104 protein-coding genes, 7 tRNA genes and 1 pseudogene (2 of these 112 running past the window's edge) are annotated in these 112574 nt (G+C 59.9%); 69 read left to right on the top strand and 43 right to left on the bottom strand.

Annotated elements, in window-relative coordinates:
• From budA to V8N38_RS18270, 3 genes are all read left to right on the top strand, one after another.
• Nucleotides 1-268, top strand: the end of a protein-coding gene (budA, locus tag V8N38_RS18280; RefSeq protein WP_033643951.1) for an acetolactate decarboxylase. The gene continues 512 nt to the left of window position 1, outside the view; 268 of the gene's 780 nt are visible here — the last part of the coding sequence; its start codon lies off the left edge, out of view; it ends in the stop codon at nucleotides 266-268.
• A gap of 32 nt (nucleotides 269-300) precedes the next feature.
• Entirely contained in the window at nucleotides 301-1986 is a 1686-nt protein-coding gene (alsS, locus tag V8N38_RS18275; RefSeq protein ID WP_033635442.1) for an acetolactate synthase AlsS, read from the top strand.
• Nucleotides 1987-2129: 143 nt separating this feature from the next.
• A complete protein-coding gene (locus tag V8N38_RS18270) occupies nucleotides 2130-3716 on the top strand; it encodes an ABC transporter substrate-binding protein (RefSeq protein ID WP_147840449.1) in 1587 nt (528 codons plus the stop codon).
• 28 nt (nucleotides 3717-3744) lie between these two features.
• On the opposite strand, the gene V8N38_RS18265 is transcribed toward V8N38_RS18270, so the two are convergent.
• From V8N38_RS18265 to V8N38_RS18230, 8 genes are all read right to left on the bottom strand, one after another.
• Complete coding sequence (locus tag V8N38_RS18265; RefSeq protein WP_049272132.1) at nucleotides 3745-4551, bottom strand: ABC transporter ATP-binding protein; 807 nt, start codon at nucleotides 4549-4551, stop codon at nucleotides 3745-3747.
• Between the two features lie 17 nt (nucleotides 4552-4568).
• Nucleotides 4569-5606, bottom strand: coding sequence for an iron-enterobactin ABC transporter permease (gene fepG, locus V8N38_RS18260; RefSeq protein ID WP_060419869.1), 1038 nt, complete (start codon nucleotides 5604-5606; stop codon nucleotides 4569-4571).
• On the bottom strand, nucleotides 5606-6661 hold the full coding sequence (fepD, locus tag V8N38_RS18255) for a Fe(3+)-siderophore ABC transporter permease (protein ID WP_147840448.1): 1056 nt from the start codon (nucleotides 6659-6661) through the stop codon (nucleotides 5606-5608). The genes fepG and fepD overlap by 1 nt, the downstream gene beginning before the upstream one ends.
• Before the next feature lie 214 nt (nucleotides 6662-6875).
• Complete coding sequence (gene fepB / locus V8N38_RS18250; RefSeq protein ID WP_060419877.1) at nucleotides 6876-7883, bottom strand: Fe2+-enterobactin ABC transporter substrate-binding protein; 1008 nt, start codon at nucleotides 7881-7883, stop codon at nucleotides 6876-6878.
• 471 nt (nucleotides 7884-8354) lie between these two features.
• Nucleotides 8355-8430, bottom strand: a tRNA-Lys gene (locus V8N38_RS18245).
• 7 nt (nucleotides 8431-8437) lie between these two features.
• Nucleotides 8438-8513: transfer RNA gene (locus tag V8N38_RS18240), tRNA-Val, on the bottom strand.
• 38 nt (nucleotides 8514-8551) lie between these two features.
• Nucleotides 8552-8627, bottom strand: a tRNA-Val gene (locus tag V8N38_RS18235).
• A 29-nt stretch (nucleotides 8628-8656) separates the two neighbouring features.
• Nucleotides 8657-8732, bottom strand: a tRNA-Val gene (locus V8N38_RS18230).
• Nucleotides 8733-9026: 294 nt separating this feature from the next.
• Between V8N38_RS18230 and gltX the strand changes: the two genes are divergently transcribed.
• Nucleotides 9027-10442, top strand: coding sequence for a glutamate--tRNA ligase (gltX, locus tag V8N38_RS18225; RefSeq protein ID WP_033643946.1), 1416 nt, complete (start codon nucleotides 9027-9029; stop codon nucleotides 10440-10442).
• 66 nt (nucleotides 10443-10508) lie between these two features.
• Here gltX and V8N38_RS18220 read toward each other — a convergent pair whose 3' ends face one another.
• Nucleotides 10509-11294 (bottom strand): formate/nitrite transporter family protein, encoded by a 786-nt coding sequence (locus tag V8N38_RS18220; RefSeq protein ID WP_047730144.1) that lies wholly within the window; start codon nucleotides 11292-11294, stop codon nucleotides 10509-10511.
• A gap of 308 nt (nucleotides 11295-11602) precedes the next feature.
• Between V8N38_RS18220 and V8N38_RS18215 the strand changes: the two genes are divergently transcribed.
• Both V8N38_RS18215 and V8N38_RS18210 read left to right on the top strand, forming a co-directional pair.
• Nucleotides 11603-11678 (top strand) — tRNA-Ala (locus V8N38_RS18215).
• A 60-nt stretch (nucleotides 11679-11738) separates the two neighbouring features.
• Nucleotides 11739-11814: transfer RNA gene (locus V8N38_RS18210), tRNA-Ala, on the top strand.
• A 199-nt stretch (nucleotides 11815-12013) separates the two neighbouring features.
• On the opposite strand, the gene V8N38_RS18205 is transcribed toward V8N38_RS18210, so the two are convergent.
• The 4 genes from V8N38_RS18205 to V8N38_RS18190 form a co-directional block, all read right to left on the bottom strand.
• Complete coding sequence (locus V8N38_RS18205; RefSeq protein ID WP_070915241.1) at nucleotides 12014-13006, bottom strand: fimbrial protein; 993 nt, start codon at nucleotides 13004-13006, stop codon at nucleotides 12014-12016.
• Between the two features lie 34 nt (nucleotides 13007-13040).
• The gene (locus tag V8N38_RS18200) at nucleotides 13041-15515 is read right to left on the bottom strand and encodes a fimbria/pilus outer membrane usher protein (RefSeq protein WP_147840051.1); all 2475 of its coding nucleotides are present in this window, start codon (nucleotides 15513-15515) and stop codon (nucleotides 13041-13043) included.
• A 23-nt stretch (nucleotides 15516-15538) separates the two neighbouring features.
• Complete coding sequence (locus tag V8N38_RS18195) at nucleotides 15539-16219, bottom strand: molecular chaperone (protein WP_187181555.1); 681 nt, start codon at nucleotides 16217-16219, stop codon at nucleotides 15539-15541.
• Nucleotides 16220-16286: 67 nt separating this feature from the next.
• Nucleotides 16287-16823, bottom strand: coding sequence for a fimbrial protein (locus tag V8N38_RS18190; RefSeq protein ID WP_070915243.1), 537 nt, complete (start codon nucleotides 16821-16823; stop codon nucleotides 16287-16289).
• Nucleotides 16824-17298: 475 nt separating this feature from the next.
• Here V8N38_RS18190 and V8N38_RS18185 point away from each other — a divergent pair, with 475 nt between their 5' ends.
• Nucleotides 17299-18363, top strand: a complete 1065-nt coding sequence (locus tag V8N38_RS18185) for an FAD-dependent oxidoreductase (RefSeq protein WP_070915245.1) — start codon at nucleotides 17299-17301, stop codon at nucleotides 18361-18363.
• Between the two features lie 270 nt (nucleotides 18364-18633).
• On the opposite strand, the gene V8N38_RS18180 is transcribed toward V8N38_RS18185, so the two are convergent.
• Nucleotides 18634-19821 (bottom strand): NupC/NupG family nucleoside CNT transporter, encoded by a 1188-nt coding sequence (locus V8N38_RS18180; RefSeq protein WP_004936373.1) that lies wholly within the window; start codon nucleotides 19819-19821, stop codon nucleotides 18634-18636.
• Between the two features lie 377 nt (nucleotides 19822-20198).
• Here V8N38_RS18180 and V8N38_RS18175 point away from each other — a divergent pair, with 377 nt between their 5' ends.
• Complete coding sequence (locus tag V8N38_RS18175; protein ID WP_033635427.1) at nucleotides 20199-21434, top strand: Nramp family divalent metal transporter; 1236 nt, start codon at nucleotides 20199-20201, stop codon at nucleotides 21432-21434.
• A 41-nt stretch (nucleotides 21435-21475) separates the two neighbouring features.
• On the opposite strand, the gene V8N38_RS18170 is transcribed toward V8N38_RS18175, so the two are convergent.
• Nucleotides 21476-21886 (bottom strand): DUF2502 domain-containing protein, encoded by a 411-nt coding sequence (locus V8N38_RS18170; protein WP_060419895.1) that lies wholly within the window; start codon nucleotides 21884-21886, stop codon nucleotides 21476-21478.
• Nucleotides 21887-22109: 223 nt separating this feature from the next.
• On the bottom strand, nucleotides 22110-23099 hold the full coding sequence (mgrA, locus tag V8N38_RS18165) for an L-glyceraldehyde 3-phosphate reductase (RefSeq protein WP_147840053.1): 990 nt from the start codon (nucleotides 23097-23099) through the stop codon (nucleotides 22110-22112).
• 188 nt (nucleotides 23100-23287) lie between these two features.
• On the opposite strand from mgrA, the gene V8N38_RS18160 reads away from it, so the two are divergent.
• Complete coding sequence (locus tag V8N38_RS18160) at nucleotides 23288-24949, top strand: alpha-keto acid decarboxylase family protein (RefSeq protein WP_147840054.1); 1662 nt, start codon at nucleotides 23288-23290, stop codon at nucleotides 24947-24949.
• On the opposite strand, the gene V8N38_RS18155 is transcribed toward V8N38_RS18160, so the two are convergent.
• Complete coding sequence (locus V8N38_RS18155) at nucleotides 24946-25815, bottom strand: LysR family transcriptional regulator (RefSeq protein WP_060419900.1); 870 nt, start codon at nucleotides 25813-25815, stop codon at nucleotides 24946-24948. The genes V8N38_RS18160 and V8N38_RS18155 overlap by 4 nt on opposite strands.
• 98 nt (nucleotides 25816-25913) lie before the next feature.
• On the opposite strand from V8N38_RS18155, the gene V8N38_RS18150 reads away from it, so the two are divergent.
• Nucleotides 25914-26366, top strand: a complete 453-nt coding sequence (locus V8N38_RS18150; protein WP_016926809.1) for a multidrug/biocide efflux PACE transporter — start codon at nucleotides 25914-25916, stop codon at nucleotides 26364-26366.
• Between the two features lie 66 nt (nucleotides 26367-26432).
• Nucleotides 26433-27125, top strand: coding sequence for an aspartate/glutamate racemase family protein (locus V8N38_RS18145; RefSeq protein ID WP_019453821.1), 693 nt, complete (start codon nucleotides 26433-26435; stop codon nucleotides 27123-27125).
• Here the strand turns inward: V8N38_RS18145 and V8N38_RS18140 are convergent.
• Entirely contained in the window at nucleotides 27122-28369 is a 1248-nt protein-coding gene (locus V8N38_RS18140) for an ion channel protein (protein ID WP_147840055.1), read from the bottom strand. The two genes, V8N38_RS18145 and V8N38_RS18140, sit on opposite strands and share 4 nt — an antisense overlap.
• A 310-nt stretch (nucleotides 28370-28679) precedes the next feature.
• Between V8N38_RS18140 and glk the strand changes: the two genes are divergently transcribed.
• The gene (gene glk / locus V8N38_RS18135) at nucleotides 28680-29642 is read left to right on the top strand and encodes a glucokinase (protein ID WP_060419908.1); all 963 of its coding nucleotides are present in this window, start codon (nucleotides 28680-28682) and stop codon (nucleotides 29640-29642) included.
• A 69-nt stretch (nucleotides 29643-29711) separates the two neighbouring features.
• Here the strand turns inward: glk and V8N38_RS18130 are convergent, their stop codons facing one another.
• Entirely contained in the window at nucleotides 29712-30941 is a 1230-nt protein-coding gene (locus V8N38_RS18130) for an OFA family MFS transporter (RefSeq protein ID WP_033635420.1), read from the bottom strand.
• A 397-nt stretch (nucleotides 30942-31338) separates the two neighbouring features.
• On the opposite strand from V8N38_RS18130, the gene V8N38_RS18125 reads away from it, so the two are divergent.
• Nucleotides 31339-31671 (top strand): DUF2502 domain-containing protein, encoded by a 333-nt coding sequence (locus tag V8N38_RS18125; protein ID WP_019453817.1) that lies wholly within the window; start codon nucleotides 31339-31341, stop codon nucleotides 31669-31671.
• A gap of 4 nt (nucleotides 31672-31675) precedes the next feature.
• Here V8N38_RS18125 and V8N38_RS18120 read toward each other — a convergent pair whose 3' ends face one another.
• The 3 genes from V8N38_RS18120 to V8N38_RS18110 all read right to left on the bottom strand — a co-directional run bounded on the left by V8N38_RS18120 (nucleotide 31676) and on the right by V8N38_RS18110 (nucleotide 35443).
• Nucleotides 31676-32410 carry a LytR/AlgR family response regulator transcription factor gene (locus V8N38_RS18120; protein WP_060419911.1) on the bottom strand — a complete coding sequence of 245 codons (735 nt, stop codon included), beginning with the start codon at nucleotides 32408-32410 and terminating at the stop codon, nucleotides 31676-31678.
• Nucleotides 32407-34098, bottom strand: a complete 1692-nt coding sequence (locus V8N38_RS18115; protein WP_060419914.1) for a sensor histidine kinase — start codon at nucleotides 34096-34098, stop codon at nucleotides 32407-32409. The genes V8N38_RS18120 and V8N38_RS18115 overlap by 4 nt, the downstream gene beginning before the upstream one ends.
• A 100-nt stretch (nucleotides 34099-34198) precedes the next feature.
• Nucleotides 34199-35443, bottom strand: a complete 1245-nt coding sequence (locus V8N38_RS18110) for a DUF1479 domain-containing protein (RefSeq protein WP_147840056.1) — start codon at nucleotides 35441-35443, stop codon at nucleotides 34199-34201.
• 168 nt (nucleotides 35444-35611) lie between these two features.
• On the opposite strand from V8N38_RS18110, the gene V8N38_RS18105 reads away from it, so the two are divergent.
• From V8N38_RS18105 to V8N38_RS18095, 3 genes are all read left to right on the top strand, one after another.
• A complete protein-coding gene (locus tag V8N38_RS18105) occupies nucleotides 35612-36151 on the top strand; it encodes a GNAT family N-acetyltransferase (RefSeq protein ID WP_060419919.1) in 540 nt (179 codons plus the stop codon).
• Between the two features lie 119 nt (nucleotides 36152-36270).
• Entirely contained in the window at nucleotides 36271-37500 is a 1230-nt protein-coding gene (alaC, locus tag V8N38_RS18100) for an alanine transaminase (protein WP_016926818.1), read from the top strand.
• A 108-nt stretch (nucleotides 37501-37608) separates the two neighbouring features.
• Nucleotides 37609-38133 carry a cytochrome b gene (locus tag V8N38_RS18095; RefSeq protein ID WP_149506020.1) on the top strand — a complete coding sequence of 175 codons (525 nt, stop codon included), beginning with the start codon at nucleotides 37609-37611 and terminating at the stop codon, nucleotides 38131-38133.
• A gap of 66 nt (nucleotides 38134-38199) precedes the next feature.
• Here the strand turns inward: V8N38_RS18095 and ypdK are convergent, their stop codons facing one another.
• Nucleotides 38200-38274 carry a membrane protein YpdK gene (ypdK, locus tag V8N38_RS18090; RefSeq protein ID WP_099782600.1) on the bottom strand — a complete coding sequence of 25 codons (75 nt, stop codon included), beginning with the start codon at nucleotides 38272-38274 and terminating at the stop codon, nucleotides 38200-38202.
• Nucleotides 38275-38831: 557 nt separating this feature from the next.
• Nucleotides 38832-39269 carry a hypothetical protein gene (locus V8N38_RS18085; RefSeq protein ID WP_147840057.1) on the bottom strand — a complete coding sequence of 146 codons (438 nt, stop codon included), beginning with the start codon at nucleotides 39267-39269 and terminating at the stop codon, nucleotides 38832-38834.
• Between the two features lie 581 nt (nucleotides 39270-39850).
• Here V8N38_RS18085 and pgaA point away from each other — a divergent pair.
• From pgaA to pgaD, 4 genes are read left to right on the top strand one after another with little or no spacing between them, the layout of a single operon-like run.
• Nucleotides 39851-42307 carry a poly-beta-1,6 N-acetyl-D-glucosamine export porin PgaA gene (gene pgaA / locus V8N38_RS18080; protein ID WP_147840058.1) on the top strand — a complete coding sequence of 819 codons (2457 nt, stop codon included), beginning with the start codon at nucleotides 39851-39853 and terminating at the stop codon, nucleotides 42305-42307.
• A 10-nt stretch (nucleotides 42308-42317) separates the two neighbouring features.
• Complete coding sequence (gene pgaB / locus V8N38_RS18075; RefSeq protein WP_102984312.1) at nucleotides 42318-44324, top strand: poly-beta-1,6-N-acetyl-D-glucosamine N-deacetylase PgaB; 2007 nt, start codon at nucleotides 42318-42320, stop codon at nucleotides 44322-44324.
• Nucleotides 44321-45655: a poly-beta-1,6-N-acetyl-D-glucosamine synthase gene (pgaC, locus tag V8N38_RS18070; protein WP_087763436.1), complete on the top strand. Its 1335-nt coding sequence runs from the start codon at nucleotides 44321-44323 to the stop codon at nucleotides 45653-45655. Before pgaB ends, pgaC begins: the two co-directional genes overlap by 4 nt.
• Complete coding sequence (gene pgaD, locus V8N38_RS18065) at nucleotides 45652-46092, top strand: poly-beta-1,6-N-acetyl-D-glucosamine biosynthesis protein PgaD (protein ID WP_060419934.1); 441 nt, start codon at nucleotides 45652-45654, stop codon at nucleotides 46090-46092. Before pgaC ends, pgaD begins: the two co-directional genes overlap by 4 nt.
• Here the strand turns inward: pgaD and V8N38_RS18060 are convergent.
• A complete protein-coding gene (locus V8N38_RS18060) occupies nucleotides 46089-46544 on the bottom strand; it encodes a DUF805 domain-containing protein (protein WP_038876550.1) in 456 nt (151 codons plus the stop codon). The genes pgaD and V8N38_RS18060 overlap by 4 nt on opposite strands.
• Nucleotides 46545-46823: 279 nt before the next feature.
• On the opposite strand from V8N38_RS18060, the gene mltB reads away from it, so the two are divergent.
• Nucleotides 46824-47912, top strand: coding sequence for a lytic murein transglycosylase B (gene mltB, locus V8N38_RS18055; RefSeq protein ID WP_038876549.1), 1089 nt, complete (start codon nucleotides 46824-46826; stop codon nucleotides 47910-47912).
• A gap of 57 nt (nucleotides 47913-47969) precedes the next feature.
• On the opposite strand, the gene V8N38_RS18050 is transcribed toward mltB, so the two are convergent.
• A complete protein-coding gene (locus V8N38_RS18050; protein WP_038876548.1) occupies nucleotides 47970-49121 on the bottom strand; it encodes a porin in 1152 nt (383 codons plus the stop codon).
• A gap of 398 nt (nucleotides 49122-49519) precedes the next feature.
• On the opposite strand from V8N38_RS18050, the pseudogene V8N38_RS18045 reads away from it, so the two are divergent.
• The 3 genes and pseudogenes from V8N38_RS18045 to V8N38_RS18035 all read left to right on the top strand — a co-directional run bounded on the left by V8N38_RS18045 (nucleotide 49520) and on the right by V8N38_RS18035 (nucleotide 51086).
• Nucleotides 49520-49810: pseudogene (locus V8N38_RS18045) on the top strand (hypothetical protein).
• A gap of 46 nt (nucleotides 49811-49856) precedes the next feature.
• On the top strand, nucleotides 49857-50780 hold the full coding sequence (locus V8N38_RS18040; RefSeq protein ID WP_087763434.1) for a DMT family transporter: 924 nt from the start codon (nucleotides 49857-49859) through the stop codon (nucleotides 50778-50780).
• A 3-nt stretch (nucleotides 50781-50783) separates the two neighbouring features.
• Nucleotides 50784-51086, top strand: coding sequence for a hypothetical protein (locus tag V8N38_RS18035; protein ID WP_087763433.1), 303 nt, complete (start codon nucleotides 50784-50786; stop codon nucleotides 51084-51086).
• Nucleotides 51087-51097: 11 nt separating this feature from the next.
• On the opposite strand, the gene dsdC is transcribed toward V8N38_RS18035, so the two are convergent.
• Entirely contained in the window at nucleotides 51098-52027 is a 930-nt protein-coding gene (gene dsdC, locus V8N38_RS18030; RefSeq protein WP_033648097.1) for a DNA-binding transcriptional regulator DsdC, read from the bottom strand.
• Nucleotides 52028-52411: 384 nt separating this feature from the next.
• On the opposite strand from dsdC, the gene V8N38_RS18025 reads away from it, so the two are divergent.
• A complete protein-coding gene (locus V8N38_RS18025; protein ID WP_080480342.1) occupies nucleotides 52412-53890 on the top strand; it encodes a phospholipase in 1479 nt (492 codons plus the stop codon).
• A 7-nt stretch (nucleotides 53891-53897) separates the two neighbouring features.
• Nucleotides 53898-54641: an ankyrin repeat domain-containing protein gene (locus V8N38_RS18020; protein WP_060419947.1), complete on the top strand. Its 744-nt coding sequence runs from the start codon at nucleotides 53898-53900 to the stop codon at nucleotides 54639-54641.
• Between the two features lie 93 nt (nucleotides 54642-54734).
• Here the strand turns inward: V8N38_RS18020 and V8N38_RS18015 are convergent, their stop codons facing one another.
• Entirely contained in the window at nucleotides 54735-54986 is a 252-nt protein-coding gene (locus V8N38_RS18015) for a CsbD family protein (RefSeq protein WP_070915262.1), read from the bottom strand.
• 134 nt (nucleotides 54987-55120) lie between these two features.
• A complete protein-coding gene (locus tag V8N38_RS18010; protein WP_147840059.1) occupies nucleotides 55121-56617 on the bottom strand; it encodes a helix-turn-helix transcriptional regulator in 1497 nt (498 codons plus the stop codon).
• Between the two features lie 229 nt (nucleotides 56618-56846).
• Between V8N38_RS18010 and V8N38_RS18005 the strand changes: the two genes are divergently transcribed.
• The 4 genes from V8N38_RS18005 to V8N38_RS17990 all read left to right on the top strand — a co-directional run bounded on the left by V8N38_RS18005 (nucleotide 56847) and on the right by V8N38_RS17990 (nucleotide 60831).
• The gene (locus V8N38_RS18005) at nucleotides 56847-57818 is read left to right on the top strand and encodes a YrzE family protein (protein WP_038876539.1); all 972 of its coding nucleotides are present in this window, start codon (nucleotides 56847-56849) and stop codon (nucleotides 57816-57818) included.
• Nucleotide 57819: 1 nt separating this feature from the next.
• A complete protein-coding gene (locus V8N38_RS18000; protein WP_004936288.1) occupies nucleotides 57820-58041 on the top strand; it encodes a hypothetical protein in 222 nt (73 codons plus the stop codon).
• A 694-nt stretch (nucleotides 58042-58735) separates the two neighbouring features.
• Nucleotides 58736-59536: a helix-turn-helix domain-containing protein gene (locus V8N38_RS17995; RefSeq protein WP_060419953.1), complete on the top strand. Its 801-nt coding sequence runs from the start codon at nucleotides 58736-58738 to the stop codon at nucleotides 59534-59536.
• 20 nt (nucleotides 59537-59556) lie between these two features.
• Nucleotides 59557-60831, top strand: coding sequence for a lactonase family protein (locus V8N38_RS17990; protein WP_244951319.1), 1275 nt, complete (start codon nucleotides 59557-59559; stop codon nucleotides 60829-60831).
• Nucleotides 60832-60924: 93 nt separating this feature from the next.
• Here the strand turns inward: V8N38_RS17990 and V8N38_RS17985 are convergent.
• Together V8N38_RS17985 and V8N38_RS17980 are read right to left on the bottom strand one after the other, a co-directional pair.
• A tRNA-Arg gene (locus tag V8N38_RS17985) sits at nucleotides 60925-60999 on the bottom strand.
• Nucleotides 61000-61128: 129 nt separating this feature from the next.
• A complete protein-coding gene (locus tag V8N38_RS17980) occupies nucleotides 61129-62055 on the bottom strand; it encodes a formate/nitrite transporter family protein (RefSeq protein ID WP_147840060.1) in 927 nt (308 codons plus the stop codon).
• A 229-nt stretch (nucleotides 62056-62284) separates the two neighbouring features.
• On the opposite strand from V8N38_RS17980, the gene ccmA reads away from it, so the two are divergent.
• From ccmA to mlaA, 10 genes are all read left to right on the top strand, one after another.
• Nucleotides 62285-62917: a cytochrome c biogenesis heme-transporting ATPase CcmA gene (ccmA, locus tag V8N38_RS17975; protein WP_060419962.1), complete on the top strand. Its 633-nt coding sequence runs from the start codon at nucleotides 62285-62287 to the stop codon at nucleotides 62915-62917.
• Entirely contained in the window at nucleotides 62917-63576 is a 660-nt protein-coding gene (gene ccmB / locus V8N38_RS17970) for a heme exporter protein CcmB (protein ID WP_060419965.1), read from the top strand. Before ccmA ends, ccmB begins: the two co-directional genes overlap by 1 nt.
• A gap of 120 nt (nucleotides 63577-63696) precedes the next feature.
• A complete protein-coding gene (locus V8N38_RS17965; RefSeq protein WP_147840061.1) occupies nucleotides 63697-64434 on the top strand; it encodes a heme ABC transporter permease in 738 nt (245 codons plus the stop codon).
• Entirely contained in the window at nucleotides 64431-64667 is a 237-nt protein-coding gene (gene ccmD, locus V8N38_RS17960) for a heme exporter protein CcmD (protein WP_147840062.1), read from the top strand. The genes V8N38_RS17965 and ccmD overlap by 4 nt, the downstream gene beginning before the upstream one ends.
• Nucleotides 64664-65158: a cytochrome c maturation protein CcmE gene (gene ccmE, locus V8N38_RS17955; protein WP_004936264.1), complete on the top strand. Its 495-nt coding sequence runs from the start codon at nucleotides 64664-64666 to the stop codon at nucleotides 65156-65158. Before ccmD ends, ccmE begins: the two co-directional genes overlap by 4 nt.
• Entirely contained in the window at nucleotides 65155-67125 is a 1971-nt protein-coding gene (locus tag V8N38_RS17950; RefSeq protein WP_039564915.1) for a heme lyase CcmF/NrfE family subunit, read from the top strand. Before ccmE ends, V8N38_RS17950 begins: the two co-directional genes overlap by 4 nt.
• The gene (locus V8N38_RS17945; protein ID WP_033653726.1) at nucleotides 67122-67673 is read left to right on the top strand and encodes a DsbE family thiol:disulfide interchange protein; all 552 of its coding nucleotides are present in this window, start codon (nucleotides 67122-67124) and stop codon (nucleotides 67671-67673) included. The genes V8N38_RS17950 and V8N38_RS17945 overlap by 4 nt, the downstream gene beginning before the upstream one ends.
• Nucleotides 67670-68137: a cytochrome c-type biogenesis protein CcmH gene (locus V8N38_RS17940; RefSeq protein ID WP_060419972.1), complete on the top strand. Its 468-nt coding sequence runs from the start codon at nucleotides 67670-67672 to the stop codon at nucleotides 68135-68137. Before V8N38_RS17945 ends, V8N38_RS17940 begins: the two co-directional genes overlap by 4 nt.
• On the top strand, nucleotides 68137-69351 hold the full coding sequence (ccmI, locus tag V8N38_RS17935) for a c-type cytochrome biogenesis protein CcmI (protein WP_147840063.1): 1215 nt from the start codon (nucleotides 68137-68139) through the stop codon (nucleotides 69349-69351). The genes V8N38_RS17940 and ccmI overlap by 1 nt, the downstream gene beginning before the upstream one ends.
• Before the next feature lie 28 nt (nucleotides 69352-69379).
• Nucleotides 69380-70138, top strand: a complete 759-nt coding sequence (gene mlaA, locus V8N38_RS17930; protein WP_049200138.1) for a phospholipid-binding lipoprotein MlaA — start codon at nucleotides 69380-69382, stop codon at nucleotides 70136-70138.
• 116 nt (nucleotides 70139-70254) lie between these two features.
• On the opposite strand, the gene fadL is transcribed toward mlaA, so the two are convergent.
• The gene (fadL, locus tag V8N38_RS17925) at nucleotides 70255-71577 is read right to left on the bottom strand and encodes a long-chain fatty acid transporter FadL (protein ID WP_060419975.1); all 1323 of its coding nucleotides are present in this window, start codon (nucleotides 71575-71577) and stop codon (nucleotides 70255-70257) included.
• Between the two features lie 404 nt (nucleotides 71578-71981).
• Between fadL and V8N38_RS17920 the strand changes: the two genes are divergently transcribed.
• From V8N38_RS17920 to sixA, 4 genes are all read left to right on the top strand, one after another.
• Complete coding sequence (locus V8N38_RS17920; RefSeq protein ID WP_072145088.1) at nucleotides 71982-72278, top strand: YfcZ/YiiS family protein; 297 nt, start codon at nucleotides 71982-71984, stop codon at nucleotides 72276-72278.
• A 197-nt stretch (nucleotides 72279-72475) separates the two neighbouring features.
• A complete protein-coding gene (fadI, locus tag V8N38_RS17915; protein WP_033653729.1) occupies nucleotides 72476-73786 on the top strand; it encodes an acetyl-CoA C-acyltransferase FadI in 1311 nt (436 codons plus the stop codon).
• On the top strand, nucleotides 73786-75951 hold the full coding sequence (gene fadJ / locus V8N38_RS17910; protein ID WP_087763421.1) for a fatty acid oxidation complex subunit alpha FadJ: 2166 nt from the start codon (nucleotides 73786-73788) through the stop codon (nucleotides 75949-75951). The genes fadI and fadJ overlap by 1 nt, the downstream gene beginning before the upstream one ends.
• Before the next feature lie 388 nt (nucleotides 75952-76339).
• Nucleotides 76340-76822: a phosphohistidine phosphatase SixA gene (sixA, locus tag V8N38_RS17905; protein WP_004936230.1), complete on the top strand. Its 483-nt coding sequence runs from the start codon at nucleotides 76340-76342 to the stop codon at nucleotides 76820-76822.
• Between the two features lie 67 nt (nucleotides 76823-76889).
• Here sixA and smrB read toward each other — a convergent pair whose 3' ends face one another.
• Nucleotides 76890-77420: an endonuclease SmrB gene (smrB, locus tag V8N38_RS17900; protein ID WP_060419981.1), complete on the bottom strand. Its 531-nt coding sequence runs from the start codon at nucleotides 77418-77420 to the stop codon at nucleotides 76890-76892.
• A gap of 170 nt (nucleotides 77421-77590) precedes the next feature.
• Here smrB and prmB point away from each other — a divergent pair, with 170 nt between their 5' ends.
• The 6 genes from prmB (at nucleotide 77591) to V8N38_RS17870 (ending at nucleotide 82269) form a co-directional block, all read left to right on the top strand.
• Entirely contained in the window at nucleotides 77591-78523 is a 933-nt protein-coding gene (gene prmB / locus V8N38_RS17895) for a 50S ribosomal protein L3 N(5)-glutamine methyltransferase (protein WP_033648158.1), read from the top strand.
• Between the two features lie 65 nt (nucleotides 78524-78588).
• Nucleotides 78589-79674 carry a chorismate synthase gene (gene aroC / locus V8N38_RS17890; protein WP_147840064.1) on the top strand — a complete coding sequence of 362 codons (1086 nt, stop codon included), beginning with the start codon at nucleotides 78589-78591 and terminating at the stop codon, nucleotides 79672-79674.
• Nucleotides 79675-79679: 5 nt separating this feature from the next.
• Nucleotides 79680-80507 (top strand): penicillin-insensitive murein endopeptidase, encoded by an 828-nt coding sequence (gene mepA, locus V8N38_RS17885; protein WP_038876512.1) that lies wholly within the window; start codon nucleotides 79680-79682, stop codon nucleotides 80505-80507.
• A gap of 3 nt (nucleotides 80508-80510) precedes the next feature.
• Complete coding sequence (locus tag V8N38_RS17880) at nucleotides 80511-81317, top strand: sulfite exporter TauE/SafE family protein (protein ID WP_025303718.1); 807 nt, start codon at nucleotides 80511-80513, stop codon at nucleotides 81315-81317.
• Nucleotides 81318-81406: 89 nt separating this feature from the next.
• Nucleotides 81407-81955 carry an elongation factor P hydroxylase gene (locus tag V8N38_RS17875; RefSeq protein ID WP_169318894.1) on the top strand — a complete coding sequence of 183 codons (549 nt, stop codon included), beginning with the start codon at nucleotides 81407-81409 and terminating at the stop codon, nucleotides 81953-81955.
• A 32-nt stretch (nucleotides 81956-81987) separates the two neighbouring features.
• On the top strand, nucleotides 81988-82269 hold the full coding sequence (locus V8N38_RS17870; RefSeq protein ID WP_016926855.1) for a YfcL family protein: 282 nt from the start codon (nucleotides 81988-81990) through the stop codon (nucleotides 82267-82269).
• A gap of 41 nt (nucleotides 82270-82310) precedes the next feature.
• Here V8N38_RS17870 and mnmC read toward each other — a convergent pair whose 3' ends face one another.
• Nucleotides 82311-84332 carry a bifunctional tRNA (5-methylaminomethyl-2-thiouridine)(34)-methyltransferase MnmD/FAD-dependent 5-carboxymethylaminomethyl-2-thiouridine(34) oxidoreductase MnmC gene (mnmC, locus tag V8N38_RS17865; protein WP_147840065.1) on the bottom strand — a complete coding sequence of 674 codons (2022 nt, stop codon included), beginning with the start codon at nucleotides 84330-84332 and terminating at the stop codon, nucleotides 82311-82313.
• Between the two features lie 170 nt (nucleotides 84333-84502).
• Between mnmC and fabB the strand changes: the two genes are divergently transcribed.
• Nucleotides 84503-85723, top strand: coding sequence for a beta-ketoacyl-ACP synthase I (fabB, locus tag V8N38_RS17860; RefSeq protein ID WP_016926857.1), 1221 nt, complete (start codon nucleotides 84503-84505; stop codon nucleotides 85721-85723).
• A 212-nt stretch (nucleotides 85724-85935) separates the two neighbouring features.
• A complete protein-coding gene (locus tag V8N38_RS17855) occupies nucleotides 85936-86157 on the top strand; it encodes a hypothetical protein (RefSeq protein ID WP_004936201.1) in 222 nt (73 codons plus the stop codon).
• A gap of 62 nt (nucleotides 86158-86219) precedes the next feature.
• On the opposite strand, the gene apbE is transcribed toward V8N38_RS17855, so the two are convergent.
• Nucleotides 86220-87251 carry an FAD:protein FMN transferase ApbE gene (gene apbE, locus V8N38_RS17850; protein WP_070915272.1) on the bottom strand — a complete coding sequence of 344 codons (1032 nt, stop codon included), beginning with the start codon at nucleotides 87249-87251 and terminating at the stop codon, nucleotides 86220-86222.
• 154 nt (nucleotides 87252-87405) lie between these two features.
• Here apbE and V8N38_RS17845 point away from each other — a divergent pair, with 154 nt between their 5' ends.
• On the top strand, nucleotides 87406-88518 hold the full coding sequence (locus tag V8N38_RS17845) for an SLC13 family permease (RefSeq protein ID WP_147840066.1): 1113 nt from the start codon (nucleotides 87406-87408) through the stop codon (nucleotides 88516-88518).
• Here V8N38_RS17845 and pepT read toward each other — a convergent pair.
• Entirely contained in the window at nucleotides 88515-89762 is a 1248-nt protein-coding gene (pepT, locus tag V8N38_RS17840; RefSeq protein WP_147840067.1) for a peptidase T, read from the bottom strand. The genes V8N38_RS17845 and pepT overlap by 4 nt on opposite strands.
• A gap of 217 nt (nucleotides 89763-89979) precedes the next feature.
• On the opposite strand from pepT, the gene V8N38_RS17835 reads away from it, so the two are divergent.
• On the top strand, nucleotides 89980-90876 hold the full coding sequence (locus V8N38_RS17835) for an endonuclease/exonuclease/phosphatase family protein (RefSeq protein WP_147840068.1): 897 nt from the start codon (nucleotides 89980-89982) through the stop codon (nucleotides 90874-90876).
• 27 nt (nucleotides 90877-90903) lie between these two features.
• On the opposite strand, the gene V8N38_RS17830 is transcribed toward V8N38_RS17835, so the two are convergent.
• Nucleotides 90904-92337 (bottom strand): PLP-dependent aminotransferase family protein, encoded by a 1434-nt coding sequence (locus V8N38_RS17830; protein ID WP_187181556.1) that lies wholly within the window; start codon nucleotides 92335-92337, stop codon nucleotides 90904-90906.
• A 93-nt stretch (nucleotides 92338-92430) separates the two neighbouring features.
• Here V8N38_RS17830 and V8N38_RS17825 point away from each other — a divergent pair, with 93 nt between their 5' ends.
• Complete coding sequence (locus V8N38_RS17825) at nucleotides 92431-92886, top strand: rhodanese-like domain-containing protein (RefSeq protein ID WP_147840070.1); 456 nt, start codon at nucleotides 92431-92433, stop codon at nucleotides 92884-92886.
• A gap of 4 nt (nucleotides 92887-92890) precedes the next feature.
• Here V8N38_RS17825 and flk read toward each other — a convergent pair whose 3' ends face one another.
• Nucleotides 92891-93919 carry a flagella biosynthesis regulator Flk gene (flk, locus tag V8N38_RS17820; RefSeq protein ID WP_089186249.1) on the bottom strand — a complete coding sequence of 343 codons (1029 nt, stop codon included), beginning with the start codon at nucleotides 93917-93919 and terminating at the stop codon, nucleotides 92891-92893.
• A gap of 205 nt (nucleotides 93920-94124) precedes the next feature.
• Between flk and V8N38_RS17815 the strand changes: the two genes are divergently transcribed.
• The 4 genes from V8N38_RS17815 to V8N38_RS17800 are packed head-to-tail and all read left to right on the top strand — an operon-like array spanning nucleotide 94125 to nucleotide 97779.
• Nucleotides 94125-94487 (top strand): hypothetical protein, encoded by a 363-nt coding sequence (locus V8N38_RS17815; RefSeq protein ID WP_047730175.1) that lies wholly within the window; start codon nucleotides 94125-94127, stop codon nucleotides 94485-94487.
• 49 nt (nucleotides 94488-94536) lie between these two features.
• Complete coding sequence (locus V8N38_RS17810; RefSeq protein ID WP_147840071.1) at nucleotides 94537-96573, top strand: protein-disulfide reductase DsbD family protein; 2037 nt, start codon at nucleotides 94537-94539, stop codon at nucleotides 96571-96573.
• Nucleotides 96570-97286, top strand: a complete 717-nt coding sequence (locus V8N38_RS17805) for a DsbA family protein (RefSeq protein WP_038876482.1) — start codon at nucleotides 96570-96572, stop codon at nucleotides 97284-97286. Before V8N38_RS17810 ends, V8N38_RS17805 begins: the two co-directional genes overlap by 4 nt.
• The gene (locus V8N38_RS17800; RefSeq protein WP_084827340.1) at nucleotides 97279-97779 is read left to right on the top strand and encodes a protein disulfide oxidoreductase; all 501 of its coding nucleotides are present in this window, start codon (nucleotides 97279-97281) and stop codon (nucleotides 97777-97779) included. Before V8N38_RS17805 ends, V8N38_RS17800 begins: the two co-directional genes overlap by 8 nt.
• Here V8N38_RS17800 and V8N38_RS17795 read toward each other — a convergent pair.
• Nucleotides 97776-99242, bottom strand: a complete 1467-nt coding sequence (locus V8N38_RS17795) for a PLP-dependent aminotransferase family protein (RefSeq protein ID WP_084827341.1) — start codon at nucleotides 99240-99242, stop codon at nucleotides 97776-97778. The genes V8N38_RS17800 and V8N38_RS17795 overlap by 4 nt on opposite strands.
• Nucleotides 99243-99414: 172 nt before the next feature.
• On the opposite strand from V8N38_RS17795, the gene V8N38_RS17790 reads away from it, so the two are divergent.
• Both V8N38_RS17790 and V8N38_RS17785 read left to right on the top strand, forming a co-directional pair.
• Nucleotides 99415-100410: a DMT family transporter gene (locus V8N38_RS17790; RefSeq protein WP_049200152.1), complete on the top strand. Its 996-nt coding sequence runs from the start codon at nucleotides 99415-99417 to the stop codon at nucleotides 100408-100410.
• A gap of 155 nt (nucleotides 100411-100565) precedes the next feature.
• The gene (locus V8N38_RS17785) at nucleotides 100566-101195 is read left to right on the top strand and encodes a CatB-related O-acetyltransferase (RefSeq protein ID WP_060439345.1); all 630 of its coding nucleotides are present in this window, start codon (nucleotides 100566-100568) and stop codon (nucleotides 101193-101195) included.
• Between the two features lie 34 nt (nucleotides 101196-101229).
• Here V8N38_RS17785 and V8N38_RS17780 read toward each other — a convergent pair whose 3' ends face one another.
• The 3 genes from V8N38_RS17780 to V8N38_RS17770 are packed head-to-tail and all read right to left on the bottom strand — an operon-like array spanning nucleotide 101230 to nucleotide 104186.
• Nucleotides 101230-102747: a tripartite tricarboxylate transporter permease gene (locus V8N38_RS17780; protein WP_016926872.1), complete on the bottom strand. Its 1518-nt coding sequence runs from the start codon at nucleotides 102745-102747 to the stop codon at nucleotides 101230-101232.
• An 11-nt stretch (nucleotides 102748-102758) separates the two neighbouring features.
• Entirely contained in the window at nucleotides 102759-103190 is a 432-nt protein-coding gene (locus V8N38_RS17775; RefSeq protein ID WP_049200155.1) for a tripartite tricarboxylate transporter TctB family protein, read from the bottom strand.
• Nucleotides 103191-103205: 15 nt separating this feature from the next.
• The gene (locus V8N38_RS17770; RefSeq protein ID WP_033635359.1) at nucleotides 103206-104186 is read right to left on the bottom strand and encodes a Bug family tripartite tricarboxylate transporter substrate binding protein; all 981 of its coding nucleotides are present in this window, start codon (nucleotides 104184-104186) and stop codon (nucleotides 103206-103208) included.
• A 276-nt stretch (nucleotides 104187-104462) separates the two neighbouring features.
• Here V8N38_RS17770 and V8N38_RS17765 point away from each other — a divergent pair, with 276 nt between their 5' ends.
• From V8N38_RS17765 to V8N38_RS17755, 3 genes are all read left to right on the top strand, one after another.
• Entirely contained in the window at nucleotides 104463-104792 is a 330-nt protein-coding gene (locus V8N38_RS17765) for a hypothetical protein (protein WP_141959821.1), read from the top strand.
• Between the two features lie 167 nt (nucleotides 104793-104959).
• Nucleotides 104960-105634: a transcriptional regulator TctD gene (gene tctD / locus V8N38_RS17760; protein WP_147840072.1), complete on the top strand. Its 675-nt coding sequence runs from the start codon at nucleotides 104960-104962 to the stop codon at nucleotides 105632-105634.
• A complete protein-coding gene (locus V8N38_RS17755; protein ID WP_087763413.1) occupies nucleotides 105621-107039 on the top strand; it encodes a sensor histidine kinase in 1419 nt (472 codons plus the stop codon). Before tctD ends, V8N38_RS17755 begins: the two co-directional genes overlap by 14 nt.
• Here V8N38_RS17755 and V8N38_RS17750 read toward each other — a convergent pair.
• Nucleotides 107036-107956 (bottom strand): DMT family transporter, encoded by a 921-nt coding sequence (locus V8N38_RS17750; RefSeq protein WP_147840073.1) that lies wholly within the window; start codon nucleotides 107954-107956, stop codon nucleotides 107036-107038. The two genes, V8N38_RS17755 and V8N38_RS17750, sit on opposite strands and share 4 nt — an antisense overlap.
• A gap of 117 nt (nucleotides 107957-108073) precedes the next feature.
• On the opposite strand from V8N38_RS17750, the gene V8N38_RS17745 reads away from it, so the two are divergent.
• The 5 genes from V8N38_RS17745 to V8N38_RS17725 all read left to right on the top strand — a co-directional run.
• The gene (locus tag V8N38_RS17745) at nucleotides 108074-108847 is read left to right on the top strand and encodes an AraC family transcriptional regulator (protein ID WP_038876456.1); all 774 of its coding nucleotides are present in this window, start codon (nucleotides 108074-108076) and stop codon (nucleotides 108845-108847) included.
• A 53-nt stretch (nucleotides 108848-108900) separates the two neighbouring features.
• Nucleotides 108901-110022 (top strand): 4-phosphoerythronate dehydrogenase PdxB, encoded by a 1122-nt coding sequence (gene pdxB / locus V8N38_RS17740; protein ID WP_147840074.1) that lies wholly within the window; start codon nucleotides 108901-108903, stop codon nucleotides 110020-110022.
• A gap of 110 nt (nucleotides 110023-110132) precedes the next feature.
• On the top strand, nucleotides 110133-111143 hold the full coding sequence (locus V8N38_RS17735; RefSeq protein ID WP_060420019.1) for an aspartate-semialdehyde dehydrogenase: 1011 nt from the start codon (nucleotides 110133-110135) through the stop codon (nucleotides 111141-111143).
• The gene (gene truA, locus V8N38_RS17730) at nucleotides 111143-111964 is read left to right on the top strand and encodes a tRNA pseudouridine(38-40) synthase TruA (RefSeq protein ID WP_147840075.1); all 822 of its coding nucleotides are present in this window, start codon (nucleotides 111143-111145) and stop codon (nucleotides 111962-111964) included. The genes V8N38_RS17735 and truA overlap by 1 nt, the downstream gene beginning before the upstream one ends.
• Before the next feature lie 78 nt (nucleotides 111965-112042).
• Nucleotides 112043-112574 carry the 5' portion of a DedA family protein gene (locus tag V8N38_RS17725; RefSeq protein ID WP_019453745.1) on the top strand. It continues 131 nt past the right edge of the window, so 532 of the gene's 663 nt are visible here — the first part of the coding sequence; the start codon lies at nucleotides 112043-112045; its stop codon lies off the right edge, out of view.

The following is a 112574-nucleotide window of genomic DNA, read 5'->3' as shown; positions in this document are numbered from 1 at the left end:
CTCGTTCCATCAGCGGCGCGGCACGCTGGTCGGTTTCCGCTCGCCGGATTACATGCAGGGCATCGGCGTGGCCGGCTATCACGAACACTTCGTTACCGATGACCGCAGCGGCGGCGGCCACGTGCTGGACTACCAGCTCGATCATGGCCGTCTGCAGTTCGGCGTCATCACGCGTCTCAATCTTCAGTTACCGCATGATGCGGATTTCTTGCGCGCCAACCTCTGCCCAGAGGATTTGGATCGCGCGATTCGTTCCGCCGAGGGCTAACCCCGGCGATCGTTTTCTTAGGAGGTGGAACCATGGCACAGGAAAAAACAGGCAATGACTGGCAATGCGGCGCCGATTTGGTGGTGAAAAACCTGGAAGCGCAGGGCGTCAAACACGTTTTCGGCATTCCGGGCGCCAAGATCGACCGGGTGTTCGACTCGCTGGAGGACGCGCCATCGATTGAAACGGTGGTGGTGCGGCATGAGGCCAACGCGGCCTTTATGGCGGCGGCGGTCGGCCGCTTGACCGGTAAGGCCGGGGTGGCGCTGGTCACCTCCGGGCCGGGCAGTTCCAACCTGATCACCGGGCTGGCCACCGCCACTTCGGAAGGGGACGCGGTGGTGGCCTTCGGCGGGGCGGTGAAGCGCGCCGACAGCCTGAAGCAGACGCACCAGAGCATGGATACCGTCAGCATGTTCCGGCCGGTGACCAAGTATTGCGCCGAAGTGCATGCCGGTTCGGCGATTTCCGAAGTGATCGCCAACGCCTTTCGCCGCGCCGAGTTCGGCCGGCCGGGGGCATCGTTCGTCAGCCTGCCGATGGATATCGTCAATGAACCGGTCAGCGCGCCGGTGCTGGCCGGCTGCCGCTTGCCGCGCATGGGGGCCGCCGCGGCGGACGACATTCAGGCGGCGGTGAAACTGATCCGCCAGGCCAAATGCCCGGTATTGCTGCTCGGCCTGCAGGCCAGCCGGCCGGAGAACAGCGAGGCGGTGCGCCATCTGCTGTATCGCACCCATATGCCGGTGGTCGGCACCTATCAGGCGGCGGGGGTGATCGACGTCAACCACTTCGCCCGTTTCGCCGGCCGCGTCGGCCTGTTCAACAACCAGCCGGCCGATCAGCTGTTGCAAAAGGCCGATCTGGTGGTGAGCGTCGGCTATGATCCGATCGAATACGATCCCTGCATGTGGAACAGCCACGGGCGGCTGAAACTGGTGCACATCGACGTGCTGCCGGCGGATATCGATACCTGCTATCGGCCGGACGTCGAGCTGGTGGGCAACATCAGCGCCACGCTGAACATGATGACCGAAACGTTCACTGAGGCGGTCTGTGTGCCGCCGGAGGTGGAGCTGATCCTCACCGATCTCGGCCGCCAGCGCACTGAACTGGCGGAGCGCGCCGCCCGCCGCGGCGGCATGCCGATCCATCCGCTGCGCATCGTCAAGGAGCTGCAGGACATCGTCAGCGACGATGTAACCCTGTGCGTGGACATGGGCAGTTTCCATATCTGGATCGCCCGCTACCTGTACAGCTTCCGCGCCCGCCAGCTGTTGATCTCCAACGGCCAGCAAACCATGGGGGTGGCGCTGCCGTGGGCCATCGGCGCGGCGCTGGTTCGCCCCGGCGATAAAGTGGTGTCTATCTCCGGCGACGGCGGGTTCATGCAGTCGAGTATGGAGCTGGAGACTGCGGTGCGGCTGAAAAACAACATCGTGCACGTCATCTGGGTCGATAACGCCTACAACATGGTGGAGATGCAGGAAGTGAACAAATACCAGCGCAAATCCGGCGTGGAGTTCGGGCCGATTGATTTCAAGGCCTACGCGGAATCCTGCGGCGCGGTCGGTTTCGCCGTGCAGTCGGTGGACGATCTGCGGCCGATGCTGCGCAAGGCGATGGCGATCCAGGGGCCGGTGGTGGTGGCCATTCCGGTCGACTACGCCGACAACTATAAGCTGATGGCGCAGATGAACTTTAGCCAGATGATTTAATTTCATCATCATCGGGCGGTTTCACCGGGGCAGGCCGCTTGCGCGCCTGCCCGTTTTTATGCGCGGAATTTGTCCTTTACTTCGCTAACTGCATGATTTATTGCTATCCGTTGGGCTGTTTTTTCACCACTGGGGATAGCGCAATGAAAAGAAAAGCAATAACGATCGGGCTGCTGGCGTTGGTGATTGCCGGCGGCGCGCGGGCCAATACGCTGGTCTACTGTTCCGAAGGCTCGCCGGAAGGCTTCAACCCGCAGCTGTTCACCTCCGGCACCACGGTGGACGCCAGTTCGGCGGCGATCTACAACCGGCTGGTGGACTTCAAACCCGGTACCGTCGAGCTGCAACCCAGCCTGGCGGAAAGCTGGGAAGTGAGCGAGGACGGCAAGCGCTATACCTTCCACCTGCGCAAGGGCGTGGCATTCCAGAGCAATAAATATTTCACGCCTACCCGCGATTTCAACGCCGATGACGTCATCTTCTCGTTTATGCGACAAAAGGACGCCAACAACCCGTATCACAAGGTCTCCAACGGCGCCTACACCAACTTCGAGTCGATGGAGTTCGGCACGCTGATCGACCGGATCGTCAAGGTGGACGATCACACCGTGCGCTTTGAGCTCTCCCGCGCCGAGGCGCCGTTCGTCGCCGATCTGGGCATGTACTTCGCCACTATTTTTTCGGCGGAATATGCCGACGCGATGCTGAAGGCCGGTGCGCCGCAGCGGGTGGACAACGATCCGATAGGCACCGGGCCGTTCCAGCTGGTGCAGTACCAGAAGGACGCGAAAATCCTGTACAAGGCGTTCGACCGCTACTGGGAAGGCAAACCGAAGATCGATCGGCTGGTGTTTTCGATCACGCCGGATGCGACGGTGCGTTACGCCAAGCTGCAAAAGAACGAGTGCCAGGTGATGCCGTTCCCCAACCCGGCGGATCTGGCGCGCATGCGGCAGGACGGCAACCTTCAGGTGATGGAAAAATCCGGCTTGAATATCGGCTTCCTGGCGTTTAATACCCAGAAAAAACCGTTGGATAACGTCAAGGTACGCCAGGCGTTGGCGCTGGCGGTCAACAAGCCGGCGATCATCGAGGCGGTGTTCCACGGCGCCGGCCAGCCGGCCAAGAACCTGCTGCCGCCGACCCAGTGGGGCAGCAACGCGCAGCTTGAAGACTACCCGTATTCGCCGGAGCGGGCGAAGCAGCTGTTGCAGGAAGCCGGGCTGGGGCAGGGGTTTGACATCGATCTGTGGGCGATGCCGGTGCAGCGACCCTATAACCCCAACGCCAAGCGCATGGCGGAGATGATCCAGGCCGACTGGGCCAAGATCGGCGTGCGCGCCAAAATCGTCACCTTCGAATGGGGCGAATATTTGCAGCGGATTAAAAACGGCGAGCACCAGACGGCGCTGATGGGCTGGACCACCGCCAACGGCGATCCGGACAACTTCTTCGGCCCGCTGTTCACCTGCGCTTCGCTCGGCGGCTCCAACTCGGCGAAATGGTGCTACAAACCGTTCGACCAGCTGATCCTGCAGGCGCGCGAGGAGAACGATCACGCCAAGCGGGTGGCGATGTACCAGCAGGCGCAGGTGATGATGCACGATCAGATGCCGGCGCTGATGATCGCGCACTCGACCATCTTCGAACCGGTGCGCAAGGAAGTGAAAGGCTACGAGATAGACCCGTTCGGCAAACACATCTTCAAGCAGGTGTCGCTGGAGAAGTAACGAAAAGGCCGGGGTAACCCGGCCTTTTTCATGCCTGCGGCGCGTCGCAGTGGTAGCGGCCGCGCGGGATCACCAGCGGCGTGTGGGACAGTGGATCGTCGATGATCATGCACGGCATGCCGAACACCCGTTCCACCAGCTCGGCGGTGATGATTTCCGCCGGGTTCCCCTCCGCCACGATCTTGCCGTCGCGCATGGCGATGATGTGATCGGCATAGCGGCAGGCGTGGTTGAGATCGTGCAGCACCGCGATGAGGGTTTGGCCGTGCTCGCGGTTGAGCTGGCGGAACAGATCCAGCAGCTCGATTTGGTGCGCGATGTCCAGATAGGTGGTCGGTTCATCCAGCAGCAGCAGCGGCGTTTGCTGCGCCAACGCCATCGCCACCCAAACGCGCTGGCGCTGCCCGCCGGACAGCTCGTCGACGCTGCGGTCCGCCAACTGGCTGACGTTGGTGGCCGCCATGGCGGCTTCCACCGCCTGTTTGTCGGCCTGCGTCCACTGTTTCAGCAGGCTCTGGTGCGGATAGCGGCCGCGCGATACCAGGTCCGCCACGGTAATGCTGTCCGGTGCGATCGAAGTTTGCGGCAGCAGCCCAAGCTCGCGCGCCAGCGCCTTGGTGGCGAAGCTGCTGATGTTTTTGCCGTCCAGCATCACCTCGCCGGCGCTGGGTTTCAGCAGACGGCACAGGGCGCGCAGCAGCGTCGATTTGCCGCAGGCGTTCGGCCCGACGATCACCGTGAAGGCACCGTCGGGGATCGCCACGCTCAGATCGTCAGCGATGATTTTATTGTCGTAGCCCAGCTTCAGGTGCGAGGCGTGCAGGCGGTGGCTCATGGCGTTATCACTTTTCATTATCTGCGGGCCTCACGGATGAGCAGCCAAATCAGGTACAGGCCGCCGATGCAGACGGTCACGACCCCGACCGGCAGTTGGATCGGCGCAAAAAGATGTTGGGACACCACGTCGGCGCCGAGCAGCAGCGTCGCGCCCATCAGCGCCGAGGACGTCAGGGTGACCGAGGATTGTCCGGCCAGGCGGCGGGCGATCTGCGGCGCCGCCAGCGCGATAAAGGAAATCGGCCCGGCGGTGGCGGTGACGGCGGCGGTGAGGGTGACGCCGAACAGCATCAGCCACAGCCGGCTGCCTTCGGCGTTCACGCCCAGTGCGCGCGCCGTGTCGTCGCCCATTTCCAGCAGCTGCAGCCGTTTGCCCATCAGCAGCGCGGCCGCGGCCGCCAACACGATGAATGCCGTAGCGGGCTGGGCTTTCTGCCAGGTCATGCCGTTGAGTGAACCGGCCTGCCACATGGCGGCGTCCATGGCGCGCTCTAGCGAGGCGGTGATGATCAGCCAGGTATTGGTGGAGACCAGCACCGCGCTGATGGCGATGCCGACGATGATCAGCCGGAAGCCGGCGATGCCCTGGCGCCAGGCCAGCAGGTAGATGGCAAGCGCGGAGAGAATGCCGCCGGCCAGCGCACCGCCGGCGATGTAGTAATAGCCGCCGTTGAACAGGGTGATGGCGATCAGCGCGCCGGTGTAAGCCCCCATGTTAAAGCCAATCACGTCCGGGCTGCCGAGCGGGTTGCGGATAATCGACTGGAAGATGGCGCCGCTCATGCCGAGTGCGCCGCCTAACAGCAGCGCCATGGCGATACGCGGCAAGCGCCATTGGGTAACCACGGTGACCAGATTTTTCGGCGCCTCGCCGCTGAGCGCGGCAAAGACCTGTTCCAGCGAAAGCTGCAGCGTGCCGTAGCACAGCGCGGCAACCGCCATCGCCAGGCACAACGCCAGCAGCGAAAGATTGACCAGCAGCAGGCGCAGCGGCATACGCCAGTTGATGACGCCGTCCGGGCGGCCGATATGCAACGTGTGGGGCAGACTCATCACAGCCCCCCCAGCGTTTTCTTGCGGCGCACCAGCCAGATCAGCACCGGCGCGCCGATGAAGGCCGCCACGATGGAAACGCGCAGCTCACCGGCCGCCAGCAAACGGCCGACCACGTCGGCGCACAGTAGTAAAATCGGCGCCAGCAGCATGGAGTAGGGCAGGATCCAGCGCTGGTCGGGGCCGACCCACCAGCGGGCGATATGCGGCACCATCAGGCCGATGAAACTGATTGGGCCGACGGTGGCGGTCGCCGCACCGCACAGCAGCGTGATGGCGATCACCGCGATGACCTGAGTCAGCACCACGCGCGCGCCGAGCGCGATAGCCAGGTCTTCCCCCATGCCGATGGTATTCAGCGGCCGGGCGATGAGCAGCGTCAGCAGGCAGCCGAGCAAAATGGCGGGGGCGGTAACCGGCAGCGTGGACAGCGTGCGGATATCCAGCGTGCCGGCCTGCCAGAAGCGCAGTTGGTCGAAGGTTTGTGGATCGATCAGCGACAGCCCGGTGGTGATGCCGAGCAACACCGCGCCGATCGCCACGCCGGCCAGCGTCAGCCGCACCGGGTTGATGCGCCCGCCCGCCAGCGTGCCGATCAGGTAGACCAGCAGGGTGGTGAGGGCGGCACCGACGAAGGCGTAGGCCATATAGCTTTCGGTGGTGGCCGCGCCGAAAAACATGATGCCGATGACTACGGCGAAGCTGGCGCCGGCGTTGATGCCGAGCACGCCGGGATCGGCCAACGGATTGCGCGTCAACGCCTGAATCAGCGCGCCGGCGGCGCCGAGCGCCATGCCGGCCAAGATGCCCGCCAGCGTGCGGGGTACCCGGGCGTTGAGAATGATGGTGCTGTCGGAACCGCTCGCGGCGCCCTGCAGGCTGAGCCAGACGGTATGGAAGGGGATGGCTTTGGAACCCAGCATCAGGCTGGCAATGATGCACAGCAGCAACAGCGCCAAGCCGATACCGAACCCGGCGATGCGTTTGAAGCCACTGACGTAAGCTGCGTGCGGTGCGGACGAAAGCGTCCGCTCAGTCGGAGTGGGTACGTTCACACCGGTAACTCCTGTATGATTTTTATTCTCATTGTTATTTGCGTTCATGCGGGCGCTAATAGTAGCACGAGTTTACGCCCGCATGCACCCGCCGGTTGGTGGCGCAGGTGCGTTGACGATGTTAATAACTATTGATATTTCAATTGATTGAATGTGAACGGTTGCCCTGTTTATGGCAAACGTCGGCAGGAGGCTGGCCTGCCGACGGCGTGGTTCAGGGCTTTTTGAACAGCCGTTCGATTTGGTTCAGCATGTTGGTGGCGCTGTAGTAATCGAGACGGAAAGTGTCGTTGCCGACGGCGTAGACGTGCCGCTGTTCCACCGGCTCCAGATGTTTGAGGAACGGGTTGGTCAGCACCTCTTGCACTTTACGCTCGTTGGTGGCGAACAGGATCAGCGTCTTGCCGTTCAGGCCCTCGGCCATTTTTTCGCCGGAGATCTGGATGATGTCATGGCGTTTACCCATGCTGGCATTGCCTTTGGCGCTTTCCGGCGGGGTGGCCAGTTGGAAGCCGAGCTGGGTCAGCAGTTTGCCCTGGGCTGACCCCGGTGTCCACAGCATGGCCTCGCGGCCGTTGTCGGCATACACCAGCGGGGTGGTCGGCTGCGGCGGCAGCGCGATCGCCTGCTTCACTTGCTCCACGCGCTGTTCGAAACGATCTTCCGCCTGTTTGGCGCCGGCTTCATGGCCGGTGATCTCGCCGAGCTCGCTGGCCAGCTGTTGCCAGCTTTTGTCGCCATAATCGAGCACCAGCGTCGGCGCAATGGCGGACAGCTGATCATACAGTTTCAACGCCGAATCCCCGCCGGTTGCGGCGACGACGATCAAATCCGGCGCGGCGGCGGCGACGGCTTCGGCATTGGGCTCCACCTGATACAATCGCTCGACGTGGCGCTGTTTGGCTACCTCGCTCCACTGGGTAAAGAAGCCTTGTTTATCGGCCACCAGAGGGTTCGGGCTGGTGGCGCCGCTGGCGACCACCGGGGCGTCGATAGCCAGCAGCGTGCCGGTGATGGTGACGCTGGTGGACACGATGCGCTGCGGCGGTTTTTCCAGCGTGAACTTCCCTTTGGCGCTGTCGATGGTGCGCGGCCAACTGCTGTCGGCGGCGGGGGCGGACGGTTTCTGCCCGTCGCTCTTGTCGTCCGGGCCGCAGCCGCTGAGCAGCAGGCTGGAAGTGGCGATAAATGCAATGAACAGCTGGCGTAAGGATAGGGTCATGAGCGGGCTCTTTCTTTCCTTGAACTAAGGCGTATCAATCCGGCGGCGGATTGGCTGCGTGGTGGATGCCCGCTAATTTACCATTCAAGCCGCCAAAATGATAACCATTCGTATCTTAGCGTGTGGTGAATAGAGAGAATAAGAAGAAGGGGAAGTGAGTGCGGCAGAAACGAAAAAAGCGCCAAAAGGCGCTTTTCTCTGAATTGGTGGGTCGTGCAGGATTGATTCGGCCTGTGGCCTCACCCTGCGGGCAACGCTGCGCGTTGTCGTATCGCTGCGCGATGCTCGAACCTCTACGGCTATCCGCCTATTTCATAGCCGGCCCCTTCGGGCCAGCGCAAGCGCTGTTCAAAAGCATAAATGCTTTTGTCTTATCCTGCACGACTCGGTGAACTCTGTCGGCAAGAAGATTAAGTCGGGTTTAGGTGGCGCAGAAACGAAAAAAGCGCCAAAAGGCGCTTTTCTCTGAATTGGTGGGTCGTGCAGGATTCGAACCTGCGACCAATTGATTAAAAGTCAACTGCTCTACCAACTGAGCTAACGACCCGCAGAAGTGGTGGGTGATGACGGGCTCGAACCGCCGACCCCCTCCGTGTAAAGGAGATGCTCTACCAACTGAGCTAATCACCCACTTCGGGACTTCCAGGTACTGCTAAACGAGAGAATGATGGTGGGTGATGACGGGCTCGAACCGCCGACCCCCTCCGTGTAAAGGAGATGCTCTACCAACTGAGCTAATCACCCTCATTCGTTCTCATTTTTACTCAACAAGATGGTGGGCGATGACGGGCTCGAACCGCCGACCCCCTCCGTGTAAAGGAGATGCTCTACCAACTGAGCTAATCGCCCCGTCTTGTTGGAGTCGCATTATAGGGATAGTTCAAAGTGAGTCAACGGTTTTTAAAATGATTTCAATCGTTCGCCGCAAATTTAGGCAGGGCGCGATAATTATCGCCAACGGCGCCGATTCTTTGCGCAACGCTATGCGAAACTCGCCGCAAAACGCGCGAAATCGACCGGTGCAATATCGTGTCGGCGTTGAGGAATTAGCGCGTGGTGATACAATGTCGTCCACTCTTTTTTCAATTCCGAGCAATCGTCGGCAACCGCCGACACGCGTTGCGTAATAAGGCAGTGAACCCAATGAAAATCAAAACCCGTTTTGCACCGAGCCCGACCGGCTATCTTCACGTCGGCGGCGCGCGTACCGCACTTTACTCCTGGTTGTTCAGCCGCCATGCGGGCGGTGAGTTCGTTCTGCGTATCGAAGATACCGATCTGGAACGCTCCACCCAGGACGCGATCGACGCAATTATGGATGGCATGAACTGGTTGAACCTGGATTGGGATGAAGGCCCGTATTTCCAGACCAAGCGTTTCGATCGTTACAACGCGGTCATCGACGAGATGCTGGAGCAGGGCACGGCCTATAAATGCTATTGCTCCAAGGAACGTCTGGAAGCGCTGCGCGAGAAGCAGATGGAAAACGGCGAGAAGCCGCGTTACGACGGCCACTGCCGCGACAGCCAGTGCAGCCACACCGACGACGAGCCGCACGTGGTGCGCTTCCGCAACCCGCAGGAAGGCTCGGTGATCTTCGACGACAAAATTCGCGGCCCGATCGAATTCAGCAACCAGGAGCTGGACGATCTGATCATCCGCCGCACCGACGGTTCGCCAACTTATAACTTCTGCGTCGTCGTCGATGACTGGGACATGGAAATCACCCATGTGATCCGCGGCGAAGACCACATCAACAACACCCCGCGCCAGATCAACATTCTCAAAGCGCTGGGCGCGCCGGTGCCGGAATACGCGCACGTGTCGATGATCCTCGGCGACGACGGTAAAAAACTGTCCAAGCGTCACGGCGCCGTGGGCGTCATGCAGTACCGCGACGACGGCTATCTGCCGCAGGCGCTGTTGAACTACCTGGTGCGCCTGGGCTGGTCCCACGGCGATCAGGAGATCTTCTCCATCGATGAGATGAAAGAGTTCTTCACGCTGGAAGCGATCAACAAATCCGCCAGCGCGTTCAACACCGAGAAGCTGCAGTGGCTGAACCACCACTACATCAACCATATGCCGGCGGAAGAAGTGGCGGTGCATCTGGCATGGCACGTTGAGCAGCTGGGCATTGAAACCCGCAACGGCCCAGAGCTGAAAGACATCGTCAAACTGCTGGGCGAGCGTTGCAAAACGCTGAAAGAGATGGCGGAGTCCTGCCGTTACTTCTACGAAGACTTCAGCGAGTTCGACGCCGACGCGGCCAAGAAGCACCTGCGCCCGGTGGCGCGTCAGCCGCTGGAAGCGGTGCGCGCCAAGCTGGCCGCCATCACCGTCTGGACGCCGGAAAACGTGCACGACGCCATTCAGGGCACGGCGGATGAGCTGGGTGTCGGCATGGGTAAAGTCGGCATGCCGCTGCGCGTTGCGGTGACCGGCGCCGGCCAGTCGCCGGGCATGGACGTGACCGTGCATGCGATCGGCCAGAAGCGTTCGCTGCAGCGCATCGACATGGCGCTGGCTTACATCGCCGAGCGCGAAGCGCAAGCCTGATTCGCTGATACGCCATAAAGAAAAAGCCCCGTGGAGCGATCCCGGGGCTTTTTTCATGGCGGTGCGTCAGGCTTGCTCGCTAGCCGGCAGCCCCGGGCGGTAGGCGAGGAAATACATCAGCCCGACAAAGCCGGCGCCTCCCAGCGCGTTGCCGAGAAATACCGCGACGAAATTGGGCAGATACTGCTCCCAGCCCATGCCGCCGGCAAAGATGGCCGCCGGGATGATGAACATGTTCGCCACCACGTGCTGGAAGCCGATGGCGACAAAAGCCATGACCGGGAACCACATGCCGATCACTTTGCCCGGCACATCCTTGCTGGCGAAGGCTAACCATACCGCCAGGCACACCAGCCAGTTGCAGCCGACGCCGGAAATAAAGGCGTGCAGGAAGTCCGCATCCACTTTGGCCTGCGCGATCGCCAGCGTTTTATGCAAGAACGCACCTTCGGTCAGGCCCAGCAAATGACCGAAGAAGTAGGCGACGGCCAGGCTGCCGGCCAGGTTGGCCAGGGTGACCCAAAACCAGTTACGCAGCACGGCGATGGCGGGGATTTCGCGGGCAAACCAGGCCATCGGCAAGGTCATCATATTGCCGGTCAGCAGTTCGCCACCGGCCAGAATGGTCAGGATCAAACCGATAGGAAAGACCGCGGCACCCAACAGGGCGCCGAAAGAGCCCCATTCGGCCGGCAGGGTGCCGATGACGTGAATATCCAGCAGAAAGCCGGTGGCGATAAAAGCGCCGGCGAGAAAGCCCAGAATCAACAGATTAGCGAGAGGGGCGCGGCTTTTGTTTACCCCGGCCTGAACGGCGAGGGCGGCGATTTCTTTTGGTGAATGCAAAGACATGACGGACTCGGTTTATAGTAATGAAGTTTATGGCGCGGGCAGTCTATGCCGCTCGGGAGTCCGACTCAAGCGCATTTCACTAACATTCCGTTAATTAAAAATCAACGTGATATACAGGGGCTTTTGCCATTTTGAGATGTAGCGCGCAAAATGGATGAACTCTGCACAAAGTGATGATTTTTTGGCGCCAAACATGCTGATTTGGCGGCTTTTTCAACGCTTGATTCAGGAATTCAATTTAGCCGTTGACAGCTTTGAGCGGGTTTCATATTATGCGCCCCGTTCACAGCACAAAGTGATTGTGGAACGGGGCTATAGCTCAGCTGGGAGAGCGCTTGCATGGCATGCAAGAGGTCGACGGTTCGATCCCGTCTAGCTCCACCAACCTTCTTCTCAGAGAGGTTGGGGAATACCGTAACGCCGGTCAACGCGTACCACTTTTGTGGGGCTATAGCTCAGCTGGGAGAGCGCTTGCATGGCATGCAAGAGGTCGACGGTTCGATCCCGTCTAGCTCCACCACCATTTAAAAAGCCGACCTTAGGGTCGGCTTTTTGCATTTCAGATCCTGTAGTACCCTATCGCATACCAAATCGACCACGATTCACCACCGCTGACGTTGGCTGCGGATCTTTTTCGATCGTTTCTGCCAGTGAAGGGCGATATTCGGCCAACCTCGTTGGTTGGCCCGGCCGCATCGGAATGACATGCATGAATTACATTATCTGTACGATAAGGTAAATTGAGCGACAGCATTCACTTCCCCCGGCGTTATCTGGTCCTCCGTCTGGTAAAATTTTGCCAGGAAGGGAATCACATTTTGACCGGTAAGCGTGGTATCTAATAGATTGATTTTTGACCCCAGGGCAAAAGGAATTCCGTTGTGTAGAATTAGCAGCCCAACGCCTTTGGCCGCCTGGTCAGAACGATTAATTGCCAATACCTGGCTGTTGCCACTGACGGTTTGCCCTTTGATTTCCAAGTCAACCTTGGCATTTGAATTACAGTCGATTGTGATGTCGAAGGGAGTTCCCCCTACGATGCTGCCATTTCCGGAGAACGCTCTTCGATTTATCTCTCCCAAATTTACATACTTAACGGGGGTGGTTAACCGACAGCCTTGGGCGGAAATATATGTGGAGAGAAAGGGGGTAGAACCGAGTCTTTTTCCATTACCTATCCCCAGGCAGGCATAGTTCAGTTCAAAAGCATTAAACTCAGGAATGACACCGGAAGTGATGTCTCCTATTTTTACCAGATAATATTTGAAGTGAGTGTAAAGAATATAGTTTACCGGGGTTTTTTTGGGCGCATTCACGTCATTAAGCCCCCCGGAATCGTTTATCGATATTGCAATACCGACCCCTTCTTTCGGTGTTTTATAAACGCTCATGCCGTAGTATTTGAAATTGGTTGCGGTGAGATAGGTATAAGGTTGCAGAACAAAATCACCGCGATTATACTCCAGATCCCAATCATCCCCACGAGTATTACCATATAATTTCACAGAAAAATCGACATGCCCGCTGCTCAGCAGTGAGCCGTTTTTGGCATCAACGGATGCCGTAATGCCCGTTTGTGAAATAGACGGCGGTACGTGAAACATTGCGCCGCACACCGAGTAAGCTTGGGGTGAAATGAACGCCAAAAAAAATAGAGTGAACACCATATTAATATTCGCCCTGCCAGGCCGCCATGTTGATTTTATTTTCATGTTAGAGTTTCCTTAAAATATCGTTGCCGGGGCGTTAGCCTGTCTTGCATGCCATGTTTATTGTTTTTATCCTCGATTCTGATTCTCGATCGCCGATCGTGTAATCTCCTTGGCAATTTTTCTCTCCTTCCCAGCGCACCGTGATCGTTCCTGTATCGGGCATGCCGCTCATATAAACGCTATTATCATTTCCTATAATTCCTGTTTTTTCGTTCTCACCTTGTAATGTGGCGACGGCGCCGAAGGGGATCTCATCGGTATTGTGACGTAATTTAAAGATCACCCTGTGGCCTATATTGGATTTGAAGTGAGCGGTTACAACGGCGCCTTTCGTCGGGACGACAATTGTGCTGTTCTTTGCGATCTCAATATCATCACCAAAACTTTGTGGATTCAGACTAATGCGGTTTTTATGATAACTATTGATATAAGGCACGACGGCATACCCGCGCCAGTCGGTGGTAACGCCGGTGCTGTTAATCACTTCCACATTGCGGGCGTTAGGTATCTTAACCAACGCGATGGTATCGCCCAGCGATTGCGATAATGTAATACCGTTGTCATGGGCGACGGCGCCGCCGCGTAAGCTGTAATTAACCCGCTGCATATTTCGGTCAAAGCTGTATCCGGCACCAATTTCACCGTATCCGCCGCGATAATAAGCGACACTGTTGCCGGACGTTCCAGATTTTGTGCTACTTTTGGAGGCAGAGACGTTATAACTGAGCTGGTTATTTTCCAGAGCGCTTCCGCTTAAACCTAACTGCTGATTGAATTTTCCTTGGCTGCTTTTGCTGGCGGTGTAGTTAACCCAGCTGTTCGATTGCCATTTGTTCAGGGGGACCTGAACGTTGAGCGTGGCGATCTTGTCAGGTTTATCCGTATAGGGTCCGCTATTGTAACTCAATGCAAGGTTGTAGCTAACACTACCTTGGCTCGTTGAGAACCCAAACAGGAAATTTCTCTCAACGTTGCTGTTGTGCCAGTAGTTCTGTTGATAACCATTAAGGTAGAAACTGCCAAAGTCGTGAACGGGTTGGTTAATATTCAGAACCAATCTGCTCCTTTTCACGTCACGCGCCAGCCACTTTTTCTCCAGGTTGGCGTTCATATCGCTCAGTTCCGAGAAATTTAGATAACCGGACGTTGAGTATCGATAACCAGCCAGCGTGAAGTTGGTGCTTGTTGCCTCAATATTTTTTGCGTACTGAATGCGATATTGCTGGCCCGAGCGGCTGGAGCCTGTCATGAGCCGGCTTTTGGTGTGTGTAACATCGGCAGAGACGGAACCTAAATTCCGCAAATTGCTGCCGATGCCGGAAGCGATTCCCTGGTGTTGTTCAGAAAGTATGGCGCCGCCATAGAGCGTTTTATCGTCATGGAGGCCATAAATTAATGATTGCTGAAGAAATTTATAATTTGGGCGATCGTTTTGTGCAGCGCGATATTCACCCAGAGTTAATTCGTTCTTCTTCATTCCTTCCCGAAGCATGATGGGTACAGCGGAAAAGGGTTGATAGAAGCTGCGTTCTGAGCCATCTGCCTCCTTGATGATAACGTGTAGCCCACCGCTTGACGTGGTGGGGTAGATGTCCGTGATCTCAAAATTGCCTGCGGGTACATGGGTTTGATAAATGATGTAGCCATTTTGCTTTACAAGAACCTCGGCACTGCTTTGCGCCACCCCTCGCACCGTGGGAGCGAATCCTCTCTGGCTGTCAGGAATCATGGAGGGATCGCTGGCGAGTTTCAGACCGCGGAATTGAAAGCTGTCAAAGACGTCACCAGAGGTCGAGCTGTCGCCCATCACCAGCTGGTTTTTGCTATCTCTAAAGCTACGTTCGGCATAGGTATTGATGCTTTTCCACTTGGTGCTGCTCTGGCTTGAATAGGTAGCGTAGTTTCTCAATCGCCAGGCGCCGAAATTTGCGCCGCTGCGCAGGTTCAAATATTGGTTGTCACCCTTTTTTGCATTCCCATGTTGCCATGACTCGGTGCCGCTGAAGCTATAGTCCATCAGAAAGGCGCGGATGCCGTCGTCCCAAAGCGTAGGATTTACCCAATCACGCGGTTGGTTTTCAATATAAGCTTGCGGAATGCTGATATCTAATCTTTGACGATTGAAGTTAAACGTTACCTGACTTCCTGGAATGATCTCATTGAGCGGGCGAGAGGCTATCTCGTCATCACTCTGTGTTTTGAGTCTATCGGCACGAACGCCAAAATTGTCCAGATCTCTGCGGTGAAGGCGTGGCTGCAAAATGCCATCTGTTTGATAAAATGTCACCTTCTGGTTGCCGAAAAAAGTGCTATTTAAATAAATATCAACCCAGTACTCACCAGGCAACTGATGACTCGCATGATTAAATTTGGATAAGTCAGCAGTCGTCTGATAATCCCTGTTTAATGCTGATGGTTCAAAGTACTCTTCCGCTAAAGCCGCAGATGAAGATAAAACACATAAGAACAGCACCGATGTTTTATTGTAAACCTTCTTTATCATCGTCATTTTCGCATCCCCCTGTGTATCATCTATAATGATGCTTTGATCTCTTTGGTCACGCCCCCATAGTCATTGATGGCTTGCCATTTTATTTCTCTGTCCAGTTTTCCATGAGGAGCCCTCCATGCCTTTGTGCTCTGAGGCGCGATCATGTCGGCCTCTTTGAGCTCTTTACCTCCCAGAGCAACCGAGTAGAATGAGACATAAAACGGCGTTGGGTTTATTGCCTCCACCTTATCTCCAGTTAATGAAAATCTGATTTTTTTGTAGGCTTCAGAAGCGTCTTTTTTTGATAGTCCTTTGGGTCTGTAAAGTATTTTAATTCTATTTTGTACGGTGATAAGTAGTTTGTTTTCTTTAGACCGTTGGGTTGAGGGGATTGATCTGACACTCAGCCAATATATTGATTCTTTATGTTGCGGCAGCCCTGCACCGGAGTAAATAACACGGATAATATTATCTTGCTCTGGCTCTAGCCTGAACAACGGTGGTGTAACAATGAGAGGAACCTCATCTTTATTCTGCGAGGAGAAGTTCTCGACCCAGGTTTGGATGAGTACGGGTTTGTTGCTATCTTGGTTGCTGACGGAAATATTAGCTTCTTTTTTTATTTCGTCATAAATCATTCTTGTGCCGCCGAGGACTACGTTTGCAGCAGCGTTAAATGACAAAAAAAATAGCGCGGATAAATAAAGCCTGCTCATTTTCATGAGAATAATTTCCTTAATGATATTGACTCGCTGGTCAGCATTTCCGTAACCAGCGAGCCGGGCTGGTTCAGTTATAGGTGATGCTAAACTGCGTCGTGGCATTCGCCGGGCCGACGGTAACGGTGTCAGAGGTAGACATATATTTCGCTACGTAGGTAAAGACATTACTGATGTCCTTTTGCACGCTCTGCGCATTCGAAAATGAAGCCATCGGAATTTGTGTTGCTCCATCAGCCTCATAGAGGGCAATGCCAATACCGGTTGCCACGCCTGCTTCTTGGTTCAATGACAACAGTGCAGTATTGTCTTTTGCATAGATGCCGTCGAATTTCACCGAAGCCTTTTTAACAGTTTCAGGGCAGTTGGCTAAAGCAATGTTGAATTTTGTCGGCAGGGCGGTATCGCCAGCATTTTTGAAGGCCTTGGCGCTTACGTTACCCATAGGAATGGTTTGGTTGGCGCTGCTTGTTTCTACCGTACAGGTCTGGTCAGTGACATTGCCGGTGAAGTTAATGGTTCCATCCGCAGCGTTAGCAGCAGCAATAGTTGACATGGCGAAAGGTGCGCCAACGAACAGCAAAGTATTCAGTACGAACTTGTTCATGTTTTATCCCCTTGTTTTATAACTGCATGTAAATTATAGGTTTTCAACCTTTTACTCATCACTCATAAATGAGCATTAAAAAGCCTCTTTTTGAGTGATTAATGCTTGTTATGGTGTGTTAAGTTGGTTTTGAAATCTGATATTTGATTGATTAATGGTTTTTTATTCTGTCTGATTTTTATCATTTCCTTTCGCGATTTGTTAACAAAATCGAGTCTATATGAAAAAAAAATCGCTAGTGGTTAAAATCGACAAGTATCACATTTTAAGAATAATATTCTGTGTAATTGGTTTTTTATGCTGCCAGTTCGCGGGAGGATCCTAAATTTTAGCAATCTCAATAGTTTTATCCTCTGATTAACTCTGTGATTGTTAATATGCTAATTAATGCTGATGATTTGTATCTATTGACATTGATATTGTTTTCTTGATGAAACTATTGTCATTGTTTCATCATCATTGGATGAGGTTATCCATGAAAAAAAATAAAAATATCGCAATTGTTGGCGGCGGTGGAGTAACTGCGGTGATGACGGCGCTGGCCTGTGCGAGAAAAGGAATCTCCGTCGACTTTTTCCTGGACGAGACGAATTACGATGAGTTCAGAACATCTTTTGGCAATCACTGTTTGTGGCGAAGCGTCCATGAGAATAATCAGCGCCTGACGCGTTTTTCCTCGCAGTCGCAATGGATATGGGAAAAATTTATTCTGTCATCCAGCGGTGAATATGGGAGAAAAGAGAAAATGAGCCGCGTTGTCGAGCGCGCAGAGATCGGTCGCCTGAGCAGATTGTATGAGCAGCATGGTTTACCTTATGAGGTGAAGAATTACGGTGAAGACAATCTTCTTACTTTGCCTTCGTTTATTGATTGCACGAACAAATCGATCTTTGTCAGCTATGATTCCATTCTGCTTAACACCGCAGAGATTTTTTCCTATTTTCAGGATGAGTTGGCCTTTTTTACTGGGGTGAATATTTTTAGAAATAAAAATATCGGTGGACTGAACCGAATTGAAGGCGGAGTGATTTTTGTTGATGAGAAGAAACGGCTGTATGATACGATCATAAAATTCACAAATTGCTTTGAATTCAATATGGTGGAGTCATTTGATGCTATATTCCCCGATGTGGATATGATTTTCAAAGATTATTATCTGTCAGACTCTGTTTCGCATCTGCTGCATCCTGTATTAATTACAGAAAAGGAGTTCAATATCTGGATTACGCCTTCCGTGGATGGTGAAGTGATAAGGGTTGCTATGGAGACTCATGTTCCTCAATCCATTGAGGTTATGAAGCGTAGTCTGAATATCGATGCGTATGTGGATCGCAGAAAAATAGATGTCATCTCTAGCGCGTTGTTTACACATACCTCATCATTTACCTATTCAGAGAGTCCCAGAACGGTTGTTCCCTGTTGGACATCAAGCGAGGATGATAAGAAAATTGTGGTCGTGGAAAGCGTTGACTCTTATTATAATTCATCGCCAATTATCTCCGAGGAGATTACGACGCTCTTAGGCCGCTCAATTAACTGATCTTTGATTCATGGCCGCCACAATAAGGCTGATGAAAGAGTACGGTATTTATCTCCGTGATTAACTGTGTCGCTAAAACTGGGCGGCACAGGTGTTTATCATCATTTTACTGTCTAACTTTTAATCTGCAATTCGCCATGCGTCTCTCACCGAATGTGTCGACATAATTTAAGCAGGCGTTTTCCTCTCCTGCAGGTACGTTTTCATTATGATTCCCTACCAACAAAAAAGGCGCCCGCAGGCGCCTTGTTATCGCAGTCGGTTCGAGGCTTAGCCCAGTACCAGACCCGCGATGGAAGCGGACAGGATGCTGACCAGCGTAGAGCCGTACACCAGTTTCAGGCCAAAGCGCGACACCACGTTGCCCTGGTGTTCGTTCAGACCCTTGATCGCACCGGCCACGATGCCGATGGAGGAGAAGTTGGCGAAGGACACCAGGAACACCGACAGGATCCCCAGGCTGCGCGGCGACAGTTCGGCAGACACTTTCTGCAGCTCCATCATTGCCACGAACTCGTTGGAAACCAGCTTGGTGGCCATGATGCTGCCAACCTGCAGGGCTTCGTGTTTAGGAATCCCCATGATCCAGGCGAACGGATAGAAGAAGTAGCCGAGGATTTCCTGGAAGCTCAGGCCGAAGATGGCGCTGAACACACCGTTGAGCGCGGCGATCAGGGCGATGAAGCCGATCAGCATCGCGGCAACGATAATCGCTACTTTGAAGCCGGCCAGGATATATTCACCCAGCATTTCGAAGAAGCTCTGGCCTTCGTGCAGGTTGCCGAGGTGCAGCTCTTCTTCTTTATTGGTGTCGTACGGGTTGACCAGCGACAGCACGATAAAGGTGCTGAACATGTTCAATACCAGCGCCGCCACCACGAACTTGGCGTCCAGCATGGTCATGTAGGCACCGACGATGGACATGGACACCGTAGACATCGCGGTCGCCGCCATGGTGTACATGCGCTTTTCCGACATCTTGCCCAGGATATCCTTGTAGGCGATGAAGTTTTCGGATTGGCCCAGGATCAGCGAGCTGACGGCGTTGAACGACTCCAGCTTGCCCATGCCGTTCACTTTCGACAGCACGGTACCGATAATACGGATGATGAACGGCAGCACCTTGATGTACTGCAGAATACCGATCAGCGCCGAAATGAAGACGATCGGGCACAGCACCTTCAGGAAGAAGAACGCCAGGCCTTTGTCGCCCATGCCGCCGAATACGAAATCAGTCCCTTGTCCCGCAAATCCGAGCAGTTTGTCAAACAGCGCGGCAAATCCTTTTACGAAGCCCAAACCCGCTTCCGAATGCAGGAAAAAGTAGGCCAGCAGTACTTCGATAACCAGTAGTTGAATAACATAGCGAATGCGGATGCTTTTACGATCGCGGCACACCAACAGGGCCAGGATCGCCACCACCACTATCGCCAACGCAAAGTGCGCAATATGGGACATGTTTGCTCCAAATTTGAGGCAGGCTGAATTTCGGCTGTCATTTTATGTAACGCTACGTTTAAAAACGAGACTTCTATTGCAAATATGGAAAATCATAGTGGGAGTTCTCCTAAAGTGTTGCGCAAAAGCATAAAAAATCAAGATGTTAAAGCAGCAATAGGAAATTCGTATTCTTGTGCTAACCTGTCTTTCAGGGGTATTGCAGCCCAAATCCCATCAGAAAAGCACGGAAATCGGCAAGCTCCGCGCTGAACCCTTCGATAAAACCGTTAATGTTGGCTATTACAGAGATAAGTTTTACCGCTCTAAATGCGCTTGATAATTATTATCATTTATATAGAGTGGAGATAAACGTAATTTCAGTAAGGGTTCAACATATGCTGAACAGTCGCGTGGTTGAAACCACCTCCGGGCGCTCCGCCAGGAAAATCAAACTCTCGCTGATGGGGCCCGCCTTCATCGCCGCTATCGGCTATATCGATCCCGGTAACTTCGCCACCAACATCCAGGCCGGCGCCTCGTTCGGCTACAGCCTGCTGTGGGTGGTGGTTTGGGCCAACGTGATGGCGATGCTGATCCAGCTGTTGTCCGCCAAGCTGGGCATCGCCACCGGGAAAAACCTGGCCGAGCATATTCGCGATCGCTTTCCGCGGCCGGCGGTGTGGGCCTATTGGGTGCAGGCGGAGATCATCGCCATGGCGACCGATCTGGCCGAGTTTATCGGCGCGGCGATCGGCTTCAAGCTGCTGCTCGGCGTTTCCCTGTTGCAGGGCGCAGTGCTGACCGGCATCGCCACCTTTTTAATCTTGATGCTGCAAAAGCGCGGGCAAAAGCCGCTGGAGCTGGTGATTGGCGGCCTGCTGCTGTTCGTCGCCGCCGCTTATATCGTCGAGCTGGCGTTCTCCCAGCCGCAGCTCGCGCCGCTGCTGAAGGGCATGGCGCTGCCCGATCTGCCTAACGGCGATGCGGTATTTCTGGCCGCCGGGGTATTGGGCGCCACCATCATGCCGCATGTGATCTACCTGCATTCGTCGCTCACCCAAATCGGCGGCGAGCACGACAAGGCGGAGCGCTATGCCGCCACCAAAGTCGATGTCGCCGTGGCCATGACCATTGCCGGTTTCGTTAACCTGGCGATGATGGCCACCGCCGCCGCCGCGTTTCATTTCAGCGGCCACAGCGGCATCGCCGATCTCGATGTGGCTTACCTGACGCTGCAACCGCTGCTCGGGCAAGCCGCTGCTACCGTGTTCGGCCTGAGCCTGGTGGCCGCCGGCCTCTCCTCTACCGTGGTGGGCACGCTGGCGGGGCAGGTGGTGATGCAAGGATTCGTGCATTTCCATATCCCGCTGTGGCTGCGGCGCGCGGTGACCATGCTGCCGTCGTTTATCGTCATCATGCTGGGGATGGACGCGACGCGCATTCTGGTGCTGAGCCAGGTGCTGCTCAGCTTCGGCATTGCGCTGGCGCTGGTGCCGCTGCTGGCTTTCACCGGCAATCGGGCGCTGATGGGGGAGATGGTCAACGGCCCAGTGGTGCAAAACCTGGGTAAGCTGATCGTACTGGTGGTGGTGGGATTGAACGGCTATCTGCTGATCGGCAGCGTGCTGTAGGCAAAAAAAGCGCGGGCCGGCATGGTGCCGGCCCGTCGTCGTTAATCGCGGTCGTCATCGCCGTGGCGGCGCCAGCGATCGCGATCGTGATCGTGGTGGTGCTTTTTCTCTTTCTTCCAGTAATGCTTGTCGCAACGGCGGTCGCATTTGTAATAACGGCCATCGCGAGAGTAGTAGTATTTGCGCCAATAGTCGCGATCGCGCCAGCGATAGCCGTCCCAGTAATAGCCACGCGGGCTGCGGTCGCCGAGATAGCGGCCCTGATGGCCTTGCCACCAGTCACGATCGCGCCAGTCGTAACCGTCCCAGTAACGGCCGCGATTGTCCTGATCGCCGATGCGCAATGAAACGCCCGGCATCAGATCGATGCTGAGCCCTTCGGCGTGAGCCTGCTGTACGGCGGGCAACACCGTCGCCGCCAAGATGGCAGCCAAGAGCAGAGGTTTAAACATGACTTCTCCTTTCCGCTTGCGCGGCCTGGCCGTTAATCACTTTATGAAGCGCGTTCATCAGTTTAAAAAGCGGCCTTATCGTTATTTTTGCTGCAATATCGGCATCATAGCGCCGGCGCATAGGGTTGAATCTGAGAGCCACTCTGAAAACGGCGCCGCAGGCCGAGATTTGAGATTTTTCTGGGGGATCGCCGCTCGGTGGAGCGGCGGTATTTGTAAGCGATTACAGTAGGATTTGTTCGATCTGAACGAGCTCTTCTTCACTGAAATGACGATTGGCCAGCATGCCTACCGCGTCTTCTATCTGCGCACTCTTGCTGGCGCCGATCAGCACCGAGGTGACGCGATCGCCGCGCAGCACCCAGGCCAGCGCCATTTGCGACAGCTTTTGCCCGCGTTGCCGCGCCAGCGCATCGAGGCGGTGCACCTTGTCCAGCCGTTCGGCGGTCAGTTGCTCCGGCTGCAGAAAGCGGCTGCCGCTGGCGGCGCGGGAATCTTGCGGGATGCCGTGCAGATAGCGGTCGGTCAGCAGGCCGCCCGCCAGCGGCGAGAAGGCGATCGATCCGACGCCATGCTCCGCCAATGTGTCCAGTAATCCCGCCTCCGGCGTGCGTTCCAACATCGAATACTTCGGCTGGTGGATCACGCACGGCGTGCCGAGCCGCTGCAGAATGTCGAACGCCTGCCGCGCGCGTTCGACCGGGTAGTTAGACAGGCCGACATACAGCGCTTTGCCCTGGCGCACCAGCAGATCCAGCGCCGCCATGGTTTCTTCCAGCGGCGTGTCCGGATCCGGTCGGTGGTGATAAAAGATATCCACATACTCCAGCCCCATGCGCTTCAGGCTCTGATCGAGGCTGGCGACCAGATACTTTTTCGAGCCCCAATCGCCGTAGGGGCCGGGCCACATGGTGTAACCGGCTTTGGACGAGACGATCAGCTCGTCGCGCCAGGCCCGCAGGTCGGCGTTGAGTATGCGGCCAAAGTTCTCCTCGGCGGCGCCGGGCGGTGGGCCGTAGTTGTTGGCCAAATCGAAATGGGTAATGCCGCGATCGAAGGCGCAGCGGATCAGGCCGCGGGCGTTGTCGTACAGCGTGGCGTCGCCGAAGTTGTGCCACAGCCCGAGCGAGACGGCGGGCAGCTTCAGCCCGCTGCGGCCGCAGCGCCGGTATTCCATATCTTGATAACGCGTAGGGGAGGCTTGGTAGGACATAGTTATCCTTGTCGGCGGGAGGTGAAGTGCTTTGAGTGTATACGCTTTCACACCGCGCTGCCGGGGGAGCGATCACAGCGCCGGCATGTAACGCCAGGTTGCCGATCGAGGCAGGAGCGTTTGTTCGAAATTTGAACGGCATCTTCGATACTTAAGATAATCGCTCCAGCTGCAGACAGGTGATGATCATGACTCAGACCTATACGGTGGCCGATTATCTGCTCGATCGTCTGGCCCAAATCGGCATCCGTCATTTCTTCGGCGTGCCGGGGGATTACAACCTGCAATTCCTCGATCACGTTCTCGCTCATCCGCAAATCACCTGGGTAGGCTGCGCCAACGAGCTGAACGCCGCCTATGCCGCCGACGGCTACGCTCGCTGCAAACCGGCGGCGGCGCTGCTCACCACCTTTGGCGTGGGGGAGCTGAGCGCGTTGAATGGGGTGGCTGGCAGCTACGCCGAATACCTGCCGGTGATCCACGTGGTCGGCACGCCGGCGCAGCGCGCCCAGCGCGCCGGTGATTTGCTGCACCATTCGCTGGGGGATGGCGACTTTACCCACTTCGCGCGGATAGCCAAAGAGGTGACCGTCGCGCAGGCCGACCTGACCGCCGACAACGCCGCCGTGGAGATAGACCGCCTGATCGGCGTCGCCTTGCTGGAACATCGCCCGGTTTACCTGATGTTGCCCAGCGACGTCGCACAAGCGCCGCTGTCGGCCAAACCGGCGCCGCTGATGCTGCGTCAGGCCAAACTGTCGCGCAGCGCATTGCAGGCATTTATCGCCGCAGCGCGCGAAAAGCTGCTGCCGGCGCGGCGGGTATCGCTGCTGGCGGACTTCCTGGCCGATCGCTTCGGCGCCGAAGCGGCGCTGGACGAGTGGCTGCAGGCGGTCGACATTCCGCACGCTACGCTGCTGCTCGGCAAAGGCGTGCTGGATGAGAACCGAGCCGGGTTTGTCGGGACCTACTGCGGCGGCGCCAGCGATCCGGCGGTGAAACAGCTTATCGAAAACGCCGATGTGGTGATCAACGTCGGCGTGCGTTTGACCGACACCATTACCGCCGGTTTCACGCATCATTTGCCGGTGGAAAAATGCATCGACATTCAACCGTTCGAAGCCTGGGTCGGGCGGCAGCGCTTTAGCCGCATTCCGATGCGCGAGGCGGTGCAGGCGCTGCACCGCCTGAGCCTGTCGCTGGCGTCACGCTGGCCGTTGCCGCCGATCGTCCGCCCGACGCTGCCGGAAACCGATGGGGAAGGGCTGGATCAGCACGCCTTCTGGCGGCAGATACAGGATTTCCTGCGGCCCGGGGATATCGTGCTGGCCGATCAGGGCACCGCCTGTTTCGGCGCGGCGGCGTTGACGTTGCCGCGTGGCTGCCGCCTGATCGTGCAGGCGCTCTGGGGATCGATCGGCTATACCCTGCCGGCGACGTTCGGCGTACAGACCGCCGAACCGCAGCGGCGGGCAATATTGCTGATCGGCGACGGCGCCGCGCAGCTGACCGTACAGGAACTGGGATCGATGCTGCGCGACGGGCTTAAGCCGGTGATCTTCGTGCTGAATAATCAGGGTTACACGATCGAGCGTGCGATCCACGGGCCGGAGCAACGTTATAACGACATCGCGCGCTGGAACTGGACGCAGCTGCCGCCGGCGCTGGCCGGCGAGCGGCCGGTGAAGGCGTTGCGGGTCAGCGATCCGGACGGACTGCGCCAGGCGCTGCGCGAGGTAGCGGACGACGATCGGCTGGCCTTCATCGAAGTGATGCTGCCGAAGATGGACATGCCGGAACTGCTCGATACCGTCTCGCGCGCCATTCAGGCACGCAACGTCGCCGCTTAAGGCAGGGTATCGCCCAGCAGGCGATCCAGCATCCAGAACCCCGCCGGGCCCGGCGGGGTCAGTTTGGACCAGACCGCATCCACCGAAATCAGTTTTGGCCAGCCGCGCGGCCGCAGCTGGGTGAGTTTGCCGTGGCCGTATTGTTGCACCAGCCAGTGCGGCAGTACCGCCCAACCGAACCCCTGTTCCGCCATCTCCAGCAACAGCAGATAGCTGGGCGCCGACCAGACCAGGCCACCCTGTCTGGCCGCTTCGGCGCCGGTGTAGGTATTCAGGATCAGCTGGCGGATGCTGGACAGCTGCTCCGGCGTTGGCGCGGCGACCTGGGCCAGCGGGTGCTGATGGGCGACGAACAGCCCCATTTCGGTCTGTTCAGGCAGCCGGGAGAAGGCGATATCCGGCGGATAACTTTTTTGCACTTCCACCATGCCCAAGTGCGCGCGGCCGCTTTGCAGCAGATCGATAACGTCGCCTTCTTCGGCGATCATCCATTCCAGCTCAATCTCCGGGTAGCGCTGTTCGAACAGCTGCATCAACCGATCGTGATGCTTGGGCTGGTAGGTATCGGAAAACACCATGCTCAGGCGCGGTTCAACCTCGCCCGCCAGCTGAATGCTCAGGGCGTCGAGCCGTTCGCTGGCCGCGAGGATCGCCTGCACATGCCCCAGTACCTTGCGGCCGGCGGCGGTGAGCACCGGCTGGCGCGCGCTGCGATCGAACAGCGTCAGCGCCAGATCGGCCTCCAGATTGGCGATGGCAGTGCTGACGGTGGATTGGCTTTTGCGCAGCTTGCGCGCGGCGGCGGAAAACGAGCCGAGGGCGGCGGCTTCGACAAACGCATGCAGCGCTTCCGGAGAATAGTGCATAACCTATCTACTTTATCGATGGAATCTATTTTTAACCTACCCGAAAAAGCGATGATAATCACCTGGCTTTCGCAACAACTGTTGAAAAAAGGTGATGTATGCAACTGCAAAACAAGTCTCTCATTGAACGTATCGTCCACGCCGTCGGTTTCGAGGCCATCGCCGTGATGGTTTGCGCCCCGCTGGGCGCGTGGCTGCTGAACCGCTCAATGGTGCAGGTCGGTGCGTTGGCGGTGATGCTCTCCACCGTCGCGATGCTGTGGAACATGGTTTACAACACGGTGTTCGACCGCCTGTGGCCGGTCAGCCGGGTGGTGCGTAACCTGAAAGTGCGTGCGCTGCACGCCGTCGGCTTTGAAGCCGGTTTTATCCTGATCGGCGTGCCGATCGCCGCCTGGATGCTGAGCATCTCCTGGGCGCAGGCGTTTATGCTGGAAATCGGTTTCTTCCTGTTCTTCCTGCCGTACACCATGGCCTATAACTGGCTGTACGACACGCTGCGCCAGCGCTGGTTCGAAGCGCGCCAGCCGATCAATTCCGGCGCCAAATAAGGCGTCGTCAGCCCGGCGATTCTCAGGTAAGGTCAGAGGATCGTCGGAAATGCTGAGGAACGAATGATGAAAGTGTTGGGCTTGCTGGGTGGCATGAGTTGGGAATCCACCATTCCTTATTACCGCACTATTAACGAGCAGGTAAAGGCACGCCTCGGCGGGCTGCATTCGGCCAAAATCGTGCTCTACAGCGTCGATTTTCAGGAGGTTGAACGCTTGCAGCACCAGGGCGATTGGGACGGTGCCGGCCGGCTGCTGGCCGCCGCCGCAGTGGCTTTGCGCGCCGCCGGCGCCGAAGCTATCGTGATCTGCACCAACACCATGCACAAGGTGGCGGAGGCGGTCGAGCAGGCCAGCGGCCTGCCGCTGATTCACATCGCCGATGCCACGGCGCTGCAGGTGCGGGAAAAAAACATTCGCCGCGTCGGGCTGCTGGGCACGCGCTTTACCATGGAGCAGACCTTCTATCGCGGCCGCCTGCAGGAATTGCACGGCATCGACGTGGTGACGCCGGTCAGCGCCGATCGTGACATCGTACACCGCATCATCTATGACGAACTGTGCCTGGGTAAAATTCGCGACGCCTCGCGCGACGAGTATCGCCGGATCATCAGCGATCTGGAGCAGCAGGGCGCGCAGGGGATTATTTTCGGCTGCACCGAAATAGGTTTGCTGGTGAGCGAGCGTGATGCGTCGGTGCCGGTGTTCGACACCACCGCGATCCACGCCCGCGCCGCCGCGGCGTTCGCGTTGGCCTAATCGTCGTGCGGCGGCTGCCGGCGATTCACCAGCATCAGCGGTTTGCCCGCCAGCGCCAGCCAGGCGGGCAGCATCACGATGCACAGCACCGGCAGCAGGTGCAGATCCGGCACCACCGCCACCGCCATGAACAGGCTGAGCCAGCCGTCGCGCGTGACCACCAGCACCAGCCCCATGATGGCGCAGGAGACGGTGATCGCCGCCGGCACTGCGGGAACGTGCTGATGCAGCATCAGCCCCAGCGCCACGCCGACGAACACTGCCGGGAAGATACGCCCACCGCGAAAGCCGCTGGCGGCGGCGATCACCAGCGCCGCCAGCTTGGTCAGGGTAATGGTCAACAGCGCCGGCACCGAATAGCCGTCGTCTTGCGCGAGGCGCTTCATTTCATCCAGCCCTTTGAACAGGGTAATCTCTCCGCCCACCAGCGCCAGCAGGCCCAGCACAAAGCCCCCCAGCCCTAACATCAACACCGGATTTTTCATCGAATGGAACAGGCGGTGAACGTGCGGGAAGCACCACAGCGCCACCATGCCGAGCGCGATGGCGATCAGCGCCACGATGGCGCCGCTGAAGATGTCCGGCAGCCGAGTTACATCGTAGGCGTCGAGCTGCAGGGCGAAATTGGGCACGAAGAACATCTGGGTGGTGACCGCGCCGGCGGCGGCGGCAACCAGCGGGGCGAACAGCCGATCCCACAGCGGCGTTTCGTTATTGCCCGCCAGGGTTTGCGAGAAGATCAGCGCGGCGGCGACCGGCGTGCCGAACATCGCGCCGATGGTGCCCGCAGCCGCCAGGATGATCCAGTCCATGCGCGGCACCTTCGGCAGCAGGCGCGCTCCGGCGGCCGCTACCAGCGCGATATTGATGGCGGTGATCGGGTTCTCCGGCCCCAGGCTGACGCCGCCGGCCAGGCCGACGATCAGCGCTAACCCCAGTCCCGGCAGGGCGGAGAGCGGCAGGGGCATGCCGATCAACGATTCCGTCGCCGGGTCCGGCCCGGCGTGGCCCGGCATATAGCGCACGATAAGGCCGACCGCCACGCCGGTCAGCGTCAGCATCGCGACCGGCCACCAGGGCGACTGGGCGTCCAGGCTCAGCGCACCGGGCAGCGTCACCCACAGTAATTGCTGCAGTGCGGCGGCAATTTTCATCACCAACAGCAGCACCATACTGGAAGCGGAACCGATAATCAGCGCAGGCAAAGCAAAGGCCAACATGGCATTGGCGCGCGGATGCAGCATGGATAATCCCTTGTCGATGCCTCCCGGCAGGGCAGGGAGAGCGGGTGGTTGAGCAGTGGCCACAGCTTGCCAGACTATCGGCGCGCAGGCACGCATTGATATTGCCCGGCGTCGATGACGGTTAACAGTCGCCGGGGAGCGTTTTTTGCCGCAATTTGTTTCAAAACGCGGCGCCGCAGGCCAGCTGAAACGTTTTTTGTGATCCGGATCGCTATTGGGGTGCAGATCCGAGGCGGGTGATTGTTGTTTTTGCAGCAGGATTTTACAGTGTGGGCAGCTTTTTATTTTTCATTTTGCGGAGACGAAATCAATGACCTATGCCCTCGTAGGTGATGTTGGCGGCACCAATGCCCGCCTGGCGTTGTGCACTGTTGCGACGGGTGAGATTACCCAGGCGAAAACCTATTCCGGCCTGGAGTTCGACAGCCTGGAGGCGGTGATCCGCCAATACCTGAAAGCGTGCGATATCGAGGTGCAGGACGCCTGTATCGCGATCGCCTGCCCGGTGACCGAAGACTGGGTGGCGATGACCAACCACAGCTGGGCGTTCTCGATCAAAGAAATGAAGGCCAGCCTGGGGCTGAGCCATCTGGAAGTGATCAACGATTTCACTGCCGTCTCGATGGCGATCCCGATGCTCTCGCCGGACGACGTGCTGCAGTTTGGCGGCGGCGATGCGCAGCCGGGCAAACCGATCGCGGTGTATGGCGCCGGCACCGGGCTGGGCGTTGCCCACCTGGTGCACGTCGATCGCCGTTGGGTCAGCCTGCCGGGCGAGGGCGGCCATGTCGATTTCGCGCCGAACAGCGAAGAAGAGGACATCATTCTGGAGGTGCTGCGCGCGGAAGTGGGGCATGTTTCCGCCGAGCGCGTGCTGTCCGGGCCGGGCCTGGTCAATCTGTATCGCGCCATCGTCAAGGCGGACAACCGCCTGCCGGAGAAATGGGAACCGAAGGACATCACCGAGCGGGCGCTGGCAGACAGCTGCATCGACTGCCGCCGCGCGCTGTCGCTGTTTTGCGTGATCATGGGGCGCTTCGGTGGCAATTTGGCGCTGAATCTGGGCACCTTCGGCGGCGTGTACATCGCCGGCGGCATCGTGCCGCGCTTTATGGAATTCTTCAAGGCCTCTGGCTTCCGCGCCGCCTTTGAAGACAAGGGGCGCTTCCGCGACTATGTGCGCGAAATCCCGGTGTTCATGATAACGCACGGCCAGCCGGGCCTGCTGGGTGCCGGCGCGCATCTGCGCCAGACGCTGGGCATGCACCTGTAAGCTCAGGGGCGGGGCAATAAAAAAGGGGCGCAACCCACAGGTTGCGCCCCTTGTCGTTTTCACGGGGTATCAGGCTTTGGCCAGCTCCGCCGTTTGGGTGGTTTCTGCCGTTTCCGCTTCCACCGCCTTCGGCGCTTTGATGAACAGCGTAATCAGCAGAGAGGCGGCGGACAGAACGCCAATCACCATGAAGGTGGCGTGGAAGCCGCCGAAGTATTTGGCGACGAACGAACCGGCCAGCGCGCCCAGGCCGAAGCCCTGGTAGATGATGCCGTAGTTTTTGCTGTGGTTCTTCAGGCCGAAGAAGTCGCCGACAATCGCCGGGAACACGGTGATGTTGCCGCCGAAACAGAAGGCTACCGCGCCGACGCAGATAAAGAACAGCGTGTGGTTCAGGGTCATGAAGCTCAGCGCGACAATCGCCAGCACGGTAACCAGCATGGTGAAGCTGATGACGCGCATACGGCCAACTTTATCGGACAGCGTACCCAGGATGATGCGGCCGGCGGTGTTGAAGATGGCGACGGCGGACACGGTGTTGGCGGCGGTGGCCAAATCCATCCCGGCCAGTTGAACGCCCATGTCTTTCACGATGCCGATGAGGTACAGACCGCTCATGCAGGCAGCGAAGAAGATGGTGAACAGCAGGTAGGCTTCTTTGGTGGCCAACATCTGGCGCACGCTGAAGTCGTTGCCCAGACCGTTGGCGCCTTGCTGCGCGGCGTTGGTCGCCAGCACCGGCTCTTTCAGCAGCAGGGAACCGACGACGATCAGGCCCATCACGATGGCGCCCCAGTAGAAGAAGGCACCGGAAACGCCGACGTCGGCGATCAGGGCGGCGTTGACGTATTTGAACAGCAGGCTGCCGCTGCCGAAGGCGCCGACGGAGATGCCGGAAATCAGGCCTTTGTTGGCCGGGAACCACTTAATCAGGTTGGACAGGGTGGAGATGTAGGCGATACCGACCGCAAAGCCCACCACCACGCCGGCCAGCAGGTAGATCATGTCGAGCGAGCTGACGTGAGCGCTGGCGATAAGGCCCAGGCCGACCAGGATGCCGGAACACAGCGTCAGGTTGCGGATGCCGAAGCGTTCTTGCAGCTTGCCGGCGAACAGCGTGGCGAAGGCCAGGAAGAAGCTGGTGATGGAGAAGGTGGTGGCGACGTCCGCCAGTCCCCAATGGAACTTGTCGACCAGCGGCTGGTTGAACAGGCTCCAGGTGTAGATGGTGCCCAGGCCCATCTGACAGATGATGGTGCCGAGAACGATTAAGCTGCGATTTGCCGGTTTGGTGTTCATGGCCGGTCTCCTTCCTGTGTGTGCGTTGCCGGGCGTGAGCCGTTGGCTGAAATTTGCGGGGTGAAGCTGGGTTCCCGCGGTATGGGCTTATTATATGGCCGGCCCCCCCGGCGGGCGGCGGATCGGGAATGAGTTGCACGGCGGAAGGAATGAAATGCATGTTATGCGGCGTGAGTTGCCGTTTTTGCACCGAAAAGCGCGTGAAATGCCGTGGGTGGCACGTGATCTACATCAAAGATATCAACGATTTATTGTTAACTGCCGGTGAACGATTGTGGTGAAATTGTGAAGGATGCGTCTGAAAGGCGTAAATCGGCATTGCACCTATAGAGCGGCGATGAGCGCGGGACTATGTTATCTGCGATCGGACGAGGTCCGCTCTGCAGGAGTCCATGAAATGAAAAAAACGCTGTTGTTACTGGCCGCGCTGCTGGCGCTGCCGCTGGCGAGCCAGGCCGACGTGTCCATCGGCGTGAACGTGCCGGGCCTGTCGTTGCATATCGGCGATCGCGATAATCGCGGCCACTACTGGGACGGCTATCGCTGGCGCGATCCGCGCTGGTGGGCCGATCACCACCGGTATGAACGCCCGCGCGGGTACTATTATGGCCCGCCGCCACGGGTGATTTACTACGGGCCGCCGCCGCGCGACTGGCGCGACCGGCCGCATTACCGCATGCCGCCACCGCCGCCGCCCGGCTATTACTACCGTCCGGGCCCGCGCTGGTAAGCGCTTACAGGCGCATCAGCTGGCGAAACTCTTTCACCTTGCTGCGGCTGACCGGCACTTCAAACTCAAGATCGCTCAGCCGCAGAATGTAGGTATTGTTGAACCAGGGCACGATCTCGCGGATCTTCGCCAGGTTAACGCAGTAAGAGCGGTGGCAGCGGAAGAAATGCGCTTCCGGCAGCCGGCCGTAAAACTCGGTGATGTTCATCGGCATCACGAACTCTTCCCGGCGGGTATAGACCCGCGTCACCTTTTCATCGGCGGCGGCGTAGTAGATGTCGTTGATGTCGGTAACGATGATCCGCTCGTCTTTGATCAGGTTGATGCTGTGGCTGCCGCGGCTCGGCGCGCTGGTCGGTTCCGCCCCACCGGCGGGGCGCTGATGCAGCGCCTCCAGTTTTTGCAGCATGGTGACGATGCGCGCCTCGTGATAGGGCTTGAGGATGTAGTCGAACGCCTCGATCTCGAACGCTTCCACCGCGTGCTCTTTATAGGCGGTGATGAACACGATCGATGGGCGATGCGCGAACTTGCTGATGTTTTGCGCCAGCAGCACGCCGTCCAGCGACGGGATGTTGATGTCGAGGAAAATGGCGTCGACCTGGTGGGTTTGCAGGTATTTCAGGACGTCGAGGCCGTCCTCGAAGCTGGCAACGATATCGATATTGCTGTGTTTCTTGATCAGGTAGCTGAGTTCTTCCTGCGCGAGGAATTCGTCTTCCACGATGATGGCTTTCATGAGGCCTCCCCGACCGGCGGCGCGCTCGCTTCCTGATGCAGCTTGCCGCCGTTTTTGCTGATGTAGAACGCGATTTCGGTGCCTGGCTCCAGGCGGCGAATATGCAGCCCTTCACCGTACAGCAGCGACACGCGGTGGTGCACGTTGAGCAGGCCAATATTGTGGCCCGGCATCTCGTTGCGCGCCACCCGATCGATGGTTTCCTGATTGATGCCGTGGCCGGTATCCTTCACCGAAATCTTCACCCGATCGCCCTGATCTTTCACCGCGATCACCACCACCCCTTTACCCTTGCAGGGCTGGATGCCGTGCACGATGGCGTTCTCCACCAGCGGCTGGATCAGCAGGCTCGGAATGCGCACCGAGACGTCGTCGTCGATGTCGTAAATCACCGTCAGCTTGGCGCCGAAGCGCGCCTGTTCGATGGCGATATAGTCCTGAATCTGATGCAGCTCCTTGCGGATATCGATCAGTTCGTCGTTCAGCTCCAGGTTGTAGCGCAGGTAGCGCGACAGGTTAATGATCAGTTGGCGCGCGGTGTCCGGATTCAGGCGGATAGAGGAAGAGATGGCGTTCAGCGCGTTGAACAGGAAGTGCGGGTTAATCTTGCTCTGCAGCGCACGCATTTCGGCCTTGTCCGCCATCTGGCGCAGGTGCTCGATGCGGGACACTTCCATCTGCGTGGAGATGATTTGCGACAGCCCGACCGCCATCACCTTCAGCGTGTTGGTGATCTGGTGAGCGTGGCAGTAGTAGATTTTCAACGCGCCGGTCACTTCGCCTTTTTCCCACAGCGGCACCACCAGCTGCGAATGGATCTGCGGCGCCGCCGGGTTTTCCAGGTTGTTCTTGATGATGATCTTGCCGTGGCGAATGCTTTCGCGGGTGACGCGGCTCAGCCCTTCGCGGCCGATCGGGTAGGCTTCGCGCCCTACGCCGACGTAGGCCAGCACCTGATGGGTATCGGTGATCGCTACCGCATCGGCGCGGATGTCCTGGCGGATGATATCGCAGATGGTGGCCAGCGATTCGCTGTTGATGTTGCGGAAATAGGGCAGCGTCTTGTGGGCGATATCCAGCGCCAGCTTGGCCTGGCGCGCGGCGATCACCTCTTTTTCATCCTCGACGCTCTGCACCAGCAGCACGATCAGGCCGATGCACACCGTGCCGAGGATCATCGGCAGGGCAATCTGCGACACGATGTCCAACCCAAGCTCGGTCGGCTTGGCCCACAGCACGATTAGCAGCATGGTGAGGGATTCGCACAGCATGCCGCCGACGATGCCGGCGCGCCAGCGCTGCTCTTTTTTCACCTTGAGGTTGATGTAGCCGGCGCTGATGCCGGCGATGATGCTGGTGATAAGACAAGGCACCGACGTGATGCCGCCGATATCGATCAGATAGCGGTGTACCCCGGCGACGATGCCGGTGACGATCCCCACCCAGGGGCCGAACAGGATGCCGCCGGCCATAATGGCGATGACGCGCACGTTGACCAGCGATCCTTCGACGTTGATGCCGGAGTAGGTGCTGAACAGCGCGAACAGCGAGAAGATCGCCGTGACGATGCCGAGCTCGAGCGGCGTATGGTCTTCTTTTTGCAGCAGTTGGCGGAACAGCCGGGTGCGGGTCAGGAAAAACAGACAGATCAACATCAGCGCGGCGCGATCAAACACCGCCAACAGCATTTCAAAAAAAGGGTGCACGACGGGTTCTCGCTGCGGCCTACGGATGGCGGCAGTATACCACAGCGAAAGGGGCCCGTGGCGCGCGCCACGGGCGGGGGGATCAGCGCATGCCGAGCTGCGTTTTGCCCAGCGGCGTCAGCAGGTTGGCGGTGGCGCGGCCGTCGAAATCCACCTCGAAATCGTCGGGGGCGAAGTCCGGCGGCGTTCTGCCGTCGATAAAGCTCGGCAGCTGGCGCTGCAGATAGGCGTCGTTTTTCTCGCAGCCCGGCGCGGCGGCGATGTACATCACGTTGCTGTCGAATTCGCCGTTATGCTCGTTCTCCACCGCGTGGATCACGTCGCAGTGCCAAAAGACCGTGTCGCCCGGCTCCAGATCGGGAATAGGGGAAATCCCACTTAATAAAAGGGGATGCCACTTTTCCGAGATCGACAGCGCGCGGCCCGGCGCCGCATCGCACAGATCGTCGTCGGCGACGTCGTCCTGCAGTGCGCGCAGCAGCACATAGGCCATGGCGTTGGCGATCGGCACCAGGTTCAGCGTGCCGGCGTTGGTGCGCTGCGGCGTCAGCGCCGTCCAGCCCTGGAAGGTACGGAACATCGAGCAGACCGCCGGGGAGGCTATCTCGCGCACCTCGGTGCGGCCGTCGGCGGCGAAGGGGTCGTACTGCTGCCAGTCGCCGGAGAAAACGTGGCGATACACATAGCGAAAGTTTTCGTCCAGCCAGCGCTCGATGGTGCCGCTGTCGACGTGCGGCGACAGGCCCAGCGACGAGGAGTTCGGCGGGCGGCGGCGGGTGCGATCGGCGTAAGTGGCGACGCGGGTCGGATCGAAATGCTGTTTGCCGTTGCTCTCGGTGGCCCACAGGCTGTTGAGGAACACCTGCACCGCATGCATGCGCGCATCCTGCCGCGCCTCGACCTGCGGTTGCGACCAATAGATGCCGTAGATCTGCGGTTTGCTGGCGGCCAGCTTGCCGAAATAGTTGTCTTCGGCGGCGTTTTTCAACCGCTCGACGAAGTTGTTGCGCTCAAGGTAGTCGCCGATTTCCCGGTTCCAGCCCTCGGCCTTGGCGCGGGGAAACACGCCGCGAATGGCGCAGGCGCCGCGCTGTTTGATCAGCGCTATCTGCTGCTCGCTGACGCGCTGCTGCAGGATATCTTCCGCGTCGATCTGCGGCACCGGATTGTGGCCGGCGACCAGCTCGCGGCGGATCTGTTCGACCTGGCCGCGGATGTTCTCTTCCAGCGCCAGAAACACGTCGCGGTAGTTCGGCAATGCCTGGCGCAGCTGGCGTTTGACGTTAACGATCGTTTGCGGAATATCGTCGATGACTAAAGAGGCCATGGTGTTCTCCTCGTGCCGCATGAGTGACTGCGGCGAGCGGTTGTAGGGAATCGGGCAAGACGTTATGGTTTTGTGGTTTTAACGTGAATGATTATCGGCAACCCATCGGGGAAAATAAAGAGATATCTTTCATTCGTAAGTTCCTCTTTTTCGTTTTTCGGAGATTTTATGAAGCTGGTCACTGAACGTCTGAGCTTGCAGTCGATAACCGCCGAGGATTGGCCGCTGTTTTTGCGCCTGTACCAAGATCCCGAGGTGATCCGTTACATCTCAGATCCGCGCAGCGAAGCGGAGATCCGCGCCCGGTTCGAGGAGCGGCTGCCGGCCTGGGACAAACACGGCGAGCAGTGGCTGTGCCTGGTGATGCGTGAGAAGCACAGCGCAGAGGCGGTGGGCATTACCGGTTTTCGCCCGCAGTGGGTGCCGTATCGGCAGGCGGAAGTGGGATACGGGAGTTTGCCTGCCGGGCAGGGCAAGGGCTATGGCAAGGAGTCGCTGCGGGCGGTGCTGGATTTTGCGGTGAACGCCTGCGGCTTTCACAAGCTGACCGCCACCGTGACCGCGGGCAACCTCGCTTCGCGCGGCCTGCTGGAATCGTGCGGCTTTCAGCTGGAAGGCACGCTGCGCGACAACTACCGTCTGGCGGGGCAGTGGTGCGACGACTGGCTGTTCGGGCTGCTGGCGGCGGAGTTTCAGGGCGGCAAATAAAAATATCGCGCCGGGTATCGACAAGCTCGTCGGCGCTGCGCTATGTTCGATATTCGGTCAGTTCGCTGGCCTGCGTCGCTCGGACGGTCCGGGCGCTAACGTCTATCGAGGAATCCCCTATGGCTGATAACAGTCCACAGCGCCGTTTCACGCGCATTGAACGCCTTCCCCCTTACGTATTCAACATCACCGCCGAACTGAAGATGGCCGCACGCCGTCGCGGCGAGGATATTATCGACTTCAGCATGGGTAACCCCGACGGCCCGACGCCGCCGCACATCGTGGAAAAACTGTGTGCCGTCGCCCAGCGCGACGACACCCACGGTTATTCCACCTCGCGCGGCATTCCGCGCCTGCGCCGCGCCATTTCGCGCTGGTATGCCGATCGTTATCAGGTGGATATCGATCCGGAAAGCGAAGCCATCGTCACCATCGGTTCGAAAGAGGGGCTGGCGCATCTGATGCTGGCGACCCTCGATCACGGCGATACCGTGCTGGTGCCGAACCCCAGCTACCCGATCCACATTTACGGCGCGGTGATCGCCGGCGCCCAGGTGCGTTCGGTGCCGCTGGTGGACGGCGTGGATTTCTTCGGTGAGCTGGAGCGCGCCATTCGGGAAACCATCCCGCGTCCGAAAATGATGATCCTCGGCTTCCCGTCCAACCCGACCGCACAGTGCGTGGAGCTGGATTTCTTCGAGCGAGTGGTGGCGTTGGCCAAGCAGTACAACGTGCTGGTGATCCACGATCTGGCCTATGCCGATATCGTCTATGACGGCTGGAAAGCGCCGTCGATCATGCAGGTGCCGGGGGCGAAAGACATTGCGGTGGAGTTCTTCACCCTGTCGAAAAGCTACAACATGGCCGGCTGGCGCATCGGTTTCATGGTCGGTAACCCTGAACTGGTCAGCGCGCTGGCGCGCATCAAGAGTTATCACGATTACGGCACCTTTACGCCGCTGCAGGTGGCGGCCATCGCCGCGCTGGAAGGCGATCAGCAGTGCGTGCGCGATATCGCCGAGCAGTATCGGCAGCGCCGCAACGTGTTGGTGAAGGGGCTGCACGAGGCCGGCTGGATGGTGGAAAATCCGAAGGCGTCGATGTACGTGTGGGCGAAAATTCCCGAGCCTTATGCCCACCTCGGTTCGCTGGAGTTCGCCAAACGCCTGCTGGCAGAGGCCAAGGTCTGCGTCTCGCCGGGCATCGGCTTCGGCGACTACGGCGATACCCACGTGCGCTTCGCGCTGATCGAGAATCAGGACCGTATCCGCCAGGCGGTGCGCGGTATCAAGGCGATGTTCCGCGCGGACGGGTTGCTGAAGCCGGGCAAGGCGGGCAGCGCTAAATAATCCTGTCAGGCCGGGCGCTCGCCCGGCCTTATTTTTCCGTCCCAAGGTTTTCTTCATTATTTCCCCATTATGCTCGACTACGCTGGGTTTTATTTTTGGACAGAGTGTATGAGCAACCGCTACGCGCGATCGCAAATCGTTTTACATTGGCTGACTTTGCTGATGGTGATCCTCACCTATGCGGCGATGTTGCTGAAAGATTCGGTGCCGGAGGCGTGGGCGCCGATGGTCAAAAATCTGCACTTTAATTTTGGGGCTTCGGTCTTTGCCCTGATGCTGATTCGGTTGGCGGTGCGCGCTTTCCACGCGCCGCCGCCGACCACGCCACCGCTGGAGGAGTGGCAGGAGGTAGGCGCCAAGATCTTCCATTGGCTGCTGTATGTGGTTTTCCTGATGTTGCCGCTGCTGGGCATGTTAACCCTGGCCTACGGCGGGAAATCGTGGTCTTTGCTGGGCTGGCCGGTGCCGCAGTGGGTGATGCCGGATCCGGTGATGCGCAAGCTGGTCAAAACGGTTCATGAGACGCTGGCAAACATCGGCTACTTTATCACTGGCGCACATGCGCTGGCGGCGCTGTATCATCACTACCTGCGCAAAGACGACACCCTGCGCCGCATGATGCCGGGCAAATGATCGCAAGCCGAAACGACAAAGGGACGCTTGCGCGTCCCTTTGGCTGTGTTCCTGGTCTGGCTGCTGTCAGGCAACCATCAACATGAAGGTGCCAACCCAGGCAACCAGCATGAATGACACGCCCATCAAAAAATATTTCACTGAACAACTCCTGTCTGGAGTCCTCGCCAGCAATGATCCCGATTGTTGTGCTGAGTATTTTATGGGCAACCTGCCTGTCGGGTGGGTTCTTCCAAGCGAAAGAATAACGGCCCCACGTACGGGTTGTCCGGTTGTCGCGCCTCATGCTCCGTGAGGTAAAATCCGAACCGCGACAGGATCGGCGCTAATGTACTCTCAATACTGGTCTGATTTCAATACTGTGTTTTTGATCACAATTTTCGGCTGTTTTTTGCACAGCGTGGACTGTTTTATAACGCTTTTTATGGGCAAGCGACAGGAAGTAGCCTGCCGCTGCGAGTTTTAAAATCGGGGTATTGCAATGCGGTGGCAGGCGTTCAAGCGACGGCGTTGATGCCGGTCACCAAAATGGCCCAAAAAACGAGACAAGACAGCAGAATAACGGCCCAAATATGACGGCGACTCCACTCCATTTTTAGCCTTCGTTGTTGCGACAAGTGATTAGGTAACGATCATATCGGCGCACAATGGGGAAAATTTAGCCCCATCGGATAATATTTCGCTTACCTGCCGCTAACTTATTGGCAAACTTCGCTTATTGTCACGCGCACTTCGTAGCCCAGCAGATACAGCGCCTGCTCCAACGCCTCAACCTTCGAGGCGTAGCCGAGATCCAGCAACCGCTCCATTTGCCCGCTGTTGAATCCCAGCTTGCGTGCCAGCTCCGCTTTGCCGGTGTTTTTGCGCAGCATGGCGTTGTGCAGTTCGATCTTCAGCGCCACCAGCACCGACAGGTGTACCCTCAAGCCATCGGTTTGCAGCGGGGAAGGAGCAGGCAGGGGCAGCCCTTCGTCCATCGCGGCGGCGATGGCGGCCAGCAGGCTTTCCTGTGCTTCCAGCTCGACGTCTTCGCGTTTATAGCAGGCCGATTGCCACTCGGGGAAGTCGTGGAAACCGATCTGCCAGGCGTCGCTGTCGCTATCGAAGGTGTAATGGGCGGGGTAGTGGCTGTACATGGCAATCCCTGATTGAAACCTGAATGAGGCGCTATTGTGACGGCATGCCCGGGAGATAGCCAGCATGAACGTAGCCGTGGGGGAATTTAAATTGAAAGCAATAATTATTAGCAGGCAAATTTAATTTTCTTGTTAGCAATATTCTTATTATTTTTTCCGTGAATAAAGATTATTTAATTAGTCGCTTGGATTAATATCCCCATTAATGATTGATAATGAGAATTGAAATCAAATATCACGTCGGTTTTTATACAATTTCACACGAAGGGATGAAGATAAGAATATTGATCATGATAAAAATGTATATTTATGATTTTTATGGTTTTAATTTTTATTATTTCACTTTTTAACAATTGTGAAATTCCATTTTCATTCAGATATCACCTGGCTGCGGTATTCATCTGCAGATTTATAAAATACTCTTTTTAGGCAAAGGCGCATTCGATTCTGTTTAAGCGTGCGCCAGACAGAAATATTCATTACTCCATGCTTATTACCCGACGGCCTTAGCCGATTTTTCGGGTGCCTGCTCGCATTTCCACTTTGCCAGGACAGCAGCTCACGGATTAAAGGAATACCTCGTGCCTAAAGTTAACTCGCGTTCATTACGCTTTACCGAACGCCACGCCACCAAATATGCGGCGTCATTGCTGTTTATCGGTTTATCCCTGCCGGCCGCCGCGCTGGCGGATGAACGCTATGACGCGCTGATCCGTCAGGCCAGGTCGGGTGATACCGCGCCGGTGCTGGCGTATTTATCGCAGCGGCGCGCTCAGGAGGGGTTGAGCCTGCAGCAGCGAGCCGATTATATCCAGGTGGCCGGCTGGGCCGGCCACGATGAAGAGGTGGTCGCGCTTTGGCGTGCCGACGGCGCTGCGCTGCAGCGGGATAGCGCCAGTCTGGCGACGGCGGCCCGCGCCTATCGCAACCTGAAGCAGTGGCAACCGTCGCTGCGCCTGTGGCGTGCGGCGTTGCAGCTCGCTCCCGCCGACGGCGGTTTGCAGCGCGGCTATGTGATGACGCTGGCGGATGCCGGGCAGGATGTGCAGGCGCAAACGGAAGCGGCAAGAGCGGAGAAGCTGCTGGAGCCGGCGACGTGGTATCTGACGCGCGCCTATGTGGACCAGGCCGCCGGCCGCAGCTGGGCGGCGCTGGAAAACGCCACCCATGCCCGTGCGCTGGCGCCGTCCGACACCGGAATTCAGGCTTATTACGTGACGCTGCTGGCGGCAAATCGGGTTGCGGATCCGGCGCTGCGTGAAAGCCAGGGGCTGGCATTGCCGCCCGCGCAGCAGCGCCGCCTGCAGGCGGATGAGGCCGCCGAACTGGTGCGGCTGTCGTTTATCGATGCTCGCGGCGAACAGGAACGTTTCGTCATCGCCGACCGCGCGCTGGCGCGCTATGATCAACTGCTGACGCAGTGGCGGCCGCTGCCGGAGGCACAGGACAGCTACCAACAGGCGCGTATCGATCGCCTGGGTGCGCTGCTGGCGCGTTATCGAATGGCCGACGTGGTGAGCGAGTATCAAACCCTGCAGGCGGAAGGGCGCACGGTGCCGGATTATGCCCAGCGCTGGGCGGCGTCCGCCTACCTCTATCTGCAGCAGCCGGACAAGGCGCAGGCCATTTTCGGCCGCCTGAACGCCGCCGCACCGCAGGCGGTGACCGCCGAAGACGAAACCGATCTGTTTTACGCGCAGGCGGAGAACGAACGCATCGATCAGGCGGCGTTGCTGGCGCAGCGCGTCAGCCAGCGCTATCCCTACGCGACCCGCCTGTACCAGCTGCCGACGCTGGCCTACAACGATGACTGGCTGGTCGGCCAATCGCTGCTGGCGCAGTCGCGGGTTTATCAACGCGATCTGGCCGAGGCCGAACGGCAGCTGACCCATCTGGCGCGCACGGCGCCGGGCAATCAGGGTCTGCGCATCTCCTTGGCCAGCGTTTATTTGGCGCGTGGCTGGCCGCGTCGCGCCGAGGATGAGCTCAAGCAGGTGGAAGGGCTGGAGCCGCGCAGCCTGCCGTTGGAGATCCAGCAGGGCTATGTCGCGCAGGAGTTGCAGGAGTGGCGCCAGCTGGATTTGCTGGCCGACGATGTCATTCAGCGCGCGCCGGAAAGCGTCGCCGCTCGGCAGCTTGAACGTTCGCGACGCATTCACCACATGTCTGAACTGCGCATCAGCGGCAATCAGGGCATCGATTCCGACGGGCCGGTCAGCGGCAGCCACGATTTTGGCATTCACGCCGCGCTCTATTCACCGCCGATCGACGACAACTGGCGGCTGTTCACCGGCTGGGGATTCAACACCGGCCAGTTCGACGAGGGCAAGGGCATCAACCGCGATCTCAGCGCCGGCGCCGAGTGGCGCTCGCGCGATCTGTGGCTGGAGGCCGAGGTGGCCAACCGCAACTACGGCCACGGCAATGAGCTCGGCCTGCGCCTCTCATCCTGGTATGACCTGAATGATCAATGGCGCCTCGGCGGTTCGGTGGCGCGCCTGTCGGCCGAGACGCCGCTGCGTGCGTTGACCAACGGCATCAGCGCCAACGGCGGCAACCTGTGGCTGCGTTGGCAGCAGAACGAAAGCCGCGAGCTGCGCGCCAGCGTGGCGCCTTCGCACTTCTCGGACGGCAACAACCGGCTGGAATACGGCCTGGAAGGGCGGCAACGGCTGCTCGCCGGCGCCCGCTATCGGCTGGACATGAACCTGACGCTGTCCGGCAGCCGCAACAGCCAGGAGAACGTGCCGTATTACAACCCGAAGCGCGACTTCACGCTGCTGCCGTCGTTAACGCTCGATCACACCCTGTATCGCCATTATCAGACCGAGTGGAGCCAGCAGTTCCAGGTCGGTGCCGGCAGCTATTGGCAGCGGGACTATGCGCGCAAGCCGATCACCCAGCTGGGTTACGGCCAGCGCATCAGCTGGAACGGGGTGTTGGACGCCGGCGCGATGCTGCAGTTTGAGAAGCATCCGTACGACGGCAAACGCGAGCGGAACATCGGCGTGACGTTTGATCTGAATTATCGTTTTTAAAGGAATAATCATGCTTATTCGATCCTCGCTTTTCGTGTTGGCCGCGTTGCTGACCACCGCCTGCAGCCAGGCGGACGTGCCACGCTTCACGCCGCCGGCGGAGCGCCCCGTGGGGCCGATGGAACGCCCTTGGCCGGCCAACCGTTACGCGGTGCTGGCGTATCACGACGTGGAAGACGGCGCGGCGGACCAGCGCTACATGTCGGTGCGCACCAGCGCGCTCAACGAACAGTTCGCCTGGCTGAAGCAAAACGGCTACCAACCGGTGTCGGTCGAGCAGATCCTGCAGGCGCAAAACGGCGGCCCGGCGTTGCCGAACAAGGCGGTACTGCTGACCTTCGACGACGGCTACCGCAGCTTCTACAGCCGGGTCTTCCCGCTGCTGAAGGCCTACAACTGGCCGGCGGTGCTGGCGCCGGTCGGCGTCTGGCTGGATGCGCCGGCCGGCAAGCCGGTCGATTTCGGCGGCCTGATGACGCCGCGCGATCGCTTCCTCACCTGGCAGCAGGTGCGGGAGGTGTCGGACTCCGGGCTGGTGGAGATCGGCGCGCACACCTACGCGTCGCATTACGGCGGCATCGCCAACCCGCAGGGCAATACCGAACCGGCGGTCGCCAATCGGCTGTACGACGCCAAACAGGGCCGCTACGAAAGCGAGGCGGAATATCGCCAACGCATCGAGAAGGACGTGGCGTTGATCACCCAGCGCATCACCGCCGCCACCGGTAAGGCGCCGCGCGTGTGGGTCTGGCCGTACGGCGCGGCCGGCGGCGTGGCGCTGGACATCGCGCGCAAGCACGGTTACCGCATGGCGCTGACGCTGGAGAATGGGCTGGGAGACGTAAACGCGCCTGAAAACGTGCCGCGCATGCTGGTGGCCGGTAACCCGTCGCTGACGAGCTTCGCCCAGCAGCTGACGCAGATACAGAACCGGCAGATCATGCGGGTGGCGCACGTCGATCTCGACTACCTCTACGATCCCGATCCGCAGCAGCAGGCCAAAAACCTCGACAAGCTGATCCAGCGCATCTATGACCTGCGCATCAATACCGTTTTCCTGCAGGCGTTCGCCGATCCAAAAGGCGACGGCAACGTGCGCGAGCTCTATTTCCCCAACCGCTGGCTGCCGATGAAGGCCGACCTGTTCAACCGGGTCTCCTGGCAGCTCTCTTCGCGCACCGGCGTGGCCGTGTATGCCTGGATGCCGGTGCTGGCGTTCGAACTGGGCTCTGACGTGCCGCGCGTACAGCGCCTCGATCCGCAAAGTGGGCAGCTGTCGGTAGACGACAAGCAGTACCGCCGCCTGTCGCCGTTCAGCCCGGTGGCGCGCCAGCGCATCAGTGAGATCTACGAGGATCTGGCGGCCCACGCCACCTTCAAAGGGATCCTGTTCCACGACGATGCCCTGCTGTCGGACTTCGAGGACGCTGGCCCCGACGCCGTTGCGGCCTACCGCCAGGCCGGCTTCGCCGATTCGGTGGCGGCGATACGCCAGGATCCGCAGCAGATGGTGCGCTGGACGCGCTTCAAGAGCCGGGCGCTGATCGCGTTTACCCAGTCGCTGACCGAGCGGGTGCGGGCGATCCGCGGCCCGCAGGTGCAAACCGCGCGCAACATCTATGCGATGCCGGTGCTCGATCCCGCCAGCGAAGCCTGGTTCGGCCAGAATCTGGCGGATTTCCTGCAGGCCTACGACTGGGTGGCGCCGATGGCGATGCCGCTGATGGAAAACGTGTCGCGCGCCGACAGCGGCCGCTGGCTGGATCAACTGGTGGGCAAAGTGGCCGCTTACCCCGGCGCGCTCGATAAAACGGTGTTTGAGTTGCAGGCCGTCGACTGGCGCAAGGAGCGCCGGATCAGCCTGGATGACGGTCAACTGCTGGCCGAATGGATGCGTCGCCTGCAGCGCAATGGCGCTCAGAGCTTTGGTTATTACCCCGACAACTTCCTCGACGATCGGCCTAAGCTAGATGCCGTTCGCCCGGTGTTGTCCTCAGCCTGGTTCCCACTGCCATGACCGATCGTTTAATTGCCTTATTTATCCTGTGTCTGGTGTTGAGCGTGCCTTTCGGCATCGTCCTGCTGTTTACCGGCGAAGTGCTGCTCAACTTCGTGTTTTTCTGGCCGCTGTTCATGTCCGGTATCTGGATCGCCGGCGGCATCTATTTCTGGCTGCACCGCGAGCGCCACTGGCGCTGGAGCCCGGACATGCCCGCGCCGGTGCTGCCGGGCAACCCGTTGATCAGCGTGCTGATCCCCTGTTTCAACGAAGGGTTGAACGCGCGTGAAACCATTTCGGCGGCGATGGCGCAGCGCTATGAAAATATCGAAGTGATCGCCATCAACGACGGTTCCAGCGATGACACCGCTGAGGTGCTGGATCAGTTGACGCTGGAGTTCCCCCGCCTGCGGGTGATCCATCTGGCGCAAAATCAGGGCAAAGCGATCGCGCTGCAGGCGGGCGCGGCGGCGGCGCGCAGCGAGTTTCTGGTGTGCATCGACGGCGATGCGCTGCTGGATCGCGATGCGGCGGCCTATTTGGTGGCGCCGCTGTTGGCCAATCCGCACGTCGGCGCCGTGACCGGCAACCCGCGCATCCGCACGCGCTCCACGCTGATCGGCCGCATCCAGGTCGGTGAGTTTTCGTCGATCATCGGCCTTATCAAGCGCACGCAGCGCGTCTATGGCCGCCTGTTCACCATCTCCGGCGTGGTGGCCGCGTTTCGTAAGCAAGCGCTTACCGATGTCGGCTACTGGAGCCAGGACATGATCACCGAAGACATCGACATCAGCTGGAAGCTGCAGCTCAAGCACTGGGCTATCTTCTTCGAACCGCGGGCGCTGTGCTGGATCCTGATGCCGGAGACCCTGCGCGGGCTGTGGAAGCAGCGCCTGCGCTGGGCGCAGGGCGGCGCCGAGGTGTTTTTAAAGAATCTGCGCAACCTGTGGGCCTGGGAGCACCGGCATATGTGGCTGCTGTTCGCCGAGTATTGCCTCTCTACGTTGTGGGCGTTCACTTACCTGGTCAGCGTGCTGATTTTCCTGGTCGGGCTGGCGGTGCCGCTGCCGGAGGGCATTCGCATTCACTCGTTGCTGACGCCGGCGTTTACCGGCCTGGTGCTGGGCGTGGTGTGCCTGCTGCAGTTCACCGTCAGCCTGCTGCTGGAGAAGCGCTATGAGAAGGGCTTCGGCCGCTCGCTGTTCTGGATCATCTGGTATCCGCTGGTGTATTGGCTGCTCAGCCTGCTGACCACGCTGGTGGCGTTTTCCAAAGTGATGTTGAAAGCTCGGCGCGGGCGTGCGCGCTGGATCAGCCCCGATCGGGGCATTGGGAGGATCAAAGAATGACGGACGTCCTGATTTATTCCGAACGCGGCCTGCTGCCGCGCGTGGTAGACAGCCTGTTGACGCTTTTTGCCTGGTGCGGCTTCCTTTATCTGTTCAGCCGAGGCCTGATGTCGGTGATGGATCAGCACGGGGTGGGGTCCGCCCTGTCGCTGCTGGAGGTGATCTCGCTGTATATCATTGTGGCGTTGTTCAATGCCGTCACGTTGATCGCCTGGGCCAAATACAACCAGTATTTCTCCCGCCGCAGGGCGGCCGGCCGCTGGCGGAAACAGCAACCGAACACCCACATCGGCTATATCACGCCGGAGTTAACCCGGCAGCTGCGGCATTTGCCGATCGCCGTGGTGTCCCATAACAGCGGCGGCGGCATCAGCCAGGTCAGCGGCAGGCTGACGGCGGCCGAACCGGCAGCGAACAAGGTGGTGCAGCTGCGTTAGTCGTCAGCGTTGCCGTCCGGCTTGCGGCGCAGCCCGCCCGGCGGCAACAGCAGGGCGCAGATCATGACGGCCAGGCTGAACAGCGGCAGCCAGCGCGCCACCGGGCCGGGGGAGTAGTTGTTGAGCACCGAGCAAACATAGCACGCCACGGCCAGCGCCCAACCCGGCAGGCCGATATCGTTGAGCCGAAACGCGGTTTTGGCCATAAACCACGTCACCAGGCCGAAACAGAACAGCGCCCAGACCATAATGCACAGCAGGTACAGCAATACCGAGACGAATTCCTCGGTATCGCCGTGCGCATGGGCGCGAAAATGGTTTTTATCCAGGTAGGTCGACAGAAACGACAGCAACACGATGCCAACGGCGAAGATCGCCAGCGAGAAAACAAAGGGTTTGCGCGAGATGCGCCCACGGTAAAGATCTTTGGCGAGTTGTCCGAGAGATTCCATTACAGTCCATTGTTGTGATCATTGCGGCGATAGCCGGATGGCAAGCAGCCGGGCATTTTATCGGGGTAAAAGGGGGCGTCAAGGTGATAATTTTTCTCATTTAGTCGCGGTTGAGATTCCGCGCGGCCGCACCGGGCGTCCTTTCACCGTGCAAAACGTCACAATTTGGCACGTTTGGCTACCTGACGCGGTAATTGGCGACATAATCCAGTTTGTTCGCGCCGAACAATGCATTAACATAACTCCCACTTATCTCTTGCATGGTTATATGGATATCCGATGCGTCACCTGGTTGCGCTTTTACCGCTGATTACCTTGCTTGCTGCCTGTAGCAGCACGCCGAAACCCAGTCCCACCGCTACGCCGCAAGGCACCCCGGTAAAGGGTGGCTTTTTGCTGAGCCCGGCGCACAGCGGCGCGCCGCTGGGGGGTGATTTCGCCAATAACCCGAATACCGCGCGCTTTATCGATAAGATGGTGCAGGAACACGGCTTTGATCGGCAGCAGCTGCACGACGTGCTGGCGCAGGCACGGCGCCTGGATTCGGTTCTGCGGCTGATGGACAGGCAGGCGCCGACGCCGTCGACCCAGGGGCCAACCGGGCCGAATGGCTCCTGGCTGCGCTACCGCAACAAGTTCATCACGCCGGATAACGTGCAAAACGGCGTGGTGTTCTGGAATCAATATCAGGATGCGCTGCAGCGTGCCTGGCAGGTGTACGGCGTGCCGCCGGAGATCATCGTGGGGATTATCGGCGTGGAGACCCGCTGGGGCCGCGTAATGGGTAAAACCCGCATTATCGATGCGCTGGCGACGCTGGCCTTCGACTACCCGCGCCGCGCCGATTACTTTGCCGGTGAGCTGGAAACCTTCCTGCTGATGTCGCGCACCGAAGGCGACGATCCGCTCGAGCTGCGCGGCTCCTTCGCCGGCGCGATGGGCTATGGGCAGTTCATGCCTTCTTCCTTCAAGAGCTATGCGGTCGACTTCAACGGCGATGGCCATATCAACCTGTGGGATCCGGTCGATGCCATCGGCAGCGTGGCCAATTACTTCAAGGCGCACGGCTGGTCCAAAGGCGAGCCGGTCGCGATTCAGGCCAACGGCCAGGCGCCGGGGTTGGAAAACGGCTTCAAGACCCGCTACTCGGTCACCGCGCTGGCGGAAGCCGGCCTGAGCCCGCAGGGATCGCTCGGGGATAACCAGGAAGCCAGCCTGTTGCGGCTGGACGTCGGCACCGGCTACCAGTATTGGTACGGCCTGCCGAACTTCTACACCATCACCCGTTATAACCACAGCACCCATTACGCCATGGCGGTATGGCAGCTGGGCGAAGCGGTAGGGCGCTCGGCGCGCGGCGGCTTCTGACGCTGCGCCCATAAACGAAAAAGGCCGCTTGCGCGGCCTTTTTTACGTTCTGAACAATCAGAAATCGTAGCGCAGACGCACCACGGTCATATCGCCGAGGTTGTCGGTGCTCGATGTCAGCACGTGCTCTACGTCAACGCGGAAGCCGTAGTCAAACTGCACGGTAACCCCGAGGCCGTTGTCGATGCGCTGGTAGTTGCGCCCGGTGACGTATTCCAGGCGATCGCCCATAAAGTACGGCATCACCGATTTCACCGCGTACTGGCCAACCGGCACGGTATAACCGGCCAGGTATTCGATACCCCACGCATCGCCGGCGAAGTAATTGTTGACGTCGGCTTTCTTGGTGGTCAGGAAGTCGTGGTAGTAACCGCCGCCGAAGGTGAGGGTCCAGTTGTCCGGTTTCCAGCTGAGGGCGGTGCCGACGATGTTCTGATCGTAGCTCTTGCTGCCGCTGGTGGACGGGTTGCGCATTTCGGCGCGGGTGTAGTTCCAGGCGGTGCCCCAGGTCAGATCCTGCGTGATGTGGTAATCCACGCCCAGTGAGCCGCCGCCTTTGCGCTTATAGCGCAGGCCGTTGCCCGGCAGGTAGTCGCTGTCGCTGAACAGGTACGACGCATAAACGTCCGCATCGCCGAAGCGGTTCTTGTACTTCAGCATCTTGCGTGAACGGTAAGAGCCGTCGTAGTCGCCGTTGATGCCGTTGCCCGGCGCCTGGGCCAACATGTCGTAGTCCCAGATATCGGTCTTGGCGCCAACCACATCATAGTAAACGCTGTTCTGCTGGCCGAAGGTCATCTGGCCCCAGGTGTTGCTTTTCAGGCCGGTGTACAGCATGCGGCGGCTGGTGTTTCTCGCGCCGTCGGCATAGTGATGATCCCAGTCGAACAGCGCCGGAATGTTTACGCCCAGCTCGTAGTAGCTGATCCAGCTGATATCGTCGAACAGGTAGTAGTCCGCCGCGAAACGGAAGCGGGTGCCGCCGTCAAAGCCGTTACGCTTGTAGGAACCTTTGTCGCCGTCGCCCGTCATGTTGTTGAACTGCGGACGGATGCTGCCGCCAACGGTGAAGTTCAGGCGGCTGAGCGGATCACCGGCCTGTGGATCCTGCTTCAGCAGGGTGATTTCCGCCTGAGCGGCGAACGACGCGCTGCCGATCGCCAGACCCAGCGCCACCGCTTGAGTCAATACGCGCAATTTCATTGCCATGTGTTATCCCTGTTTTATGTATGACCGCCCCCATCAGCGCCGCCATGCCGATGTTTTGCGCAGAACGCTGCGTTTTTGCGCATTTTGACGGTTTTTTTTGGTGTTTTAGCGGCGGGCGGCATTTGTAACATAAACAGGGACATAAATAATTACTTTTCTTGCTAATTATTGGCCGGTTTTTGACCATTCCGTGCGGTGCAAAGGGCCGCTGTTCATGTTTCTCGATTCGGATGAATTCATTTAACGCCAAGGTTTATATTTTTCATTTGTCATTCACCGGCGCCAGCCTGTAATTTCATCCGTGCAAGAGGTAATTAATTTGAGCCTTTTACCGGTGTATTAACGTCAGCCTTTGTCTGCGTAATCGGCCGGCATGAATAAGCGATTGGGAGGTCGCCATGAGAAACCTGTTAATGTTGTTAGTGGGGCTGTTTTCACTGCCGGCGATGGCGGCGGAGTCGCACGTTTGTCATTCTCAAGCGTATGATTATACATAGGTTAGTAAGCTTAGGCTGTCGGATGACACCCTGTTCACCTGCCGCGGCGTGGGGCGCCTGACGATCCCTGAATTAGCGCGTAAAGGATGGAGGGTGATTCATCTGGCGCAGCAAACGGAATATACCGACTCTGTCGATAGCGATGGTGAGGTTATTAAGCTTTATCAGGAAATCGTGGTTTATAAAGAATAACGCGACGGTTGCCCGTTATTATTCTCACGGTGGCGAGAACCCTATTATGAATGCGAGAATCGGAATCGACGGCAGGGCTGCCGCCGCGATGGTGATGCTATGCGCCATCTGGGGAATGCAACAGGTGGCAATCAAGGCCGCCGAGCCGGATGTGTCGGCGGTGCTGCAAATCGCCATTCGCTCGGGTCTCGCCGCGTTGGCGGTTTACCTGCTGGCGCGCGGCCGCGGCGAGCGTTTCACCTGGGATCGCGCCACGCTGTGCGCCGGTTTGAGCGTGGGGGCATTGTTCGCGCTGGAGTTCTTTTTTGTCTCCGCAGGGCTGCGTTACACCAGCGCCTCGCATATGGCGGTGTTTTTGTACACCGCGCCGCTGTTTTCCGCCCTTGGCCTGCATTTTCTCCTTCCTCAGGAGCGCCTGTCGCCGGTGCAGTGGCTGGGCATGCTCATCGCCTTTGGCGGCGTGGTGCTGGCCATATCGGGCATGGCTGAGGGAAGCGGCGGAGCCGAACGGCTGAAAGGCGATCTCTACGGCCTGCTGGCGGGGATCGCCTGGGGAGCCTCTACCCTGGTGATCCGCACCACGCGCCTGGCGGAGTGCCCGGCTAAACAGACGCTGCTGTGCCAGCTGACGGGCGCCTGTGTGCTGCTGTCGTTGCCGGCGCTGGCGACGGGAAACCTGCATTTCACCCTGAGCCCGGTGGCCTGGTACAGCCTGCTGTTCCAGACCGTGGTGGTGTCGTTTTTCAGCTACCTGATCTGGTTTTCGCTGCTGCGTCGCTATCAGGCCTCCTCACTGGGCATTCTCACCTTTATGACGCCGGTATTCGGTATCCTGGCGGGGGGCGTTATTCTCGGCGAGCCGTTGCAAATTGAGTTTGTATTGGGGGCCATGCTGATCGTGCTGGGATTAATCGTGGTGAGTTGTTCTTATCTTATTTATTTTGACCGAAGAGTGGCACCCAAAATATAAATTATGGATGTTGATGTACAGAACTACCAAATAAGCTGCGAAAGCCAATTCATTATCCAGCTGCAAATATCCCGCTATGCCTGGGGCGTGCCGCTGATCACGCTCAGCGATAACGGTGATTTTACCGTGATAAGAAACCGAGGCTGGTCGAGGTTAGCTAATGGGATGCAATTGGAGGTTTATTATTTCGCCAATAATTCCCTGCTTACCTGGGATAAAAACCGCAAATATATCTCTTATTCAAAGGCCGGCCGGCTCTACGCCTGCGCGCTGCATTTTTCTTATTCCCCCAAAATAGAGCGCTAACCCTCAGGCCATCAGACCAGAGGGGCGATTTTCATGATCCACTGCTTAAACGCGAGGATTTTCGGCCACTGCCGCTCGGAGATGGTCGAGGTGAAATAGCAGTGCTCGCAGGGCACGGTCATGTCGGTGAACGGAATGATCAGCTCGCCGCTTTTGATCCAATCCTGCACCAGATTGAGCCGCCCCATGGCGACGCCAAGGTGCCGCGTGGCGGCCAGCACCGCGAGATCGGAGCGGTCGAACTCCATGCTCTTGCTGTCGGTATCCAGCCCCAGCGCAAAGTGTTGCGACCAGGTTTGCCACTCGTCTTCGCCGGAGTTGTAGCGATCGTGCAGCAGCGTGCAGTGGGCCAGGTTTTCCGGCGCATCGTACAGGCTATGTGCGGCGGCATACTGCGGCGTGCAGATCGGCACCATCGATTCCTGCATAAAAGCCTCGTCCAGATGCCGCCCCGAGGGCAGTTTGCCGAAGTACATCGCCAAGTCCACGCCGCGGTTGGCCAGGTTGATGATCTCCTGCCCGGTCAGAATGTTGAGGTGAATGGTGGGGTGCTGGGCGATAAAGTCGCCGATGCGCGGCAGCAACAGGCATTGCACCAGAGAGGGGTGCGAATAGAGGGTCAACGTCCCCGTCAGCTCGCGATTTTTGATGTCCAGAATTTCCTGATTCAGCGTGTTGAAGGAGCTGTCCAGCGCCCATTGCATGCGCTCGCCCTCCGGGGTCAGGGTAATTCTGCGATGAAAGCGCTGGAATAGCAGGAAGCCCAACTCCTTTTCGAGCAGATTAATGCGGTGGCTTACGGCGCTGGGGGTGATCGACAATTCTTGCGCCGCCAGCGCAAAAGATAAATGACGGGCGACGCATTCGAAAGTATGCAACCGGGAAAATTGATAGCTGGTCAGCGGGGTGGCCCGCTGTGAATGTTTTTTACTGGGGAACATGCTATTTCTCCGTGCACGTAATGCGCTAATATTAACACTTAATGGCATGAGTGATAAACCCAAGTTGATTAATATGTTCAGTTTATATATCAGGACCCTGTTTACTGATTACCGTCATAGATTTTAAGGATTAAGATGATGAGATAACATGAACCGGTAAATGACTTGTCTGCTGGCAGACTGAAATTAGAAATTGACGAGGTCTGACATAAACCTGTTAAAGATAAATGTGACGTAGAAGGAGAAACGGTGAAAAATAAGGCCGTTATTTCTTACGCACGTATCGGTCAAGCAGAGCTGTAGGTATGATGAAAAACTGGCTCGTCCAGTGACGTTCACTGACAGACGAAGGGAAAGCCAGTAGCAAGCCGAAGGGAGGCCATTGTGCAGTTGATTTATTTTATGTCGGAATCGTTGGCGCCGGAGAAATTCGCCCGCATCCTTAATCCCGCCGATGCGCGTTATGAGCTGGAGCGACATTACCTGTTCGGCGGTTCGTCCATGTCGTCGATATCGAGCAGGCACACTATCACGCGCAATACGCAGTCCGGTATTGGCGTATCGAGTTACCGGGAAGATAGCGGCATGAAGCGCGGCGTGTTTGACGAACTAAAACGCGGCAGTTTGCTTGCCGTCGATGCAAGTATCGGTGCCTGGAGCCCCGTCAAATATCCGTTTTTCATCAATGCGCAAGGGCGCCTGCAGCGTTATCCCGGGACTGTATTACCGCCGCAGTACCCAGTCGAACGTATAATTCAACGTTATGAAGAGATGATCAGCCGATACGCCGCCAGGCCTAAACCAACTTCCTTGCCCCCGAGACAAAACACCGCTAAAAATCCCCCGCTGATGCAGGCGGTGGCCGCCGCCGTTGGCTCAAGCCTTACCGTCATCAAAGAGGTCGTTCGCCCAATGAGCAAACAGGAGCGTTGGCAGGCGAGAAAATATCTGATTGGTCGGGGGGAGCGAAGTATCTATCCGGATGCGCGGATTGCGGCGCAACGCCTGGCGCAAAATAACGTCGCGGTGGAAAAGGCCAAGCTGGCGCAGAATGTCTATAACACGACCAATCCGTTGGCGGCTACGCCAGGCGTGCCGGAAGGATGGCGGGATGTGAGTAATGACGGCGGTTTTTTGGATGGTTTAGGGGTTCGCCGGGAAATGCTTTATGACAATGAGATATCACCGGGTTTTTTGGCAAGGGTTTATGCTCCGGATAAAGCCGTGTTTGGCGATGATATGAATCCGACAGTTGTTTTTCGCGGGTCAAGGATGCCTGAACTTCCTAATGGTAAACTGAATGCGGCGAAGAAGATATTTATCGATCGTGAACTGCCAGAGATAAAGAACCTGGAAGACTGGACGAATAACTTCAACCAAGGCAGAGGTGCTGAATCTGCATACTATCAAAGAGCTGTAGATATTGGCTCTTTATTAAAGGGCCGGGTAGATATCTCCGGGCATTCGCTAGGCGGTGGGCTGGCATCGGCGGCATCAATGACCAGCGGTAAATCTGGGTGGACATTTAATGCCGCGGGATTGAATTCGGGTACCGTGGAAAAGTATGGGGGTTCCTTGGTGGGCAGTGAGGATATTATCAACGCCTACCGGGTGAAGGGCGAAATTTTGACGAGGTTGCAGGAAGTCGATCTCAGGCAAGACTTTATCGACGTTAATGGCAACCTTGCATTATTGGCCGCGAAGGAAAAAATATCGTCACATTTGCCGGATGCCGTTGGTGTTAAACACACGCTTGATGGCGGTGTGGGCAATATGGGTGACCGACATGGCATCCAACAAGTGATAGACTGCATCGAACAGGAAAAAGACGATGATATCGCCACAATCGGTCACAGGATATAGAAGCTCGATGAGACAAGTTTTTAACGTGTTCGCAGCGCTGTTCATCGCGATTGGATTGGTGTTTACAACCGGATGTAAGGAGAAAGGAATGGACTTGCCGCCAGAAGGTTACTTTACAGGTCAACAGCTTGTGTTGGCTAAGGCTATCCGCGATGGGAATATCGGCAACATCAAACGGCTGGCGAAAGAGACGGATCTGAACAGCCCCGGTGAACACGATATGACATTATTGTTTTATGCCCTGGCGACGTCGACTCATGACAATGCCACGCCGGAACGGCTGCAGATTGCGACCGAGTTGGTAAAGGCCGGAGCCGATCCACTGCAACCTCGCCCCAATGGCGGTGCCAGTCCTGCTGAATGGATGGCAAAATTAGACAACGGTATTTGGTTAAAGGCATTGCTTGATGGGGGATTGTCTCCTAATGCAAGAGGCAAACTTGATGATCTACCAATAATATTTCAGACAATTAAATCCAGTAATACAGAGACAATGGCGACACTGATAAAATATGGTGCGGACATTAACATTCAGGATAGGTTAAAGAGAACACCATTAGTGGAGTGTGCTTATTTGGGGCGAATTGACCATATGAATCTTCTGCTTAAACATGGTGCAAATCCGTTTATTGAAGATAGATTTGGTGAAAACTTTGTTGATTTACTCGATGATAAAATCAAGAAAACGGAGGGTAATGATTCATTGCATACTCGATACCTTGAATTAAAGAAACTGCTGAGAGTTCAATAACAAATCGGGCCTGCATCGCCGAAAAGAACCGCGCCCGGTGGTGACCCTCCGGGCGCGGCATTCAGGGAAAAACGGTGTGCTGGTCGGCGCGCATCAACGGCGGCGCAGCAGCAGGCCGGCCAACAGGCCAGCGCCGGCAATGAGGGCTAATGCAGCGAGGGGGTTTTTCTTCATCATGCTGCCGGCGCAGCTCAGGGCGTCGCCGTATTTTTCTTGCAGCGCGCCCGCTGCATAGCGCGTGGCGCCTTCGGCCTGCAAACGTTCGTTTCTGGTGACGTCGCCCGCCATTTCCTGCGCTTTGCCCGCCACTTTTTCCATCATGCCATTGGCCTTTTCGCTGTTCATTATGATGCGCTCCTAAGGTTCGATCCGTTTGGCTTCCGCACAGGGCGAAAGCCTGCATTTGCACCTCCATGTTATGCACTTCACGTTGTGCCTATAAGGGGCGTTTGCATCGGTACGGATAGTGCATTTGCAGGCTACTTGCCGTTCCTGGTGGCCGACCCGCCGGTAAACAGACCGCGCTCCCTGGCCCAGACGATGGCTTCGCTGCGGCTATGCACGCCCAGTTTGGAATAGACCGTCGCGACATGATTGCGAATGGTGTTGAGCGCCAGATTGAGGCGCGCTGCGATTTTCTTGTCCGGCAGCCCCTCGCAAATCAATTCCAGCACATCGCGCTCGCGCGGCGTGAGATCGCTGGCGTTAAATCCGGTCTGATCGGGCCGGTTGAGGCTTTTCACGTTGGCCAGTTTTTCAATCAAGGTTTGGCTGAACCAGGAAGCGTCCTGCATCACTTCCTCGATGGCGCTCACCAGCTCCAGCTCCGAGCGTTTGCGTTCGGTAATGTCCATGAGCACCAGCAGGTAGCAGGGCGCATTGTGAATGCTGACGGCATCCGCCGAGGCCACGCAGTCGATCGACTCGCTCCCTTTCTTGCGTACCCGGATGTCCAGCCCTTCGACGTTACCGCTTTTTTCCAGCGCGGCAAACAAACGGCGGTTCGCCTCGGGATCGTCAATAAATTGGATCTCATCGACCGTTTTGCCGATCAAGGCTTCGGCGTCGTACTCGGTGGTGCGGGTGAAGGCTTCGTTGACGTCCAGCACGCGCCGCTCGTGCGCCGTACACAACAACGTCGGCACCGGGCTCAGGCGAAATGCCTTGGCGAACCGCTCTTCACTTTCCCGCAGCGCCGATTCCGCCTGACGCCGGGGTTCGAGATCGGTAAAAGTGAACAGCATGCAGTCGTCTTCATTGATGTCCAGCGGTTGGCCGGCAACCACCACCAGCTTGCTTCCGCCACCGGGCAGTTTCAGCTCGGCCTCCATTTGCGGAATGGTTGCGCCTTCCCCCAGGCGCTGAATCGCCAGCTCTTTGTGCTCAGCCTGTTCCAACACGTCGAGTTCATAGACCGAACGCCCCATGACCTGTTCACGCTGGTAACCGGTCATATCGAGGAACCCCTGATTGACCTTGACGTAACGCAGGTCGCTTAGCCGACAAATGACCGCCGGCGCCGGATTGGCGTTGAAGGTTTTTTCAAAGCGCTGTTCGGCGCTGGCCCACTCCGTCGCGTCGCTTAGGATCAGCGCCAGCAGCTCCGGCTGCCCCTGCGCATCGGTGATAATCAGGCTCCGCAGGCGGTGCACCCAGAAGCTGTCCGGATCGTCGACCTGCCGAACTTCCACTACCACATCGGTGAAGGTCTCGCCATCGGCAACCCGGTTTAGCGGGTACTGTTCCAGCGCCAGCGGGTGGTTGTTGCGATAACGCAGGGCAAACCGCGCCGCGTACTCGTCGGCATTGGCCCCCAGGGCTTTCTGGTGGCTCACGCCATGCATGGCCAACGCGGCTTCGTTGGCCCAAAGCAGCGTTTGATCGGTATCCGTCAGGATCACGCCGTCGGACAAGCCGGAGATGATTTGCTGCAGGTGGCCGCGGTGGGTTTCGCTGGCCAGGACGGATGGGTTCATGTGCTCTCCGCTAGACAGAAGGGGGAGCGGCCTCTGACGGGGGCCGCGGGTTACGCTACTCGCTGAGCAGCTTAGTGCATAACGTGCGTATTCGCAGGGTGTGAATGCACTAGTCATTCTGGCGCAAATGAACCGGGACGGCCGACGGCGCCGCGCGGCAGACTGGATTTGTCTGCGCGGTTATCCGCCGTGCGTGCAATCACTTGTCCAGAAAATATAAGGAACAACGATGACCACTGTCTATGAATCAAATCGCTTTGCGTTTCAGGTGTCATGGGGCTCGATATTGGCCGGGAGTGCCGTGGCGCTGGTGACTTATCTGATCTTCAGCGTGCTGGGTACGGCTGTCGGTGCCCAGGCCGTGGATATGATGCAAAAGGGCAACCCGCTGAGCGGCTTTGGCACCGGCACCGGGATCTGGCTGCTGGTTTCAACGCTGGCCTCGCTGGCCGCAGGCGCGTTCGTCGCCGGCCGCACCGCACCGAATCGCGGCGGCTTGCATGGCCTGCTGAGCTGGGCGATCACCACCTTGCTGACCACCTGGCTGGTGGTTTCATTGGCGAGTGGCGTGGTGGGGCTGGCGGGTAGCGCGGTGGGCAAAGGGCTTTCGCTGGCGGGCAGCGGCCTGGCTGCGGCAGCGCCAAACGTGGGCGAAGGCCTCAAGCAACAGCTGGATAAAAAAGGCATCAGCCTTGACTGGGGAAGCCTGGAAAACCAGTTGAACGCCACGCTCAAGCAGACCGGCAAGCCGGAACTGGATCCGGCTCGGTTGGAACAGAAGGCCGATAGGGCGACCGCCGACGGCAAGCAATCGGCCATGGACGCGGCGGCCGATCCGGCGCGGGCCGCCTCCGAGCTCAAGCAGTGGTTCGACCGCGTCAAGCAGTCCGGTGAGCCGACGTTGAGCGCGGCCGATAAGGATGCGTTGGTGAATATCGTTGCGGCGCGCACCGGCAAGAGCCGTGATGAAGCGAGCCAAATCGTCGATAACTACGCTCAGGCTTACCAGCAGGCGGTGCAGAAAGTGGAGAAACTCAAGGCTGAGGCCGAGCAGAAAGCGCGTGAAGCGGCCGATGAAGCGGCTAAACAGCTGTCGCGCGCCGCATGGGGGTCGCTGTTGGTGCTGCTGTTGGGCGCCGCGCTGAGCGCCGGCGTGGGGCGGATTGCCGAATCAACTCGCCGCACCCTCGCGGTAAGTTGAGATGAAAAAAAACCTGTCGTGCATTTCGCTGAATTATCGAAAAGTAGCCGGGGCCTCTGCGCCCGTGCTCGTCATCGATTTTTGCAACGAGAACAACGAGCGCTATACCCTGCGCTACAACCTGCCGCCGGATACCCCGGAACGCACCGAGCGGCGGGTGTCTTTGCTGCTGTATCTGTTGCGTAAGCACAGGTCCGCAGAGATCGACAACCTGGCTGATTGAGCAGCCCGTGAATGAAAAGCCCGGCTTTGCGAGCCGGGCTTTTTGCTGCGCTTGGTCAATAAAGCGTGGCACAAGCAGACGCGGCACTGTTACGAGGGAAGGGGAGGCGGTTCAGCGGGGGACCAGTGGCGATCCCATTGACATGGAGGGAAAATAGGGCATCGAACAGGGTGTGTTGAAACGTCGATTCTTCACCGTGCGGGAGAAGATAAAAAAGAAACTCGCAATGACGATCTGCGATTATCGGGCCCGAGGTTAAGATCTTGCGCTTATCCGCCGCATCTTCCTTCGCCACCGTTCATACTTTTTCGTATTCGGCTCAATAGTTTTATCAACCGGCCAAACAATAAAACACGATTTAATTTGTGATGATGAAATTCCTATTCGGCCATGCCCGTGGAGCGTAAAAAAACACTTTAAGATAAAACAATTAACATAAAGTGTGATTCACCCTGGCGGGGCAAATGCATCTTTAATGGATGCACTTTGCGTGGCGCATTTTTTATTCACGGATTTTTCGCAAGCGTATTTATATAACATGATCATTTTCAGTTATTTATATGATGACTTTTCCTATGCCGTAAAAATTGCATTGACAGGGTGATTTTTTTTAGGATTAATCTTAATGACTTGATTTGAGAGGTTAACGATTTTAATAAAAAGGACACAATCTTTATAAAGGCAGGGAGCGCTCATGGATTATAGAAAGGATATTCTTGTACAGGTCTTGGAGTATATGGAGAAAAATATTATAGAGGGGCTTTCCGTTGAGAAGGTTTCCATTATCTCGGGTTACTCTAAATGGCATTTACAGCGGTTATTTAAACATTATTTTGGCATTACGTTAGGGACTTATATCAGGAATAGAAAGCTGAGCCGGTCCGCTGTCCTGCTCAAACAGCATCAAGGTAACATATTGGATGTTGCCCTGGCATCCGGGTTTGCTTCTCAGCAATGCTACACGCGGGCATTCAAACGTTTCTTTGGCGAAACGCCCAACAGCTTTAGGAACAGCCGGGGATGGGATTTCTCCACCCAGATTCCACCGTATGGCAGCGACAATAAACCCTATTTTTATCATACGGTCATGCCGGATGACATCGACATGTTGAAGCAGTACAAGGCATTGATTTTCCACTCCGTCAGGAAGTACAGAGATGCCAGTGACATTACCCAGACGAATGATAAATGGCTAAGTAAAAATGGGAGGGCTTATAGCGTAGAAAAAAGAAAAGGGGGGCGGCCGCATGCCAACGGCAAGGAGCAAGAGGTTTTTCATTCCATATTTAACTTCTATATACCCATGGGGAAATATATTGTCATTCCCTTTATCGGGGAGCTACCTGAGTATATTGCCTTTTTTGAGGGTATCTATGACGCCCATCTTCCGGCTATTAATGTCAAAATGAGGGAGAGCTTTTTCATCGAATTATACAGGCACGAGCATTTAAACAGTAAGATCATCAATGTCGATATACTTATTCCTGTGGCGTAGTGTTGAGGAAAGGAGGCATCATGAGTAAAGAAAAATCCTCTGGCTCGATTAATAAACACCGCCGCGCGCTCTTTATGCTACCTTTAACGTTGCCTGCCTTTGGCAGAGTGAACGTTAAAGGTTTAGGCCGGCAGGCCATTCAATTAGCGCTGGCATTAACGCTCTTCATGTTTTCAGGAAATGCGATGGCAAATAATCGGGAACAGCATCAAATAGCGTTAGTCGGCACCTGGACCCATATTCCGGATGCGCCAACGGTGCAGAAACCGACGCGCCCCAGTGAAGGGCTCTATCGTCTGGCGGTTAATGGCGACGGCACGTTAACGCTGCTCGATGTCATTAAAATGAAAAGCCCGTCGTGGATCGTCACATCCCGCGATGGCCGCTTCGCCTATGCCACCAATGAGGAGGATGCGGGAACGGTGACCGCCTTGGCGATAGACCAGGCTGGCAGCCTGCGGGTGCTGAATACGGTGAGCAGCGCGGGTCGGCAGCCGACGCATGCCACCCTCAGCCCGGACGGCAAGTTTCTGTTGGTCGCCAACTATTCCGTCGCCAAAGGCGGCGCGGGAGTGACGGTATTGCCGATTGGCAGCGACGGCAGGCTGGGTGAACGCGTACAGCATTATCCGTTTACGCCCGGCTCCGGCATCGTGCAGGGGCGCCAGGAAGGCGGGCATGCGCACTCCACCACCTTCAGCCGCGATGGCCAATACCTGTACGCGGCGGACCTCGGCGGCGATAAGCTGCACGCCTACCGCTATCGTTCGGATAACGCGCAGCCGTTGCAGGCGGATGCTTCGCGCGATGTCGCCTTTGCGCCCGGCGCCGGCCCAAGGCACATGGTGTTCTCGCCGGCAGGCGACTATGCCTATGTCATCACCGAAATGGCGGGCGAGATCGAGGCGTTTGCCGTTAACGACAATCGATTGACGCGGCAAGGGAAAGTGAAACTGAACGGCGGCCTCGATTCGGCGGAGGCGAAAAGCGGTGGGGCCATTATCCTGAGCCCGAGCGGCAGATATCTTATTGCCACCCATCGCGGTACCGATAACCGCCTGCTGGTATTAAAAATAGGCAGGGACGGTCTGCCAGGCGTGCCGACGCGCTATGAGGCCGGCGGCATTGAGCCGCGTGCGCTCGCTTTCGATGCCGGGGGTAACCATCTCTATGTGACGAATGTATTCACCAACACCGTTATGCTGTTCGATTTCGATGATGAGAAGGGCGAATTGCAGGCCAGAGGGCAGGCGGCGACGATCTCAACGCCGACGGATATTAAGTTTTTTAATTGATGCCAATTATAACGCTCGGCGACAATCGGACCTGAACAGGGGAAAAGGGGAATTGCGGGTGCAGATGATGGGGAATGGCGTGATAAGAAAGAATGGTGTCCCCGACTGGAATCGAACCAGTAACTAGCCCTTAGGAGGGGCTTGTTATATCCGTTTAACTACGGGGACGCTGCGGGCCGGCAACCGACGCTGCCGGGGCATTATACCTTTTTTTACCCGCAGAATAAGCGGTTAGCGGCGCGTTTGCTCAATACCTCGCCAGTTCACGCCGAAATTTCCTCGGCTAACCGACCGCGATCACGGTTTTTCCCCGCCGTGGCGCCGCTTTTTCTCTTGCCGACGCGCGGCCTGGTTTTTGGCGCTCAAATCGTTGCGGATCTGCGCGTGGCTTATCAGCGCAAAGATAAAGGTGCCGCCGATGATGTTACCCGCCAGCGTCGGCAGAGCGAACGGGTAAATGAATGCTTGCCAGCCAATCGCGCCGTTGAACACCAGATACAGGATCTCGACCGAACCGACCACGATATGGGTCAAATCGCAAATCGCCACCAGGTAGGTCATCAGCACGATCACCCAGATTTTCGCCGCGCCGGCGGCCGGGAACATCCACACCATGGTGGCGATGATCCAGCCGGCCAGGATGCCGTTGGCGAACATTTCTCCCGGCGTATGGCGCATCACCTCTTCGCCCAGGCTGACGAAAGCGCCGCGCGTTTCGGCGTCGAACAGCGGCATATGGGTAAACGCCAGCGCCGCCAGCCCGGTGCCAATCAGGTTGCCGAGCAGCACCACGCCCCACAGGCGCAGTAGGATCAGCAGGTTGCGCGGCGTGGGCTTATGCATGATTGGCAATACCGCCGTGACGGTGTTTTCGGTAAACAACTGCTGGCGTGCCATGATGACAATGATGAAACCGAAGGTATAGCCGAGGTTCTCGATGAAAAAGCGGCTGGGATCGTCCGGCAGGTGGGCGTGGAAAATGCCTTTTGCCGCCAGCGAGGCGCCCATCGACAGCCCGGCGGCGATCGCCGACCACAGCAGCGCCAGCCCGTCGCGCTCCAGCTCTTTTTCGCCTTCCATCCGGATCTGTTCATGCACCGCCGCCGCGCGCGACGGCAGATTCTCTTCCCTGACTTCGATTTCGCGCTTGCCCTGTTCCTGCTCCTCGCTCTCTACCTGCATCGTCTCATCCGGCTCGTGCTCCTGGCGCTGCTGCTCGCTCATGCTGTCGCTCCTGCTCATTAAGGGTGAGTTCACGTCATTAAGCGTAGTTGCCTGGCCCAAATGCGGCGAAATACAGAAAAAGGTAACAAGAGTTAAAATCCGCCGATTTTTTCCACGCATTCTTGATCCTGCTCGCCATATTGGCCCGTCGGCGCGCCCGCCGCGGGCTGCGTGCGGGGAAAGGCTTATGCTATGATTCGCTATCCCAAAGAAAAATATGAGTTCCCCGATGCTGGAAGCCAAAAGTCTGAGTTGCGTGCGCGATGAGCGCATCCTGTTTAGCGAGCTAAGCTTTTCAGTTCAGCCGGGCGATATCATTCAGGTAGAAGGGCCGAACGGCGCGGGTAAAACCAGTTTGCTGCGTATTCTCGCCGGTCTGGCGCGGCCGGACGGCGGCGAGGTGTGCTGGCGCGGGCGCAGCACGCTGCGCGATCGTGCGGGTTACCAGCAAGATTTGCTGTTTATCGGCCATCAGCCCGGCATCAAAGCCGTATTGACGCCCTTCGAAAATTTGCAGTTTTATCAAGCGGTGCGCGGCACAACCGATCATCCGGCCATCTGGCGCGCCCTGGAGCAGGTGGGGCTGGTGGGCTACGAAGATCTGCCGGTGGCGCAGCTGTCCGCCGGGCAGCAGCGGCGCGTGGCGCTGGCGCGGCTGTGGCTCAGCGCGGCGCCGCTGTGGATCCTCGATGAGCCGCTGACGGCGATCGACAAACAGGGCGTAGCCGAGTTGATTAGCCTTTTTGAACAACATGCGCAGCGGGGCGGCATGGTATTGTTGACCACCCATCAGGATTTGGCCGGCGTCAGCCAAACGGTAGGTAAAGTTCGTTTGGCGGAACATGACGCGGGGAGCCTGTGATGTTTTTGACCCTGGTGCGCCGCGAACTGAAGATCGCCTGCCGTAAAGGCTCGGAGATCGTCAACCCGCTGTGGTTTTTCCTGATTGTGATCACGCTGTTCCCGTTGGGGGTTGGCCCGGAGCCGCAGCTGCTGGCGCGCATTGCGCCGGGCATCGTGTGGGTGGCGGCGCTGTTGGCCTCGCTGCTGTCGCTGGAGCGGCTGTTTCGCGACGATTTCCTCGATGGCTCGCTGGAGCAGCTGTTGCTGCTGCCGACGCCGCTGCCGATGACGGTGCTGGGCAAAGTGTGTGCTCACTGGGTCGTGACGGGATTGCCGCTGCTGATCCTATCGCCGCTGGTGGCGCTGCTGCTGTCGCTCGATATGCAGACCTGGCTGGCGGTGGCGGGGACGCTGCTGCTCGGCACGCCGACGCTGAGCCTGATCGGCGCTATCGGCGTGGGGCTGACCGTCGGCCTGCGCAAAGGAGGCGTGTTGCTCAGCCTGCTGGTGCTGCCGCTGTATATCCCGGTGCTGATCTTCGCCACCGGCGCGATCGACGCCGCCTCGATGGGCATGCCGATCGACGGTTACCTGGCGATACTCGGCGCGATGCTGGCGGGCAGCGTGACATTGGCGCCGTTTGCCACCGCGGCGGCGCTGCGAGTGAGCGTGCACTAGCTAACGTATTGAATGAACAGACGGGGCAAGGCCGACAAGAGCGTACCCCGCAGAAGATTTTCGCCGTTTCGATCGCTCGGGGCGGCCGACGCATAAAAATTACCGTGAGCACTGACGACAATGTGGAAATGGTTACATCAACTGGCGCGGCCTGAACGGCTGTATCACGTCTGCGGCCGCTTTATCCCCTGGCTGGGGCTGGCGGCGGCGGCCTGCCTGCTGCTGGGCTGGGCATGGGGCTTTGGTTTCGCGCCGAAGGATTATCAGCAGGGCGACAGCTTCCGCATCATTTATATTCACGTGCCGGCGGCCATGTGGTCGATGGGCATCTACGCCTCGATGGCGGTGGCGGCGTTTATCGGCCTGGTGTGGCAGATGAAAATGTCCGATACCGTGGTGGCGGCGATGGCGCCGATCGGCGCGGTGTTCACCTTTATCGCGCTGGTGACCGGCTCCGCCTGGGGCAAGCCGATGTGGGGCACCTGGTGGGTGTGGGATGCGCGTCTGACCTCCGAGCTGGTGCTGCTGTTCCTTTATATGGGCGTCATCGCGCTGTACAACGCCTTTGAAGACCGCCGTCTGGCGGGCCGCGCCGCCGGGATTCTGGTGCTGGTGGGCGTGGTAAATATCCCTATCATCCATTTTTCGGTCGAATGGTGGAATACGCTGCATCAGGGCTCGACCAATATGCAGCAGTCTATCGCGCCAAGCATGCGCACCCCGCTGCGCTGGGCGATCCTCGGTTACCTGCTGCTGTTCGTCACGCTGACGCTGATGCGCCTGCGCAATCTGATCCTGTTCCAGGAGCGCCAGCGCCCGTGGGTCGCCGGGCTGGTGAATAAGGAGTGTCAGTCATGAATGCCGCGTTCGATTCCTGGTCGGCGTTTTTCGCCATGGGCGGTTACGCCTTCTATGTTTGGCTGGCGGTCGCCGCCACGCTGATTTCGCTGTTGGGGCTGGTGGCGCACACCGTCTGGCAACGGCGGCAGTTGCTCGCCGAGATCGGCCGCCGTCAGGCGCGCGAGCGGCGCATTCGCCATGCGCAACAATCAAAACAAAAATCCGCCGTACCGCGGGAGAAATCATTGTGAATCCACGTCGTAAAAGCCGTCTTTATCTGGCGATCGTTGTGCTGATCGGCATCGCGCTGACCGCGACCCTGATGCTGTACGCGCTGCGCTCCAACATCGATCTGTTCTATACCCCGGGTGAAATCCTGCAGGGCAAGGGCGAAAATCATGAGAAGCCCGAGGTCGGCCAGCGGCTGCGCATCGGCGGCATGGTGATGCCGGGCTCGGTAAAACGCGATCCCAATACGCTGCAGGTCAGCTTCAAGATTTACGACGCGCGCGGCGCGATCGGCGTGACCTACACCGGCATTCTGCCGGACCTGTTCCGCGAAGGGCAGGGCGTGGTGGCGCAGGGCGTGCTGGGCGAGGGCAACGTGGTCAATGCGCGCGAAGTGCTGGCCAAACACGACGAGAAATACACGCCGCCGGAAGTGGCCGACGCGATGAAAGAGAACCACAAAGGCCCGGCGGAAGCGTATAACGCGCCGCAGGCGGAGGGCGCCAAGTCATGATGCCGGAACTGGGCAGTTTTCTGCTGTGCCTGGCGCTGGCGATTGCGCTGTTGCTGAGCATTTACCCGCAGTGGGGCGCGGCGCGGCAAGACAGCCGCATGATGGCGGTCGCCCGCCCGCTGACCTACGGCATGTTCGCCGCGATTGCGCTGGCGTTCCTGTGCCTGGTGCACGCCTTCGTGGTCAACGATTTTACCGTCGCCTACGTGGCCACCAACTCCAATACCCAACTGCCGGTGTATTACCGCATCGCCGCCACCTGGGGGGCGCATGAGGGGTCGCTGCTGCTGTGGGTGCTGCTGCTGAGCTGTTGGTCGCTGGCGGTGGCGTTGTGCAGCCGGGCGATGCCGCAGGATGCGGTGGCGCGGGTGCTGTCGGTGATGGGGATGATCACCGCCGGTTTCCTGCTGTTCATTATCATGACCTCCAACCCGTTCACCCGCACGCTGCCGAATTTCCCGATCGACGGCAGCGATCTCAACCCGCTGCTGCAGGATATCGGCCTGATCTTCCACCCGCCGCTGCTGTATATGGGCTATGTCGGCTTCTCGGTCGCCTTTGCGTTCGCCATCGCCTCGCTGATGGCCGGCCGGCTCGACACCGCCTGGGCGCGCTGGTCACGCCCGTGGACCACCGCGGCCTGGGTATTCCTCACGCTCGGCATCGTGCTCGGATCGGCCTGGGCCTACTATGAGCTGGGCTGGGGCGGCTGGTGGTTCTGGGATCCGGTGGAAAACGCCTCCTTTATGCCGTGGTTGGCCGGCACCGCGCTGATGCATTCGCTGGCGGTGACCGAAAAACGCGGCACGTTCAAAGCCTGGACGGTGTTGCTGGCGATCACCGCCTTCTCGCTGTGCCTGCTGGGCACCTTCCTGGTGCGTTCCGGCGTGCTGGTCTCGGTGCACTCTTTCGCCTCCGATCCGGCGCGCGGCATGTTTATCCTCGCCTATCTGGTGATCGTGATCGGCGGTTCGCTGCTGCTGTATGCGGTCAAGGGCGGCCAGGTGCGCAGCCGGGTGCAGCACGAGACCTTCTCGCGCGAGACCTTCCTGCTGGGCAACAACGTGCTGCTGATCGCCGCCATGCTGGTGGTGCTGTTGGGCACGCTGCTGCCGTTGGTGCACAAACAGCTGGGGCTGGGCAGCATCTCGATCGGCGAGCCGTTCTTCAACACCATGTTCACCTGGCTGATGGCGCCGTTGGCGCTGCTGTTGGGCATCGGGCCTTTGGTGCGCTGGCGCCGCGATGAGCCGAGCAAGCTGTGGCGCCGCCTCGGCGTGGCGCTGTTGGCGACGCTGGTGCTGTCAATCCTGCTGCCGTGGCTGCTGCAGGACAGCATCGCCGGCATGACGGTGGTGGGCCTGATCATGGCGCTGTGGGTGATCATTCTGACGCTGATGGAGCTGCATGAGCGCGCTACCCACCGTCACGGTTTCTGGCGCGGCCTGCGCCAGCTGTCCCGCAGCCACTGGGGCATGGTGCTCGGCCACCTCGGCGTGGCGGTGACGGTGATCGGCATCGCCTTCAGCCAGAACTACAGCGTGGAGCGCGACGTGCGGATGAAGGCCGGCGACAGCGTGGATATTCACAACTATCACTTCGTGTTCCGCGACGTGCACGACATTCGCGGCCCGAACTACAGCGGCGGCGTCGGCATCATCGACGTCACGCGCAACGGCAAGCCGGAGGCGACGCTGCACGCGGAGAAACGCTACTACAGCGTGGCGCGCAGCATGATGACCGAAGCGGCGATCGATGGCGGTTTCAGCCGCGATCTGTACGCGGCGCTGGGCGAGGAGCTGGAGGACGGCTCCTGGGCGGTACGCCTGTATTACAAACCCTTCGTGCGCTGGATTTGGTTCGGCGGCGTCTTTATGGCGATCGGCGGCCTGCTGTGCATCCTCGACCCGCGTTACCGCATGAGCAAAAAACTCAAGCGCGAAGGCAAGCTGGAGGCGCAACCATGAATCGTAAGCTGCTGTTTATCCCGTTGGTCCTCTTCCTGCTGCTGGTGGCGGCGCTGATGGTGCAACTGACGCGTAACGCCGGCGGCGAAGATCCGACCATGCTGGAATCGGCGCTGATTGGCAAACCGGTGCCGACCTTCAGGCTGGAGTCGCTGGATCAGCCCGGCAAAACCTACGATCAGGCGGTGCTGCGCGATGGCAAGCCGATATTGCTTAACGTCTGGGCCACCTGGTGCCCGACCTGCCGCGCGGAACACCAGTATCTCAATACGCTGGCGGCGCGTGGCGTGCGGGTGGTTGGCCTGAACTATAAAGACGATCGCGCCAAGGCGGTGACCTGGCTGAATTCCCTCGGCAATCCCTATGCCCTCAGCCTGTACGACGGCGACGGCATGCTGGGGTTGGATCTCGGGGTCTACGGCGCGCCTGAGACCTTCCTTATCGACGGCCAGGGGATTATTCGCTATCGCCACGCCGGCGACATGAATGAGCGCGTTTGGCAGCAGGAAGTGCTGCCGCTGTATAAAAAGTACGGGGGTGAGGCATGAGGCTGATTGTCCTGCTGTGCGCCGCGCTGCTGAGCTGGAGCGCCGCCGCGGCGATCGATACCTATCGCTTCAACTCCGTCGAGCAGGAGCAGCAGTATCGCGAGTTGACCGAACAGCTGCGCTGCCCGAAATGCCAAAACAACAGCATTGCCGATTCCAATGCCATCATCGCCGCCGACATGCGCACCAAGGTGTACGAGCTGATGATGCAGGGGCAAAGCAAGCAGCAGATCATCGATTACATGGTGGCGCGCTACGGTAACTTTGTCACCTATGAGCCGCCGGTAACGCCGGCGACGCTGATCTTGTGGATCGGCCCGCTGCTGTTCGTGCTGATCGGCGGGGCGGTGGTGATCCTGCGCACCCGTCGCCGGCCTGGCGCGGTGGTGGACGATGAATTCTCCGAACGGGAACGGCAGCGCCTGGCGGCGCTGTTGCAAGAGACTGACAGGAAGAAACCCTAATGGCTTTTTGGCTGATTATTTGCGTGTTGCTGGCCGGCGCCGCCGCGCTGCTGGTGGTGCCGGCGATGCGCCACGGCAAGCAGAGCGCCGCCACGCGCGATGCGTTGAACAAGGCATTTTATCAGGATCGCCTCAGCGAGCTGGAGCAGGACGAGCAGCAAGGCGTGGTGGCCGAGCGCCCGGAGCTGGTGAAAGAGCTGCAACAAAATCTGCTGAACGACATTCCCGTCGAGCAGGCGGCGCAGGCGAAGCCGATCAATCGCTGGGCGCTGGTGCCGGGCGTGCTGTTATTGCTGGCGGTGACCGTTGGCTTTTATCTGAAAACCGGCGGGTTGGCGCAGGTGCTGGACTGGCGCCTGGTGCAGGCGCAAATGCCGGAATTGCGCGAGCGCGTCGCCAATGAGCGCGCCAAACCGCTGAGCATGGAAGAGATCGCTCGCCTCGGGCTGGGGCTGCGCACCGCGCTGCAGCAGGACGATCGCAACATCAACGACTGGATGATGCTGGGGCGGGTCGGCATGGCGCTGAACAACGCCACCACCGCTACGCAGGCGTTTGCCCATGCTTATCAATTGGATCCGAATAGTCTGGAAGTGCGGCTCGGCTATGCCGAGGTCTTGACGCGCTCCAACGATCCGGAGGATAACAAGCAGGCGACGCAGCTGTTGCGGCGCATGATCGCGGAAAATCACGGCGATCCGCGGGTGCTGAGCCTGCTGGCGTTCAATGCCTTCGAACAGGGCGACTTCAAGCAGGCGATAGGCGCCTGGCAGGTGATGCTGCAGCTGCTGCCGGCCACCGATCCGCGCGCGGAAGTGATAAAGCGCAGCATTGCACAAGCAAAAGCCCAGGCCGGCGGAGAAACTGTTAAACTGAATGTGACCGTTTCGCTGTCACCGCAGGCGGCGAAAGCCCTGCCGACGCAGGGGACGCTGGTCATCTCGGTGACCGACGGCGTCAGCCCGGTGCCGGTGGCGGTAAAACAATTGCCGCTGAGCCGTTTTCCGCTGTCTTTCTCTCTGGATGACAGCAACGCCATGATGCCCGAGCGTTTACTCTCGGCACAGCATCAGGTGCAGGTGCGTGTGCGCCTCTCACAGGACGGATTGGCCACGCCGCAGCCGGGAGACTGGTTCGGCGAAAGCTCGCTGCAGACATTCAGCGGTAAAGAGCAGGTTAGCGTTCAGATAAACAAGCAGGTCAATGAAAAATAAGACCGAACGTGTTTTTATGGAGAAAAATATGAACTTTCGCCTGACTGGGGTGGCATTCGCAACGGTATTACTGGTGGGCTGTGCCAGCGCGCCAGACAAAGATCCGCAAGGGCGTTCCGATCCTTTGGAAGGATTTAACCGGACGATGTTCGACTTCAACTACAACGTCCTGGATCCTTATATCCTGCGCCCGGTCGCGGTGGCCTGGCGCGACTACGTGCCGATGCCGGCGCGTAACGGCATCAGCAACTTCACCTCCAACCTGGAAGAGCCGGCCAGCATGGTCAACGCCTTCCTGAAGGGCGATCCTTACCGCGGGATGATCCACTTCAACCGTTTCTTCCTGAATACCCTGCTCGGGATGGGCGGCCTGATCGACGTGGCCGGCATGGCCAACCCGAAACTGGCGCGCGAAGAACCCAACCGCTTCGGCAGCACGCTGGGCCATTACGATGTGGGTTACGGCCCGTACGTGATGTTGCCGGGCTACGGCAGCTTCACGCTGCGTGACGAAGGCGGCGACTTTGCGGATACGCTGTATCCGATGCTGAGCTACCTGACCTTCTGGATGTCGGCGGGCAAGTGGGTGGTCGAGGGGATCGAAACCCGCGCCCAGCTGCTGGATTCCGATGGTCTGCTGCGCAACTCTTCCGATCCTTACATCATGGTGCGCGAAGCTTACTTCCAGCGCCACGATTTCATCGCCAACGGCGGTTCGCTCAAGCCGGAAGAGAACCCGAACGCCAAGGCGATTCAGGGCGAACTGGACGAGATCGACTCGCAGTAATCACGGGCGTTACGCCAATGAAAACCCGCCGTCAGGCGGTTTTTTTTATGCCGGCGGCAAGCGGCGGGCAAAAAAAAGCGCCCCGAGGGGCGCTTTGGCTTCTTTCTCAAGCGAGATTAGAAGCGGTAGTTGAAGTTGGCGCCGTACAGCCAGGCCTTGCCTTCGGAAGTGAAGGTGTAAGGGCCTTCGTTGATGGTGACTTTTTGGCCGTGCATGTAGGACACGCCGACGTCGACCGACGCATCTTTGTTGAACGCATAGGTGGTACCGGCACTCAGCCAGAAACGGTCCTGATCCGGAATGGAGATCGAACGGTTTTGGGCGGGCACCGGGCTGTCATCGAAAGCGATACCGGTACGGAAGGTCCAGTTGTCGTCGTAGAAGTAGGTGGTGCCCAGCGCGATGCGGTAAGCGTCTTTGAAGCCTTCATGCTTCTGGAACAGGGTCTGGCCGTTGTTGCCGGTGGCTTTCAGCTCCTGGAACTGGCTCCAGCTGGTGTAGGCCAGGCTATAGTGGATAGCCCACTGCGGCGCTACTTTGTTGTAACCGGACAGCTCCCACATTTCCGGCAGATGCAGGCTCAGAGAACCCGGAATGGTGGTGCCGTTGGTACCCCACGGAAGACCTTGAGAGGCCAGCAGCGGGTTGAAGGCTGAAGGCAGACTGCTTTTGTAATCGCCGTCGAAGTCGATTTTCACTTCTGAGCGATAGGTGAAGCCGTAACGGTTGTTTTCATCCACTTCGTACAGAATACCGGCGTTCCAGCCGAAGCCCCATTCGTCGCCTTTCAGGTGAGAAATTTGAGTATCTGCCGGGATCTGCGAAACCGGGCCGGCCAACTGTGGCGGCAATTTGCCTGAACCGGCGATCAATTTTGGCAGGTCGCCGGCATAACGTTCGAGTTTAGCCTTGGCGTAGACGGCGTCAAAACCCAGACCGAAGCTGAAGTTTTTGTTCAGGCGATAAGCGCCGCTCAGATTCAGGTTCAGGGTTTCCAGATCGGTTTTGCCGCCCATGGAACCCGCCGCATAACCGTTGTTGTATTCGGTCGCCAAACCAAAGTTGCTGGTGACCGAGCCGCCTACGGCGAATTGATCGTTAATCGGGTGAACATAATGCAGGTTCGGCACCCAGGCGGTCGGCGCGATGTTTTTCGCATCCAGGCTGGCGCCGGAAGGGGATTGGCCACTGATATCGACGTCCGGATCGATGAAGACTGCGCCGAAAGAGAGTTCCGGACGGGTATACATCATCAGCAACGCCGGGTTGCGGCTCGCGGAGGCCGCCGTATCCGCCATGGCGCCTTCGCCAGAATACGAACGTCCTAAACCAGCTGATGAGAACTCATTCAGCTGGAATCCTGCGGCAGACACGTTTGAAGAAATAATTGCCACTGCAGCTGCGAGAGCTGATTTAGTCAATAGGTTTTTCTGGCTCATGACCAAAACCTCATTATGTGTTTATTATTTAAACTATGTTACGCAAGGTAACAAGGAGCGCGGGATTGTAGGGTCCGTTATCATTCAGACAAATCAGACCAGTGGCTGAAGTATAGGTCTGACCTGTGAAAATGTTGCAAGTTTGTTTTTGAAATATTTCCAACCTGATATCAAAAAAGAGATCTGCTTAACAAAAAGCCAGCGGTAAATAACAAAATTCTTACCATTCCTTAGCAGGCGCTCATTTTTATTTGTGATTTCCATCACTTAAAACACCCAGTAAAAGTAAGTGCTAGTGATTGCCGGCGCGGAAGCGTAAAATACCTGCAGAATTTTGTGGCTTTGTGCCGGTGAGTAAAACGGCAATTTGGGCTGATAACCGAGGCCCTTGAGGAGAACCAATCATGTCAGATGCAATTAATAAATGCAGCGCCCAGGAAACCGCCGCGTGTTGCTGCGTGGATGTCGGCACCGTGATGGATAACACCGATTGCACCGCGTCCTACAGCCAGGTGTTCAGCAATCAACAAGATGCGGAAGCCATGCTGGCCGCCCTGAGCGAAAAGGCGCGCGCGGTAGAATCCGACCCTTGTGACATCAGCAGTAGCATTAAACCGGTTGACGGCGGCGTGCAGTTGGAGGCCGATTTCACCTTCGCCTGCCAGGCGGAAACCCTGATCTTCCAGCTCGGCCTGCGTTAATCCCCGCTTTACCCCCGGCGCCGCCTGCCGCGCGTCGGGGATTGCCTTCCCTACATCGCCCCCCGATAGAAAGTGCGCCTGCTCGCAGTTTTGATCTCTGCCGGTTTGCCAAATGTAACCGTTTGGTTAACAATGACCTCATCAGGTCAGACCTCTTTCTGCCCATTGCGCTGACGTTATTTTCTTCAGGAGCATTTATGAGTAAGGCACTGCCGTTGGTGACCCGTCATGGTGACCGCATTGCGATTGTGAATGGACTACGTACCCCCTTTGCCAAACAGGCGACTGCCTATCACGGCATTCCGGCGGTGGATTTAGGGAAAACGGCGGTGAGCGAGCTGTTGGCGCGCAGCGGTATCGATCCGCAGCTTATCGAACAGCTGGTGTTCGGCCAGGTGGTGCAAATGCCCGAGGCGCCGAACATCGCGCGTGAAATCGTGCTCGGCACCGGCATGAGCGTCCATACCGACGCCTACAGCGTGTCGCGCGCCTGTGCCACCAGCTTCCAGGCGATCGCCAACGTGGCGGAGAGCATCATGGCCGGCAGCATCAGCGTCGGCATCGCCGGCGGGGCGGACTCTTCTTCCGTCTTGCCGATTGGCGTCAGCAAGGCGCTGGCGCGCACGCTGGTGGACGTCAACAAGGCGCGTACGCTGTCGCAGCGTCTCAAACTGTTCAGCCGGCTGAAATTCCGCGATCTGATGCCGGTGCCGCCGGCGGTGGCGGAGTATTCCACCGGGCTGCGCATGGGCGATACCGCCGAGCAGATGGCGAAGAGCCACGGCATCACCCGCGAGGCGCAGGATGCGCTGGCGCACCGTTCACACGAGCTGGCGGCCAAGGCCTGGCAGCAGGGGTGGCTGCGCGACGAGGTGATGACCGCCTATGTGCCGCCTTACCGCGCGCAGCTTTCTGAAGACAACAACATCCGTAAAGACTCCAGCCTGGCTTCCTACGCCAAGCTGAAACCGGCGTTCGATCGCAAGCACGGCAGCGTCACCGCGGCCAACAGCACACCGTTGACTGACGGCGCGGCGGCGGTGTTGATGATGAGCGAGTCGCGCGCCAAAGAGCTGGGGCTGCAGCCGCTGGGCTATTTGCGCAGCTTCGCCTTCGCCGCCATCGACGTGTGGGAAGACATGCTGCTGGGGCCTTCCTACGCCACGCCGCTGGCGCTGGATCGCGCCGGTATCGGCCTGGCCGATCTGACGCTCATCGACATGCATGAAGCCTTCGCCGCGCAAACGCTGGCTAACCTGAAGATGTTCGCCAGCGAAGAGTTCGCCCGCGAGAAGCTTGGCCGCAGCCAGGCGATCGGCGAGGTGGACATGGACAAATTCAACGTCCTGGGCGGTTCCATCGCCTATGGCCACCCGTTCGCCGCCACCGGCGCGCGTATGATCACCCAGACGCTGCATGAGCTGAAACGCCGCGGCGGCGGGCTGGGCCTGACCACCGCCTGCGCCGCTGGCGGGTTAGGGGCCGCGATGATCGTGGAGGTGGAATGATGAGCTTTGAAAACGCATTGCATGAACAGCGCGCCAAACCGTCGGCCTTTCAGCTGACGATTCGCCCCGACAACATCGGCGTGATCGCCATCGACGTGCCGGGCGACAAGGTGAACACGCTCAAGGCCGAGTTCGTCGAACAGGTGAACGACGTGCTGATCCGGGCGCAACAGCATACCGCGCTGGAAGGGTTGGTGATCGTTTCCGGCAAGCCGGACTCGTTTATCGCCGGCGCCGACATCACCATGATTGCCGCCTGCACCAGCGCCAAAGAGGCGGAAACGCTGGCCAAGAAAGGGCAGAGCACGCTGGCGCAGATCGCCGCGTTCCCGGTGCCGGTGGTGGCGGCCATTCACGGTGCCTGCCTGGGCGGTGGGCTGGAACTGGCGCTGGCCTGCCACGGCCGCGTCTGTTCGCTCGATGACAAGACCGCGCTTGGGCTGCCGGAAGTGCAGCTGGGCCTGCTGCCGGGCTCCGGCGGTACGCAGCGCCTGCCGCGCCTGGTCGGTGCCGCCAAGGCGCTGGACATGATCTTGACCGGCAAGCACATTCGTGCCCGCCAGGCGCTGCGCATGGGGTTGGTGGACGACGCCGTGCCGCAGTCGATTCTGTTGCAGACCGCTATCGAGCGGGTGAAACAGGGCTGGAAACATCAGCGCGAGCTGCCGTGGCAGGATCGCCTGCTCAACGGCCCGCTGGGCAGAAATCTGCTGTTCAGCATCGTGCGCAAGAAAACGTTGGCGAAAACCCACGGCAACTACCCGGCGGCGGAGCGCATCATTCAGGTGGTGCGCACCGGGCTGGATCACGGCAGCGCCAGCGGTTATGAGGCCGAAGCGCGCGCCTTCGGCGAACTGGCGATGACGCCGCAGTCGGCGGCGCTGCGCAGCCTGTTCTTCGCCTCCACCGCGCTGAAAAAAGAGCGGGGCGGCAATGCTCAGCCGCGCGCCCTGCACCGCGTCGGCATTCTCGGCGGCGGTCTGATGGGCGGCGGCATCGCCTGCGTCACCGCCACCCGTGGCGGTTTGCCGGTTCGCATCAAAGACATCAATGAAACCGGCATCAATCACGCGCTGAAATACAGCTGGGACGTGCTCGGCAAGCGGGTGCGCAGCAAGCGCATGCGCCCGGCCGAGCGGCAAAAACAGATGATGCTGATCTCCGGCTCTACCGATTACACCGGCTTTGAACAGGTGGATGTCGTGGTCGAGGCGGTGTTTGAAGATTTGGCGCTGAAGCAGCAGATGGTGGCCGAGGTCGAAGCAAACTGCGCGCCGCATACCGTGTTCGCCTCCAATACCTCCTCGCTGCCTATCGGCCGCATCGCCGAAAAAGCCCAGCGGCCGCAGCAGGTGATCGGCCTGCACTACTTCAGCCCGGTGGACAAGATGCCGCTGGTGGAAGTGATCCCGCACGCCGGCACCAGCGAAGAGACCATCGCCACTACCGTGGCGCTGGCGCACAAGCAGGGCAAGACCGCCATCGTGGTGGGCGACAGCGCCGGTTTTTACGTCAACCGCATCCTGGCGCCGTACATCAACGAAGCGGCGCGCTGCCTGCTGGAAGGCGAGCCGATGGAGTCGCTGGACAAGGCGCTGGTGGACTTCGGTTTCCCGGTCGGCCCCATCACCCTGCTGGATGAAGTGGGCATCGACGTCGGTACCAAGATCATCCCGGTACTGGTCGAGGCGCTGGGGCCGCGCTTCGCCGCGCCGGCTGCGTTCGATGCGGTGCTGAAAGACGGGCGCAAAGGGCGCAAGAACGGCCGCGGCTTCTATCTCTACCCGAGCGAAGGGCAGCAGCGGCAGCGGCGCAAACGTGCGGATACCTCATTGTATACGCTGCTCGGCGTCACGCCGAAGGCGCACATGCTGCCGGCGACCGTCGCTCAACGCTGCGTGATGATGATGCTGAACGAAGCGGCGCGCTGCCTGGACGAAGGCGTGATCCGCAGCGCGCGCGACGGCGACATCGGCGCAGTGTTTGGCATCGGCTTCCCGCCGTTCCTCGGCGGCCCGTTCCGCTATATGGACGAACTCGGCGCCGAGAAAGTGGTGAAGACGCTGGACTACCTGCGTCAGCAGCACGGCGAGCACTTCGCCCCGTGCGAACGCCTGCAGCGCATGGCGCAGCAGGGCGAGCGCTTTTACCCGCTGGGGAGCTGAACGCAGGGCGGCCCGATTTGCACTATAGTTGCAACAGGGCCGCGTTGTGATCGCCATCACTCCTTGCAACAGCGTCAGCCGGTGAGGCTGTACAGCAAGGCGCAGGCAGCGGTAAGTTAGCTTGACCGCCATCAATAAATTTCATGGCGGCAAGGTTAAAATTTAACCCGTTGAATTGCTTGTTCTGTGAGCAATCGAGGTTTGCCCGGAGAGGATTGCTGTAAAAAACAGCGTTTTCTTTACGCAAACTTTCAGGCAAAATGCCCGGCCGCCATAAAGAGACGGCGCGTTATCGTTTTAAAGCTTTGGCTTTGGGTTGTAAAACTCGGCGGTACAGCACGCACGGCGTTTCTGTATAGCGTTACTTTGTCAACAACAGCGGTGCAATATGCAAGTTTTGATTATGCGTCACGGAGAGGCGGCGCTCGAGGCAGCCAGCGATGCGGTAAGGCCCCTTACCCTATGCGGCCGCGACGAGTCCCGTCAGATGGCGGCCTGGTTGAACACCAAGTCTGTGGATATTGAACGCGTGCTGGTCAGCCCCTATCTGCGGGCCGAACAGACGCTGGCGACGGTGCGTGAAGCCTTGACGCTGCCGGAGGGCGAAGAAGTGCTGCCCGAGCTGACGCCGGGCGGCAACGCCGAACAGGTCGGCAGCTATCTGCAGGCGCTGGCGATGCAGGGGGTGAGCTCGGTGCTGATCGTGTCGCACCTGCCTCTGGTGGGCTATCTGGTGGCCGAACTGTGCCCGGGCGAGTGCCCGCCGATGTTTGCGACCTCGGCGATTGCCAACGTCGATCTGCCGGCGGACGGCAGTTACGGCAAGTTTGAATGGCAGGTCAGCCCGTCGCAGGTGATGGCCAAAGTGTGAGCTGCGGATGCGGTGCAGAATAAACTCAGGGCGATGTCTGACATCGCCCTGAGTCGTTTCTGCGGGTCTACTCGGCCAGCTCCACCAACAGCAGGATGGCGGCGTTGCCGCCCCATTCCTTCGGCGCCTGGTGGAACGCCAGCACGTCGGGATGCTGCGCCAGCCACAGCGGCGTTTGCTGTTTGAGAATGTGTTTGCCGTGCCCGTGCATCACGCAGGCGCAGTGCACGTGTTCACGTTTGCAGGCGGCGATCAGCGCCCCCAGCTCCTGCTTGGCCTGCAGCTGGGTCAGGCCGTGCAAATCGAGAAACAGCTCCGGCGAATAATCGCCGCGTCGCAGCTTCTTCAGCTCATACGGGCTGCTGCCGGGGCGCACGTAGCGCGTCGGGCCCTCTTCTTCCAGCTGCGGCTGGTATTCATCTGAAAAATAATAGCTGGCATCGACCTGCTCCTGCAGCAGCCGCTGCGGGGTAATCTGTTTGACCTTGGGTTTCGGCGGGCGGTGGACGATGGTGTCCTGGCGCAGCTTTTTCGCGCCCGCCACCGACTCTCTGAAGAGCTGTTGTTCGTCTTTGCTCAGAGGGGGCTTGTTCTTCATGCTTCATTCACCGGAAATCGTTTATTTCGCTAGTTTACCTTGTGAACGAGCGCTGTCGACGCAAAACTCGGGCCAGAATGAAAAGCGCGAGGGGCAAGCGTGATTTGTCGCGGGCTTCATGGCAAACTATGCGGCTAAATCATGAAACACAGCGCCTGCCGGAGGGCAAATTGGACAAAATTTTCGTCGACGAAGCAGTGAACGAACTGCACACCATTCAAGATATGCTGCGCTGGACGGTAAGCCGTTTCAACGCCGCCAATATCTACTATGGTCACGGAACCGATAATCCGTGGGACGAAGCGGTGCAATTGGTGCTGCCAAGCTTGTTCCTGCCGTTGGATATTCCGGAGGACATGCACACCGCCCGTCTGACCTCCAGCGAGCGCCATCGCATCGTTGAGCGCGTGATCCGCCGCGTCAACGAGCGCATCCCGGTTGCCTACCTGACCAACAAGGCCTGGTTCTGCGGCATGGAATTCTACGTCGACGAGCGCGTACTGGTGCCGCGTTCGCCGATCGGCGAGCTGATCAACGATCGCTTCAGCGCGCTGATCCCACACCCGCCACGCCATATTCTCGACATGTGCACCGGCAGCGGCTGTATCGCCATCGCCTGCGGCTACGCTTTCCCGGAGGCGGAAGTGGACGCGGTGGACATCTCCAGCGAGGTGCTGGCGGTGACCGAGCGCAACATTCAGGCGCACGGCGTCGAACATCAGGTGATCCCGATCCGTTCCGATCTGTTCCGCGACGTTCCCGCGATCCAGTACGATCTGATCGTCACCAACCCGCCGTACGTCGATGCGGAAGACATGTCCGATCTGCCGCAGGAGTTCCGCTTTGAGCCGGAGCTGGGCCTGGCGGCGGGCAGCGACGGCCTGAAGCTGGTGCGCCGCATCCTGGCCTGCGCGCCGGACTACCTGACCGACGACGGCGTGCTGATTTGTGAAGTGGGTAACAGCATGGTACACCTGATGGATCAATATCCGGACATTCCGTTCACCTGGCTGGAGTTCGAAAACGGCGGCGACGGCGTGTTCATGCTGACCAAACAGCAGCTGGTGGATTGCAAGGAACACTTCAGCCTCTACCGCAGCTAAACCGCATTTCCAGGGCCCGCACGGCGGGCCTCATAACGATAAAAGACTAACGGTAAGGAGCCGTGATGGCAGGAAACAGTATTGGGCAGATTTTCCGCGTCACCACCTTCGGTGAATCTCACGGGGTGGCGCTGGGTTGTATCGTCGACGGCGTGCCGCCCGGCATTCCGCTCACCGAAGCCGATTTGCAACACGATCTGGACCGCCGTCGTCCGGGCACCTCGCGTTACACCACCCAGCGCCGCGAACCGGATCAGGTGCGCATTCTCTCCGGCGTATTCGAAGGCGTGACCACCGGCACCAGCATCGGTTTGATCATTGAGAACACCGATCAGCGCTCGCAAGACTACAGCGCCATCAAAGACGTGTTCCGTCCCGGGCATGCCGACTACACCTACGAACAGAAATACGGCCTGCGCGACTATCGCGGCGGCGGCCGTTCTTCGGCGCGCGAAACCGCCATGCGCGTTGCGGCGGGCGCCATCGCCAAGAAATACCTGCAGCAGAAGTTCGGCGTGCAGGTACGCGGCTATCTGGCGCAGATCGGCGACGTGACCTGCGAGCTGAAAGACTGGGATCAGGTCGAGCAGAACCCGTTCTTCTGCCCGGATCCGGACAAGCTGGAAGCGCTGGACGAACTGATGCGCGCGCTGAAAAAAGAGGGTGACTCCATCGGCGCCAAGGTCAGCGTGATCGCAGAAAACGTGCCGGTTGGCCTGGGCGAGCCGGTGTTTGATCGCCTCGACGCCGATCTGGCGCACGCGCTGATGAGCATCAACGCGGTGAAAGGCGTGGAGATCGGCGACGGATTCGCCGTGGTGACCAAACGCGGCAGCGAAAACCGCGATGAAATCACCCCGGAAGGCTTCCAGAGCAACCATGCCGGCGGCATTCTCGGCGGCATCAGCAGCGGCCAACCGATGGTGGCGCATCTGGCGCTGAAGCCGACCTCCAGCATCATGGTGCCGGGCCGCACCATCAATCGCCAGGGCGAAGCGGTGGAAATGGTCACCCGCGGCCGCCACGATCCGTGCGTGGGCATCCGCGCCGTGCCGATCGCCGAAGCGATGATGGCGATCGTGCTGATGGATCACCTGCTGCGCCAGCGTGCGCAAAACGGTGATGTGGTTTCCGACGTGCCGCGCTGGTAAACGCCATGAAAAACTGGATGTTGGGCCTGGTGGCCCTGACGGCCTCCGCCTCCGCCATGGCGCTGACGCCGTGGCAGAAAATCGATCACCCGGTGGCCGGCGCGCCGCAGGCGGTGGGCGGTTTCGCCAACGGCTGCATCATCGGCGCGCAGCCGTTGCCGCTGAACTCACCGAACTACCAGGTGATGCGTACCGACCAGCGCCGCTATTTCGGCCACCCGGATCTGCTGGCGTTTATTCAGCGCCTCAGCAGCCAGGCGAACCAGAAAGCGCTGGGCACGGTGCTGATCGGCGATATGGCGATGCCGGCCGGCGGCCGCTTCAGCAGCGGCCACGCCAGCCACCAGTCGGGGCTCGACGTCGACATCTGGCTGCAGCTGCCGCGCCAACGCTGGAGCGCGCAGCAATTGCTGAAACCACAGCCGATCGACCTGGTATCAGGGGACGGCAAACAGGTGGTGGCCAGCCAATGGCAGCCGCAAATTGAGTCGCTGATCAAGCTGGCGGCGCAGGACGCGGAGGTGACGCGCATCTTCGTCAACCCGGCGATCAAGCAGCGCCTGTGCCTGGATGCCGGCGCCGATCGCGCCTGGTTGCACAAGGTGCGCCCGTGGTTCGGCCATCGTGCGCACATGCACGTGCGCCTGCGCTGCCCAGCCGGCAGCCTGGAGTGCCAGGAGCAGGATACGCCGCCGCCGGGTGACGGCTGCGGGGCCGAACTGGCGAGCTGGTTCGTGCCGCATCAGCCTAACGCCAAGCCGGGCAAATCCGTGCCGCCGCCGTTACCGCCGACCTGTCAGGCATTGCTGGATCACCATTTCTCAGCGGAATAACACATGGACTGGTTTGTCATTGGCCCCGAGATGCTCGGGGTGTTGTTTGCGGTAGCGCTGCTGGCGGGGTTTATCGACTCCATCGCCGGCGGCGGTGGGTTGCTGACGGTACCGGCCCTGCTGGCGGTGGGGGTTCCCCCGGCGCAGGCGCTGGCCACCAACAAGCTGCAGTCGGTCGGCGGCTCCTTCTCCGCCAGCCTGTACTTTATTCGTCGGCGCGCGGTGAACCTCAATGACCAAAAGCTGACGATATTTCTGACGCTGATCGGTTCGATCGCCGGCGCCATTCTGGTGCAGCATATGCGCGCCGATTTGCTGCGGCAGATGTTGCCGCTGCTGGTGATCGGCATCGGCCTCTACTTCTTACTGATGCCGCGGCTGGGTGAGGAAGATCGTCAACGCCGCCTCGGCGCCTTGCCGTTTGGGCTGGTGGCCGGTGGCTGCGTCGGGTTTTACGACGGTTTCTTCGGCCCCGGCGCCGGGTCTTTCTACGCGTTGGCCTATGTGACGCTGTGCGGTTTTAACCTCGCCAAGTCCACGGCGCATGCCAAGGTGCTGAACTTCACCTCCAACGTCGGCGGGTTGGCGCTGTTCATCATCGGCGGCAAGGTGGTGTGGAGCATCGGTTTGGTGATGCTGGTGGGGCAGGTGCTGGGGGCGCGTCTGGGGGCGCACATGGTGCTGACCCGCGGGCAGAAGCTGATTCGGCCGATGATCGTGATCGTCTCACTGGTGATGAGCCTCAAGCTGCTGTACGACAATCACGGCGCGGAAATTCAGCAGTGGTTGACCGCCTTGGTGCACGGTTAAAGATGAAGAGGGGGCGTTGCTTACGCGCCCTGTCTTATCGGGTATAATGGCCTCTTTATTTTTGTGGTTATAGAGTTTTTATGTCAGACATGCAGACCCGCTATCACTATGAACAGCTGATCGAGATCTTCAATCAGTGCTTCAGCGATGATTACAACACCCGCCTGGTGAAGGGCGACGACGAGCCTATCTACCTGCCGGCCGACGACGAACTGCCGTATCACCGCATCGTGTTCGCCCATGGCTTCTACGCCAGCGGCCTGCACGAAATCTCGCACTGGTGCATCGCCGGCGAAGCGCGCCGCCAGCTGGTGGACTTCGGTTACTGGTATTGCCCGGACGGGCGCGACGCGCAAACCCAGAGTGAATTCGAAGCGGTAGAGATCAAACCGCAGGCGCTGGAATGGATGTTCTGCGTGGCGGCCGGTTTCCCGTTCAACGTCAGCTGCGACAACCTGAACGGCGACTGCGAGCCGGATCGCATCGCGTTCCAACGCAAGGTGCGCGCCCGGGTATTGGCGCTGCTGGAGCAGGGAATACCCACACGGCCTGCACGCTTTATTCAGGCGTTGCAATCGTTCTACAATACGCCACCGTTGGCGGCCGAGCATTTTCCGTACCCGGAAGATCTCAACTGACGCCACAGCCCGCTATTTAATGAGGAAATTTGATGATCGCAGAATTCGAAGCGCGCATTTTGGCGCTGATTGATGACATGGTAGAGCACGCCAGCGATGATGAACTGTTTGCCGGTGGCTACCTGCGCGGTCATCTGACGCTGGCGGTGGCCGAAGCGGAAGAGCAGGGTGAGCACACTGCCGAAGCGCTGAAGGCGCGGGTGGAAGAGAGCCTGCACAAGGCGATCGCCGCCGGGGAACTCTCGCCGCCGGATCAGATCCTGGTACGCGGCATGTGGGAAAACCTCTATCAGGCCGCCACGCCTGCCGCCTGACCGCCATGCCGGGGCGCATCACCGCGCCCCTCATTCATGAATTAAACCGCACGCCCTTTCAGCAGCTTTCGTACCCACATCCGATTCGGATTCAACGCCGCCAGCAGACGCGCATCGCCCGGTAACGGTTCGCCGAACAGCTGCGCCGCCAGAATTTCCGCTGCGAGCGGCGCCGAGCACAGCCCGCGCGATCCCAACCCGCCGATAGCAAACAGGCCGGGATAGACCGGCGCATCGGCGACGGTTTCGCCGCGCTGGTTCTGCCGCTGCAAATCCTGATACTGCGTCACCGTGGCCTGATAGTCCGGCAGCGCGCCGACCATCGGCAAATGATCGCGGGTGGCGCTGCGCACGCCGCAGCGCGCCTGATGAGCGCTGACGTCCACCTGCTGCGGCCAGGCCTGCTCAGGCAGGCAGCGCAGCAGGCGCTCGCGGTTTTCCTGTTGCTCCTGCTCGCGGTAGTCGGTGGCGGTGTCGCCACGCTGGTAGCTGGCACCGATGCAGTGTTGGCCGTTGTTGGCATTGACCGGCGTCAGGTAGCCGTCGTAGCACAAGACCTGTTTCAACTGACCGAGGGCCGGCGAGCTTGGGATGTGCGACACCTGCCCGCGCACCGAGTACAGCGGCAGGGCTTGCGTCGGCGCCAGCTCGGCCAACCGGTGTCCGTTGGCCAGGATCACCGTCGCATGGCGGTGGCTTTCGCCGTGGGCGAAGTCGATGCGCCAGCCATTTTCTTCACGCGCCAGCGCCTGCGCATCGTGCCGGTAGCGGCAGACCAGACCCTGCCGCTGCGCCAGCGCGATAGCACCGCGCGTCAGCTCGGCCGGGCAGAGCCAGCCGCCCTGCGGGTAGGTGATGCCGCCAAAGCCGGTATCGACGCCGCACAGTTCGCTGAGCGTCTCGCGGTCGGCCGCCATCGCCAGCGCCGGCGGCCAGCCGGTTTTCAGCATATTGGCGATCTTGGCCCCACTCTTTTCGTCGTAGGCCAGCTGGCTGACGCCGCACCACTGGTGATCAAAGGTGACGCCTTGTTGCAAGAGGGTGTCGTATTGACGACGGGCGAAGGGAAACGCGGCGCTGAAGAAACTCTCCAGCGCGTCGCCGCTGCCGTTCAACAGAGGATAAATCGCCCCCTGACGGTTGCCGGAAGCGCCCTCGGCCGCCTGCTCGTCGGCGCAGTACAGCGTGACGCTGGCGCCGCGCCGCAATAAGGCCAACGCGGTGAGCGCGCTGGCGACGCCGCCGCCGATCAGGGCGATGTCGGCGGTGTTGTCCGCCGTCGGACGCCGATACCAGGGTGCCGGGTGGGGTGTAGGCTGCGTATCGGCCGGCAGACCGCCGGCGAGCATCTCACGTTTTTGGCCGAAGCCTTTGCAACGGTTGACCTGAAAACCGGCCTGCTGCAAGCCGCGGCGCACGAAGCCGGCGGCGGTAAAGGTGGCGAAGCTGCCTTCCGGCCGGGCGAAACGCGCCATGGCGGCGAACAGTTGCTCGGTCCACATGTCGGGATTTTTGGCCGGTGCGAAGCCGTCGAGGAACCAGGCGTCGACCTGGTTATTCATGCTGGCGTCGAACTGAGGCAGCAGTTCGTTGACGTCGCCGAACCACAGATCGAGCGTAATGCGGCCTTCGGCCAACAGCAGGCGATGGCAGCCCGGCAGCGGCAGCGGCCATTGGGCGCGCAGCTCGTCGGCATAGGGAGCCAGCTCCGGCCAGCGCGCATGCGCCGCCGCCAGATCGGCCTGCTGCAGGGGGAATTTTTCAAAGCTGATAAAGTGCAGGCGTTGCAGCGCGGCGTCCGGCTCGGCCTGGCGGAAGCCCGCGAAGGCCTGCCACAGGGTCAGGAAATTGAGCCCGGTGCCGAATCCGGTTTCCGCCACCACCAACAGCGGGCGCGGGTGAGTGGCGAAACGCTGCGGCAGCCGGTTGCCGTGCAGGAAGACATAGCGGGTTTCTTCCAGCCCATCCTGATTGGAAAAATAGACGTCATCAAACTGTTTCGAAACAGGTGTACCCTGTTCGTTCCAGGTTAGCGTTGCGGTTTGGATGGGGGCGTGGTTCACGGTCAATAGCTCGAAATTCAAGGGATGCCGCGAATTCTAACGGCGCTGGCGCCCTGGCGCAAACTGGACAACAATAAAGCTGAAAAACGCTGATCGGACTTGTTCGGCTTACATCTGTACGCTAAAGTGCGATGCAAAATCCCGTAGGTAAATAGTGGAAGAGGTATTGAATGAAACGTGCAGTGATTACTGGCCTGGGAGTTGTCTCCAGCATTGGTAATAACCAGCAGGAGGTCCTGGCGAGCCTGCAGGAAGGACGTTCTGGGATCACTTTCTCCCAGGAACTGAAAGATTCCGGCATGCGTAGTCACGTATGGGGGCAAGTTAAGCTCGACACGACCGGCCTGATCGACCGCAAGGCGGTGCGTTTCATGAGCGATGCTTCCATCTATGCCTTCCTGGCGATGCAAGAAGCGATCGCTTCTTCCGGCCTGAAGGAAGAAGAGTATCAAAACAACCCGCGCGTGGGCCTGATCGCCGGTTCCGGCGGCGGTTCTCCGCGCTTCCAGGTGTTCGGCGCCGATGCGATGCGCAGCCCGCGCGGCCTGAAAGCGGTTGGCCCGTACGTGGTCACCAAAGCCATGGCTTCCGGCGTTTCCGCCTGCCTGGCGACGCCGTTCAAAATCCACGGCGTAAACTACTCCATCAGCTCCGCTTGCGCGACCTCTGCACACTGCATCGGTAACGCGGTTGAGCAAATCCAGCTGGGCAAACAGGACATCGTGTTCGCCGGCGGCGGCGAAGAGCTGTGCTGGGAAATGGCCTGCGAGTTCGACGCGATGGGCGCGCTGTCCACCAAGTACAACGACACGCCGGAAAAAGCCTCCCGCACCTACGACGCCGATCGTGACGGTTTCGTCATTGCCGGCGGCGGCGGTATGGTCGTGGTTGAAGAACTGGAGCACGCGCTGGCGCGCGGTGCGCACATCTATGCAGAAATCGTTGGCTACGGCGCAACGTCCGACGGCGCCGACATGGTTGCGCCATCGGGCGAAGGCGCAGTACGCTGCATGAAGATGGCGATGCAGGATCTGGATGCGCCTATCGACTACATCAACGTGCACGGCACCTCCACGCCGGTAGGCGACGTGAAAGAGCTGGGCGCGATTCGCGAAGTGTTCGGCGACAATACCCCGGCTATCTCCTCCACCAAGGCGATGACCGGTCACTCGCTGGGCGCCGCAGGCGTGCAGGAAGCGATCTACAGCCTGCTGATGCTGGAGCACGGCTTTATCGCGCCGAGCATCAACATCGAAACCCTGGATGAGCAGGCGGCCGGCATGAACATCGTGACTCAGCCGACTCAGCGCGAGCTGACCACGGTGATGTCCAACAGCTTCGGCTTCGGCGGCACCAACGCCACCCTGGTGATGCGCAAACTGGCGAAATAATTCCGCCTGAGCTTCATCTCGCCATCAAGCCCGCGTTTTCGCGGGCTTTTTACCGTTCAAAGCCCGCCGGGCGAGCGCTCGGAGTTTTCCCAAATCACATCCCCTGACACATCATTACCTCGCCATTACACGCGTTGGGCATACAATAGCCAGGTAGCGTGATTATCGCTCGGCGTGGCTTTCTAAAGTGATCGAACATTGAGGCAAGAAGTATGAAAAAGTTAATTGCGGTTGGGTTACTGTCGGCCGTGTTGGCCGGATGCGCCACTGATTCTCCCTGCGTTCCGGTCTACGATGACCAGGGGCGTCTGGTGCACACCAACACCTGCATGAAGGGCACCACTCAGGATAACTGGGAAACCGCGGGCGCGATCGCCGGCGGCGCGGCGGCAGTGGCCGGTCTGACCCTCGGCATCATCGCGCTGACCAAGTGATCGGCGCGGCGCCTGCGGGCGCATGCAACCAGCCCGGCCATTGCGTGCCGGGCTTTTTTATTTCACTGCACCAAAAACGCCTTGAACTGCGGCGTCATCACGGCGCTAAAGCCGTCGTCGGTTTTGCTGATCAGGTAGACCGCCAGCCCTTTCTCTTCGGCAAGTTTCAACGCTTTCTCCGTGCCCAGCACCATCAGGCCGGTATCCCAGCCGTCGGCCTCGAGCGCGGTGGGGGCGATCACCGTGGCGGAAACCAGCCGGTGGTTGATCGGCCTGCCGGTGGTCGGATCGATGACATGAGAGTAGCGCTGGCCGTTTTGTTCAAAGTAGTTGCGGTAGCTGCCGGCGGTGCTGATGCCGTAACCGTGCAGATCCACCAGCGCCTGCACCGCGTTTTCACGGTCGGTTGGCTTTTGGATTGCCACCCGCCAGGGTTTGCCCTGGCCGTTGACGCCGCGTGAAGAGACCGCGCCGCCGACCGATACCAGGTAGTTGGTAATGCCGTTGCGGTTCATCAGGCGCACCAGTTCATCGGCACCGTAGCCTTCGCCCAGCGTCGAGAGATCGACGTACATGTCCGGCAGATCTTTTTGCAGCCACTCCCCGCGATTGTCGCTGATAAGCTTCAGGTGCTGCAGGCCGATGCGCTGCTTCGCCGCGTCGATCTGCGCCTGTTCCGGCACCTTGACCGGATGCTTGTCGGGGCCGAATCCCCACAGGTTCACCAGTGGGCCAACGGTGATGTCCATGGCGCCGCCAGTATCGCGGCCGATGCGCTGGGCCATCAGCACGATGTCCGCCATGCCGCGCGGGATCGGCTGCGGTTCGAGGCTGGCGCTACGGTTAAATTGCGACAGCACCGAGTCGGCGCGGTAGGTGGAGATATCGTCGTTGGCCCGTTCGAGCACCGCGTCGATCTGCCGCTGCAGTTCTTGCTTGCCGATCGCGACGTCACCGCTGACTTTAACGCTGTAGAAGGTGCCCATGGTCTTGCCGTCGATAGCGATTTGCGGGCGGGAGGAGGCATCGTCGCAGGCGGCGAGCAGGGCGCATAAGGCGCTGAGCAACGCCCCTTTGGCGAACAGGGAAGCCATAACATGTCCTTTGAAAACGAGAAAGCCGCTACAAATAAAGTAAAGCGCGGCAAATGGAAAGCGGATAAAGGTAAAATAGCATTTTGCTGGCGTTGCGGCTGCGCCTGAGCTAACGTCTCGCTCATGCTTTTCGCTGAGGTTTCAAGCTGCCACCATGAGTGCAACCGCCATTTCCCGGCTTATCCATCCCTTTGTCAAAGACCGTTTCCTGCATGCGCTGTTGCTGGCCGGCGCAGCGATGTTCGCCTTTCATCCGCAGCCGCTGGCGGCGCTGGGCGGGTTCATCGACGGCCGCACCCTCATTACTCTGTTGGGGCTGATGCTGCTGACCAAAGGCGTCGAGGTCAGCGGCTACTTCGACTTCGTTGGCCGTAAGATTATCAACCGGCTGCATAGCGAACGGCGGCTGGCGCTGTTCCTGGTGTTTTCCGCCGCGCTGCTGTCGTCGTTTCTGACCAACGACGTGGCGCTGTTTATCGTCATTCCGCTCACCATCACGCTGAAAAAGCTGTCGGCGCTGCCGGTGGGCCGTTTGATCATCTTTCAGGCGCTGGCGGTGAACGCCGGTTCGCTGCTGACGCCGATCGGCAACCCGCAAAATATCCTGCTGTGGAGCCGCTCGGGCCTTTCTTTCCTCGGCTTCATCGGCCAGATGGCGCCGTTTGGCGCCGCGATGATGCTGAGCCTGTTGGCGTTGACCTGGTTCAGCTTCCCGGCGCGCGACATCGTGAAAACGCCGAATACCGAGGGCTACCCCTATCAACGGCCGCTGTTGCTGAGCTGCGTGGGGCTGTATGCGATCTTCCTGCTGTGCCTGGATATCGGTCTGCCGCTGTATGGGCTGCTGGCGGTGTTCGCCGGCTTTTTGTTGCTGGCGCGCCGGGTGCTGTTGCAGATCGACTGGAGCCTGATTTTCGTGTTCGCCGCCATGTTTATCGATGTTGGCCTGTTTACCCGCCTGCCGCCGCTTCAGCCGGCGTTTGCTGCTATCGCCGGGCTGAGCGACGGCGGGGTGTATGCGCTGGGCGTCGGGCTGTCGCAGATCGTCAGCAACGTGCCGGCCACCATTTTGCTGCTCAACTATGTGCCCTCCAGCGCGCAGTTGGCCTATGCGGTCAATGCCGGCGGCTTCGGGTTGGCGGTCGGCTCGCTCGCCAACCTGATTGCGCTGCGCATGGCGGGGGAGCGCAAGATCTGGTTGCGCTTCCACTATTACTCGCTGCCGTTGCTGGCGTGGGCCGCGCTGGTAGGCTGGCTGTTGAGCTAGCCCGGATTACCGCTCTGCCGGGCGGCCAACAGGCAAATGCTGCGGGTTACCTGGTAGGATTTCACAAAGGCGCTGATGGGTAAAAACTCGAAGCGCGAGTGGAAGTTATGCGCGCCGGTGAAGTAATTGGGCGTCAGGATGCCGCGGCTCGAGAGCGCCGCGCCGTCGGTGCCGCCGCGCATCGGGATCACCTTCGGCGGGATGCCGTGGGCGGCAAGGGCGCCAAAGATCAGATCGATGGCGCGCCGATCTTCGCCGATGGCGTTGCTGATGTTGCTGTAGATGTCGCTGATGCTGCAGCTGACGTTGGCGCGCGGATAGTTGGCCGCCACCTGACGCACCGTCTCCTCAAGGCGGGTTTTGCGCGCCTCGAAGGTGGCGCGATCGAAGTCGCGAATCGACACCTTCAGCGTCGCCTGATTGGCATTGGCGGCCAGATCCGTGAACCAGAAATAGCCCTCGCGCCCGTCGGTGTGTTCCGGGGTATCCTGCACGTCGAATCGGTTGATGATGTCGTTGGCGATGCGTATCGGGTTGATTAACACGTTTTTCGCCGACATCGGGTGGGCGGTTACCCCTTCGATGCGGATCTCCGCCGCCGCCGCGTTGAAATTCTCGTAAACCACTTCACCCAGTTCGCAGCAGTCGATGGTATAGGCGAAATCGACGGCGAAACGCTGCAGATCCAGCGCCTTGGCGCCGCGCAGGCCGATCTCTTCATCCGGCACGAACGCCACCACGATATCGCCGTGGCGATCGGCGGCGGTCAGGTTGGCCAGCAGCGTCATCACCACGGTGACCGCCGCCTTGTTGTCGGCGCCCAGTACGCTGGTGCCGTCGCTGAACAGGATCTCTTCGTTCCGGTAGGGCAGGATCTCCGGGTGCTCGGCGGTGCGCAGCCAGATATCTTGCTCGGCGTTCAGGCATAAATCTTCGCCGGTGAAGCGCAGGCGCTGCGGGCGAATTTCGGGCGACAGGCCGACGTCCACGGTGTCGATATGGGTGATGAAGCCGATGCGCGGCGCGCCGGGTTGGGTGCCGGGCTTGCGGGCGGTGACGGTGGCGTGGTCGTCTATCTGCACGTCGGCCAGGCCGAGCCGGCGCAGCTCTTCCGCCAGCAGCTGCGCCATCTCATGCTGCCCCGGCGTGCTGGGCAGGGTGGTTGCGGCGGCGTCGCTCTGGCTGGTCACCGCCAGGTAGCGGAAGAAACGTTCGGTGAGCTGTTCGGCAATCGGGCTGGTCATCGGAACTCCTCGCGGTTGGCAATCTACCGGTTTTAAAACGAAATCAGCTGTTTGTCCAACGGTGCAATGCGTAAACTACCAGAATGCGAAGCATCGCGCAGAAACAAAAAATAGCGGTGAAACTAGGAAATCGTCGCAGGTTTCTGCGGCAAAATCGATGTTAGCTGTGGGCCGGGAAGCGCCCGCATAACACTTATCTGTTCCTCAAGGAGAATTCATGCACACCGGTCACGCTCTGCTTATCACCTTACTGTCCCTTGGCCTCTCTCCCAGCGCCTGGTCCTCTGCCGACACCGGACATGCCAACAGCAACGCCAACAGCCGCGAAGTGGCCAGCGCGCTGGGCGGCCTGAAAAACAAAACCTACGAACTGGAACAGGCGCCGAAGATCCGCGTCGCCAGCTTCAATATCGCCGCCGGCAAGGTCAGCGACATGACCGCCATCGCCAAGGCGATTCGCGCGATGAACGTCGACGTGGTGGCGCTGCAAGAGGTGGATAAGCTTACCGCCCGCAGCGGCCGCGTCGATCAGGCGGCGGAGCTGGCGAAGCTGACCGGCATGCAGGCGGTGTTCGGCCGGGCGATCGACTTCGACGGCGGTGAATATGGCCTGGCTTTTCTCTCCAGGTATCCGCTGCACGACGCCGTGATCTATCCGCTGCCGTCCGGCCAGCGCGAACAGCGCATCGCCTTCAGCGTCAAGGTCGACGTGCCGGAGTTCCCGGCGCCGATCACCCTGTTCAACACCCACCTCGATACCAAGGAAGACCCGACAATGCGCCTGGATCAGGTGCGGGAGCTGAACGATCGCACCATCGAAGTGCGCGGTATCAAGCTGCTGTTCGGCGACATGAACGATGTGCCGGGCAGCGTGACCTGGCTGGAATTGAGCCGCTATTGGAACGACATCATGCCTAACGGGCAGGATGGCCGCAGCTGGCCGGCGGAAAACGCCGAGATCAAGGTGGATTACCTCTTCACCGGCAACGCGCAGCGCTGGCATCTGGACAGCCTGACGGTACCGAACGCCAGCGGCGACTGGAACGGCGTGCATTGGCCGGCGGTGAGCGACCACCTGCCACTGGTGGCGGAAATGCGCCTGACCGAGCAATAAGCCGGTCGGCATTCCGTTGGGGCCGGGCTAAGCCACGGCGATCTGCGCCAGCCGCTCGACGGCGCTGCGGATCTCGCCCGGCGTCAGGGCCGAAAAGCCCAGCAGCCAGCCGTCGCGCTGCGCCTGCGCCGTCTGGTATTGTGCCGTCAGCCGGGGCGTGAGGATGCCGAGCCGCTGCGCCTGTCGGCTGAGCGCCGCCTCCTGGCCGGGCGGCAGCCAGACGCTGAGCTGCAGGCCGCCGGCGGCGGGAGCGGGCGTGGCGAAGTGGCCGAGTTTTTCGCGAACTTCCGCCAGCAACACATCGCGCCGGCTACGGTAGAGCTGGCGCATGTAGCGGATATGCGCGGCAAAGTGCCCCTGGCGGATGAATTCGGCGGTGACCGCCTGCATCAGCTGCGCGCTGTGGCCGTCATACACCGTGCGCGCGGTGACGAACGCGTCAACCAGCGTGGGCGGGACGATCAGGTACGCCAACCGCAGCGAAGGGAACAGCGATTTGGAGAAGGTGCCGAGGTACAGCACCTGGCCACGGCGATCCAGGCCCTGCATCGCCGGTATCGGCAGGCCGTCGTAATGAAACTCGCTGTCGTAATCGTCCTCGACGATCCAGGCCTGCTGCCTGTCCGCCAGCGCCAGCAGCGCCAACCGGCGTGCCAGGCTGAGCGCTGCGCCGGTTGGGTATTGGTGCGAGGGCGTCAGATAAATCAAACGAGGGTCGGGCAAGGAGGGGTCAGCGCGCAGGCCGTCGCCGTCCACCGCGACCGGCGTCAGGGCGGCTCCGGCGCTGATAAAGGCGTTTCTTGCCCCGGTGTAACCCGGTTCTTCCATCCAGACGCTGTCGCCGCTGTCCAGCAGCAGCGTGGCGATCAGCTGCAGCGCCTGCTGCGAACTGGTCAGCACGATAACCTGCCGTGCATCGCAGATCACGCCGCGCGTTTGATTGACGTGGGCGGCAATCGCTTCACGCAGCGGCAAATAGCCCTGCGGGTCACCGTAGCGCAGCAGGCTTTCTCCCTGTAGCCGCAGGCGCTGTGCGGTCAGCTGCTTCCACAAGGCCAGCGGAAACGCACGCAGATCCGGCGAGCCGGCGGCAAACGCCCGTGGCTGCTGCGGATCGCGGCAGCTGCCGGTTTGTACGATCTGTTGGCCGCGCTGCGAAAGGCGCGGTATGCCGGCAGCGGTCGCCGGCGGCGGTGATTTGGCGATGATAATCGCCACAAAGGTGCCCTGGCCGACGCGGCGCTGCAGGTATCCCTCCGCCTCCAACTGACCGTAGGCCGCTTCGACGGTCACCCGCGAGAGGCCCAGATCGCTGGCCAGCACCCGGCTGGAAGGCAGGCGTTGCCCCACGCTCAATGCCCCTTGGTGGATGGCCTGCCGCAATGCGCCGCACAGGCGATCGCGCAGCGTGCCGGCGGTGTGGGGCGATTGCTGAAACAACGTGACCAGCGAGTGCCGCATAATGGGTCTTATCACAGTTGGGAAATGGGTATCAATCATAAGACCAAAATGGGGCACTATTGTCATCTGTCTTGATACACGGGAGTGAGTGGTATGTCGAAAGAATCATTAGTGCTGGCTTTTCCTCCGGCGGCGCCGGAAGAGAGCCTGCCCTACCTGGCGGCCAAACTGAGCCGCTATGCGGATGCCTGGGACGTGGCGGAGGATCTGCGCAATGGCGTGGAGGGGATGGTGGTGATCGACACCCGCGCGGAGGCGATGTACGCCGCCGGGCATATTCCCGGTGCGCTCAGTTTGCCGCATCGCCTGATGGATGAAGCCGGCACGGCGCAGCTGGATCGCGAAAAAGTGTATGTGACCTACTGCGACGGCATCGGCTGCAACGGTTCCACCAAGGGCGCTTACAAGCTGGCGAAGCTGGGATTCCGGGTGAAGGAGCTGATCGGCGGGCTGGACTTCTGGCTGCGCGACGGCCATCCGTTGGCCATCGGCGAACAGCCGGGATCGTTGCGCGATCGGGCGGCTGTTGCGGACTGCGGCTGCGCCTGAGGCGTTAAAACACCAGCGCCAGCACGATCGCCAGCGCCAACAGCAGCAGGATCAGCGCGACGGCGGGTTTGCTGAGCGCTTTTTGCAGCGGCAGCGGCAGGGCGGCGATCAGCGGGTTGAGCAACGGCTGCGGATCGACAGGGTGGCTGACGATAGCCTGAGCCTGGCCGGCTTTTTCCAGGCGGCGGGCAAACAGTTGATGAATGGCGTCGCTCATTTGCGGATGCGTCAGCGGCGCATTGGCACCGCAGTTGAAGCGCGCCTGGCAATAGTCGTTCATCTGCTGCAGCTCTTGCTCGTCCGCCGGCTGCTTGAGTGCCGCCAGCAGATTGTTCAGCGTCGGTGCGCTCTGCGGGCTGAGGGCCACCTTCACTTGCAAGAATTGGTTTAACAGCTGGAAGTGGCGCGCCGGGAGCGGATCGTTGGTTTTCACGCCCGCCAGATCAAACAGCGTTTGCCAGATTTTAGCCGGCGCTTCGCCGGTGGCCGCGCTAAGTTTGGTGACCTGCTGCTGCAGGCTCTGATGCTCTGCGGGCAGCAGCGGGCGATCGCTGGTGGCGGTTTGCTGCGGCTGAGGAATGGTCAGGCCGCCGGTCTGCAACAGATTCAGCACCTGCTGCAGCTGTGGTGGGCTCAGCTGGCTCAGTACCGTGTGGCCGAACTGCTGGCGAATAAAGTCGCTGACCGCCTGGCGGTTGTTGCCCTGCGGCAGCAATTCGGCCAGCTGTTGCAACAGCTGGCGCCCGGCGTGGTTTTGCTGCGCCTGCGTCAGGCGCGTTTGCAGCAGCTGTTCCGCCGGTTGAAAATGGCGCGCCAGCAGTTCACCGCCGTTGTCGGCGCCGAGCTCGTGGCGCAGAGTCGCCCAGATCTCCGCCGATTTTGCCGGGCTGAGCGTCATGATTTTCACGATCAGCTTTTCCAGCGTCGTGCGCTGTGCCGGAGAAAGGGGTTGATCGTCAGTGGCCGCCGTTTTGCCCGGGGAGGGAGGGCGTTCGCCGGCGATTGGGGTGCCCGGCCCACTCAAAGGTTGCATATCACCAGTCCTTCGCTGTGTATCCCCGCAGAATGCCTGGAGGAGAGAATCATCATCGTACCCGGCGAAAAGCGCAGGCTTACTCTCTATGATACCTGTAAATCGCCGCCATCAATACCGCCGCTCAGACATTTCTTTACCGACAAAACGTTGCTAATCGCGCCCGCGTCGCTAAGATAACCCCAGACCCGAACATGAGGATGGCATGGTTAAACGGCAGCGGATTGCAAAATGGTTTTTATGCCTGGCTTGCCTGGTGGTGCTGACGTGCATGACCCAGCGCATGGCGGGCCTGCATGCGCTGCAGCAAACGCTGGGGATCCCGGCCGCCACCGCCGTTCAGTCCAGTGACACCGCCGCCGAAGCGCAGCCGACGCCCTGTGAACTGAGCGCCAAGTCATTGCTGGCCGCGCCGCCGGTGATGTTCGAAACCGTACTGTTCGGGCTGGGCCTGCTGCTGGCGCTGTTGGCGCCGACCATTGCCGCGCGCCTGCGTATTCCTCCTCCTCGCGCCATTTCACCGCCCACCCTCAGGGTGCACCTTCGATTATGCGTTTTCCGTGAATGAGTTAATCGCCCGTTTTTCGCGGTGAATTAATCATTTATGGAGAATTAACATGTTGAAAATTATCAGGCTGGCCTGCGCTTGCCTGTTTATGCTGTGGCTGCCTGCCTTGCAGGCGGCGGACAGCGGCTGGCTGCAAAACCCGGCCAACGATCATGCCAAGGTGCGGCTGCGTGCCGACACGTCACAGCCGGGGGAGACCCGCCTGCTGCTGTCGGTCGAGCTGCAAAAGGGCTGGAAAACCTACTGGCGTTCCCCAGGCGAAGGCGGCATCGCGCCGGCTATCGTCTGGCAGGGCAACCCGCCGCCGGCGACCTGGCACTGGCCGACGCCGCAGCGTTTCGAGGTGGCCGGCATTTCCACCCAGGGCTATCACGATCGGGTCACGCTGCCGATCGTGATGTCAGGCCAGGTATCCGGCCCGCTGGCGGGCACCCTGACGCTATCCACCTGCAGTAACGTCTGCATTCTGACCGACTACCCGTTCAGCCTGGATCTGACGACGCCGAACGATCCGCAGTTTAACCACGACTTCGCGCAGGCGATGGGACAGGTGCCGATCGCCGCCGGGGTGGCGGAGGGCGTCAAGGCCGGTTACCGCAACGGCGAGCTGCAGATTTCCGCCGAGCGCGCCGCCGGTTGGCAGCAGCCCGCGCTGTTCTTCGATACGCTGGCGGATGCCGATCTCGGCAAGCCGCAGGTTGAGACCGACGGCGCTCAGCTGCTGGCGCGAGTGCCGGTCAGCGATGGCTGGGGCGATGCGGCGCCGGATCTGCGCGGCAAAACGCTGACGCTGGTGATCGACGACGGCGGCATGGCGCAGCAGATTACGCTGCCGATTGGCGATCCGCTGGCCGCGCCCGCCGGTGCGGCATTCCCGCTATGGCAGGCGGTATTGATGGCGCTGGCGGGCGGGTTGATCCTCAACCTGATGCCATGCGTACTGCCGGTGCTGGGCATCAAGCTCGGCTCCATCCTGCAGGTGGAACGGCGCGATCGGCGCAGCGTGCGTTTGCAGTTCCTGGCGTCGTCGTTAGGTATCGTCGCCTCGTTTATGGCGTTGGCCTTGCTGATGACGCTGCTGCGGCTCGGCAACCATGCGCTCGGCTGGGGTATTCAGTTCCAGAATCCGTGGTTTATCGGTTTTATGGTGCTGGTGACGCTGCTGTTCAGCGCCAACCTGTTTGGCCTGTTCCAACTGCGCCTCTCGTCCGATCTGAATACGTCGCTGGCGACCCATAATGGGCACGGTCTGAGCGGCCATTTCTGGCAGGGCGCGTTTGCCACGCTGCTGGCGACGCCGTGCTCGGCGCCGTTTCTCGGCACGGCGGTGGCCTTCGCGCTGGCGGCGTCGCTGCCGGTGCTGTGGGGCATGTTCATCGCGCTCGGCATTGGCATGAGTCTGCCGTGGCTGCTGATCGCCGCCTGGCCATCGCTGGCGCTGCGCTTGCCGCGCCCCGGTCGCTGGATGAATACCGTCAAGCTGGCGATGGGGTTGCTGATGCTGGCGTCGTCGCTGTGGCTGCTGAGCCTGCTGAGCAATCATATCGGCGTGCAGGCCACGCTGTGGCTGGGGGCGTTGGCGCTGCTGGCGTTGCTGCTGGCGGTGTGGCGTCAGCAGGGCGCACGGTTGGCGGCCAAGCTGGCGGCGGGCACGTTGGTGCTGGCGGGCGTGGCCTTGCTGGCCGGATCGCTGACCGCCGGCCTGTGGCGCCAGCCGTTGCAGGATCGGGTGCAGTGGCAACCGCTGAGCGAGCAAGCGATTACCGAGGCGCTGGCCCAGCATAAGCGGGTGTTCGTCGACGTGACCGCAGACTGGTGCGTGACCTGTAAAGCCAATAAATTCAATGTGCTGCTGCGCGATGACGTACAGCGCGCGCTGAGCGCCGACGACGTGGTTGCGCTGCGCGGCGACTGGAGCCGCCCGTCGGCCGACATCAGCGCCTTCCTGCAAAAGCGCGGCAGCGTCGCCGTGCCTTTCAACCAAATCTATGGCCCCGGCAGCCCGGACGGCGAGGTGTTATCCCCGCTGTTGACCCGTGACGCCGTGCTGCAAACGCTTTCCCATGCCAAAGGAACCGAACAATGAAAAAGCTACTGATTTTACTGATGATCATCGCCGCCCCGGTGTGGGCCGCCGAGCCTTTCACCCCGGCACAAGAGGCGCGTATCAAAGAGATGATCCGCGAAACGTTGGTGTCCAACCCGGACATTCTGGCGCAGGCGGTGGACGCCTGGCAGCAGCAAACCGCCGGCCAGCAAATCAGCCAGGCTATCAAGCAGAACGCCAAAACGCTGTACCAGGATCCGGCCAGCCCGCGCCTCGGCGCCGCCAACGCCAAACTGACGCTGGTGACCTTTACCGACTATAACTGCCCGTACTGCAAGCGTTTTGATCCGATGCTGGAGAAGATCGTCAAGCAATACCCGGACGTGGCGCTGGTGGTGAAGCTGCTGCCGTTCAAGGGCGAAAGCTCGGTCAGTTCGGCGCGCGTGGCGCTCACCACCTGGCAACAGCACCCGGATCAATTCTGGGCCCTGCACCAGCGGCTGATGGCGAAAAAGGGCTTCCACGACAACGCCAGCATCGCCGCCGCGCAAGAGAAAACCGGCGTCAAGGCGGTGGCGCCCAGCGAACAGAGCATGACCACGCTGCGCACCAATATGGAGCTGGCGGAACAACTGGGCGTGCAGGGGACGCCGGCGACGCTGATCGGCGATCGGATGCTGCCGGGGGCGGTGTCGTATGAAGAGCTGGAAGCGATGGTGAAGCAGCAGCTGGCGAAGGCCAACCATGGCTAAGCTCAAGCGCTGGGGGCGCGAGTTGCTGCTGCTGGCGCTGATCGCGCTGGCGGTGGTGACGGTGATGGATTGGCTGAACGCGCCGCAGGCGCCGCCGGCCTTCGATGCTCAGACCCTGACCATGCTGGACGGCGAGCGCGTGTCGTTGGCGCAGCTCAGCCATGAGCGGCCGCTGCTGGTTTACTTCTGGGCCAGCTGGTGTGGCGTCTGCCGCTTCACTACGCCGGACGTCGCCCGTTTGCAGGCGGCGGGCGGCAACGTGCTGACCGTCGCGCTGCGCTCGGGCGACGATACCCAGGTGAAACACTGGCTGGCGCGCAAACGGCTGGCGCTGCCGGTGGTCAACGATCCGGCCGGTACGCTCTCGGCGCAGTGGCAGATTGGCGTGACGCCGACCTTCGTGGTGGTCTCGCAGGGCAAGGTGGTGCAGAGCACCACCGGCTGGACCAGCTACTGGGGGATGAAGCTGCGGCTGTGGTGGGCCGCCGTCTAACCGGCGCTTTTCTCCGTTATCACCTCCTCAATCGCCCGGCACAGCCGGGCGATACCTTCTTCAATCTGCGGCGGCGAGTTGGCGGCGAAGTTCAGCCGCAGGCCGTGCGCGCCCAGCTGTTCCTGCGCATAAAAGCATTCGCCGCGTGCGAAGGTTACGCCGTGCCGCCAGGCGACCGGCATCAGTTCGGTGGTGGTCACCGTCGCCGGCAGCGTCAGCCAGATAAATAAGCCCCCCTGCGGCGTTTCGAAGCGGCACCCCGGCGGCAGCCGCCGTTGCAAGGCATCAATCATCACCTCCAGATGGCGGCGGTAGACGCGCCCGGCGCGCCGCAGCTGCTTGTCGTAACGGCCGACGGTGACGAACGCGTCCAGCGCCCGCTGGATCAGGCTGGAACTGGTGAAGCTGTCGACGTGTTTCAGCCTGGCGAAACGCTGATAGTGTTCGCTGTCCGCCACCAGATAGCCGATGCGCATGCTGGGCAGCAGCATTTTGGAGAAGGTGCTGACGTAGATCACCGCGCCCGGCTGCGCCAGCGCGCGCAGCGACGGCAGCTGTTTGCCCTGATAACGCAGATCGCCGACGAAGTCGTCCTCCAGGATCACCACGCCGGCCTGTTGGGCGACAGTCAGCAGGCGTCGCCGCCGCGCCTCGCTCAGGCAGCGGCCGGTCGGGTTGTGGAAATTGGGGATGGTGTAGATCAGTTTGGGGCGGTGGCGTTCCAACAACTCCGGCAACAAATCCACCCGCATGCCGTGGCGGTCGCCCGGTACGGTGACGATATTGATGCGGTGCTGGCGCAGCAGGCCCAGCGCTTCGGCGTAGGTCGGCTCTTCGACGATCACCGTATCGCCCGGCGCCAGCAGGCTTTGCACCACCAGACTGATGGCGTGCTGCGAGCCGTTGGTGATCAGCACCTGTTCCGCCTGCGTGGGGATGCCCTGCGCGCTGAGAATGCGGCTCAGCGTATCGCGCAGCGGGTAGTAGCCGCAGTATTCGCCGTAGCTGAAGGCCTCTTCCGCATGGCGGCTGAGCACCGACAGCAGCACTTTGCGAAACGCCTCCAGCGGAAACACCTTAGGGCTGCCGACGCCGGCGGCGAAGTTGATCAGCCCCTCCGGCAGCGGGGCGTCGGCGTAGCCGTCCAGCCGCGAGGTGAGGGTGGTGAAGCTCTCCAGCGGGAATGGAGCATCGCTGCTCGGCCGGGCCGGGCGCGCCTGCGCCTGCGGGTGCGCGACATAGGCGCCGCTGCCGCGCCGCTGATGCAAAAAGCCCTTGGCCGCCAGTTCGGCGTAGGCGTTATCCACCGTTAAACGGCTGACCGCCAGTTCGGCCGCCAGCGTGCGCGTCGAGGGCAGTTTGTCACCATCGACGAACACGCCGGTGAGGATGGCGCGCCGCAGCGCTTCTTCGATTTGTAAATAGAGCGGAACGTCCTGCTCGCGATCCAACGGGATATGCATGCGAAATTGGCCCGGTTATGGAGAGTGATTTTTACTATACCCCATGTCGACAGGGCTTCAAGCGCAGAAAAGTGGCCTGCATGACAACGCCGTAAAGTGGCTATAGTGAGAAAAAATGGCCGCGTTACACTGTCCGCCTGAGCATTTACGTCGCCATTTCTCCGAGGATCTCATGTCATTACCGTCAGGCGTTTCCGCCCGGCCGGCGCTGCCCGGTGCGCGCCTCTTTCAGGGCAGCCACCAGGGTTACGTCATCGCCATTATCAGCGCCATGCTGCTGGCCTTTACCGCCATCATCATCCGCGCGCTGACCGAGTACTATCACCTGCCGACCTTCGTGCTGGCGTTCTGGCGCGCGGCGCTGGTGGCGCTGGTGCTGTTGCCGCTGCTGTTGCTGGTGAAACCGCAGTGGGCGCGCCTGCGCCGTGAACAGGTGGTGTTCTACGCGCTTTACGGGCTGCTGCTGGCGCTGTTCAACAGCCTGTGGACGCTGTCGGTGGCGCTGAACGGCGCGTCGGTGGCGACCATTCTGACCTACTGCTCGGTGGGCTTTACCGTGTTCCTCGGCTGGGTGATGTACAGCGAACGCCTGACGCTGCGCCAATTGCTGGTGATCGCCATCAGCCTGGGCGGTTGCTTCCTGGTCAGCAACGGCGACAGCATGGGGAACAGCCACTTCGATCTGCTGGGGCTGCTGGTCGGGATGCTGTCGGGCATCGGTTATACCCTGTATACCCTCGGCGGGCGGGTGGCCAGCGAACGCGGCTATCCGGTGTGGAACACCATCCTGTACGTGTTCGGTTTTTCGGCGCTGTACCAGCTGGTGTTCAACGCGGCGCTGACGGCGTTCCCGCTGGCGGCGTTCCACGGCATGGCCGGCTCTCTGTGGTTCCTGTCGCACGGCGCACAGGGCATCCAGTGGAGCGGCTGGCTGTTGCTGCTGGCGCTGGCCGCCGGGCCGACGCTGCTGGGCTTCGGGCTGTACAATATCAGCCTGAAAACGCTGCCGCTGGCGGTGGCCAACCTGATCCTGTCGCTGGAACTGGTGTTCACCGCGGTGATCGCCTATTTCCTGCTGGGGGAGAGCATGAATCAGCTGCAACTGCTGGGCAGCGCGCTGGTGATGGGCGGGGTGCTGCTGCTGAAAAGCAAGACCGCCGAGGCGTGATCGGCTACCATTACGCCTCGCAAGAGAGGCCGTAAGATGAATAACCCGAGATTGAAACGAGCGCTTATCGCTTGAATGGCCGTGTTGAGTGAACGACAACACGGCCACAGACATTCCGTTCCGTGGCTTTTATTCCCGTAACAAGAGAATACGCCATGTCCGAAAAACACTGGTCCAAAACCGAGCTGCTGCATCAGACGGTGACCAACCCGAATATCATCATCAAAGGCACCCACAGCTACTACAGCGACTGCTGGGATAACGGCTTCGAGCGCTCGGTGGTGCGCTATCTGCACGGCGACGCGGTCAGCCGGCAATGGCAGCCGCTGGGTGACATAGATCGCTTGCTGATCGGCGATTATGTGTGCATCGCGGCCGAAACAGTGATCCTGATGGGCGGCAACCACACCCATCGTATCGACTGGCTGAGCCTGTATCCGTTTATGGCAACCATCAAACGGGCGTACCGCCCCAAAGGCGACACCCGGCTGGGCGACGGTTGCTGGATCGGCATGCGGGCGATGTTGATGCCAGGGGTATCGATAGGCGAAGGGGCGATCGTCGCCGCCGGCAGCGTGGTGGCCGGCGATGTTGAGCCTTATGCCATCGTCGGCGGTAACCCCGCGCGGTTTATCCGTTGGCGGTTCGCGCCGGAGGTCATCGCGCGGTTGCTTGCCTTGCGCCTCTATGACTTGTCCGAGGCGGACTTTGCGGTGATTCAGCCCCTGCTCGCCGATGACGATATCGAGGCGTTGGAAAGGGGAATTGCGGCCCTACGCCGTTAAACACAACGGGCGGGGGATCCCCGCCCGTTTCGCGTTACTCGGCTTTGGCCTCGGCCGCCGGTTGGCGGCGTTTGCGCATCAGGCGCAGCAGCGGCGGCAGCGCCAGTACCGCAACCGCCAGCACCAGCAGCGTTTGCGCGATGCTGCTGCTCCACAGAATGCCGAACTCGCCGTTGCTGATCGACAGCGCGCGACGCAGATTCTGCTCCAGCATCTCACCCAGCACGAAGCCCAGAATCAGCGGCGACATCGGGAAGTGCATTTTGCGCAGGATGTAGCCGAACACGCCCAACCCGACCATCAGCAGCAGGTCGAAGGTGGTGCTGTGCACCGCATAAACCCCCACCGCCGACACCGCGGCGATCGCCGGCACCAGGAACCACAGCGGGATGGTCAGCATGCGGGTGAACAGGCCGACCAGCGGCAGGTTCATGATCAGCAAAATGACGTTGGCGATCAGCAGCGCGGCGATCAGCCCCCAGACGATGTCCGGCTGTTCGGTGAACATTGCCGGGCCGGGGGTGATGTTGTACAGCGTCAGCGCACCCATCATCACCGCCGTGGTGCCGGAACCCGGCACCCCCAGCGTCAGCATCGGAATGAACGAACCGCAGGCCGAGGCGTTGTTGGCCGCTTCCGGCGCCGCTACGCCGCGGATGTCGCCCTTGCCGAAGGTGTCGCTGTTGCCGCTGATTTTCTTCTCGGTCATGTAGGTCAGCGCACTGGCGATAGTGGCGCCGGCACCTGGCAGAATGCCGACGAAGAAGCCGATCACCGACGAGCGCAGGGTTGGGCCTGCGCACTGCGCCGCCTCTTTGCGGTTGAACAGCAACCGGCCGGTTTTACGCACCAGCTTTTGCCCGGCGCTGGTGCTTTCCAGCATCAGCAGGATTTCGCTGACCGAGAACAGGCCGATCACCACCACGATAAACTGCACGCCGTCGGAGAGGTGCACGCTGTCGAAGGTAAAGCGGTAAACGCCGGTGTTGGCGTCGACGCCCACCGTCGCCAGCCCCAGGCCGATCAGCGCCGCCAGCAGCGATTTCAGCGGGTTTTGGCTCATCATGCTGCCGAGGCAGGCGATGGCGAACACCATCAGGGCGAAATATTCCGCCGGGCCGAAGGCCAGTGACCAGCGGGCCAGCAGCGGCGCGAACAGGATGATGCCGCCGATGGCGATCATCGATCCGACGAACGAACTGACCGCCGAGATGGACAACGCCACGCCGGCGCGCCCCTGCTGCGCCATCGGGTAGCCGTCCAGCGCGGTCATGATCGCCGCCGCGTCGCCCGGTACGTTAAGCAGAATCGACGAGATGCGTCCGCCGTACTCGCAGCCGATATACACCGTCGCCAGCAGGATCAGCGCCGATTCGGCCGGCAGCTTGAGGGCAAACGCCAGCGGCAGCAGGATCGCCACGCCGTTGATCGGCCCGAGGCCCGGCAGCAGGCCGACGATGGTGCCGACGAAGCAGCCGATCAGGGCGATAATCAGGTTCTGCGGCACCAGCGCCACTTCGAACCCTTGGGTCAAATACATCCAGGTATCCATCATCGCTCCCGTTAGCTCAGCCAGGCGCCGAGCGGCAGTGTGACATCGAGAAGTCGGTCAAAGGCGTAATACAGCGCTGCGCCCATGACGACGCCGGAAATGGCCGCCGCCGGCAGGCTGGCTTGAAATAGCAGGCCGATGCTGAACGTCAGCAGCGCGGTCGCCAGCGGGAAGCCCAGCCATTCAAAGCCCCAGGCATACAGCACCAGGGTGATCACCAGCACCAGCAGCCGCTGCAGCACCTTGTTGTGCGGCCACTCCACCGCCTGCGGGCGGCGCAGCAACAGCAGGGCCGCGCACAGCGCCATCAGGCTGAGGATCGCCAGCGGGAACGGGCGCGGCCCCAGCGGTTCATAGCTGTATTCGCTTTGGATGCCCCAGCCGATGAACAGCCCGCCGATACACAGCAGCAGCCAGAAGCCGGCAAAAATACGATCGCTCATGGTTTTCCCCTGCGGTTATTTGGCCAGGCCGAACACTTTTGCCTGCTCACGGTATTGGGCAACCTGATTCTTCACGTAGGCGTCCAGCTCTTTGCCGGTCATGTTGAATTCGAACAGGCCGCGCAGATCGCGCTGTTGCTTGAATTCGTCGGTCGCCATCATTTTCTGGAAGGTGTCGATCCACCACTGATACTCTTCATCGCTGACTTTCGGCCCGACGTAGAAGCCGCGAATGATCGGCCACACCAGGCTGTATCCCTGCTCTTTGGCGGTGGGAATGTCGGCCAGCTGGCCCGGCAGACGTTGCTCGGCATACACCGCCAGCACGCGGATCTTGTCGCCCTGCAGATAAGGCACCATCTCGCTCAGGTCACCGGAGACCGCCTGGATATGGTTGCCGAGCAGCGCGGTGACCGGCTCGCCGCCGCCTTCGAATGCCACATAGCGCATCTTGCGCGGATCCACGCCGACTTCGCGCGCCAGCAGCGCGGTTTTCATCCAGTCCTGGCTGCCGATGGAGGCGCCGGCGCCGAACACCACGCTGTTGGGATCTTTTTGGAAGGCGTCCATCAGATCTTTCAGGGTTTTGTAAGGCGAGTCGGCGCGCACCGCGATCATGCCGTAGTCGGTACCGACCGCCGCCAGCCATTTCACGTCGTCCACGTTATAGCGGCCGAACTTGCCCTGGGCCAGATTGAGCAGCGAGCCGCCGGAGAAGGCCACCACGGTGCCGAACTCCGCCGGGCGCTGCGCGACGATGGCGTTATAGGCCACTGCGCCGACGCCGCCGGGCATATAGGTGACGCGCATCGGCTTATCGATGGCCTTGGTGTCCTGCAGCGACACCTGAATCAGCTTGCAGGTCAGATCGAAGCCGCCGCCGGGCTTGGCCGGCGCGATGCATTCGGTGCGTTTGGGCGCTTCCACGGCAAAGGCCTGATTGGCCGCCAGCAGCAGGGCGGCGGCGGTAAAGGTACGGGTCATTATTTTTTTCATTGTGACTTGCCCTCGGTATTGTTCTGGTTGTGAAATCCCGCCGGGTGCGGTTGCAGGATTGTTAAAACAACAACCTTTCATTTACCTTTCAGCGGCCGGAAAAGTTTCCAGTCTGTGATTGGGGTCGCTTGTCGCGAGCAAAGAGCGGGTGCGCTACCATAGAAAGGAAGAGAAGAACAGGGGGCAAAACCGGCCAAAATCCTGCGTAATATCAGGTTTGCGGTTCTGCTTTAGCGATAGAATCATGAGCAATGAAATGAATAGAGACGCAGTAATATGTTTTCGTTAGGGAAATTGTTTGGTGGCAGGGACAGCGCCAAAGTGTGCGCGATTAAACGGCTGCCGGAGGTCTATGCAGAGATGACCGGTGAAACCGGGCAGTGTCGTTTAAAGCGGCTGCGCGCCGATATTGGCGTATTTGAGCTGCATTTCGTCAATGCCGACGGTGAAAAGTATGCCTGCCAGATGACCGCCTGCGTGACCGGCATCGATCTGGTGTTTGCCGCCAACAATCGCTCCGTGCTGGTTTCTTCACCGTTTACCGCCGACAAGCTGCGCCCGGTGCTGGGCATTGCCGTTGCCGACAGCCCGATTCCGCTGATCTGATACCGGCCTGCGATCGCGCTCCATATGCATAATTGTGTGCCAGCTCCCAAAACTGGCGGCGCGGCGCTCTTTTATCCCCTTATTTTCCATGCCATTCTCTGTTATCGATCTGTTAACAAGCGCGCTATCGGCGTCAGGTTGTTCAGGTAAATCAATGGAATGGAAACATGCGACTGTTATTGGTTGAAGATCACCCCGAGCTGTCTCACTGGTTGCAAAAGGCGCTGACCGGCGCCGGCTTTGCCGTCGACGTCGCCCCGGACGGCGTGGCGGCCGATCATCTGTTGCTCAACGAACGCTATGCGCTGGCGGTGTTGGATGTGGCGCTGCCGCGTTTGAACGGCCTGGATTTGCTGGCGCGCCTGCGCAAGCGCGGGCAGGATCTGCCGGTGCTGCTGCTGACGGCGCGCACCGACGTGGCCGATCGGGTGAAGGGCCTGAATCTGGGGGCGGACGATTACCTCACCAAGCCGTTCGAACTGGACGAGCTGGAAGCGCGCATTCGGGCGCTGCTGCGCCGCAGCGTCGGCGCCGCGCAGCCGGCGTTACAGTATGGCGCGTTGACCTATCACGACGAAGGCTATTTCCTGCTGGAAGGCAAGCCGCTGGCGCTGACGCCGCGCGAACTGGCGGTGTTGACCGCGTTGATGCACCGCCGCGGCCGCCCGGTGGCCAAGCAGCAGCTGTTCGAGCAGGTGTTTACGCTGTCCGACGAGGCCAATCAGGAGAGCATCGAGCTTTACGTACACCGTTTGCGGAAAAAGCTGCAGGGCAGCGACGTGGCAATCATCACGCTGCGCGGTCTGGGTTACAGCCTGGAGCGGTGCAATGCGGTGGTTTAACGCGCCGCGTTCGTTGTTCTATCAACTGCTGCTGTTTTTTGGCCTGCCGCTGGTGGCGTTGGGCGGCATCTCGATCTACACCCACTATTTCAGCGCCATGAGCGCCGCCACCCTGGCTTACGATCGCACGCTGCTGGCGTCGGCGCGCACCGTGGCGGAGCGGCTGGTGGTGCGCGACGGCAAGCTGGCGGTTGATGTGCCCTATGTGGTGCTCGACAGCTTCGAGCGCAACATGAACGATCAGCTCTATTACGAGGTGATCTCGCCGCAGGGGAAAAGCATTTCGGGCTATGACGATTTGCCGTCGTTGCCGCCCCATATCCCGCGTTCCACGCTCTACCCGGCGCTGGTGCATTTTTACGATGCGGAATACCTAGGCCGGGCGATCCGCGTGGCGGCGCTGTTTCAACCGATCAACGAGTCGGGCGTGAGCGGCATGGCGACCATTCTGGTGGCGGAAACCCTGGAGTCGCGCCGTTACCTGGCGCGACAGATGATGATCGCGGCGCTGTTGAGCCAGGGCACGGTGGTGGTGTTGACCCTGATTCTGGCGTTCGCGCTGCTCAAGCGGGTGTTGAAGCCGATGCGCAAGCTCTCCGGCATCATGCTGCGGCGCGATCCGGGCGAGCTGACGCCCCTGCCGCGGGTATTGCCGTGGTCGGAGATGCAGCCGCTGCTGGTGGCGTTCAATCGCTATATCGAACGGCTGCGGCTGATGGTGGCGCGCCAGGAGCGTTTCAGCGCCGATGCTTCGCACCAACTGCGCACGCCGCTGGCGGTGTTGAAGACTCAGGTTGGGGTAGCGCTGGCCAGCGACCGGCCGCAGCAGTGGCGCGAAAGCCTGCAGGCGATGAGCGCGACGCTGGATAATACCGTGGCGCTGACCGACCGCCTGCTGCATCTCTCACGCCTGAAGGCCAGCGAGCACCGGGCCGAGCGCCAGCTGCAGCCGGTCAATCTGGCGCAGGTGCTGCGCGACGCCTGTTTTTCCCGCTTGCCGCAGGCGCGCAGTAAACAGATCGATCTCGGGTTTGAAGGCGAGGCGGCGTGCCAGGTGGCGGGGGAACCGCTGCTGTTGGCCGAACTGTGCGCCAACCTGCTGGACAACGCGCTGAAATACACGCCGCGTCAGGGCGTGGTGACCGCGCGCCTCACTCAGGATCAGGCGGCAGGGGAAGGCGTGCTGGAGATTGAAGACAGCGGCCCCGGCATCGCCTTGCAGGACAAGGCGCTGGCGCTGCAGCCGTTTCATCGGCTGGACAACGTGGGCGATCAGCCGGGCGCCGGCCTGGGGCTGGCGCTGGTGAAGGACATCACCGCGTATCACGGCACCCGCCCGGAGCTGCTGAGCTCCGCCGCTCTGGGCGGCCTGTTGGTGCGGGTGCGTTTCAGGCTGCTGCCTTAAGCCTGTTCTTTGCAGGATTCGACGTCGTCCGCCGGGGCCTTGGCTTTACGCGTCAGCGGCGTGCGCAGCCGCTGCGACAGAATAACGCCCAGCAGGGTGATGCCGCCGCCGATCAGGTGGTAACCGTGCAGCTGCTCATGCAGGAACAGCACGGCGATAGCGGCGGTAAACACCGGCGCCAGGTTCATAAAGATCGAGGCGGTATTGGCGCCCAGGCGCATCACGCCCTGGATCCACAGGAACGGAGCGATAATCGAAGCCGGAATGCCGGCGAACAGCACCAGCGGCAGGTTATGGCCGTTCAAGCCGACATCCTGCGCCATCAGGAAATTAGGCAGCAGCAACAGCACGCCGAACAAGATCTGCACGTACAGCGATTGCCAGTTCGGCAGCGCGATGGCCCAGCGTTTGGTCAACACGCCATACAGCGCGTAAGAGGCGGTGGCGAGCAGCATCATCAATTCCCCCTTGCCGATACCGTGCTGCAGCAGCACGCCGGGCTGACCGCCGCTGACCAGCCAGATCAGGCCGCAGAAGGAGAGTATGCTGCCGAGCAGCACGCCGACGGTTGGCGCAATGCGCAGCAGTACGATGCTGATCAGGATGGTCAGCAGCGGGATCAGCGATACGATGATGCCCATAAACAGCGCGCTGACGCTGTGTGCGGCGTAATACGCCAGGCTTTGGTACAGCACCATGCCCAGCAAACCGAGGATCATCAATTTCCACCAGTTGGCGCGCACCTGCGCCCAGTTGCGCAGCACGCCCGGCAGCACGAACGGCGTCAGGGCAATCAACGCCAGCAGCCAGCGGTAGAGCGAGATGGCCGCCGGATCGATGGCGGTGGCGGAGAGTTTGCTGACGACGGCGTTAATCGACCAAATCAGCACGGCCAACAGCGGGAAAAGCATATTCATGATAATTATTCTCAATAACGTCCAACATGCTGGCTAGTCTACGCGTGTCCGGTTTATCATATATAGCGATATCCAGACAAAAATCGGCGTAAACAAGACAAATCACGGGACGAAACCATGCCAGAAATCCGCCATTTCCCCGAGTCGCTGATCCCGGCACCGAAGCCGGTGCAGTTCCGCTGCGAGGAGTTCAACGCGCGCACCGAATTCCAGCCGCACAGCCACACCTGGGGCCAGTTGATGTGGGTCAAAGCCGGGGTGATGGTGCTGCGCATCGGCGGGCAGCGCTTTCTGGCGCCGCCGGAGTTCGTGCTGTGGGCGCCGGCCGGCATCGAACACTCCTGCTATAACCAGCGGCTGGCGCAGTGCCGCATGGTGGACATCACGCCGGCGCTGTGTGCCGGCATGCCGGCCGACCCTTGCCTGGTGAGCGTGACGCCGATATTCCGCGCCATCGCCGAGGATTTCTATGCGCGCAAGCAGTACATTCCGCAAACGGAAGAGGATTTGCGCCTGTGCCAGGTGCTGATCGATCAGCTGCGCCTGTCGCCGCGCCAGCAAACCTATCTGCCGTCGTCGGACGACAAATTTTTGGCGCCGGTGCTGGAAGCGCTGGAGCACTGCCCGGCGGACAACACCTCGCTGGCGGCGTGGGCGGCTCGGGTCTACACCACTGAGCGCACGCTGTCGCGCCGCTGCCAGCAGGATCTGGGCATGTCGTTCAGCGAATGGCGCCAGCGCCTGCGTTTCCTGCATGCCGTGTCGCTGCTCGAGCAGGGCAAGACCGTGCAGGACGTGGCGCTGGACGTCGGCTACAGCTCCGCGTCGGCGTTTATCGTCATGTTCCAGCAGATCGCCGGCACCACCCCTGAGCGCTTTCGCCGTGCCTGATTCAGTGGCACACTATTTCGCAGACAAATAGCCGTAAACCGTCGGAGAACGCAGTGAAAATTCTGGTTGATGAAAATATGCCGTACGCGGCCAAGCTGTTCAGCCGCCTGGGCGACGTGCAGGCAGTGCCGGGCCGCCCGATCCCGCGTGAGGCGCTGGCGGATGCCGATGCGCTGATGGTGCGTTCGGTCACCAAGGTCAATGAAGCGTTGCTGGCCGGCAGCCGCATCGGCTTTGTCGGTACCGCCACCGCCGGCACCGATCACGTCGATGACGCCTGGCTGCAACGGCAGGGCATCGGCTTTTCCGCCGCGCCGGGCTGCAACGCCATTGCGGTGGTCGAGTATGTGTTCTCTGCCTTGATGCTGCTGGCCGAACGCGATGGCTTCCATCTGCGGGATAAAACCGTCGGCATCATCGGCGTGGGCAACGTCGGTTCCCGCCTGGACGCGCGCCTCAAAGCGCTGGGCGTGCGCACGCTGCTGTGCGATCCGCCGCGTGCCGATCGCGGCGACGCCGGGGAGTTTTGGCCGCTGGAGAAGCTGGTGGCCGAGGCCGACGTGCTGACCTTCCATACGCCGCTGAATAAATCCGGCCCATACCATTCGCTGCATCTGGCGGACGCCGATCTGTTGGCGGCGCTGCCGGACAACCGCATTCTGATCAACGCCTGCCGTGGGCCGGTGGTGGATAACGCCGCGTTGTTGCAGGCGCTGGAAAAGGGCAAAAAGCTGAGCACGGTGCTGGACGTGTGGGAACCGGAGCCGGATCTCTCCTTGCCGCTGCTGGCGCGGGTGGATATCGGCACTGCGCACATCGCCGGGTATACGCTGGAAGGCAAGGCGCGCGGCACCACTCAGGTGTTCGAAGCGTTCAGCCGCCATCTGGGGCAGCCGCAGCAGGTGGCGCTGGCCTCGCTGCTGCCGGTGCCGGAGTTCAGCCAGATCCGCCTCAACGGGCCGCTGGATGAAGCGCGGTTAAAACGATTGATGCACTTGGTGTATGATGTGCGCCGCGATGATGCGCCGCTGCGCAAAGTCGCCGGGCAACCGGGCGAATTCGATCGCCTGCGCAAGCACTATCAGGAACGCCGCGAGTGGTCGTCGCTGGCCGTGCAATGCGATGACAGCGCCAGCGCCGAGCTGCTCGGCAAGCTGGGCTTCAGCGTGGCATAGCGCGTAAGGTTGTCTTAAGCCAACGCCGCTACAGTGAGCGGCAAAGATTATCGGGCGGTGATTGCACTGCCCGTCTGCTTTTATGAATGAAATACTCTGGAGAAAACCCGATGTCTGACGGCTGGAATATCGCGCTGCTCGGCGCCACTGGCGCGGTAGGTGAAGCGTTGCTGGAATTGTTGCAGGAACGCCAGTTCCCGGTGGGTGAGCTCTATCCTCTGGCAAGCGAACGCAGCGCGGGCGCCAATGTGCGCTTCAACGGCAAGTCTCTTCTGGTGCAAAACGCCGAAGAGTTCGACTGGTCACAGGCGCAGCTGGCCTTCTTCGTCGCCGGCAGCGAAGCGTCCGCGCGCTATGCCGAAGAAGCCGGCAACATGGGCTGCCTGGTGATCGACACCAGCGGCCTGTTCGCCATGGAGCCGGATGTGCCGCTGGTGGTGCCGGGCGTTAACCCGCAGGTGCTGGCGGATTACCGCAACCGCAATATCGTGGCGGTGGCCGACAGCATGGTCAGCCAGCTGCTGACGGCGATCAAGCCGCTGACCGAACAGGCGGGGCTGTCGCGTCTGCACGTCACCACGCTGATGTCGGTATCGTCGCGCGGCAAGGTGGCGGTGGACGATTTGGCCGGCCAGAGCGCGCGCCTGCTGAACGGCATTCCGGCCGAGGAAGGCGTTTTCGGCAAGCAGCTGGCGTTCAACCTGTTGCCGCTGATTGCCGACGAGCAGGGTAGCGTGCGCGAAGAACGCCTGATCGTCGATCAGGTGCGCAAGGTGCTGCAGGATGAAGGGCTGCCGATTTCGGTGAGCTGCGTTCAGTCGCCGGTGTTTTACGGCCACGCGCAGGTGGTGCACCTGGAAGCGCTGCGCCCGCTGTCCGCCGAAGAGGCGCGCAGCGAGCTCGAAGAGATCGAGGACATTCAACTGAGCGAAGAGGACGATTACCCGACTCAGGTCACCGACGCCTCCGGCAGCGATGCGCTCAGCATCGGTTGTCTGCGTAACGATTACGGCATCCCCGAGCTGTTGCAGTTCTGGACGGTGGCGGACAATGTGCGCTTCGGCGGCGCATTGATGGCTATTGAAACCGCCGAGCGTTTGGTGCAGGAGCAGATGTACTGATGTCTGAGGTGGTCTCGCCCGTTCAGCCAACGCTGAAAATTGCGCTGGGCATCGAATATGACGGCAGCCGGTACTACGGTTGGCAGCGGCAGCAAGAAGTGGCCAGCGTGCAGCAACGCCTGGAGCAGGCGTTGAGCAAGGTGGCGGATGCGCCGATTAGCGTGCTGTGCGCCGGGCGTACCGACGCCGGGGTGCACGCCACCGGGCAGGTGGTGCATTTCGAAACCACCGCGCGCCGCAAGGACGCCGCCTGGACGATGGGGGTAAATACCCATCTGCCGCCGGATATCGCGGTGCGTTGGGTGAGCCCGGTCACCGACGATTTTCACGCGCGTTTCAGCGCCACCGCGCGCCGCTACCGCTATATTATTTTCAACCATCGCTACCGGCCGGCGGTGCTGCAACAGGGGGTGACGCACTTTTATCACCCGCTGGACGCCGATCGCATGCATCGGGCGGCGCAGGCGCTGCTGGGCGAAAACGACTTCACTTCGTTCCGCGCGGTGCAATGTCAGTCGCGCACCCCGTGGCGCTGCGTAAAACACGTTAAGGTTACGCGCTACGGCGAATATATTGTGGTAGATATCAAGGCGAATGCCTTCGTGCATCACATGGTTCGCAACATCGTCGGCAGCCTGATGGAGATCGGCTGCGGCAATCAGGATGAGAACTGGATGGCCGAGTTGCTGGCGCTGAAAGATCGCAACCTGGCGGCGGCGACGGCGCGAGCCGAGGGGCTGTATCTGGTTGCCGTGGATTACCCTGACCACTTTGGTCTACCGCGGCCGCCGATGGGGCCGCTGTTTTTGCCCGACGATTAAACGCCGGCACGCCTGAAAGCGTCGCTCCCTTGTGCTTCTGCCGCGTGACTGAAACACCCGGCATCAATGAGAGAATTTATGGACATCATCAAGTTTATTATTGATTTCATTCTGCATATTGATGTGCACCTGGCCGAACTGGTCGCACAATACGGCATGTGGGTCTACGCTATTCTGTTCCTGATCCTGTTTTGCGAAACCGGTCTGGTGGTGACGCCGTTCCTGCCGGGGGATTCTTTGCTGTTTGTCGCTGGTGCGCTGGCGGCGTTGCCGACCAACGATCTTAACGTGCACACCATGGTGGCATTGATGGTGGTGGCGGCGATCCTCGGCGATGCGGTGAACTACACTATCGGGCGGTTGTTCGGCGAGAAGCTGTTCAGCAACCCGAATTCGAAAATTTTCCGCCGCAGCTATCTGGACAAGACGCACCAGTTCTATGAGAAACACGGTGGGAAAACGATTATTCTGGCGCGATTCGTGCCGATCGTGCGTACTTTTGCGCCGTTCGTCGCCGGTATGGGGCATATGTCCTATCGCCACTTCGCCGCCTACAACGTGATTGGCGCACTGGTTTGGGTGCTGCTCTTCACTTATGCTGGCTACCTGT

Origin of the sequence: Serratia nevei (genome assembly GCF_037948395.1) — a bacterium.
GTDB lineage: Bacteria > Pseudomonadota > Gammaproteobacteria > Enterobacterales > Enterobacteriaceae > Serratia > Serratia nevei.
Note: the sequence above shows the minus strand (reverse complement) of the source record. Positions and strands in the feature narration are given on the sequence as shown.

Coding starts and splice junctions, on each gene's coding strand:
- alsS (WP_033635442.1), top strand. CDS start 301: ATGGCACAGGAAAAAACAGGCAATGACTGGCAATGCGGCGCCGATTTG.
- V8N38_RS18270 (WP_147840449.1), top strand. CDS start 2,130: ATGAAAAGAAAAGCAATAACGATCGGGCTGCTGGCGTTGGTGATTGCC.
- V8N38_RS18265 (WP_049272132.1), bottom strand. CDS start 4,551: ATGAGCCACCGCCTGCACGCCTCGCACCTGAAGCTGGGCTACGACAAT.
- fepG (WP_060419869.1), bottom strand. CDS start 5,606: ATGAGTCTGCCCCACACGTTGCATATCGGCCGCCCGGACGGCGTCATC.
- fepB (WP_060419877.1), bottom strand. CDS start 7,883: ATGACCCTATCCTTACGCCAGCTGTTCATTGCATTTATCGCCACTTCC.
- gltX (WP_033643946.1), top strand. CDS start 9,027: ATGAAAATCAAAACCCGTTTTGCACCGAGCCCGACCGGCTATCTTCAC.
- V8N38_RS18220 (WP_047730144.1), bottom strand. CDS start 11,294: ATGTCTTTGCATTCACCAAAAGAAATCGCCGCCCTCGCCGTTCAGGCC.
- V8N38_RS18205 (WP_070915241.1), bottom strand. CDS start 13,006: ATGAAAATAAAATCAACATGGCGGCCTGGCAGGGCGAATATTAATATG.
- V8N38_RS18200 (WP_147840051.1), bottom strand. CDS start 15,515: ATGACGATGATAAAGAAGGTTTACAATAAAACATCGGTGCTGTTCTTA.
- V8N38_RS18195 (WP_187181555.1), bottom strand. CDS start 16,219: ATGAAAATGAGCAGGCTTTATTTATCCGCGCTATTTTTTTTGTCATTT.
- V8N38_RS18190 (WP_070915243.1), bottom strand. CDS start 16,823: ATGAACAAGTTCGTACTGAATACTTTGCTGTTCGTTGGCGCACCTTTC.
- V8N38_RS18185 (WP_070915245.1), top strand. CDS start 17,299: ATGAAAAAAAATAAAAATATCGCAATTGTTGGCGGCGGTGGAGTAACT.
- V8N38_RS18180 (WP_004936373.1), bottom strand. CDS start 19,821: ATGTCCCATATTGCGCACTTTGCGTTGGCGATAGTGGTGGTGGCGATC.
- V8N38_RS18175 (WP_033635427.1), top strand. CDS start 20,199: ATGCTGAACAGTCGCGTGGTTGAAACCACCTCCGGGCGCTCCGCCAGG.
- V8N38_RS18170 (WP_060419895.1), bottom strand. CDS start 21,886: ATGTTTAAACCTCTGCTCTTGGCTGCCATCTTGGCGGCGACGGTGTTG.
- mgrA (WP_147840053.1), bottom strand. CDS start 23,099: ATGTCCTACCAAGCCTCCCCTACGCGTTATCAAGATATGGAATACCGG.
- V8N38_RS18160 (WP_147840054.1), top strand. CDS start 23,288: ATGACTCAGACCTATACGGTGGCCGATTATCTGCTCGATCGTCTGGCC.
- V8N38_RS18155 (WP_060419900.1), bottom strand. CDS start 25,815: ATGCACTATTCTCCGGAAGCGCTGCATGCGTTTGTCGAAGCCGCCGCC.
- V8N38_RS18150 (WP_016926809.1), top strand. CDS start 25,914: ATGCAACTGCAAAACAAGTCTCTCATTGAACGTATCGTCCACGCCGTC.
- V8N38_RS18145 (WP_019453821.1), top strand. CDS start 26,433: ATGAAAGTGTTGGGCTTGCTGGGTGGCATGAGTTGGGAATCCACCATT.
- V8N38_RS18140 (WP_147840055.1), bottom strand. CDS start 28,369: ATGCTGCATCCGCGCGCCAATGCCATGTTGGCCTTTGCTTTGCCTGCG.
- glk (WP_060419908.1), top strand. CDS start 28,680: ATGACCTATGCCCTCGTAGGTGATGTTGGCGGCACCAATGCCCGCCTG.
- V8N38_RS18130 (WP_033635420.1), bottom strand. CDS start 30,941: ATGAACACCAAACCGGCAAATCGCAGCTTAATCGTTCTCGGCACCATC.
- V8N38_RS18125 (WP_019453817.1), top strand. CDS start 31,339: ATGAAAAAAACGCTGTTGTTACTGGCCGCGCTGCTGGCGCTGCCGCTG.
- V8N38_RS18120 (WP_060419911.1), bottom strand. CDS start 32,410: ATGAAAGCCATCATCGTGGAAGACGAATTCCTCGCGCAGGAAGAACTC.
- V8N38_RS18115 (WP_060419914.1), bottom strand. CDS start 34,098: ATGCTGTTGGCGGTGTTTGATCGCGCCGCGCTGATGTTGATCTGTCTG.
- V8N38_RS18110 (WP_147840056.1), bottom strand. CDS start 35,443: ATGGCCTCTTTAGTCATCGACGATATTCCGCAAACGATCGTTAACGTC.
- V8N38_RS18105 (WP_060419919.1), top strand. CDS start 35,612: ATGAAGCTGGTCACTGAACGTCTGAGCTTGCAGTCGATAACCGCCGAG.
- alaC (WP_016926818.1), top strand. CDS start 36,271: ATGGCTGATAACAGTCCACAGCGCCGTTTCACGCGCATTGAACGCCTT.
- V8N38_RS18095 (WP_149506020.1), top strand. CDS start 37,609: ATGAGCAACCGCTACGCGCGATCGCAAATCGTTTTACATTGGCTGACT.
- V8N38_RS18085 (WP_147840057.1), bottom strand. CDS start 39,269: ATGTACAGCCACTACCCCGCCCATTACACCTTCGATAGCGACAGCGAC.
- pgaB (WP_102984312.1), top strand. CDS start 42,318: ATGCTTATTCGATCCTCGCTTTTCGTGTTGGCCGCGTTGCTGACCACC.
- pgaC (WP_087763436.1), top strand. CDS start 44,321: ATGACCGATCGTTTAATTGCCTTATTTATCCTGTGTCTGGTGTTGAGC.
- pgaD (WP_060419934.1), top strand. CDS start 45,652: ATGACGGACGTCCTGATTTATTCCGAACGCGGCCTGCTGCCGCGCGTG.
- V8N38_RS18060 (WP_038876550.1), bottom strand. CDS start 46,544: ATGGAATCTCTCGGACAACTCGCCAAAGATCTTTACCGTGGGCGCATC.
- mltB (WP_038876549.1), top strand. CDS start 46,824: ATGCGTCACCTGGTTGCGCTTTTACCGCTGATTACCTTGCTTGCTGCC.
- V8N38_RS18050 (WP_038876548.1), bottom strand. CDS start 49,121: ATGGCAATGAAATTGCGCGTATTGACTCAAGCGGTGGCGCTGGGTCTG.
- V8N38_RS18040 (WP_087763434.1), top strand. CDS start 49,857: ATGAATGCGAGAATCGGAATCGACGGCAGGGCTGCCGCCGCGATGGTG.
- V8N38_RS18035 (WP_087763433.1), top strand. CDS start 50,784: ATGGATGTTGATGTACAGAACTACCAAATAAGCTGCGAAAGCCAATTC.
- dsdC (WP_033648097.1), bottom strand. CDS start 52,027: ATGTTCCCCAGTAAAAAACATTCACAGCGGGCCACCCCGCTGACCAGC.
- V8N38_RS18020 (WP_060419947.1), top strand. CDS start 53,898: ATGAGACAAGTTTTTAACGTGTTCGCAGCGCTGTTCATCGCGATTGGA.
- V8N38_RS18015 (WP_070915262.1), bottom strand. CDS start 54,986: ATGAACAGCGAAAAGGCCAATGGCATGATGGAAAAAGTGGCGGGCAAA.
- V8N38_RS18010 (WP_147840059.1), bottom strand. CDS start 56,617: ATGAACCCATCCGTCCTGGCCAGCGAAACCCACCGCGGCCACCTGCAG.
- V8N38_RS18005 (WP_038876539.1), top strand. CDS start 56,847: ATGACCACTGTCTATGAATCAAATCGCTTTGCGTTTCAGGTGTCATGG.
- V8N38_RS18000 (WP_004936288.1), top strand. CDS start 57,820: ATGAAAAAAAACCTGTCGTGCATTTCGCTGAATTATCGAAAAGTAGCC.
- V8N38_RS17995 (WP_060419953.1), top strand. CDS start 58,736: ATGGATTATAGAAAGGATATTCTTGTACAGGTCTTGGAGTATATGGAG.
- V8N38_RS17990 (WP_244951319.1), top strand. CDS start 59,557: ATGAGTAAAGAAAAATCCTCTGGCTCGATTAATAAACACCGCCGCGCG.
- V8N38_RS17980 (WP_147840060.1), bottom strand. CDS start 62,055: ATGAGCGAGCAGCAGCGCCAGGAGCACGAGCCGGATGAGACGATGCAG.
- ccmA (WP_060419962.1), top strand. CDS start 62,285: ATGCTGGAAGCCAAAAGTCTGAGTTGCGTGCGCGATGAGCGCATCCTG.
- ccmB (WP_060419965.1), top strand. CDS start 62,917: ATGTTTTTGACCCTGGTGCGCCGCGAACTGAAGATCGCCTGCCGTAAA.
- V8N38_RS17965 (WP_147840061.1), top strand. CDS start 63,697: ATGTGGAAATGGTTACATCAACTGGCGCGGCCTGAACGGCTGTATCAC.
- ccmD (WP_147840062.1), top strand. CDS start 64,431: ATGAATGCCGCGTTCGATTCCTGGTCGGCGTTTTTCGCCATGGGCGGT.
- V8N38_RS17950 (WP_039564915.1), top strand. CDS start 65,155: ATGATGCCGGAACTGGGCAGTTTTCTGCTGTGCCTGGCGCTGGCGATT.
- V8N38_RS17945 (WP_033653726.1), top strand. CDS start 67,122: ATGAATCGTAAGCTGCTGTTTATCCCGTTGGTCCTCTTCCTGCTGCTG.
- V8N38_RS17940 (WP_060419972.1), top strand. CDS start 67,670: ATGAGGCTGATTGTCCTGCTGTGCGCCGCGCTGCTGAGCTGGAGCGCC.
- ccmI (WP_147840063.1), top strand. CDS start 68,137: ATGGCTTTTTGGCTGATTATTTGCGTGTTGCTGGCCGGCGCCGCCGCG.
- mlaA (WP_049200138.1), top strand. CDS start 69,380: ATGAACTTTCGCCTGACTGGGGTGGCATTCGCAACGGTATTACTGGTG.
- fadL (WP_060419975.1), bottom strand. CDS start 71,577: ATGAGCCAGAAAAACCTATTGACTAAATCAGCTCTCGCAGCTGCAGTG.
- V8N38_RS17920 (WP_072145088.1), top strand. CDS start 71,982: ATGTCAGATGCAATTAATAAATGCAGCGCCCAGGAAACCGCCGCGTGT.
- fadI (WP_033653729.1), top strand. CDS start 72,476: ATGAGTAAGGCACTGCCGTTGGTGACCCGTCATGGTGACCGCATTGCG.
- fadJ (WP_087763421.1), top strand. CDS start 73,786: ATGAGCTTTGAAAACGCATTGCATGAACAGCGCGCCAAACCGTCGGCC.
- sixA (WP_004936230.1), top strand. CDS start 76,340: ATGCAAGTTTTGATTATGCGTCACGGAGAGGCGGCGCTCGAGGCAGCC.
- smrB (WP_060419981.1), bottom strand. CDS start 77,420: ATGAAGAACAAGCCCCCTCTGAGCAAAGACGAACAACAGCTCTTCAGA.
- aroC (WP_147840064.1), top strand. CDS start 78,589: ATGGCAGGAAACAGTATTGGGCAGATTTTCCGCGTCACCACCTTCGGT.
- mepA (WP_038876512.1), top strand. CDS start 79,680: ATGAAAAACTGGATGTTGGGCCTGGTGGCCCTGACGGCCTCCGCCTCC.
- V8N38_RS17880 (WP_025303718.1), top strand. CDS start 80,511: ATGGACTGGTTTGTCATTGGCCCCGAGATGCTCGGGGTGTTGTTTGCG.
- V8N38_RS17875 (WP_169318894.1), top strand. CDS start 81,407: ATGCAGACCCGCTATCACTATGAACAGCTGATCGAGATCTTCAATCAG.
- V8N38_RS17870 (WP_016926855.1), top strand. CDS start 81,988: ATGATCGCAGAATTCGAAGCGCGCATTTTGGCGCTGATTGATGACATG.
- fabB (WP_016926857.1), top strand. CDS start 84,503: ATGAAACGTGCAGTGATTACTGGCCTGGGAGTTGTCTCCAGCATTGGT.
- V8N38_RS17855 (WP_004936201.1), top strand. CDS start 85,936: ATGAAAAAGTTAATTGCGGTTGGGTTACTGTCGGCCGTGTTGGCCGGA.
- apbE (WP_070915272.1), bottom strand. CDS start 87,251: ATGGCTTCCCTGTTCGCCAAAGGGGCGTTGCTCAGCGCCTTATGCGCC.
- V8N38_RS17845 (WP_147840066.1), top strand. CDS start 87,406: ATGAGTGCAACCGCCATTTCCCGGCTTATCCATCCCTTTGTCAAAGAC.
- pepT (WP_147840067.1), bottom strand. CDS start 89,762: ATGACCAGCCCGATTGCCGAACAGCTCACCGAACGTTTCTTCCGCTAC.
- V8N38_RS17835 (WP_147840068.1), top strand. CDS start 89,980: ATGCACACCGGTCACGCTCTGCTTATCACCTTACTGTCCCTTGGCCTC.
- V8N38_RS17830 (WP_187181556.1), bottom strand. CDS start 92,337: ATGCGGCACTCGCTGGTCACGTTGTTTCAGCAATCGCCCCACACCGCC.
- V8N38_RS17825 (WP_147840070.1), top strand. CDS start 92,431: ATGTCGAAAGAATCATTAGTGCTGGCTTTTCCTCCGGCGGCGCCGGAA.
- flk (WP_089186249.1), bottom strand. CDS start 93,919: ATGCAACCTTTGAGTGGGCCGGGCACCCCAATCGCCGGCGAACGCCCT.
- V8N38_RS17815 (WP_047730175.1), top strand. CDS start 94,125: ATGGTTAAACGGCAGCGGATTGCAAAATGGTTTTTATGCCTGGCTTGC.
- V8N38_RS17810 (WP_147840071.1), top strand. CDS start 94,537: ATGTTGAAAATTATCAGGCTGGCCTGCGCTTGCCTGTTTATGCTGTGG.
- V8N38_RS17805 (WP_038876482.1), top strand. CDS start 96,570: ATGAAAAAGCTACTGATTTTACTGATGATCATCGCCGCCCCGGTGTGG.
- V8N38_RS17800 (WP_084827340.1), top strand. CDS start 97,279: ATGGCTAAGCTCAAGCGCTGGGGGCGCGAGTTGCTGCTGCTGGCGCTG.
- V8N38_RS17795 (WP_084827341.1), bottom strand. CDS start 99,242: ATGCATATCCCGTTGGATCGCGAGCAGGACGTTCCGCTCTATTTACAA.
- V8N38_RS17790 (WP_049200152.1), top strand. CDS start 99,415: ATGTCATTACCGTCAGGCGTTTCCGCCCGGCCGGCGCTGCCCGGTGCG.
- V8N38_RS17785 (WP_060439345.1), top strand. CDS start 100,566: ATGTCCGAAAAACACTGGTCCAAAACCGAGCTGCTGCATCAGACGGTG.
- V8N38_RS17780 (WP_016926872.1), bottom strand. CDS start 102,747: ATGGATACCTGGATGTATTTGACCCAAGGGTTCGAAGTGGCGCTGGTG.
- V8N38_RS17775 (WP_049200155.1), bottom strand. CDS start 103,190: ATGAGCGATCGTATTTTTGCCGGCTTCTGGCTGCTGCTGTGTATCGGC.
- V8N38_RS17770 (WP_033635359.1), bottom strand. CDS start 104,186: ATGAAAAAAATAATGACCCGTACCTTTACCGCCGCCGCCCTGCTGCTG.
- V8N38_RS17765 (WP_141959821.1), top strand. CDS start 104,463: ATGTTTTCGTTAGGGAAATTGTTTGGTGGCAGGGACAGCGCCAAAGTG.
- tctD (WP_147840072.1), top strand. CDS start 104,960: ATGCGACTGTTATTGGTTGAAGATCACCCCGAGCTGTCTCACTGGTTG.
- V8N38_RS17755 (WP_087763413.1), top strand. CDS start 105,621: ATGCGGTGGTTTAACGCGCCGCGTTCGTTGTTCTATCAACTGCTGCTG.
- V8N38_RS17750 (WP_147840073.1), bottom strand. CDS start 107,956: ATGAATATGCTTTTCCCGCTGTTGGCCGTGCTGATTTGGTCGATTAAC.
- V8N38_RS17745 (WP_038876456.1), top strand. CDS start 108,074: ATGCCAGAAATCCGCCATTTCCCCGAGTCGCTGATCCCGGCACCGAAG.
- V8N38_RS17735 (WP_060420019.1), top strand. CDS start 110,133: ATGTCTGACGGCTGGAATATCGCGCTGCTCGGCGCCACTGGCGCGGTA.
- truA (WP_147840075.1), top strand. CDS start 111,143: ATGTCTGAGGTGGTCTCGCCCGTTCAGCCAACGCTGAAAATTGCGCTG.